The sequence below is a fragment of the Okeania sp. SIO2B3 genome (assembly GCF_010672525.1).
In the GTDB taxonomy this organism is placed as follows: Bacteria; Cyanobacteriota; Cyanobacteriia; order Cyanobacteriales; family Microcoleaceae; genus Okeania.
Genome location: NZ_JAAHGH010000012.1, coordinates 1 through 115,343 on the forward strand (window position 1 = coordinate 1; position 115,343 = coordinate 115,343).

Below are 115,343 nucleotides of genomic sequence, written 5' to 3' on the forward strand. Positions count from 1 at the left end.
TTAGCTACACCCACTAGAATTAATAGAGAGGTAGCTCCTAATCCTCTAAAAGTAGGTACACGAGTCGCACTTTCTACTGCCGTAGGGATAATTGCTACTAAACCAAGGAAAATAGCTCCTAGGAAAGTCAACCTATTCAAAACTTTCTCTATATAATCACTGGTAGTTTTACCTGGGCGAATACCTGGGATACTTGCCCCCATTTTCTTCAAATTCTGCGACATATCCACTGGGTTCATAATTAGGGAAGCGTAGAAATAACTGAAGAATAGAATTAGAACAAAGTAAAATAGAGCATACAGCCAAGGAGTTGGGCCACTAGGACTTATAGAAGTAATAATCTGAGATAAAACTGGATTATTGGCAAACTGAGCTAAGGATACAGGTAATATAAGAACGGCAGAAGCAAAGATAATTGGCATTACTCCACCTTGATTTAATCGTAAAGGTAAATAGCTTTTTGTTTCCCGATAAAGTTTTCTACCTACCTGGCGACGAGCTGAAAGTATAGGAATTCTCCGGCTTCCCTCTTGTACAAAGACAATGCCCACAATCATTACTAGGAATACCAGAAGCAGAATAATTGCACGACCGACAATAGCACGGTCTCCTCCTTCAAACAATTTAATAGTGTCGCCTAGTGATTGAGGTAACACAGCCACAATGTTGACAAATATCAACAATGATGCTCCATTACCTATTCCTCTTTCTGTAATTAATTCGGATATCCACATCACGAACATAGAACCTGCTGTAATTGCTAAAATAGTCTTAGCAATAAATAGAGGCCCTGGACTAATCGCGACACTTACCGACGATCCATTGATATTTGCAGATGAACTATTCAGAAATATTGCTAAACCAAAGCTTTGTAACACTGACCAACCCAAGGCCACATAGCGAGTGATTTGAGAAATTTTACGACGTCCTGCTTCTCCTTCATTTTTCTGCAGATTTTCTAAACTTGGTAAGGCTGCTGTCATCAATTGAATGATGATTGAAGCATTAATATAAGGTATGATGCCTAATGCAAAAATACCTAATGCCGAGAAACCCCCACCAGAAAACAGATCGAGAAATCCAGTTAAAGCCTGATCTCCGATACTTGCTTCAAAAGCTCCTCTATTTATTCCTGGTACTGGTAAGTACACACCTAGACGCACCAAAAGAAGTAAACCTATTGTCACTAGCAGTCGCCCCCGCAAGCCTGCTGCTTGGGCCATCTGCAAGAATGTTTCTTGAGCAGTTGGTGACTTGTCTCTACTAATGTCCATATTTATTTGAGATTTATATTTTATATTTTTGATTTTAGCAAAATTAGGTAGAATCCTCCGCTTCTAGAGATTTTATTTGTTTGAGAACCAAGGTTTTTCTTCAACTAAAGCTTTTGATACTCTACTTGAGTTGACATCATCCCTACACTCCCTTACAGGAGAGCGGGGGATTCCCTAACATCACTGATAGGGGCTTTCTGCTTCTTAGCACCCGCCTTCCGGGATTTGCTCCCTTTGGGTCTTACAGTCGCTCCACAGACTGACACTACGAGTCCCGCAGCCAAAATGTTCTTACTTGCATTTATGTCTCGATCATGGTGAACACCACACTCAGGACAATCGCATTTTCTAAATATTTAGAGGTGATTTTTCTACTACGATCCCTTACAGGATAGCGCTGGTCTTCTGCCAAGATTTTGATAACCTGAAAAAAACTAGAAAGTTTATTTGTTCGAGCCTATTTGTTGGCAACTACCACCTGCTGCTTCTATTTTGGAACGAGCTGTAGCTGTAAATCCTATAGCATGAACATTTAGTGCAACATTCAACTCTCCATCTCCGAGGACTTTGAGCGGTCCATCATTACTTGTAATAATTCCCGCTTCCATGAGAGAGGCAAGAGTTACCTCTGTGTTTGTTGGTAATGATGCCAACTTACCAACATTGATAATTGTATATTTTTTCCGATTTACCATCGGAAAGCTTTTTAACTTTGGCAAGCGACGATAAAGAGGATTTTGACCACCTTCAAAACCGGGTCTAGTACTGCTACCAGACCGAGATTTTTGACCGCGCATCCCCTTACCACAGCTTGCACCTTGACCTGCTGATATGCCTCGTCCTAATCTACGAGGGCGTTTCTGAGAACCTTTTTTAGGAATTGCATCTTTTAATCTCATATTGTTTTATCTTGCTACCTTTGAATTTGCCATTAAGATCAAGATTCAAATTTTATCTTTTCTTTTGCGGGTTTTATAACCCACCATCAACAGGGGTGCTTAAAACTTTTGCCTGTTACCTGTTGCCTATTCCATGTTCCCTGTTGCCTGCTATAGGACTAAGCATATAGATGTTCCACAGGCATATCTCTTTCTTGAGCTACATCGGCCAATGTTCTCAAAGCGGATAAGGCGTTAACAGCAGCTCTAGCATTGTTTAATGGATTATTAGACCCTAGCTGTTTGGCTAGTATATTCTGAACACCTGCTAGTTCCAGAACTGTTCTCACAGCTCCTCCCGCAATAACTCCCGTACCTGGTGCTGCTGGACGCATGATAACTTTAGCTCCACCACCAAAACCATTTACAAGATGAGGAATAGAGTTAGATTTTGTCAGAGGGACTTCAATCATATGTTTTTTGCCATCCGCAACTCCTTTCTTTACAGCACCTATAACATCTGCTGCTTTACCTACTCCGACGCCTACTTGACCTTTTTCATTGCCTACGACAACAATAGCTCGGAAACTCAGGTTTTTACCACCTTTAACAACTTTAGTGACTCGGCGGATTTGGACAACCCTTTCTTGCCATTCACTTTCTTTCTCTTTTGTACGGTTATTTTTTTTACGACGCTGCTGTTGTTCTGCCATAGTTGTTACCTTTTGTCAAGTTCATTTTTTGTGTGTAACTTTACTAATTATCTAGAAGTCTAATCCAGCTTCACGAGCTGCCTCAGCTAAAGCTTTTACACGGCCATGATAGATATTTCCACCACGGTCGAAAACTACTTTTTCTATTCCTTTTTCCAGCGATCGCTGTGCAATTAATTTTCCTACTTGCACAGAAGCATCACAGTTAGCTCCTGAACTTGATTTTAATTCTGGTTCTACAGTTGATGCTGCAACTAAGGTATGTTGTTTAGTATCATCAATTACTTGAGCATAGATATGCAGATTTGAGCGAAATACTGACAACCTAGGGCGTTCTGATGTACCAAAGACCTTTTTTCGCACCCGACGATGCCGCTTTCTAACGGAGTCTTTACGAGTATACTTCATTATTTCTTACCTGATTTACCTGCTTTGAGTTTAATCATTTCACCTGCATAGCGAATGCCTTTGCCTTTGTATACTTCTGGTGGACGAACAGCACGAATTCGCGCAGCAGTATTTCCTACTAATTCTTTATTTATGCCAGTAACAATTACATTAGTATTATTTTCTACTGCCACCTGAATACCTTCAGGAGGAGGCATTTCTACTGGTTTACTGTAACCTACGTTTAAGATCAAGTTCTTGCCTTGAACTTGAGCACGATATCCTACTCCTTGAATCTGTAGTCGCTTTTCATATCCCTTTGATACGCCTTCGACCATATTGGCAACTAAAGTTCGAGATAGGCCATATTGCTGACGAGCACGGCGAGTTTCAGTTCGTGGTTTAACCACAATAGTGTCTTCTTGCTCTTCAACAGCTATTTCTGGCGATATCACCCTAGAAAGTTCACCTTTCGGGCCTTTTACTGTCACTTTTTGACCATCAATGGTAATGGTCACTTTTTTGGGAATCTTGATTGGAAGTTTACCAATTCGAGACATAGCTTTCTTTGTATATGTATATAAGGTTGCTAGATATTGTTTTCTGTGGGTTAATGAATAGCTATTGATTCATTTTGTTCACTACCAAACATAACAAAGGACTTCTCCTCCGATGCCTCTTTTTCTAGCTTCTCTATCAGTCATAATTCCACTAGATGTAGAAATAATAGCTATTCCTATTCCACCTAAAACTCGTGGTAATTCTTTACGATTTTTATAGACCCGGAGTCCAGGTTTACTAACTCGTTTCAGATATCTAATAATCGGTTGTCGATTTTTGCCTTTGTATTTTAAAGAAATTACTAAGAACTTCTTAATACCTTCACCTTCTTGTTCAAATCCACCAATAAAACCTTCCTCGTTCAATACTTTGGCAATACTGCGAGTCATCTTTGTTGCTGGAACTTTTGTGGTTGTATGTTGCGCCATGCAGGAGTTGCGAATTCGCGTCAACATATCTGATATTGTGTCGTTAGCCGCCATTTTTTCCTTTTTTCCTTAACTACTTTAAGTTAATTATTCCGAAAGGGCATTCCCATTTCTTTAAGTAAGGCGCGGCCTTCCTCATCAGTGTTAGCTGTAGTAATAATTGAAATGTCCATTCCTCGAATTTGGTCAATACTGTCATATTCTATCTCTGGAAAAATTAGCTGCTCTTTTATGCCTAAACTGTAATTGCCTCGACCGTCAAAGCTTTTAGGATTTATGCCTCTAAAATCTCTAATTCTAGGTAATGCTAAATTAATTAGTCGGTCTAGGAATTCATACATTTTTCCAGAGCGTAGAGTCACCATAACTCCTACTGGCATTCCGTTACGGATTTTAAAGCCAGCTATCGCTTTTTTTGCCCTAGTTACTACTGGTTTTTGGCCTGTAATTGTAGCTATTTCTTTGATTGATGAGTCTAGAGCTTTAGCATTTTGAGATGCCTCCCCTAAACCCCGGTTCAATGTTACTTTAACCAGTTTTGGTACCTGGTGAATATTTTTATACTTAAATTGCTCCATCATTTTGGGAACAATTTTTTCTTGGTAAAAATTCTTTAGTCTTTCTGCCATAGTTTTGGTAACTATTAGTTTAGTAATTTATCCAGTAAATAGTGGTTTAATTCTGGTCTTTAATTTACTAATTTTAACCATTATTTACTTATGATTAATCAATAATTTCTCCTGTTTTTTTGAGCTTTCGCACTTTGCGACCATCATCTGTAAATGTATAACAAATGCGACTAGCTACCTTTTCTTTGCTAGAGTAGAGCATCACATTAGAACTGTGAATCGGAGCTTCAATTGTAACAATCTTACCTGACTCTCCTTCTTGCTGAGGTTTAACGTGCTTTGTTTTGACGTTAACATCTTTCACTACTACTTTGCTAACTTTTGGCAACACCTTCATAATTTCGCTTACTTTGCCTTTATCTTTTCCGGCAATTATTTGAACTGTGTCACCTTTCTTAACGTGCATTTTATAGCGTATAGGTTTTCCCTGTGCGCTCATTTGAGGTTTTTTCTTTTTAGAAGCCATTTATAGTACCTCCGGTGCTAGGGATACGATTTTAGTAAAATTTTTATCTCGTAATTCACGAGCTACTGGACCAAATACACGAGTTCCTCGTGGATTTCCATCCTGGTTAATAATTACTGCTGCATTATCGTCAAATCTAATACTCATGCCGGTCTCTCGACGTAAACCTTTCCTAGTACGGACAACAACAGCTCTCACTACATCTGACTTTTTGACAGCCATATTAGGAGATGCGTCTTTGACTACAGCTATTATAACGTCACCTATACGAGCATAGCGGCGATTGCCACCACCTATTACACGGATGCACATTAATTTTCGGGCACCGCTATTATCAGCTACATTTAATATGGACTGTTGTTGAATCATTGCTGTTTTTGTGATGTTTGATAGATGTGTTGGAATTAAAGTTAATTGATTTGTTAATTTTCATAGGTTTACAAAGGCCAATAAAACCAACCATTAACTAATCTTGGAGTTGAGGATTTCAGCAAGTTGCCAACGTTTAGTACGACTCATTGGACGAGTTTCTGTAATCCGAACTCGATCGCCTTCATTGCATTTATTTTCTTCGTCGTGAACTTTATATTTTTTAGTTTTCACAACTGTTTTGCCGTACTTCGGGTGAGCAGAGCGGTTTTCGATCGCCACCACTATTGTTTTGTCCATTTTGTTGCTGACAACTACACCTACTCTTTCTTTAGCTGCCATAATTTTCCTTGTTTTATGAATAATAAAGTGTTCTTTAATTTTCCCGATAAATACTTTTAATACAATGTAAACAATTAATAATTTACTAATTGCAACACTTATTAAAGTTTTAATTTATTCTGTGTCATCTGCTGCTTCAACACTGGTAGTTAAAGATGGGTTGGAAACTGATTCTGCTACTTCTTGAGTAGAAGCTTCTGCTTCTTTTTCTAATTCTCGTTCTCTTTCTATTGTTAACAATTGAGCCAGTCGATGACGATTGTGTTTAAACAAGTGAGGTTTTTCCAATCTTCCGGTAGCTTTTAACATTCGTAAATTGAACAATTCTCGCTTAGTTTTAACTATTTCAGCAACAAGCTCGTCATCACTCAAATTCCTCACTTCTTCTATTTTAGGAAAAGGCATAGATTATTAATCTCCATCGCGTGTAATAAACCTAGTCTTAATTGGCAACTTAAATGATGCTAAACGCATAGCTTCGCGAGCGATTTCTTCTGCAACCCCACCTAACTCAAACATAATACGCCCTGGTTTAACTACTGCCACCCAATATTCTGGGGCACCTTTACCAGAACCCATACGGGTTTCTGCTGCTCGCATTGTCACGGGTTTATCTGGAAATATACGAATCCAAATTTTCCCACCCCTACGGATATAACGAGTCATGGCACGACGAGAAGCTTCTATTTGACGGGAAGTAATCCAAGAAGGTTCTAATGCTTGGAGAGCAAATTCACCGAAGGCAATGCTATTGCCACTATTTGCATTACCTCTCATTCGTCCGCGTTGCTGTTTACGGAATTTTGTTCTTTTAGGACTTAACATAGTCTACTATTTTGTGCTTAATTTAGTATTTTCCTAGAAAGTCAGTTAAATGCTTTGATAGTTATTTACCCTTCGTTAGACCTATCTTCATATTGCTGACGACGTTTTTGTTGTCTACGTTTTGGTTGATTTACTTGAGCATTTCCCACATCTTCTTGACCAGGAATAATTTCTCCTTTGAAGATCCAAATCTTGATCCCCAGGATGCCGTAAATTGTTTTAGCAGTACAGTAGGCATAATCAATATCCGCTCTCAATGTATGCAATGGCACACTACCTTCTCTTGTTACCTCGGTACGAGCGATTTCTGCTCCATTGACTCTTCCACTTACCTGCACTTTTATGCCTTCTACGCCAGCCTTTTGAGATCTAGTTATAGCTTGGCGTACAACTCGACGAAAAGAAACCCTTTTCTCTAGTTGTTGAGCAATGTACTCGCCAAGAAGCATGGCATCACTGTCTACTTTTGTAACTTCAACAACGTTGATTCTGATTTGACGGTTGCTACCCAAAAGTTGTTGTAAACCTACTCTCAAAGATTCAATACCTGCTCCACCTCTACCAACCACTACACCTGGTCTAGCAGTGCTAACTTCTAAGTCTATCTGGTCTGCCTTTCGCTCAATTCTGACTTGAGAGATACCTGCATTGGTTAGAGTTTGCTTTACATATTTACGAATTTTGTGGTCTTCTTCCAACAGATCTGGGTAGTTTTTAGCATCGGCATACCAACGAGAGCGATGCTCTTGGGTTACGCCTAATCTAAAACCAATTGGATGTATTTTTTGTCCCATTACTTCTATACTTAAATTAATGTCATCTAATCGTTCAAATTCCTTCCCTTACTTATCAACTACAGGAGCTACTGCAACTGTGATATGACAAGTAGGTTTACGAATTCTGTAAGCACGACCTTGAGCGCGGGGTCGGTAGCGTGGTAAACAAGGCCCTTGATCTGCAAAAGCTTTGGATACAACTAAGGTTTCTGGATCTATTCCTTGATTATTCTCGGCATTCGCTGCTGCTGAACGCAATACTTTACGCACAGGTTCACAGGAACGATATGGCATAAATTCAAGTATGATCAATGCTTTGCGGTAAGAGATGCCGCGAATTTGATCAAGTACACGTCGCACTTTAAAGGGAGACATTCGGATGTAACGGGCTATTGCTTTTACTTCTGCACTGGTATCTACAGGCATACCTTTCTCCAATTATCAATTTCAACAAGTTTTCTATTTATCTTTTAGACTTTCTATCTGAGCCGTGACCTCGATATGTCCTCGTCGGTGCAAATTCCCCTAATTTATGGCCTACCATCTGATCGGATATAAAAACAGGGACGTGTTGCCGTCCGTTATGTACTGCGATCGTATGACCCACCATATCAGGAATAATAGTTGAAGCTCTTGACCAAGTTTTAATTACTTGTTTTTGATTTTTCTCGTTTAAGTCTTCTATTTTTTTCAATAGATGATCTGCGATGAATGGTCCTTTTTTTAATGATCGAGCCATAATTAAATTTATGATTGATTTAATACAATTCAAGTTAGAGAAGTTAACCAGGATTTCAAGGCTTCTTTTCCTAACTCTTGTGTTTTCAACTTCTTTGCTGTCAGAATTACTCAAGTTGATGCACAATAATTTAATATTTATCGATCATCAACCACAGACTGATTTTAGCTTTGCCGTCCACCTTTACCTCGTTTAGAGGATTTACGACGACGTTGTACGATTAAAGCATCACTCCGTTTTTTCTTCTTACGAGTTTTCAGACCTAATGCTGGCTTACCCCAAGGAGTAACTGGTCCGCTTCTACCGACTGGTGCCCGGCCTTCACCACCACCATGAGGGTGATCGACTGGGTTCATCACACTACCTCTAACTGTTGGTCTTTTACCTTTCCAGCGGTTCCGACCTGCTTTTCCTAAGCTGATATTTCGATGATCGATGTTGCCTACTTGGCCAATAGTGGCGTAGCAACTTGCTCTGACTTTACGCCGTTCGCCAGAAGGGAGTTTGATTGTTACATATTCGCCTTCTTTTGCCACCAATTGAGCAGCGGCACCAGCAGCACGGACTATTTGTCCTCCTTTTCCTGGAACAAGTTCTACATTATGAACGTCTGTACCCAGAGGAATTTGACTCAGAGGTAAGGCGTTGCCAATTTCGATGGGAGCGTTGATGCCTGAAATAACAGATGTATCAACTTTTAATCCTACAGGATGAAGGATATAACGTTTTTCTCCATCTTGATAATGTAGTAGTGCTATTCTGGCGTTCCGGTTCGGGTCGTATTCTACTGATGCGACTTTGGCCGGAATATTATGTTTGTTACGACGGAAGTCGATAACACGATATAGTTTCTTGCTACCTCCACCTCGGTGACGACAGGTAATTACACCACGGTTGTTACGACCCTTTCGTCTATGCTTGTTTTTTACCAGGGACTTTTCTGGTTTTGAGCTAGTTATCTCAGCAAAGTCTGATACACTATGTTCTCGGGTACTTGGAGTATAGGGTCGATAGGAACGAATACCCATAATTAATTTTCTATGCCACTTGAGATTTTACAGATTTAAAGATTTTAAATTTAGTTTAGTTTTCTTAGAGGTCTGGGAATAGAACTTTCCTAATTGGTTCTCCATCTTCTAAGCTGACAATTGCTCTTTTGTATCTAGGTTTGAAGCCTTGAAATTTACCTACTCTTTTCTTTTTTCTTGGTAAATTTAGGGTATTCATACCTATTACTTTTACTTCAAATAGTTGTTCTATTGCTGCTTTGATCATTGGCTTTGTTGCCCTTGGATCTACATCAAATGTGTATTGATTTAGTTCCATTAATCTAGTAGCTTTTTCTGTGACAACTGGGCATTTTACTATATCCACTAAGTCTCGTGAATCAACTTTTATCCCCATAGGTCTCCTGAATTTTCTCTATTGCTGCTGCTGTAGCTATGATTTTATCTGCTTCTAGAATATCGTAAATATTCAAGTTATTAGCTAGAGAGATTTTCAGTTTCGCAATATTACGACCTGACAGATATACATTTTCTTGTTTCTCTTCTAATACCAGCAGAACTTTAGATTCTGGTTCTACTCCCCAACGAGCGATCGCTTGGACTAATTCTTTGGTTTTTGGTTTTGTTAATTGCTCGGAAATATTTTCGATCGCAATTAAGTCTTCTGAACGACTTTGGAAGGCAGTGCTGAGTGCTAGACGTTTTTCCTTGCGGTTCATTTTATGGGAGTAGTCTCTTGGTTTAGGACCAAAAATTACACCACCACCACGCCATAGAGGGGAACGGATGGAACCTGCTCTTGCTCTACCTGTTCCTTTTTGTCGCCAAGGTTTACGACCTCCACCTCTGACTTCTGCTCTTGTTTTTGTGCTGGCTGTTCCTTGGCGGTTATTCGCCATTTGTAGTCTTAAGGACCTATGAACAACATGGGCTGCACTTTCTTCTTTTGCTACTCGTAAGTTGAGAGTTGCTTGTCCAACTTCTTCACCTTGCCAGTTTTTTATGATACAATCAACCATCTTTTTTTCTCAAAAATTTTTTTTTCTTTTCCTTTATGTATGGGTTTAATACCCCACCGTCACCCGCGGTGCTTAAAATTCTTTGGGGTGAGTAGACGCGGAGTGGAAGGTCGCCCTTCTATTCCCATACAATTTTCCCTTCTGCCTCCTGCCTCCTGCCTTCTGCCTTCTTCAATTTTGACCTACTATGTTGGCTGGAGCAATGCTGACTAATGTGCCTGGTTTACCAGGAATGCTTCCTTTGATCAGCAATAGGTCTCTTTCTGTATCTATTCTCACGACTTTGAGTTTTCTAGTAGTGACTCGCACGTTTCCTAAATGTCCTGCCATTTTCTTACCTGGATAAACACGCCCTGGTGTTGTTCCTGGACCTGTGGAGCCAGGCAAACGATGGTTTTTGGAACCGTGAGCCATTGGTCCACGTCTAAAGTTATGACGTTTCTGATAGCCAGCAAAGCCTTTACCAATACTTTTTCCTGTGACATCAACGAGTTGGCCTGCTTCAAATAGATCGACTTTTATTTGTTGACCTAGTTCAAAGTTACCTGTATTTTCTACTCTGTATTCTCGTAGATGACGTAAGGGAATACCACCAGATTTAACTAAATGTCCTTGTTGAGCATTAGTCAAATACCTATTAACTTCTTTTGGTTCTTTGATATTGAGTTGACGGGTTTTATTTTTGGCTTCTCCATATCCTATTTGAATTGAAGTATAACCGTCTGTTTGTTCGGTTTTAATTTGGGTTACTACACATGGACCAGCTTGTACTACTGTTACAGGAATTGCTGCTCCTGTTTCAGGTTCAAATACTTGTGTCATGCCTAGTTTTTTCCCAAGGATACCAACTACCACTGTCGCTCTCCTATACTTTATTTATGCACTACAAAAATAATGTTTTTTTTACTAGCTGTCAGCTATCAGCTATTAGCTATCAGCCTAAAAATTTGTATTAGGTATCTGTTTGCGGAGCATTCCGTCAGGAAACGCTTTTTAGTTGAAATAATTGATTTTTTTAACAGATTTGTACCTAATAATTAATAAATCATATTATTTACACATAAATAATAGTTTAAACTTATCCCTATATCTTAATTACAACAGTGGTTAATTTCATCACTATTTCTTAGGAGCGATCGCCCTAAGTCTATTGTTAGTAATAGTTAACTTCTGTTTGATTGTATTAGGATAGGTTTTACTGCTTTAACCAAGTTTATGATCAACTTTGATGCTTTTTAAAATAACATCAGAATTAAACATATTATTAGTATTAAACCAGTAGCGTTGCTAGATTTAACTAATGACTTAAGCTTGTATTAGTCTTGATTGTGACATACTCCCACGCCAACCTTAAGGTATGGTGTGGGCTTCTCGTTTCCCAGTCCCGCTATTGCGTCGGACTCCACAAGCTTTAAGAACGGAATGCCCTACCGCCCTATTTTTGATATTTATTGCTGCATTCAAATCGCAGTCAATAATCACACTGCAATTGGCACAAGAATGAGTTCTTTCTGATAATTTTTTGGGGACTTTTTTACCACAATTTGAACAATTTTGGCTGGTCTTTTGAGGATTCACAGCTATAGTCTTCTATCCAGCATTTTCAGCTTTGACAGTTAAAATAGTTAGAATTTGTCCCCATCCAGTTGATTGCCCAAGTTTTAAGCTTGATTTTCCCACCAGAAACAGAAATTTTTAAATTAAATAATGGTGAAAAACTCCAGAATGGCATTGTCAATCAATTGGACTTGGACATCGAATCCAATTAATTTACCACCGATTCATCTCACACCAATTTTTCAAATATGGCGTGAGGCTTCTCGGCGATGTAGCTAATTTTTTCTCTTAAAGTACTAGAGAATTTATAGAACTAATACTCTGCATGACAATAAGATATCATCGTTTAATAACAACGATAATATTTATATTTACCAGCTATTATTTTTTAGCTTTTTGTCTTTAGCTCTAGTTCTTAGCTTTATTGTCGCCAGGACTTGAGTAGCTTGCTAATCAGTATCCTTTTTTTTCTAGGAAGTGTAGAAACTTACAAAACTGACTATTTCTTCATTCTTAGAGTTGAAATAGATAGCTAAGTAATCGTTTATTAACCTTGGTACAACCCCGATAGGAGTTAACATAGGTCATACTTACCTAGTATTTCACTTTTTTCGGCGACAATATATAATTATATAGTATTTACTAAGACTTGTCTAGTAGTTTAAATAATTTTTTTTTCAGGTTGCTAGGAAGACAAGTATCTTTGATTTAAACAACTATAATCCAGATATAACCACCTACAATTTAAAAATTAGGGACAAGATTGAGCATGGCACTAATTACTACTGGTCGAGGAATGATTAAAGATTTGGAGAAGTCTGGGTCTTTGGCCGTTTATGTTCCTTTGGAAGGAGGTTTTGAAGGGCGTTATCAACGTCGTTTAAGGGCTTCTGGCTATGTAAGTCACAATATTACTGCTAGAGGTCTTGGGGATTTGGCCATGTATCTGACAGGGGTGCATGGAGTCAGACCTCCTCACTTAGGTAAGAAAAGTACAGGTAATGGCCCAGCAGTTGGTTATGTTTACTATGTACCGCCAATTGTTAGCTATCGATTGGAACAATTACCACCTAAAGCTAAGGGTTTGGTTCTGTGGATTATAGAAGGCCAGATTCTATCTAGTCAAGAAATTGAGTATTTAACTGTCCTACCTAAATCAGAACCACGAGTTAAGGTGATAGTAGAAATGGGAGGCGATCGCTTCTTTAGATGGACACCACTTCAAGATGCTTTGGTACCTGGCTAAAGAGTTTTTAAGCTAACATTATTCATTGTACTTCAAATTTTTTTGAGCTAAAGGCTACTATATAAGCGTGAGAGAACGCTATTATCCCCTAATTTCCCTAAAAAAAGGCCACTGGTTCAAGTTGATCTGTGGGGCCAGCTTTCAACATCTGCCAACAGTAAGAAATTTAACATTAGCTTATACTTTGGCAGGTGCGGATTGTATTGATGTGGCTGCCGATCCAGCGGCGATCGCTTCTGCTGGGCAGGCTTTGCAGGTAGCAAGGGCTCTCAAACATTGGGCCAATAGTCAGGGATTTGGCTACCAAACAGTACCATGGATAATGGTCAGTATCAATGATGGAGAAGATCCTCATTTCCGGAAAGCTGAGTTTGACCCTACTGTTTGCCCCACAGACTGCTGGCGACCTTGTGAGAGAGTCTGTCCGGCAGATGCTATAGTTTTTTCGGAAGATAGAGATACTATAACTTCTGGTAATTCAGGGGTTATTGATGAACTTTGCTACGGTTGTGGAAGATGTTTGTCTGTATGTCCTAAGCAGCTAATACAGGCTCGCTCTTATGTATCCACTCCTACTTCTATTGCATCATTAGTATTGCAGACTGGTGTAGATGCCATTGAAATTCATACTCAAGTGGGAAGAGAAACTGATTTTAGGCGACTCTGGAAAAGCATAAAACCTTGGGTAAGTCAATTAAAACTAATTGCTATTAGTTGCCCTGATGGAGAAGGGCTAGTAGAATATTTACAAAGTTTGTATGAAATTATTTCTCCTCTTCCTTGCGCTCTAATCTGGCAAACTGATGGTAAACCGATGAGTGGAGATATTGGGGCAGGTAGCACAATGGCTGCGATCGCATTGAGTCAAAAGGTTTTGAATGCAAAACTACCAGGGTATGTACAGCTAGCAGGAGGCACAAATAATTCTACTGTAGCCAAGCTTGTTGCTAAAGGTTTGCTAGCTTCTGAGAATAACAAACAAGAAAAATCTACTAAAAATTTAAATACTTATATTCCGGAAAATAGATTTGTTTCTGGTGTAGCTTATGGTAGCTATGCCCGCGTTTTGTTGTCACCAATTTTGGAAAAATTAGAAAAAATGCACAAATCACAGCTGCAGGCAATTGAATCTGTCTACAGTACAACTACCGCTAATGCCAAAGCACTCACTAATGATTCCCAGCTAACAAAGCTGGAAGTTTTACCGGAACTTCTTTGGGAAGCAGTCAGTTTAGCGAACTCTTTAGTTTCCCAAATCAAAAAATCGGATCTAAGTAAAATGAGGAATTAGTAATGAATTTCCATAAGAGAATTTTCTTTGATACCAACATGGAAATAGAAGGCGGGTTGAAATCAGGGTAAAAACGCTTAAACTTCAGTATGTATGTGTTAAGCTCGCCCCCTCAAGATTTATAATTCGGTCAGTCGCCGGAATTGATATAAATCATAGTTTCAGTTTTTGCCTCAAAAGCTTTTTTCTCACCCACCAGTAGAATAGAAGTCACTTTTAACAAAGTATGCAGATAACAGACGACCTTAATAGATTACTAGAAATTGTACCAGACCAAGTTAGACGGCCTCTACTGCAACATCAACAGCGAAATAACCTGATCGAAATTGTGATGGATCTGGGTCGCCTCCCAGAAGCTCGTTTTCCATCCCATGCAGAATACCTGGGCGAAATTCCTATTTCTAGAAAAGACCTCAATTATTCCATAGAACGAGTTGGTCATTTTAGCAGCGATAATCGAGCAGGTATTGAGCAAACGCTACACCGGATTAGTGCTATTCGCAATCGCACGGGAGAAGTTATTGGTTTGACTTGTCGAGTAGGGCGGGCAGTTTTTGGCACAATTGGTATGATTCGCGAGTTAGTGGAAACCGGAAGGTCGATTTTGATGCTCGGTCGCCCTGGTGTAGGAAAAACAACGGCACTACGAGAAATTGCACGGGTGCTGGCTGATGATTTAGAAAAACGGGTGGTGATTATTGATAGCTCTAATGAAATTGCTGGGGATGGAGATGTTCCTCACCCTGCTATTGGTCGTGCCCGTCGGATGCAAGTTGCTCGCCCGGAACAACAGCATCAAGTGATGATTGAGGCGGTGGAAAATCATATGCCAGAGGTAATTGTGATTGATGAGATTGGTACGGAATTGGAGGCTCTGGCAGCGAGGACTATTGCAGAGCGTGGCGTACAGTTAGTGGGAACTGCTCATGGTAATCAGATGGAAAATTTGGTAAAAAATCCGACTCTATCCGATTTAATTGGGGGTATTCAGGCTGTAACTTTGGGAGATGACGAAGCACGACGTCGGGGTTCTCAAAAAACTGTTCTGGAACGTAAAGCGCCGCCAACTTTTGAAATTGCTGTGGAAATGTTGGAAAGACAGCGTTGGGTAGTTCACGAGCAGGTGGCTGATACTGTTGATGCTTTGCTGCGGGGGCAGAAACCTAATCCACAAGTGAGGACTGTGGATGAGAATGGTGAGGTGAAGATAACACGAGAGTATAATAGTACTCCAAGATTGGGTGGGGGTGTTAATCAGAATGCGGGAGCGCTATTGGGACAGTCAGGGGGAATGTTGACTTCTCGTAGTGGTTTTCGTGATTCTGGTTATATTATGCCATTGCCTAATAAAGCTCAAGTTAATCAACCAGTAGAGTTTTCTGAGTCTAAGTCTTTTGAAGAATTATTGGATGAGTCTTTCTCGGGAAATGGGATGTTTTCTAATGGAAATTCAGGGCGTTGGGAAGCTCAGGCGACGGGTCCGAATGGTGAGGATTTGCCTTTGCATATTTATCCTTATGCAATTCCACGTCATCAAATGGAACAGGTGATTAGTACTTTGGGTTTGCCTGTGGTTTTGACTAAGGATATTGATAGTGCGGATGTGGTGTTGGCTTTGCGAACGCATACCCGGAAACAATCTAAGTTACGACATATTGCTAAAGCTCGTCATGTGCCTATTCATGTGATTAAAAATAGTGGTTTGCCTCAAATTGCTAAGGCATTGCGACGGTTATTGGATATGGAAGATCCTAGCACTCCTGAATTTGCTGATTTGAATTTGTTTGCTGCTTCAGCTTCGGAAGATGAGATGGAGGCTTTGGAGGAAGCACGGTTAGCAGTGGAACAAATTGTGATTCCAAAGGGGCAACCTGTGGAACTTTTGCCACGGTCTCCAAAGGTGCGGAAGATGCAGCATGAACTTGTGGAACATTATCGCTTGAAGTCTGCTAGTTTTGGAGATGAGCCTAACCGACGTCTGCGAATTTATCCTGCGTAATGGAATGTAATTAGGGCTTGCTGAAAAAGTCTTTTAGTAGGGGTAGGAGACAACCCACCCCTAACCCCTCCGGTGGAGGGGAAGACAGGAGACAGGAGACAGGAGAAATGGGAATTGTAGAGGAGGTAGGAGGAATTATTGTCCCAAGATTGTTCTGCCATAATCGCCCCAAAATACTAGCGTGCATGAGCTTGAGCAACCGAAAAGCTTGCACTTTTTCAAGGCAAAAAAAGGCAGCAAATCAATATCAGTCAATGCTTTGATATTTAATCAGCAAGCCCTAATTAAGATTCAAAAGTCAAAGTTCAAAGCTCAAAATCAAAGTATGTTTTGAGGGAAGGTATTTTAATTTTGACTAAAGAATTTTGGCTTTTGATTTATATAGAACCCATTTGATATCATGTCCGGTTGAATAATTAGACTTTGGTGGAAGGAAGGCAGGAGGCAGGAGGCAGGAGGCAGGAGGTTTTCTCAAGAGTGTCACCTTAATTTTATACACGCTCCGATGCTACCGGACATGATATGAGATATATCTAGGGTTTGCTGAAGAAATCTTCATAATATAAGTCCTGGATTATTTAAGTTGATAGGCTTAAAGTAAATGTGGATTTATGAGGGGCTGCGTGCGGAATTTACTTCCGCACTTAAAACGCCCCGTCCCATTTGTGGTGGGTTAACCACATAATCCAGGGTGTTTCAACCCCTGGATATGTCAAATGATATTATTCCTTGATTAAGTCAATGCTCTCTCGCGAGAGCTATTGACTTTAATCTTGGTAGATTAATTTAGCTTGAGCTTACCCTGCTACCACACCATAAAGTCTGCGGACAATTTGCTGCTGACACTCTTGCTAGAAGCACCAAACAGAAAAATATAATCCCAGATTTTACTAATTATGTAGGTTTCTGATCAAGGTGGAAAATTTAAAGTTATTTTTTAAATTCTTCTTCTTTAGACTCAAAAAATTAAGCGTGTTTTTTCAGCCAGCTAAACATAGCGCGCAAGTCTTTACCCACTTCTTCAACAGGGTGTTCTGCTTGTTGGCGACGCATGGCGGTAAATACAGGTTTGCCTGTTTGGTTTTCCATGACAAATTCGCGGGCAAATTGACCAGATTGAATTTCGCTTAGGATTTTCCGCATCTCGGCACGAGTTTGGTCATTAACGATGCGAGGGCCACGAGTATAGTCGCCAAATTCAGCAGTATTGGAGATACTGTCGCGCATTTTTGCTAGGCCACCTTCAACAACGAGATCGACAATTAGTTTGACTTCGTGGAGACATTCAAAGTAAGCTAATTCTGGCTGATAACCTGCATTTACTAGAGTTTCAAACCCGGCTTTGATTAATTCACTTAGGCCACCACAGAGAACAGCTTGTTCGCCAAAGAGGTCAGTTTCAGTTTCTTCCCGGAAGCTGGTTTCGAGAATACCTGCGCGAGTTCCACCTATACCTTTGGCATAAGCCATGGCGCGATCGCGTGCTTGACCAGAAGCATCTTGGAAGATGGCAAATAGACAAGGTACTCCTTCTCCTTGTTCATAAGTGCGTCTAACCAAATGTCCAGGTCCTTTGGGGGCAACCATAACGACATCTACGTTTGATGGAGGTATAATTTGAGCAAAATGAATATTAAAGCCGTGGGCAAAGGCTAGAATTTTTCCTTCTGTGAGATTAGGTTCAATTTCGTTTTTATAGACGGTTTTCTGCACTTCGTCTGGCAAAAGAATCATAATTAGGTCTGCTTTTTCGGCAGCTTTGTCTACTGGGTAAACATCTAGACCTGCTTCTTTTGCTTTGTGGGCAGACTTACTGCCTGGATATAGTCCTACAATTACTTTTGAGCCACTATCTTTGAGATTTAGCGCGTGAGCATGACCTTGGGAACCATAACCAATGATGGCAATAGTTTTGTTGTTTAAGATGTCCAGGTTGGCATCGGTATCATAGTACATTTTGGCCATTATTTTGTCTCCTGTCAGCAACTATATATTATTTATGCAAAACTTCTATTGTATCAAATATCGGTAAAATTTTCTACTCTACACTCTATAACCAAGTGGTGGTGCATTGTCATGGTGGTTTATCTCAACGTTGGTCCTTGACCCGCGCTCTCCCGTTTTGCTGGCGCATAACTTTCCTAACGGAATGCTCCGCAAACGTTAACGGCTGTCGCCGACATGGAAAGCGGAGCATTCCGTCAGGAAAAGGCGGAGCAAGTGCGGCAGCTATTAGGGGAGCGGAGGGATGGGAATGCGAGCGCATTCCGGAGGAAAAACCAATCAATTTTGCGGCCCATGCCAATAGTATCAGGATTTACGCAAAGACACTATATATAGCGCATAGAAAATAGAGCGATTGCTGACGCAAAGCTCCGCTAACGCCTAAAAAATTATAGCCATCGCCCAGCTTTGCTGATTCTAAACAATCCAGAAAAACTTAAATGACTGTCATTTTAATTGCCGGATATTTGAGTTCAGAGACTAGATATTTAGATAAACAAAATCTCTGCCCCGTGTTTCAACATTTTTCAAATAACGATTAATTTGATCGTGGCTAACTTCTTCCAGATGATCGGCAAGATTTGTGAGAGTATAATTGTTCTGAGTTCTTATTACATACTGACAATATTTTATATAATTAAAATTCATCTTAAAGTATTGACAAGTAATTGGTCTGATACTAACCTATGATACCAAGTAATTTATAGTAATTTTTGGTTGATTTTTAAGGTTTTTATATTTTGTTGTTCAAGCGATCGCCAAATAGAGAAATCCGGGTAAGGTACAACACTATATATAGTGTCTTTGCGTAAGTCCAAAGTCCAAGGTCGGGGGAGAGGCGAGGGGTGGGTTGTCTCCTGTCTCCTCCCCTCACCCAATAAGACTTTTTCAGCAAACCCTAATTATTAATTATTAATTATTAATTATTAATTATTAATTATTAATTAATTAATACCCATTAGGTCCAATAGTAGTGTCGTTGTATTCTGCCATGGATAAATCAACTTTTTTAGCTCGAAATAAATTACACCATCCCAATTTAGCATTATCTAATTTTGCCTTCTCTAGATTAGCTTTTCTTAAATCTGCATGCCTTAAATCTGTGTCTGTGAGGTCAGCATTATATAAATTTGCACCTTGTAAATTGACTTGATTCAAATTTGCACCACTGAGGCTAGCATTACGCAAATTAGCTCTCGATAGATTTCCCAGGGAAATATTGGTATTAGATAAGTTAGCTTGATAAAGTTTAATATCTCCCATTTCTACTTCTTGCAAATTACATCCTTTAAGATTAGCTTGATTCAAATTTGCATAAGGCATATAAGCTCTTGTTAAATCACAACCTTTTAAATTAATTCCTTCTAAATCAGCCTCAAATAATTCAATATTACTCAAATCAATATCACAAAATTCTCTTTGACCTTCCGCGTATCTTGCCAGTAATTCCTCTGCACTCATTTTCTCCATCTTAATATTTTTAGAGCTACTTGATTAGCAGTTGATAACTATCATTTATATATTAAATTGTGAGTATTTATACTCACTTGTTTTTATTAAGCTTAATATTAAGATTGCCTTATAAAAATTACTGCGATTCTAATCCTTTTTTAAGATTTGTAAAATTTTTATTTAGGAATGTCAAAATCATAACTATATCTAATAATACCTAACAAGAATATGACAGAAGTTAAACAATCCATCGCTCAACATTACCATGAGCGGACAAAATATGACCCAGAAACAATAGGAAGTAAAAATCGCCAACTAGACTGGGAAAAACAACCAGTACCATTCAAAAAATATAAAGTCGGGACAACTATTGACCTCAAACCCTATCTGCAAGAACAAATTAATCAAGAAAAAGATTTAGGAGAAGGAGAAAGGCTATCTAATTTATTTTTATGTAGCTATGGCTTAACTGGTAAAGTGGCAACAATGATGGGAAATCATTACTTAAGAGCTGCTCCCTCTGCTGGAGGTTTGTATCCTGCGGAGGTTTATTTAATTTCCCGTGGCACACCTCTATTACCTGCCGGACTATATAATTATCAGGCCAAAACTCATTCCTTACTCAGATTTTGGGATAATAGAATCTGGCCAGAATTGCAAGATGCTTGTTTTTGGCATCCAGCTTTAGAAAGTACAAAATTAGCGATCGCCATAACTACTATTTTCTATCGCTCTGCTTGGCGTTATGAAGACCGAGCATATAGAAGAATATTTTTAGATACAGGTCATTTACTAGGTAATATTGAATTAGCTTCTGCTTTTACCAACTACCGACCTCATCTAATTGGTGGGTTTACTGATGAAGCAGTAAATCAAATACTTTATCTAGATACTCAAGAAGAACAGGCGATCGCTATTGTTGCTCTGGCAGATCTACTAGATATTGAACAAAATCTCTCACAATGGGAAAGTGCTCTACCTTCTGGCACTCAAACAAATTATCCTCCAATTCCAGATGGTGAATTGCTAAAACATTTACATCAAGCTGCTCACATCAACTCAAATTCTCCAAAAGTACCTACCTGGAAAACAAGAGAAACTCCTGAATACTCAGAAGATAAATACAACTTCCCATTCTGTACAAAAGTTTCTACTGTCACTCCCTCTATTTCATGGGGCAAAGACTTAGGAGCTTTAAGAAAAACTATTCTCAAAAGACGCTCTACTCGGGAGTATACTGGGGAACCAATTGCTTTAAAGGAACTATTAGCGGTATTAGATTTTACTTATCAACCCGATCATTATATTAATCAAGGTTTAGATCGTAACCCTGATTATTTTGACCTGAGTTTAATCGAAACATTTATTGCTGTTTCAGGAGTAGATGGTTTAGAAGAAGGTTGTTATTATTATGCTCCAGTAGCTCAAGAGTTACGACAAATTAGGTTTAAAAATTTTCGACAGGAGCTACATTTTCTATGCTTGGGGCAGGAATTAGGGAGAGATGCTGCTGTTGTGCTATTTCATACCGCTGACCTCAAAAAAGCTGTAGCAAAATATGGCGATCGCGTTTACCGTTACCTTCATGCAGATGCAGGCCATCTTGGGCAAAGACTAAATTTAGCAGCTATTTATCTTGATTTAGGTGTTAGTGGTATCGGTGGTTTCTTTGACGATCGTGTGAATGAAGTTTTAGGTATTCCTTTGGATGAAGCTGTTTTGTATATTTCTACTTTAGGTCAACCGCGATCGCAATAATTAGGATTGGGTAGCATAATTAAAAACGTTTGACTGTGCTACCTTTCTATAATATCAAATCCGGTTGAATACTTATTAGAGTTGTTGGGAGTAGGGCAGTAGGGTACCCTCCCCTCGCCCCTCCCCCGACCGTGGAGGGGAATGTGGGGAGTGGGGAAGTAGGGAAGATTAAATAGGGTTTGCGCTTCACTAGTCTTTTAGTAGGGGTAGGAGACAACCCACCCGCGGGGCCCGACCATGGAGGGGAAAGACAGGAGGAGCGAGTCAGGAGGGAAGAAAGAGGAATAGAAGGAGAAAGTTTTTTCATCGGGTAAAGGTCACGGAGTTCTATAAAGCTCTTATCCGGATATGATATCATACCTCAAATTACCAACGCCGCATTGGAGCAAATAGAAAGACATAAACCTGACTTAATCATCTTGGACATTGTGATGCCAGAGACTTGATCTGATTTGTATTTTTTGGCAATTGCTAAACTATTGAATGGCAAATATTTGATATTCTTCAAGTTTTTTATTTTCATACCTTGATTTAGCAACGCCGCCGTATTTTGCTCCAAATTGTTTATATTCCGTTAGCTTCAGCTTAATTTGCTAGTTGGTTATTCATCTTCTTCATCTTCTTCATCCTCTTCATCTTCTTCATCCTCTTCATCTTCTTCATCTTCATCCTCTTCCTCCTCTTCCTCTTTATCCTCGGGGTCTTGATCTTCTAGACTATTCTTACCTTTGCGACCGCCACGATGGGGAATTTCAATCCCTGCTTCTTCAAAAGCATCTACAATCATTGTACGCAAACACAATTCTACATCTTCGTTTGCGCCCGGTTTAACTTGTGTCGTCGTCTGAATTACTAACTGATATCTATCAAACTTTTCAACCCCGTCTACCTCAGTCGCTTCTAAAACATCCTCATTATTTTCCTTTAATTTTTGCCCCACTGCTTCTATCACTTTGTAAACGTGTTCGAGATTAGCATCATAAGCAACACCGACGCTTACCGCAGCTTCACTATATCTGGAATAGTTAACAATATTACCAATTTCGCCGTTGCGAATAATATAGTTTTTATCCTCAAAACTAATACGGGTAGTTTTAAGTTCGATCGCTGTCACATAACCTTTTATGTCATCAATTTCCACAAAATCACCTACTAAGTAGTAGCCTTCAAATAAATTAAACAACCCAGCTACTACATCTTCAACAATACTCTGTGCTCCCATGCTCACACCAAGACCAAGAATACCAGCACTTGCGAGTACAGGAGTAGAGTCAATCTCGAGGACATTGAGAATAGCGATCATTGCACCAACGTAGGTGAGATATTTGAGAGTACTCTCGAACAATGGTAAGAGAGTCTCTCGTCTCTTTCTGTCAATTTCATCTAATTCTTTGTCGTCACCAAGGAGAAATTTTCTGGCCAAAAGTTTGCCTATCTCTTCAATCACACGACTAATATAAAATATGCCGACGATCTGAATAACTATAGGTCCAATAGTTGCTAGATACTTAATAAATTCTAGTTGCTGAAACACTAGAGTTGCCATAGACAAGTAGATTACATACTCAAGACATCGTTTTGATAGGGGGATGAGATGGCGGAGACTATCGTATAAGCGCAGCAGTTTGTTAGGACTGGAGTATTTTTCGCTGAGAGCATCTAGTGTGTCGATAATTATGATGTTGGCTTTGACCAGAATTATGCCTACTGTAATAATGACATATATCCTCAGAGCAATATACATATATTGCGGAATTACTTCTGGTAGTTGGATAAATTGAGTACATAAGGTTAGACTCAACAGCCAAATAATGTTAATTAGGTTGAGACTGAGAAAGTCAAAGAAAGATTCTATACTTTCATCATTAGCTGTAATATATTCAAATCTTTTGGTGCGGTCGGACAGGTTATCTATTGAACGTTGGATGTAAGGTTGGGTAATGGCGACGAAGAGTAATAAGAATAAACTTCTGCCTACTCCCATACCTAGATTTTCCCAGAATTCTTTGGGAATACTATTAATAAATGATTTGGTGTATTCTAGTAGATTTTCTCCTTGATATATTAACCAACTATTAAATCCTAATATCAGAATTCCGAGTAATCCACCACTTAGGGTTAATACAGTCTGGATATTCTTTTGGGTATTTTGAATTGTGATTTTAACTTTCTTGCTTGAAACAGCTTTGGTTAGTTGTTTTAAAATTTCTCCAGCTAACCAATTAATTATGCTGAAAATCACGAGTAGCAAACCAATTTCTGCTACTATAACCAAGAAATTTTGTACTGCCAGCATTTTGGAAAACTCCTAGTTATCTTTTTAGATCAAAATTTTAACTTTAATGCACCTAAAACAAGAATTTAGAAAAATTATTTTCCAATTAATTATACCAGTTCTTAATGTTTTACAAACTTTATATTAACTATTGGTCAAAAGTTATTCTTTCTCTAATAGGCAGGTATCTGAATCTAAAATCTAGTTTATAGTATTTCTCATGGAGGTGAGATATACCAATTGCATAAAATATTGCTAAACTCACAGAATAGACATCTCCGATAATTCACTTAAACCTCTGTAAAAAATTGTTAAATCTTAAATTTATGCAGAGGTATAATACCTATATAACCCCTCAATAATTCGTATTTTTGCTTCACTTGGGGAGACCCTAAGACCGCACTAAATAACTGCGTCGGCGACAGACAGTAAGCAGTCAAGGGATGGCGTTTATTGTGCCATAGGCAACTGCTTCCTCGCCATCTCTCGATCAATAGATAAGTATGTAAAAAAGGTATAATATCATGTCCGGTTGAACAGTTATAAATAAACGACGGAGTCCTCAGGAGTCAACCCACCCCTCGCCCCTCCCCTCCTGGGAGGGGTTAGGGGTGGGTTGGGAGAAAAAAAGAGGGAAGAAGAAGGAAAAAAAAGGAGAAAGTTTTTTCATCACTAATTATCCGGACATGATATAACTATTATAATTATTCTAGTTGGATAGATAGTACTACAGATGTCAGAATGTTGGTTAGTATATTCCTTTAATTGTGAGGACTTAAACTTCAAAAATTATGACTTATTTACCGAATAATTAATAATTAAATAATTAAATAATTAAATAATTAAACAATTCGGCTTACTCTGCCTCCCCTTTCAAGGGGAAAAAAGCGGTCGAGGGATGGCGAGGTTTCCTCGCCATATCCAATCGACCAAGAGAATAAATTTTTTCCTTATGGGTCAATTCTCTCCCTAAAAGGGAGAGGTAATTATCAATTATCAATTATCCATTAATAAACATGACCATTGGAGTATTTTATACCATTTATCCTAACTTATAACTATAGGTCGCCAATGCAACGGCGACCCTACCTAACTACTAATTATTTAGCTTAAATTATTTTGACTCTTTTTCCCTTTCTAATCTACTACTAACTGCCCTATAGTTAGTACGGTAGACATCTAATCTTTCTACTGCTTCAGCAGCAACAAAAGTATCTTGAGGTATTTCTTGGAGTAAATCTATAGCCTCTTGCCATTGAGCTTGAGCTTCTTGCCATACCTTCGGTGGATGAGGCGGGTTCTGCACAATTACACTTGCTTCTGTGGCTAACTTTTTAGCAGTAACTAACTTAGAGGTTGCTGTTTTTTCTACAATCAGTTTTTCTCGGAGAATATTATAATCTTGGCGGTAAGTTTGAAGCTGTTTACTCGCCTCTTTTTCAACAGTAGTATCATCAGGAATTTCTTCTAATAATTTAATCGCTTCGAGTAACTTTGCTTCTGCTTCTTCCCAAGTCGCTAAAGGGAGTGGTGGATATTTAACCATATTCTTACCTTGAACATTTAGTTTTTGAGCATCTTTTAAATCTTTTTCGGCTTTTTGTTGTTCTAAAAGAGTTTTTTCTTCAGGAGAAACAATTACTATTTTTTGACTAGCTTGTAGAGCATAGACAACGATGCCAACTTCTATCATTAGAATAGATAATAATAAGATTATTAAACGTTTCTGGGAAAAAGATTTTTCTTCAGAAAGTTGTTCTTCCTGTTCTTGTTGTTGTTCTATTTGTTGTAGTAACTCTTCAGAATCTAAACTTTCTTCAAGTTCACTTAAAAGTTGATTTGGTTCCATAACTAAATTAAGTATCTGTGCAAGATTACAGCGCTTTTCATTTAAGTAGACTACCAAATTCTTTTGGCATTAGGGAGTAGGGAGTAGGGAGCAGACAGTAGGATAAAATACTTTGGCCACTGTAGTCTATCTATTTAAAAACTGCTACAATTTAACATTTAGAGGTAGGGGATAGGGGACAGAAAATATATCTGAGTATAAAAGTATAAATATACAGTAGTTTCCTACTTTCTAGCAGTACATATATTTATAGTTTTAAGGGAGTAGGGAGTAGGAAGATGGGTTGGAGGATAGGGAGCAAGCAAAAAATTATTTACGCCATTACGCCATTATTTGTACCACATTAATCGCTGAATCTGCTGTATATACAAATAATTGTGCCCAGTAACTTATTAGAAATTTCCAAATAATCAAAAAGAAAATCAATGTAAGCATCCAGCTATTAGCAAAAGAAGAGGGTTTTAATGAATATAGGCTTTAAAGTCAGCTTTTAGGCATAAGTATAAATTCTGACTCAATTAATAAAGCTTTTATCTCAAACTAAAAGCAATAGCTGACGACTGAATTCTTACAAATCAATTATTTCGCCCTACTCCCTACTCCCTATTTTGGTGGAGATGTCTATTAGACATCTGGTAAAAATCAAAAATCAAATCAATTCTTATCCATAAATTATCAATTATTTCTCCCTGTTGCCTGTTGCCAGATGAGCTGTTGCCTCTTTTCTGGAGATGTCTATTAACTAGAAGCACTTGTATAGTAGCGCAAAGCCAGCCTCCAAAATTTCATAGAAACAAATAACAACCCACTTGCCAAAACAAAAGAACCTATTATCCAAGTTCCTCCAATTCTACCTAAGATTGCTTCAGTTGGAACTGTTGTTAAAAATGCAACTGGTACTAGAAAAGTAAAAAAGAAACGATAAGCATTAGGATAGGCAGCCATTGGGTATCTTCCTGCTTCTAATAAACCTTTAAGAACTTCTGTCACATTATAAATTTTTACGAACCAAATACTTGTTGAACCCAAAATAAACCACAGACTATAAAGAGTAATTATTCCACAAACAAGGGGTACTAAACTAAGTAAATAATTATCTATTCCTAAGCCTAATTTACTACCAGCATATCCCAATAATAGAATACCGAAAATCACATCTGGTATTCCCCAAGGAGAAACTGTACGAGTAGAAAGCCAAAATTGACTACTAATGGGTTTTAGTAGTACAAAATCTAGAGTGCCTTCTTGTACTTGTGTGACAATACGATTTAGATTTGGAGTCAAAAAAATAGCAGATATACCTTGTAAAATAGTGAAAATTGCTAAGACAATTAAAGCTTCTTCCCAATCCCAATTCTCAAATTTATAGCCGTTTCTATAAAATAAAAATAACCCAAATAAGCTACCTAATAAATTCCCTAAACTGCTAATTGCTGTTATCAAAAAATTGAAGCGGTATTCTAATTCAGCAGCGATCGCTGCACCCCAAAATAATTTTAGTATTTGTAGGTATCGTTCCATTGTTATTTGATTTCACCAGAAAGTTTTCATCTTTCAAATCATATCAGAAGGAAGATGGAAGATGGAAAAATCTTAATAGACATCTCCAATAATCCCAAAAAAAAGTCAATTATCGTACATAAATTATCAGTTATCTCCCCCTATTTCCTATTCATTCTTTTCTGGAGATATCTAATATTTAGTTTTTATTTTTCTCTTCTTCAATGAATCAAACTTGGAGAAGTCAGAACAAATACATCTCGATATCCTGCTGATTCAGTTACAGGTTTAATTGGAGTTGTAAAGTGGAAAAATTCATGGTCATTTACTAATAATAAATCCCCAGGATTGAGAATTTTACTAAACACAGGTTTTTCTTTTTTCGCAGTATAAAGATGGGTTGCACCTCCTTGAATATTATGTCGATCTACTGCAAATATGCCAATAAAATCTGTGCCATCTCTATGAATACCTTCCGGTGCTGGATTACCTGAATTATTAGGTGAACAAATAGTTCTTATTTGATGAACTCCAATATCTGCTTCTGGATGTAGTTTACAGGAATCACAGAAAGCTAAAATCATTTTTTTAAAGTTATCTAAGACAATAAGTCCGTCGTCTATTTCAGCAAATTCTCTTTTAATATCTCCTGCTAGGGGATTATAATTTTTAGTCTGCAAAAGATAGCCATGAGGCTGTTTTATTAATTCTTCTCCAGACACAATAAAACGAGAAAGTCTTCTGGAACGATATTTAGCTTTCATGTAGGGATCGACTGGAAGATCGGCAAAAAACTTTTCAAAGCCTTCCATACTAATAGAATTTACCTTTTTGTAGGTAAACATAAAAGCGTAGTCTAAATGAATTGATTCTAAAACTTTTTGCATAAATATTTCTCCCTATTTTTATAGAGCAAAATTTTAGTTTTGTAGTAAGCATTCAGCGTTCAGCTATCAGCTATCAGCTATGAGTTATTAATTCATTATTTTGGCAGGAAGAATTAGTCTCAAAGAAGAATGAAAAGTTATTAGGGAAATTAGTCATCAGCGAACCTAACAAAAGCTGTTTGTGCAGCATTCCGCAGGAAATGTTTACGTTTTATACAACTATATTTTTAATATAGCTCAGATTTCTGAGAAGTGTTGCTAAGTAGAATACAAAGTGTGAATTTTTGTTAAAAAATGTGGCGTTGTGAAGGGCGTGTATGATATTAATCTTAATTATTTAGGAGTCAACCCACCCCTAACCCCTCCCAAGCCACCCCTAACCCCTCCCAGGAGGGGAGGGGGAGTCAGGAGTCAGGAGGAAAGAAAGAAGAATAAAGAGGAATAGAAGGAGAAAGTTTTTTGTTTGCACTCTTATCTGGACAAGACATCATAACTCAAATTACCAACGCCAAAAATGTATAATACCAATTGAATAAATGTTGGCTAAAAATAGCTAGACTATTTATTAGGAGTAAACCCACCCCTAACCCCTCCCAGGAGGGGAAGTCAGGAGTCAGAATGAATGGTTTTTATACTATTTAGTCAAAGGGACATTTCCTGTAAAATCTTTTAATCACTCCAATTATTTATAACATTCTTAGATTAACTTCTTTCCTCTTCCTTCTTCCTTCTTCCCTCTTCCTTCTTCCTTCTTCAAAATTAACCTCTTACAGCTCTGACCAAAGCTTGACAACCTTGTAAGAAAATACTGACATCTATACCTAATCCAATATATTGAACTCCACAGTCAATCCATTTTTTAGCAGTCTCAGAATTATTGGTAAAAGTACCGACAGTTTTTCCAGAACTCCGGATAATTTCTACTGCTTTTTGCATTAGTTCAACAACTCGAATATCATCTACCTCTCCAGGAATACCTAAAGATTGAGATAAATCATAAGGACCGAGAAAAATAACATCAATGTGAGGAACTGTAACAATTTCTCTCAGATTTTCGATACCTTTTGTACCTTCTACATGAACTACAACTAAAGATTCTGCATTCAATTTATCAGTGATATTACTACCTGCTGAAGTGTAAACTCCTGCACGAGTTCCGAATGATAAACCACGGCAACCAATGGGATTATATTTTGCACTTTGCACTACTATTTCTGCATCAGTTATTGTTTCTATTTGTGGAACTTGTACACCCGCACTACCAATATCAAGAGCGCGTTGAATTTGTGCAGCATCATTTTTACTGACTCTGACAACGGGAGCAATACCTACACAGTCAGCAGCACGACAAAGGTCTTCTGCTACTAGGATATTTAGAGGTCCGTGTTCGAGGTCAATGACTGCAAAATCAAATCCTGCTAGACCACAAATTTCTATAAATGCAGGGTAAGCACAGTTCATAAAAGGTCCGAGTACAACTTCGCCGTTTTTGAGTTTTTGTTTGAGTTGATTTTTTTGCATGGTTGGTTGATTGAATATATAGAAAAGTGGGAGTAGGGAGTAGGGGAGTAGGGGAGTAGGGGAGTGGGGGAGTGGGGGAGATTAAATAGTAAGAGTAATTTAAGAAATTATCAACATATTACTATACAACCGGATTCTATATAAAACTCCGCCTTTTAAGGCGAAATGCTTTTGGAGCGAAGCTCAAATCCCCTACTTCCCCTCCTGGGAGGGGTTAGGGGTGGGTTAACTTCTGACTTTTGACTTCGTTAAACATTATCCGGGTTAATTTCTCTTTCCTTGAGCATTTATACTGCTCTGTCTGCACGTTGTTTTTCCTGAATAGTTTTGTAGAATGAGCGTCTTGCCTTTTAGTTGTTTTATCCTGAACAAACACTCAGCTGTTGGTATTAGCGGTTAAAGAGATGATTTTTTGCTAGGGGTAACATTCTTAGTCGGGTATTCAGGGCGATCGCTTTGGATGACATTTAAATTTTCACCTCTTGATTTACTAATACTCAAAATTAACACTATAGTTACAAATTATGCCCACTCAACAAAATCCAAATCATCAAAACACTCAACAAAATCCAAATCATCAAAACACTCAACAAAATCCAAATCATCAAAACACTCAACAAAATCCAAATCATCAAAACACTCAACAAAATCAAAACAATCAAAATACTCAACAAAATCCAAATCATCAAAACACTCAACAAAATCAAAACAATCAAAATACTCAACAAGATCAAAACAATCAAAATACTCAACAAGATCCAAATCATCAAGACAATCCTGAAAATCAACCCCATCGTAATTTATTTCAGAGATTTATCCAACCTATCCTTAACAATAGTAAGGTGATTTTTGCTGGAACTATTGCTGGCGCTATTGGTGGTTTTATTGTTTCTACCATGGGATTTGTTGTTGATTTTGTAGAATTTCAACAACTTCTCAAAAGAGATACCAGCAATTATAAATCGGGCTGGGTTTTGGTCAAAATCACAGGATCGTCTGTCACATCTTATGATTCCGCTGAACAACAAGGAACAGATGGACTCAAAGCTTTTTTTGTTCAGAAATTAAAAGGAACATCTAAACTAACTCGTATGATTTATACAGATGATCAACCTACGGATGAACTGCTAAATCAAGGTGTATCTCCAGAGTATGATATTAGTGTTCTAAAAAATGTAGATTATGTAGGTGAAATTGATGGTTTTGCTAACACAATACCCATATCAAAAAGAAATTCTGAAACGCTCAATGCACGACTCATTCAGGCGAGTAGAAATGAAGAACCTGTTTGTCTTTTTGTTTATGGTATACGTGATAATGAGAAGTCTCAATTCTTAAACATTTTAGACTTGAAAACAGTAGACAAAGAATATCAAGATCAATATAATAATCTTAAAAAAGAAGAGAATTCACAAGAAGAGAATTCACAGAATAAATTGGTTGAATTAGTTGAATTAACTGAGGGTGCTTGCCCTAATAATATCAAACCCGATATCTTGTTAAAGCAATTACCAAAATATCAATCCTTGGTTGATAGATACTTTGACTCTCGAATATGAGCTTTCGTTAATTAGCAGAAACCTCGTTTTTTAACAACCATTAATATTTTGAACGAATAGAGAAAATAGGTAACAGGGGAGTTTGGGGGTTTGGTGACTAAACCCCTAGAATGAGCCACATTGAAAAAATGATAACCCTCAGAACTTACGCATAATGTGAAAATATACACTACCTGTAAGGACGAATGCCATTCGCCCCTACTAGATATGCTGGCTGTGCGTAAGTCCTGAACCCTGTAAAGACGTTGTATGCAATGTCCCTACTTTTTAAGGCGAAATGTTTTTGGAGGGTTTCTCAAAATTCCCATTAAAAAAACAACTTCTAAATTCTGAATTCAAAATTCTAACTTACTGCAGTCTTACTACTTCTTCTAGACTTTCATTTGCTAACCTGTCTACTGCGCGCAAAACATAAGTTCCTGGCGTAACTCTCACCGCATTAGTAGCAGAATTTAATACTTGTACAAGTGCCCATTGATTACCTGTTTGCTGATACAACGCCCAAGACCGAACATCACCAGTATTATCAGCACTCCAACTAATAACATCAGAATTAACTTGTATTCCTGTAGGTGGTGCGGGAGGTTGGTTATCTAACCACGGCATCGCTGGAGGTAATGCTGGAGTTGGATAAACTGAACTTTTGAACACATTATTCACACCTGCGAAATTATCTCGAAACATCTTCATACTAAAAAAGATATTTCCTAAAGAAAGTTGACTTGCTCTCTGACGAGAAATAGCAACTTGTCTCTCAAACTCAGATACTGACCAACCCGCACCTTGCAACTGACTTAAATAGTTTCCGGCATAAATATGACGACGTTGTGGGTTTTGTTGTAACCACCAATTTAACAAAACTGGATAACTTTGTTGAGGGGGGTCGATACGCCAATACAGTTGGGGTGCTAAATAATCTACCCAACCCTTCTCCATCCATAATTTCACGTCAGCATATAAACTTTCATATTGATCTAACCCGACAATACCAGGAGGGTTTCCTGGGCGATAAATGCCAAATGGACTAATGCCAAATTTTACATAAGGTTTCTCAGCGTGAATACCTTGGTAAAGACGTTGCACCATGTTATTCACATTCTGTCGTCGCCAGTTAGATAAAGAGAGAGTACCACCAGATGCTTTGTATGCGTTATAGGTTTGGTAGTCGGGGAACTCTTGTCCCCGTTTAGGGTAGGGGTAGAAATAATCATCAAAGTGAATAGCATCAACGTCATAACGACGGACTACATCCATAATAGTGTTGAAAGTTTGGTCTTGAATAACTTTCGCCCCTGGGTCCATCCAAATGTTGTTGCCGTATCTATAAGCATATTGGGGATATTTGACTGCCATGTGATTTCCAGCAAAGGAACCATCATTGGGACTAAGTTGAGCGCGGTATGGGTTAAACCAAGCATGGAGTTCGATATTGCGTTTATGACTTTCGGCGATCGCGAATTCTAGTGGGTCGTAATATGGTTCTGGTGGGGTTCCCTGTTTGCCTGTCATCCAACCACTCCAGGGTTCGATGGGAGAATCATACAAAGCGTCTCCATTGGGTCGAACTTGCAAGACTAAAGCATTGAGGTTAAGTTCTTGCATCCGGTTGAGGATGTTGAGTAATTCTGATTTCTGTTGCGCGACAGATAGACCACGTTGGGAAGGCCAGTCAATATTGGCAACGGATGCTACCCATACTCCTCGAAATTCTCTGGGGGAAAAGGAGGAGGGTTGTTGAGCAGTGGCGGTTGGTAGATAAGTGTAGATTTGAGTGAGGGTTAGTCCAAATATTATTAGGGAAACCCAGAGGAGGTTTTTGGGTCGAAAGCGAATATTCGGAGGGATGTTAATTTTGGAAAATAGTTTGCTGATTAAGTTCATTTTTGGACGATTTGGATAATTTAACCTCATTCTAGTTATACAGGACTTACGCACGGAGGCTAAATCGAGTGAGGGTGCCTATTCGGCAGCTCTGCGGAGCGCAAATGCCATTCGCCCCTACATCTGGTGGTTTCAAGGTCAATTTGCGTAAGTTCTGTTATAATAATTATTCATATTTTTATAATTCCTCTGCTCCCCTGCTCCCCCACTCCCTCCACCCAAGAAAATGTAGCAAAATTTTTGAGATTTGGTATTATATCATGTTCGGATCGTCAGTGATCAAAATCCGTTCCGCTGACGCGGTCTAAAAACTTTACTTCCTTCTAGCCTTTTCTTCCCTTCAGCATAGCAGCATAGCTGCTCTCTGCCTTCCTTGCTGCAAAGTATCACTATTCAAACGGACATGATATTACTCTCTCACCATTTATGGCTACAAACAAAATCATCAAGCTCTCACTCCATAGCAAGAGCTGGATAATTTGAACGCTTACTTAGTCAAAAATTCCTTTGCTTTTACTTTTTTTCCTGACCATTATAATTATAGGTTGTGCATCTTCTGGGGTTTTACCTGTTGCTTTCAGTTGTTCTAGTATTTTGCCTATGTTCTTGAATATCTTACCTTGACCCTTCCGCAAATTGCGGATATCTTTACTTTTAGTCCCATTCATCTGTAAAATAATGGTGTTTGTTTTTTGCTTCATTTTTTTTCTCCTTGTTAAAGGTGACTTTATTTTTCTGAACTTTTTTGTACACAGGAATCAAATCATTATCTATAAAACTCGCTTTTGAGGTGTAAGATTATTCTGTAATAATTACATCTATTCCTACTATCTCGGCTTGATAAGATAACATTTCTATTAACTTATTATAGGGGACAGATACAAAATTTTGATTATTTCTTTTCCCTGAGTTTATCTCCTGTTTCCACTCTTCATTGTAACCTATTATCAATGTTCCTATTTGATGATTAATCAGGGTATTAATAATCAAACGAGATGCTTTATGGAGGTAATCATTGATTTTAAATTCTCTTTTATTGCAAAGCTTTTTCAGTCTCAGACTTGATTGATTTTCCCGGAGTTGAGATTGTCGGAAGCTTTTAACTTTATTATAGTATTGATTGATAGATTTTAATGGTCTGCCACTTATCACTCTTGGGTTTTATTCCGGCGCTTATTAAAAGTTTCGGCTGTCGCCGACATGAAAATGTAGCTAAATTGTTTAATCCTCTATCAATAGTGGCGCAACGATTTTTCTCTAGCTCGTATTGTTTTTCGCATTTCTTCATAAATCACCTCAATCTGTCTCCTTTCTCCTGTCTTCTGTCTCCTTTCTCTTGTCTTCTGTCTCCTAGCTAAAAAAACGCGCATATTTATGAAGATACGATCGGGGGTTCTATATGACTATATTTATGTACAATGTTTATTATACTTAAAAAATGAATTTAATTGGCCAAGAATTTCCACAAATAGCAGCGATCGCCACAACTCCTGCAGCAACAAAATTATTACAACCTATTTGCCAAACATTGGGGGCAACTCTATGGATGCCAGAGTCTTGTCAACAGGCAATAAATTCTACTGTTAACGCCGAAATTTACACCGACTCTCTGAAAAATCATCTAGCAAATATTTGGCAAAACTATAGTGCTATAGTTTTTTGTCTCGCCAGTGGTGCAGTTGTACGTTTAATCTCTCCACTTTTACAAGATAAATATCATGATCCAGCAGTAGTTGTTGTGGATGAAGCAGGTAAATTTGTCATTAGTTTATGTAGTGGACATCAAGGTGGTGCCGATAAAATGACTAATGTACTTGCTCGCCTCCTGAACGCCACCCCAATTATTACAGGGGCATCCCATAATTTAGGATTACCTGGTATTGATATTTTGGGTAAACCTTTTGGTTGGCGACGAGGGAAGGGAGATTGGAATAGAGTCAGTGGAATAGTTGCTAGAGGAGAAGCTGTACAAGTAATTCAGGAAGTGGGTTCGAGGTTGTGGCAAGAGCATCTACCCCAGAATCATCCATTTGATTTTGGATTTCCAGAAATAGGCGATCGCTCATCCCCTACTCCCAAGGCCAGAATTTGGATTAGTTTTACTCAGCGTCAGTTTGCTCCAGATTCAGATTTACCGAAAGTGCAATGGCATCCACGAGTTTTGTGGATAGGGGTTGGTTGTGAAAGAGGTACTTCTAAAAAATTAATTGCAACTGGTATTCAGCAAGTATTTCAAGCTAATCATTTAGCTGAGGGAGCGATCGCTGGAATTGTTACTATTGATATTAAAGCTGATGAAATAGGGTTAGTAGAATTTTGTCAGGAACAAAATTTACCTTTGCTGACTTTTCCTGCTGAGTTATTAAGCTGTGTTGAAGTACCTACTCCTTCTAATGTTGTTGCTCAAGAAGTAGGAACTCCTAGTGTGGCTGAAGCTGCTGCAATTTTAGGGGCAAAAGAAGGAAGAAGGAAGAAGGAAGAAGGAAGAAGGAAGAAGGAAGAAGGAAGAAGGAAGAAGTGGATAGAGACTCAAGCTCCAACCAATTATAAATACTGTGTAGAAGGCGGGATATTAAACCCAAAAGAAGAAGATAATTTTAATTCTGAATTAAAAGAGAATACCGATAATTTATCCTCAAATTTTCAGGGAATTAATGAAGGTAATTTATTAGTCCGCAAACAAATATTCCGTTTAGAAGGAGAACCAGGAGCAGCAACTATTGCTGTTGCTTTAGCGCAAAAAGAATATACAGGAAGAACTGGAAAATTATTGTTAATTGGCACTGGTCCAGGAAAATTAGAACAGATGACACCCGCTGCTCAAACTGCTATTAGTTATGCTGATGTTGTCATTGGTTATTCTCTTTATATTGACTTAATTCAACCCTTATTAAATCCTGGGCAAATAGTAGAAAAACTACCTATTACTCAAGAAAAGGAACGAGCAGAAAGAGCAATTGAATTGGCAAATTTTGGCTTAAATGTTGCAGTAGTTTCTTCTGGAGATTGTGGAATTTATGGCATGGCAGGATTAGTTTTAGAACAACTTCGAGCCACAGGTTGGGATGGCAAAATTCCCATGGTAGAAGTATTTCCTGGAGTTAGTGCTTTACAATCTGCTGCTGCTAGAGTTGGTGCGCCTTTGATGCACGATTTTTGTGCTATTAGTTTGAGCGATTTATTAACACCTTGGGAGGTAATAGAAAAACGTTTAAATGCTGTAGCAATGGCAGATTTTGTCGTGGCACTTTATAATCCTAAATCCCAGAAAAGAACAGAACAATTAGTTAAAGCTGTGAATATCTTTTTAGAATATCGTAAACCAGAAACTCCAGTAGCAATTGTCAGGTCTGTTTATAGAGAAAATGAGGAAATTACCTTGACAAGTTTGGATAAATTATTGGAATTTTCTATTGATATGTTGACAGTAATTTTGATTGGTAATGAATCTACAGGTATTTATAATAATTGGATGATTACACCGAGGGGTTATTCAACAATTAATAATTAATAATTAATAATTAATAATTAATTATTACCTCTACTTGAAGGCAGATAGGATGTAAGCATTTTCTGCAGAATGCTGCGCAAACAGCTATTAGCACTCAGCTATCAGTAATGAGTAATTACTTCTAAGGTTTAGGAAGAGGACTTTGCCAGTAAATTTTATTCAAACTCAATTTCAAAGGTTGCTTTATCTTCCTCAAAATTAATAGCTGTTAACGCAGTTCCTCCGATAGGAGGCTAGCTAATAGCTGACGGCTAAATGCTTACCTAATTACCACCAAAAGTAGGAATTGAATCAGAAGGAGGAGCTGTCATTACTGATGAATTATAGGGATTAACTAAATCAGGAGTTCTAATGACTGGTGTACTAGAAAACTGTCGCCTTTGCTCCTCTATATAAAGCTGGTTGACTTGGCGTAAGTCGTCAGAAATAGCTTCATCAGGAAACCTTAAAATACCAAAATAACGACCTATTTGGTGCAAAAACTCTGTTTTATCAAAAAAGTTACCAGAATATCTTTGACTTGCTTCGTTAAACTCTTCTGCAAAAGGTTGATATGTACGAACAGGAGCTTCAGGATGTCCCGCTTGAGCAATTTGGACAGATGTTAGAGTGGCGATCGCTGAAAAAATCATTATGCCACTGAGGCTTTTCAAGTTCATGGCCATACTTTACTATGTTATTTTGGGTTATTACTGCTAAATTGCCCATATTATAGCAGTGAGATTATAGGGCAAAAAGTTATATATTTTGGAACTATTTTAATTAAAAGTATGACAAATCAAATTTCATCCTTAGCTACTGTTGATTTAACCACTATCAAACAAGAATTACTCGATTTGTTATGTCGGTTAGCTTATCGCGAAGGGGATTTTATCTTATCTTCTGGACAACGTAGCTCCTATTACATCAATGGTAAATACGTTACTCTTCATCCCCAAGGTGCTTTAGCAATTGGACGGTTATTATTGTCCATGTTACCTGAAGATACTCAAGGTGTAGCAGGTTTAACTTTAGGTGCAGATCCAATGGTTACTGCTGTTAGTGTGGTCTCAGCTTATGAAAATCGTCCAATACCAGCTTTAATTATCCGAAAACAAGCTAAAGGACATGGCACAATGGCTTATATAGAAGGACCAACACTAGAAGCTAATGCCAGGGTTATTGTTTTGGAAGATGTTGTCACAACTGGAGCTTCAGCAATGCTAGCTGTTAATCGACTGCGAGAAGCAAACTATCAAGTCGATCGGGTTTTTGCCCTTGTAGATAGGGAGCAAGGAGGTAGAGAACTTTATCAAAAAGAAGGTCTTCAGTTTGAGTCAATATTTACTATATCAGAGCTACAAGAAAATCTGAAAAATATGAGTCAGAAAAATGACGACTAAAGCAGATTATACAAATTCAGAATGGGGGTTATTGTTACAAGCAATTACTTTAGTTTCGATGATAATTATTGCCTCTGAATTTACACTTTTTTCGGCTGTAAAAGAAGTATTTACTTTTAACAAAGAAGTTAAGCACGCTAAGTTAAATTATCAGGATAATCAACTGATTCAGAATTTGTTGGTAGATATTGCAGAAAAAACAACTCGAATAAATGAGATAGAAAATGCGGTAAATTTTACAGACTTTCTGGAAGATGCACAAGAAAAAATTAAAGCTGCAGTAGCGATCGCTCATCTAAAAGCGACTCCGAAAGAAGCTCAAGAATACAAAGAATTTCTCTTTGAAATAGCTACTCAAATAGCTAATGCTTCTGGAGAAGGCATATTTGGTACAGGACCTAAAATTAGTCAACAAGAAGCTATAGTTTTAGAAAGACTCAAAATGCTTCTTGAGCTGGATTAATTTAATTAGGGTTTGCGCTCAAAAGTCTTTCAGTAGGGGTAGGAGACAACCCACCCCTCGCCCCTCCCCCTTCCAGGAGGGGAAGACAGGAGACAGGAGAAATAGCTCGGGAGCCAGGAGGTAGGAGTAACAATGGCTTTGTTCCATGAAAGTAGTGTTCTTAACATCCATTCCGCAGCTATATCACTGTGTTTGGCGATGGCTTGATGTTGTATCGATACTATTGTCCAATAGTTATTGCTGTGCACTGCAAAGCGTTGGCGGAGCAAGTGCGGCAGCTATATCGCTGTGTTTGGCGATGGCTTGATGTTGTATCGATACTATTGTCCAATAGTTATTGCTGTGCTGATTACAGCGCTTTTCAAATTGATGAACCACATCTTCATACATCAAACCTTGTAGGGACGTTCCATGGAACGTCCCTACTGGGGTTTATCCAAATGAAAACCGCTGTAAACCTCAAAGCTTTTACAGGTAAAATTTTCAGCCTTTTTCACATCAAACATTGATATTGTATCGATACTATTGTCCAATAGTTATTGCTGTGCACTGCAAAGCGTTGGCGGAGCAAGTGTGGCAGCTATATCGCTGTGTTTGGCGATGGCTTGATATTGTATCGATACTATTGTCCAATAGTTATTGCTGTGCACTGCAAAGCGTTGGCGGAGCAAGTGTGGCAGCTATATCGCTGTGTTTGGCGATGGCTTGATGTTGTATCGATACTATTGTCCAATAGTTATTGCTGTGCACTGCAAAGCGTTGGCGGAGCAAGTGCGGCAGCTATATCGCTGTGTTTGGCGATGGCTTGATGTTGTATCGATACTATTGTCCAATAGTTATTGCTGTGCACTGCAAAGCGTTGGCGGAGCAAGTGCGGCAGCTATATCGCTGTGTTTGGCGATGGCTTGATGTTGTATCGATACTATTGTCCAATAGTTATTGCTGTGCACTGCAAAGCATTGGCGGAGCAAGTGCGGCAGCTATATCACTGTATTTGGCGATGGCTTGATGTTGTATCGATACTATTGTCCAATAGTTATTGCTGTGCTGATTAAACCTCAAAGCTTTTACAGGTAAAAGTTTCAGTTTTTTTTACCTCAAACATTGATGTTGTATTGAGCTATTGTCCAATAGTTATTAGTCTGCACTACAAAGCGATCGCTGTGTTTGGCAATTATTGATGTTGTATTGAGCTATTGTCCAATAGTTATTAGTCTGCACTGCCAAGCGATCGCTGTGTTTGGCAATTATTGATGTTGTATTGAGCTATTGTCCAATAGTTATTAGTCTGCACTGCCAAGCGATCGCTGTGTTTGGCAATTATTGATGTTGTATCGATCTATTGGACAATAGTTATTGCTGTGCTGATTAAACTTCAAAGCTTTTATAGGTAGAAGTTTCAGCTTTTTTCACCTCAAACTATTGATGTTGTATTTATCTATTGTCCAATAGTTATTGCTCTGCACTGCAAAGCGATCGCTGTGTTTGGCGATGGCTTGATGTTGTATTGATCTATTGCCCAATAGTTATATCATGTCCGGATAATTAGTTATAAAAAAACTTTCTCTTTCAACTCCTCTTTCTTCCCTCCTGAGTTCCCCTCCTGGGAGGGGGAGGGGCGAGGGGTGGGTTGTCTCCTACCCCAACAAAAAGACTTTCCATACGCAAACCCTAGTTATTCTCTGCTGATTAAACCTAAAAGCTTTTACAGGTAAAAGTTTCAGCCTTTTTCACCTCAAACATTGATGTTGTATTGATCTATTGGACAATAGTTACAGCAGTTTCGGCGCATTATGAAGTATAGCGCTGTGCGCAGGCAACAGCTCCGGAAAGCAACAGCTCATCTGGGGGAATAAATTGCTTATCATACAAGACTTTTAGCTATTTTGCCTTTCCTGTAATTTGTAAATATACCAGCGCTCATTGCTATAGATATGCACAAGCAAGTGCGGCAGCTATATAGTTTCATGCAACAAAGCCAGTAAGAATTGTAAGAATGATTTTTCTGCCATAGTCTTGCCTAAAATACTATAGCGCTGTGCGCAGGCAACAGGCAACAGCTCATCTGGGGGAATAAATTGCTGATAATATAAGGCTTTTAGCTATTGGGCACCTCCTGCAATTTGTAAATATGCCAGCGCACATTGCTATAACTTTTTGAGCATAAAGAGCTGAAAAATTTGCACTGCAATTCGACAAAAAAAAAAGGCTAAAGCCTTTATATGTCAATGCTTTTATATCAGAACGGTAAGCCATAATTAAAATAGTTCCTATACAAAACTATTTATGAGGACTTACGCAGACACTCTACTTATTAGGGCGAATGCCATTCGCTTATTAGGGCGAATGCCATTCGCCCCTACAGATGGTGGTTTCACGCCCCTACAGATGGTGGTTTCACGCCCCTACAGATGGTGGTTTCACACCCCTACAGATGGTGGTTTCACAGTCAATTTGCGTAAGTCCTGGTAACTATTAACTTTGAGTTACAGGTTCTTTTTCCTTAGCCAAAAACTTCTCTAATTCTGTCAAAGCATCCGCATCAACTTTAGTTTGCATCGGACAGAATTTTGGTCCGCACATAGAACAGAATTCAGCAGTTTTATAAATATCCGCAGGTAAAGTTTCGTCGTGATATTCTTTTGCTCTGTCTGGGTCTAAAGATAATTCAAATTGACGGTTCCAATCAAAATTATAACGAGCAGCAGAAAGTTCATCATCCCTATCTCTTGCTCCCGGACGACGACGACCAATATCTGCAGCATGGGCAGCAATTTTATATGCAATTAACCCATTTCGCACATCCTCAGCATCAGGCAAACCTAAATGTTCTTTCGGAGTAACGTAACATAACATTGCTGTACCATACCAACCTGCCATTGCTGCACCAATAGCAGAAGTAATATGGTCATAACCAGGAGCAATATCTGTTACTAACGGACCTAAAACATAGAAAGGTGCTGGACCTACAACATTAAACTCTTCCATTTTTTCCTTGGCGTTAGATGCTAAAGGATCTAGCTCCAAAGCATTCAAAGGAGGACTTGAACACTCTTCCATTTGTTTTTTCACATTAAATTCAATTTGATCCATCGGTACATGACCAGGACCCTCTACCATAACTTGCACATCATGTTCCCAAGCACGGCGAGTTAATTGACCTAATGTTTTTAGTTCTGCTAACTGTGCTTCGTCAGTAGCATCGTGAGTACAACCAGGTCGCAAAGAGTCTCCTAAACTGAAAGAAACATCATATTTTTTGAAGATTTCGATGATGTCGTCAAAGTGAGTATAAAGAGGATTTTGTTTATGGTGGTGTAGCATCCACTTAGCAATAATTCCACCGCCACGGGAAACTATACCAGTGATACGACTTCTGACTAGAGGTAGATGCTCGATTAAAATTCCGGCATGGATGGTTTGATAGTCTACCCCTTGTTGAGCGTGCTTTTCGATAATATGAAGAAAGTCGTCAGCAGTCAAATTTTCAATTCTGCCATGAACGCTTTCTACAGCTTGGTAAATAGGTACTGTACCGATAGGAACTGGGGAGGCGTTGATAATTGCAGTTCTAATTTCATCTAAGTTACCGCCACCTGTGGATAAGTCCATCACGGTATCTGCACCGTATTTAATAGACAGCTTCAGTTTATCAACTTCCTTCTCAATATCCGAAGTGTTAGGAGAGGCACCAATATTAGCATTAACTTTACACTGAGAAGCAATGCCAATACACATCGGTTCGAGGTTGGTGTGGTTAATATTAGCAGGGATAATCATCCGTCCCCTAGCTACTTCTGCGCGGATTAACTCAGCAGGGAGTTTTTCTCGTTTGGCCACAAAGTCCATTTCTTCAGTGATGATTCCCTGACGAGCATAGTGCATTTGAGAGACGTTTTTGTGTCCACTACGCTTGGCGATCCATTCTTTCCGCATATTTTTTCCCTTAAATAAACAGCTTCCCTCCGCTGGTATTAACCAGTCTCAGGTTCTAAGGGTATTTCTCAGCCTGAATATTTAGGCACCCCTAGCTTAATTTTCTAATATAGCATTTTTTTGGGATCGATGGAAAGAAAGTCAAAAGTCAAAAGTCAAAAGTTAAAAGTCAAAAAAAAAAAGATATTAATTCTAAGTTATTGTTGATCATTCCGGAAAGTTGTATATTAAAATTTTTGTTTATTGATAACGAATTATTAAATTTGACAATTCTAGAGAATTTTTGGTTTATTGTTGATCACAGTGCATCTATGTGACCGTAATTTGAAATAGCTGGAAGACCCAGAAATGCGGTCGGGCAAGACCCTTCAATATCTATGGAAGTCTAGCTGCGGAGTATTCGTAGCAGGAAATCAACATTAATTTTTCATACTGTGATGTTCTTAACGTAGATCACAAAAATAACCAAGGAGACTAATTTCGATTATGACATTTTCAAGATGGCTACAGAAAACAAATGTGACTGAAACTACGATGGCGAATGAATTTAATTCTTTACCACAACTGAAACAAACTTTGGGTAAATGTTTTCGGGTTGTGCTGGCAGTGGTAATGGCAGTTGTGATGTTTGCCATGCCGATAACAACAGTCCATGCTGCTCCGACTATTGAGTTCATTGACTCTGGGCAAGCTTTGGGGAATTTCAATAGCAGGGATGTAAGTTTAGCAGATGTGGATGAAGATGGCGATATCGATGCTTTCGTTGCTAATGGCGCTCAGTCCAACAAAGTTTGGTTAAATGATGGTAGCGGTAATTTCACTGACTCTGGCCAAGTTTTGGGGAATTTCCTTAGCAATGATGTGAGTTTAGCAGATTTGGATGGAGATGGTGACTTTGATGCTTTTGTTGCTAACGGTAGTATTTCCAGCAAAGTTTGGTTAAATGATGGTAGCGGCAATTTCACTGACTCTGGGCAAAATTTGGATCGTTCCAATAGCATAAGTGTGAGTGTAGCAGATGTGGATGGAGATGGTGACATTGATGCTTTTAGTACTATGTATTATAATAACAAAGTTTGGTTAAACGATGGTAGTGGCAATTTCACTGATTCTGGCCAAGCTTTGGGGGACTCCAAGAGCTTAGGTGTGAGTTTAGGAGATGTGGATGGAGATGGTGACTTTGATGCTTTTGTTACTAATTACGAAGAGCCTAACAAGGTTTGGTTAAATGCTGGTAGTGGCAATTTCACTGACTCTGGGCAAAATTTGGGGAATTCCAAGAGCAGAGATGTAAGTTTAGCAGATGTGGATGGAGATGGCGCTCTTGATGCTTTTGTTGCTAATGTGGAGAATCAGCCTAACAAAGTTTGGTTAAATGATGGTAGTGGCAATTTCACTGACTCACAGCAAGCTTTGGGGAATTCCAAGAGCGAGGATGTGAGTGTAGCAGATGTGGATGGAGATGGCGATATTGATGCTTTCGTTGCTAATTACGAAGAGCCTAACAAAGTTTGGTTAAATGATGGTAGCGGCAATTTCACTGACTCACAGCAAGCTTTGGGGAATTCCAATAGCTTAGATGTGAGTTTAGGAGATGTAGATGGAGATGGTGACTTTGATGCTTTTGTTGCTAATCTTGATCAGCCTAACAAGGTTTGGTTAAACAACCTAGATGAGTACAACCTTTGCGACAACGTAGCACCAGATAACTTAGTAGTCAATGGCAGCTTTGAAACACCAGAAATTCCAACAGTCCCTGGTGTTAGTTTTGAAAGAGCGATCGAAGGTTGGGAGCTAGTTACCGGGCCATTTATCGAAATTGATAACAGATTAGTCACCAGTCCCTACGATGGGTTACAACTTGTGGATCTAGATAGTTTAAATGCAACGACTAAAATTTCTCAGACAATTTCTACCCAACCAGGAGAAACCTACAAGCTAACTTTTGCATTTAAAGGTAATGATGATTCCACTATAGTGGAAGATAACACAATGGATGTATATTGGGGTTCGGAATTAGTTGAAGCATTTGATCAAGTTGACAGTGATACATGGGAGGTGAAAACCTACAACCTGGAAGCAACAAGCACTGAAACTGTTCTCAGCTTTGATAACCTCAATGACATAACTGATGGTGCTGGTACTCGTCTGGATGCAGTAAGCGTTAACTTGTGTCAGTAGTAGGATTTTAGGCGTTGCTGATTCTGGGTATGATGCAAGCCCCCCTACCCCCCCAAAATTGGGGGGAATAAGACTCTAAAAGTCCCCCTTAATCCCCCTCCCGTCCCCCTTGGAAATCCCCCTCCCGTCCCCCTTGGGAATCCCCCTCCCGTCCCCCTTGGGAAGGGGGAAGCCAGAGGATGCTTCGCTTTTGAACGATGGGGAAGCCAGAGGATGCTTCGCTTTTGAACGATGGGGAAGCCAGAGGATGCTTCGCTTTTTGAGGAACCTAATAGTTATGGTACTCATCTAGATGGAGTCAGCCTTAACTTATGTCAGTAGTGAGATTTAGCTAAAGATTTGAGGCGATCGCCTTGAGTAGATCAAATAGGGCGATCGCCTAAATAAATGTACAAGGTTTGCTCAAGAATTCAAATTCAATTACTTGAATTTGAGATTCAGCAACTTCTACTGTATCTTGAAAAATTAAACCTTCTACACTATAGCCATCTTATCCTTCAGAAATAGCATAATATTCAACAATTACCCCAATACTACCTTTTTTGAGATTAAACTCAGGAATATCTTGAATTAATTGAACTTGAGAAAATAGAGGAAATTTCATTAAGGAAAATTGGAAAAATGACGATTGGTTTCAAAACTCCTAACAATTATTATCTAGAATTAATTACCACATTTCCGCCTCGCCCTATAACTAACGAAGCTGAATTAATTGCTACTCAAAATCGGATTAATTCTATTTTAGATAAAGGTTCCCTGACAAAAGACGACCGCGATTATCTCAAAGTATTAGGAATGTTAGTCTATGAATATGAAGAAAAACACGAACCAATTCCTACTATTCGTGGTGTTGAACTCCTGAAAGCTTTATTAGAAGAATCTCAGATTTTTCCTCAAGATTTAATTCCTATTTTGGGCAGTGAATCTATTATTTTAGAAGTATTGAATGGCAACTATAAACTTTCAGAAAATCAAATTCAAGAGCTGATTCAACAATGAATAATGAATAATGAATAATGAATAATTACCTCTTCTTTTCAAGGAGAGGATTGACAAAGAGATGAAAATTTTTCTTTATTATCCCCTTAAAAGGGGAGGCTTTAAACCACAATTTTTCGGTAAATTTTTCCATATTTCTCCTTCTTTATTCATAGATATGTAGTAGGTAGGATTTTCCTTTTGGTTAATCTTTTTTGATAAAGGTCTCTCAAAAATAAATATAGGGAAGTTCCATGGAACCTCCCTAATAAAGGTAAAGATTTGTCTCTACTACTTGAAAGATGTTACCTTCTTACCTAATTTGGAAATTATCCTCAGTAATAGTAGGTGCACCATCAAGTTCAGCAAATATAGTCAAGTCACCACCTAAATTACCTTCATAGAAATAGAAAAGAAAACCAGAATCTTCACTGTAGACGATTAAAGCATCTGATGCAAATGCGTCGTCATCAGTAGCAACTATTTCAAAATCACTATTATCACTGAAACCTATTCCAGCAGAACTATTAAGGTCGCTAAAAGTTGACTTATCTAAAAGAATTAAGTCGCCTTGGTTTCCTGGTTCTTCTGGTCTGAGGTCTGGTTGGAAATCAGTGATCGAATCAATACCGAAATTATTGGGGTCGAATGGTTCACTACCACTATAGATGAAAAGGTCAATACTTGCTCCACCAGTCAGCAAATCAAATCCCGGACCACTATTAATGCGATCGCGACCTTGACCACCATTCAGGACATCATTTCCATCACCACCAAACAAGAAGTCAAAACCAGGACGACCTTCTAGTGTATCATCTCCATCTTGCCCGTATAGGAAGTCACTGCCACGACCACCAATTATTTCATCGTCACCAAAACTACCTGCTAAGGTATCCGCGCCATTCAATCCCGAAATAGTATCGTCACCAGTGTCACCATTGAGAACTTCTGGTTGAGGAGTACCTTCAATTAACTGGTCTTCCTCAGGAGGTGTATCTTCAATAACGATTTGAGCTTCTTGATTTTCTGGATCTACCTCATAATCATCTTCTGGTTGCAACTCAATAGTTGTGGTTTCATTTCCTTCCTCCTCACCATCAAAAAGAGTTGTCCAGGTAACGGTTGCTGTGGTTGCCCCTTCCTCAATGGTAATTGCCGAACGTGCGAGTTCATCACCAACTGGGTCCAGAGATTCCAGGTTAGAAGCATTAGTTAGCTCAGGAGGAAAATCTATATCGCCGAAAGCATCATCAGAATCTGTTTCTGACCAAACTACCCGTAAACCTCCTTCTGGAGCAGGTTGACTTAAGTTGAAAGTTAAGGTGTATTCATCCCCATCTTCATCAACAGTATCAGGTTCAACCTCAATACCGACTGTAGGAATTTCTATTTCTATTCCTATTCCTTCTGCTAATTCCAGAGGTTCATCTAACTCCAACAGAATGATTTCATTATTATCAATTGCCGGAGGTCGCCCTTCAGAGAAAGGATAGTTGTTGTCATTGGCAACTAGAATGGTGTCTTCATCAATAACTAACACATCCTCAATTGTGAAAAAGGGGAAGTCAAAGGTAGTGTCGCCATCATTGTTGAGGTCGTTGGGGTCGTCAATATCTAGTAAGTCTACAACTTCTTCTTTGGCAACAAAACCTTCATCGTCAACTACAGAAATGTCAATCTTAAAGATTTTCTTGAATTGAGCTTCATCCCCTTGACGACCATCTCGTTCAATAACTAAAAATTCATCGTCATTGATGGGAGTAAAATCACCAATGGCATGACCGACTACATCGGTAGGATAGAAACCAATTAGATCGGTGAAAGAGCTAGACTCAGGATCGAACTCATAGATCCGGAGAGCATTATCTGGATCGCCAACAACTGCACCCTCTAATAAAGGATAGAAAGTTTGGCGATCGGGACTGAATGCCATACCTTCATAACCACGGGAAGTCCGTATATTTGGTTCATCAATAAATTGCTCTACAACTATGCTGCCAGTAGCAGGGAAGTCAGTAAAGAAACCATCTGCACCAATTTCGATGAGTTGTTCAAATTCTTCTCCAGGTGTTTGAGGTGTACCATCGGAGTTGAGAGTAAGGAAACTTTCTTCATCACGCAAAGTGTAGGGATGAACCTGTAAACCTGCATCATGTGCCCAATCTATTATTGGTAATACTTCCCCAGTTAATTGAGTGGTAATTTCCGCGTTACCGTCACCGTCACCATCAACAGGTGTATCTATATCATCCCGGAGCAAGAAACTATTTTTCCAAGGTCCTAAACCGTCAGCGTAGGCACCGATCAGTTCGATTACTTCCGGGTTTGCTAGGTCGGCGTAGGTAGGAACACTAGAGAAGTCGATTAGGTCAGCTAGGTTGCCGTAGATAGCACGAGTATTAGCCGTTTCTAAGAGAGGTTGTAGCCTTTCAGGATCAAAGGAAATGTCTGCTTGAGTTTCTCCCACAGGAGCAATTCCACTAACTTTAACTATCATGTCGTCAAAGTCTTGATTGGAATTAGCAAAGGGCAACTCCTCGGCGGCAATGATGAATTCGTTTTCAACTTCGGAATAAATAGCAAACTGAGGATCGCTCTCTGGATTCAGAGTATTGTTAGTTGAAAAGGTGTAGCTTTCGGCTCCTAATCCGGTAGGATCGCCAATGGGTAAGCTGTTTATTAGGCCAAAGTGAACTTGCTGGCTAAAGTTATTGGCGACTTCATCGCCATTAATGGTAACTGTACCTGCCTCGCTAATGGTAACTTCGATGGACTTAGGTGCGCTGTCTGGACCAGCAAATAGAACGACAGTGTTATCGGGATTGGTGGCATCCTGTAGAATAAATTGGTTAGTATCTTGGAGGTTGCCAAACTGATCGAGTATCTCTTGGGGAGCTCCAGGTCCGGGATTTTTCTCAGCTAAAAGGGTTACGGTAAAAGCACTACCGGTGAAAGTGGCATAGTTGACCTGGTCTACGATCGCATCAATACCAGTGGGTTCAAACTCCTCAGCATTAGCAACGAAGTCGAAGGGTACTGAGAACCCACCGCCACCTTCGTTGATGAAGTCATCTTCAGTGTCACCGAGTAACTGCACTAACTTTAGGTTTTCGAGACCTTGAGCAGGTAATATTTCGTTGCGCAGCTCAAGTAGGTTTTGAACTTCAAAGGACTGGATAAAAATACGGTCAGGGTCTGTGAAACCTGTATCTTGCAGGGTTTGAATTAAAGGTTCTTCTAAGGATAAATTCTGCTCATCGAAGAATGTGGGGTGTTTGGTTTCAGGATAGATACCAACTTCAAACCCGAATTCTTCCATTTCTTGTACTAACTCGATAACTTCTTGGAAGGTAGGAATTTCAAACTCACCATTGAAAGATTGGTCGCGGATGTCACGAGATTGAACAGCACGCAGTTGTTTGATTTCTGCTAGGGTAAAGTCTTCAGCAAAATAACCAGTTTTTTCTTCACCGTCAAGAATTTTGGTGCTTTGGCGTTCTGGACCAAATACTTCAGCAACGTTGGTGGTATCGTCTAGTAATGGTTCGTGTCTGGCAATAAGAACACCATCGGAAGTAGTTACGAGGTCTGGTTCAACGAAGTCTGCACCTTGAACGATCGCTAGACGATATGCTTCTAGAGTATGTTCTGGGAAGTCACCACTTGCACCTCGGTGTCCGATAACTATTGGTGCGCTACCGTCGAGGGTATTGAAATTATTGAGGTTAGGATTTTGGGGTGCTCGTACTTCGTCAGCAACAATAGCATCCCGAACGGGAATTCCTGTACGTGTGAAGTCGGTAAAGAAACCATCTGCACCAATGTCTATCAGTTGTTCAAATTCTTCTTCAGGAGTTTGAGGTGTTCCTGTTCCTAAAATTTCAAAGGAAATACTTCCCTCAGCAACATAAGCTCCTCCTGTTGGAATAAGTAACCCTGTATCTGGGTCTGTTATAAAACTGACGTCGGAATCTTCTGACAGAGGAAAACCAAATCCCACGAAACCAGAAGTGTCAACTTCAGTATCAATTGGATCGACTGTACCACTTCCTTGAACAATATCTAGATCGTTATCATTCAAAAAGTCTTCGGATATAAAGACGCTGTTGAAGCTACCTGAGTCTGGACCACCAACTATGACAAACTCACCTGTTTCCTCATTCTCTTCTAACAAAAAGTTGTCAATAAAGAAACCTGCTTCTTCACCTGCTAACTCAGGTTTAGCTATTTCTTCAGCAAATTCGGGAGCAACCAATAAGGGAATAGCTGGCGTAGAAACTATTCCTGTATCTGGGTCTAAGACTAAATCTGCTGGAGTGAATGTAAAGTCAAAGAATGGTTCTAGATTATTACCTTGTTCGTCAGTTTGAGTATTATCAATACGACTATAAAGAGCAGCATTTCCACCGGGACGTTCTATACCTATTAAGGCGTTGACAATTAATTGCGGGCTGTCAAATTCCTCAGTATCATTAGGGTTGAGTGTGAGGAAACTTTCTTCATCTCGCAAAGTGTAGGGGTGAACTTGTAAACCTGCATCGTGTGCGTCATCAATAAAGGAAGTAATTTCTCCTGTCAACTGATCGTCAATTTCTGCTTCTCCATCTCCATTTACATCAACTGGAGTATCTAAAGAGTTGCGCAACAGAATATTATTTTTCCAAGGTCCTGCACCTTCTGCATAAAGGTCGCCAATAACTTCTAGAAATTCTGCACTGTCCAGGTCTGCATAAACTGTATTTTCAGAGAGAGGAGTATCTAGTGCATCTAGGAATTCTTGACCGTAAATAGCTGCTAAGTCGTTACCTTCAGCAACATTAAACCGGATATCGAAGGGGAAGGAGAACCCAGCTTCAGGATTAGCTCCTTCAGTAGTATTTCCATATAGTTGAACTAAAGGAATATCTCCGAGTTCTGCATCATCTAACTGTTGTTGTAAGTCAATTAAGTTGGCAAACTCAAACGACTGAATAAAAATGCGATTTGGGTCTGTGAAACCTGTATCTTGCAGGGTTTGAATTAGGGGTTCTTCTAAAGATAAATCCTGTTCGTCAAAGAATGTAGGGTGTTTGGTTTCGGGATAGATGCCAACTTGAACACCTGTTTCTGCTTCTACTCTTTGAACAAGTTCGATGATTTCTTCTAATGTCGGAATCTCAAATAACCCATCAAACTCAGGGTCGCGGAAGTCACGAGATTGAACTGCGCGTAGTTGTTTGATTTCTGCAAGAGTAAAGTCTTCAGCAAAATAACCAGTTTTTTCTACACCATCAAGAGATTTAGTGCTTTGGCGTTCTGGACCGAATACTTCAGCAACGTTGGTGGTATCATCTAGCAGTGGTTCGTGACGAGCGATAAGTACACCGTCAGATGTTGTTACCAAGTCAGGTTCAATAAAATCAGCACCAGCGGCGATCGCTGCTTCATAAGCTACTAGGGTATGTTCTGGTAAGTCTCCACTTGCACCCCTGTGGGCAATAACTAGAGGATCTTGGCCGTTAAGGGTATTGAGTTCAATAGGGTTGGGAGTGGCAATAGGAGCTTCTAATAAAGTTCCGATACTATCGAAGTGTAGGATATAAGGTCCGAATTCTTCTCCAATCCAAATATCGCCATTATCCGCGATGACAAAAGACTCGAGATCGAAGTCTGCTCCAGTGAGGAGGCGATCGCTTGTATCTTCATTAACAATATCGAAAGGTATCAGATTATTAGGATCTGCTAGTTGAATAAAATCTTGAACCTCAACACTAGCATTGCCATCTTCAACTCCAGCAAAGTCGGGGTCAACTTGATATAGTCTGAGCAAATAATCTGCACTATTTCCTTGAGAACCGAAACCGTTATCAGAGAGAAACCAATAGGTGCTGCCATCTTCGCTACCAGGAGCAAATTGAACGCCACTAAATCCTTGTACTGGTTGACTGTCAAATGGCGTGGGTCGGTTATCTGTATCAATGAAGTTTCCTGATGGGGGACCTTCTGCAAATGTGTCTGCTGGTAATACAGCAAATCCTGTTAATTCTGCCATTTGATTCTCCTCTCACCTTAAAATTGATGTTTTAGATTGATTTTTTATTTGGAAATTTGATAAAAAAAAGTTTTATCTAAGGCATGAAAATACAGTCAAGAAATATGCCTCGTAGTTGATTTTGAGGAATCAATCTAAATCCAAATGTCTGAACAAGCTGAAATGTCTATTTGACTCTTTCAGCTTTGATATATAAATCAATTGGAAATTTTTACTAATTCCCAAGACATCTTATTGGGTGAAGATTAAATAAATATTTCCAGGAGGTTAAGAAAAGATTTTTTTTCGGTTAAAGAAATAAAATAAATAGTTTAAGTTACAGAAAATAGGAAATATCTTATCTATATTTTTTAGGCTACAAAAAGAAAACAGGATTTACACAAAAGATGAAATTATACACCATTTGTAGGAGGTTAACGGCCGTTAATTATATCTGGTGGTTATGCCTAAGTCCTGAAAAAGTTTAGTATAGGTACTTCAGCAAAATTAATTGTTTAGCAGAATAAAAAAGGAAGAATATTGTTGTCTGAGTTTTAAGCTTTTGACCTGTGTGTGCCCTTTTCTTTGACTGCGATATTAACTTCTCTCTCTCTAAGGGTTTACAGAGGAAGTTATATTTCATTAATAGATAATGGATAATTACCTCGGGTTTTAACCGTTACGGAATTGAATATAAGGAAATATTATTTCTTCTCTTGGTCCATTGGATATGGCGCAGGTTTCGGAGCCATCCCACCCTACGGGAAGCTGCGCTAACGACCGCTTTTTCCCCTTAAAAGGGGAGGCTTCAAGGCGCGAATTATTTAATTATTAATTATTAATTATTCGGTAAGCATTCCACAGGAAATACTTACAGTTATATACAAATTTTTTGCACTACTACTTAAGTTAGTTATGAAAATTAAGTTAGTCGCTTAACATCAAAATTTTTTTGCTAATCTTCATGGAAATACTAAATAATTTTGGTGAGCTGAAAAATGACTAACTTGATAAATCAATATTGTTTTTTTGTCAATCAATAAAGATTAGTCTTTTAGGTTAATTTATATCAACTTACTGCCATGGTAGAGATTTTTTTTAATGTCTGACTATAGAAATTTGCACCTCAGCTATTAGTCTGATTTTTTCTATCTTGAAAGATATAGAGATAACTTAATTTTTACCGAATAATTAAAGTTTAAAGCCTCTCCTTTAAAGCAGAAAAAAGCGGTCTATCTTCGGAAATTCCCGTAGGGTGGGATGGCGATATAGCAATGTGCGCTGGCATATTTACAAATTGCAGGAATTGCCCAATAGCTAAAAGCGTTATATTATTCCCACGGAGATGCTGCGCAAACAGATTTTTATTCCCCCTATTGCCTATTGCCTGCGCGCAGCGCTATATATCTTCGCTGGCCGACCATCACCAAGAAAAGAAAAAATTTTCACGCTCCGCATCAATCATCTTTTTTTCAAGAAGAGGTAATTGTTAATAATTAATAATTAATAATTAATTATTAATTGTTAATTGTTGAACACTTCCCTTTGTAGCGATATTCAGGAAAGAGTATACTTTTATATTTTAACTTATTGGCATCAATGAGTAAGTATTAAAAGAAACAATTTTGGATTTAATATTTGAAATTATTAGTCAATATATTTTGATGTAAGAATATGGAAATTTTTATTGCTAGAATAAAATTAGACTATTATAAACCCTCTTTTTCTAAAAGCGCAGCGCCAAAAAAAATGCGTACCAAAAAAAATCCCTAAACCCCTATGCTTAATTCACGGCGCTACGGAATTTATAGCACTACATAAATATTCCTCTATTTCCTACTTCCTACCTCCCTACTCCCTACTCCCTTTTCACTCAGATTTATTGTCAAACGCCAAAGAACGTACTGCTATATTTATCAGAATTTTCTTACTTCTCCTGATGTACTACCAGTTACTTTTAGCTTCTGATAAAGGAGCTAAAGCGCTTTGTCTACCCTAGTGCAGGATGGCGGAAATAACTGACCAGTTACAAAATCCTAAAACAATTACAAATCAAAAATGATTGACTGTCTTGAGTGCGTCTTACATTCTGAGGGGACCTCAGAATTACGCACTCGCTTTTAACTTCCGCGTAGCGGCACTAGGTCATACCGCTATTCCATATTCCCTTCTTAAAATTGCAGAAAAAAATCAATGTAAACATTAACTTTGTTAGTAAAAAAAATTATGAAAATAGAGAAAAAACGTAAATCTTTGAAAGAGCAAATTTACTATATTTTTGAATATTCAGACCAGAAAAATTTTTTTAGTTTGCTAGATGATTTGCTGATTACTATTTTAACAAGCATTAGTGTCAGTGCGTTTATTTTGGAAACTTCTCCCACATTTTCAGATATTTATTCTGAAGATTTAGAATTAATCGAAATAATGATCACAGGATTGTTTACTTTAGAATATTTTATCAGAATATGGGTATGTACAATTAATCCTAAATATCGTCATCCTATTAGTGGGAGATTAAAATATATAATTACCCCCTTATCCATAATAGACCTGATAGCTATTTTGCCATTTTATTTGCAAGTATTATTTCCCAGTTTAGGATTTATAAAGTTTACATTATTACTGCGTTTATTTCGCTTATTTAAAATTAGTAGATATTCTGAGTCATTGCGGACTATTATTAAAGTTATAGTTCTCAAAAAAGAGGAACTAATAGCTACATTGCTAATAGTAATTTTTGTATTAGTCTTTGTTTCAAGCCTCATGTTTTTTGCTGAAAATGAAGCACAACCAGAAAAGTTTTCTAGCATTTTAGAGACTATGTGGTGGGGAGTAGTAACTTTAACAACTGTGGGTTATGGAGATGTTTATCCTACGACTAATGTAGGCAAATTATTAAGTGCTGCTGTAGCATTTTTAGGTATCGGAATTTTTGGTCTACCAGCAGGTATAATTGCATCTGGTTTTGCAGAAGAAGTTCAAAAAAGAAGGGGTAAAAAAATAGTTCATCCAGTAGGAAAAGATATTAAAATAAGTGCAGAAACTACATTTCCCTTACATTCAGAACTCAGACATCATATACACCCAGACTTTAGACATCATCATACAAAACAAGAGCAAAAGCAGGCGATGGTTGACTATATTGAGGAATCATCTGAGATTATGAAAATTTGCATCGAAACCGCAAAGAAAAAGTACGGAAATTATTTTCAAAATGAGGAAATTATTAAAGATTTTGCTATGGTTCTTTATCAAGAAACAATGCGCAAATTTCATCGTTAAAAGTCAGGAAGGAGTGAGGTAATAATTAATAATTAATAATTAATAATTAATAATTAATAATTGTTGAACACCTACCACTTTAACAAGCTATCAGCTAAAATTGGCGGGTTCGGTGTCCCGCACGCTTAGGGTGAAAAAGCGCGTGGTGTGCGTGTTCTTGGTGTGATAAGACGCGGATCGGCTTTTCTTGAGTATCCCCCATATTATGCCTTGAAAGCTGACCGCTGAAGTGCTGAATGCTGACTGCTATTTTCAATCAGATGTAATTATCAATTATCCATTATCAATTATTAATTATTTCCGCCTACTCCCTCTTTTCTAGAAATGTCTAATAATCAATAGGTAAACCGTAATATTCAAGAGTTGAACTATCTTGAATAATATTTTCAGTAGAAGTATCTACTTGAATTTGACCAGATTGCAAAATCAAAGTACGTTGAGTTACTTTAGCAACCCAGTTTAAATCATGGGAAGCAATTAATATAATTTTAACTGGTAATTGTAAGATAATTTTAGCTAAATTTTTTCGCCATAAAGGATCTAGACCATTAGTCGGTTCATCTAATATTAAAATTTCTGGTTTTAATGCTAAAACAGCGGCTAAAGCAGCCAATTTTTTTTGACCTCCTGAAAGTTCATATACAGATCTATCTGCATACTTTTCTAAACCAAATTTTACTAACAAATCATTAGCAATTTCTGTAGCATTTTCTGGAGATAAACCATAGTTAAGCGGACCAAAAGTTATATCCTCTAAAATCCTAGGCATAAATAGTTGGTCATCAGGATTTTGGAAACAAAAACCTATTTGACGACGTACTTGAGATAAAGTTTTTTCTTCTAGGAGAATTCCTTGAATCCAAACTTCACCAGATACAGGTTTTTTTAAGCCTACCAAAGTTTCCATAAAAGTACTTTTTCCTGTACCTGTAGGTCCTAACAAAGCGACTTTTTCTCCAGGCTTAATTGTCAATGAAAGATTCCGTAAAATCGGTTCATTTTGTGGATATTCAAACAATAAATCTTTAACATAGACTCCAGCTTGTGGGTAATCGTCTTGCATTTGATCTATGACTAATTATTAACAGTAAAAAAAAATATTTCTGCCATGACAAAACTAGCAGCAATTATCAGACAGAGGAATAGATATATTGAGTCAGTTCTAGATTTAAGATTGTTTCTAGAGCTAGAATATATTCTATTATTTTTATTATGTAACACATTGCCATAACCGCGCAACAACATTGCCTGATAAACTCGTTCTGATTGTTGATAACTTCGGACTAAAAGACTACCTGCAAGAGCAGCATAAACTGATAGATTTCTCAAACTAATTTTGCTGCGTTGAAAACCTCTTAATCTAGTCGCTTTAAGCATCATACTCAGTTGATTAGATATTTCAAAAATATAACGATAAGATAACAACAGTATGTCGGTAAGAATGGGAGAAATTCCTAACTGTCTCATTCCTTTTATTGTTGTTAGAAACGAACTTGTACCGAATAAAATCAAACAAGTAGTCATAATAGCAAAAAAACGACTAACAATTAATATAACTGCCAGACATCCTTCCTGGCGAATTGTCAAAAATCCGTATTGCCAAATAATTGTTTGACCAGATAAAAAAGGTAATAATACGATTACTCCTAACAAAAAAAATCCTGGATAACGTAATCGACTAATTAAAAATGATAAAGGTAGCTTTGAAACTCCATAAAGCAGAATAGTTACTAAAAGCATTAGTGGAATTAAATACCAACTATTCACAGTAGCAAAAGCAAACATTAATGCCATTAAAGCGATAAGTTTATATCTCACATCCCACTGATGTATTGGAGAGTTTAAATTGGCATATTCATCTAGGGCAAATTTCATTACTATAAATAGGTGCTAGGTGTTATATTATATCCGCTTGAATACTTATAAATAAGGGAGTAGGGTTAACGAAGTCAGAAGTCAGAAGTCAACCCACACCTAACCCCTCCCAGGAGGGGAAGTCAGAAGTTATTTTTGTAACGAGGATTTGAGTAAGACTCCAAAAATATTTCGCCTTAAAAGGTGGGGTTGCGCAACCCAATTATTTTGATAATAGGAGTATTTGATCTGTGTAAAAGGATAGATTTTTTCCAAATCCCTATTATCCAGACTTGTAGGTAATAAATTTTCAACAATTAATAGGACTCGTGTAAAAATAACCCGAACAGTTTTTTTGATGGAAGCCATATTTCACAATTTATTTCAGATAAAACCAGATAAAATTTGTACAACTTATTTTTATATGGCTGCATAATTAATTGTTACCGATAAATTGTGGTCTAAAGCCTCCCTTTTTAAGGAGATAAAAAAAAGAAAATATTCCATATTTCAAGCCTCCTTATTGCAAGAGTTACTGTTAACGTTTGCGTAGCATTCCGATAGGAAAGTTCCTCCGATAGGAGGCTAACTGATAACTGAAATGACCTCTCCTTAAAATAGATAAGATTGGCATAATTGTTATTTTTTCTTGATTTATTTTTTAAAGAAGAGGACTTAAATCTTACAGAAAATTCTAGCAAGGGTGAGGTATACCTCGAAGCGAGCAAGATGCCCACACTGGAATCATTAAATTGTTAATTTCTGTACTTCAGAACTTCGGAAACTGCTGTAATTATTCAGTAAATTTTTAAAAGTTTTCCTCACTTACCTAATACTTTATGTTAACTGTTATTTGCTGTATACGATAAAAGTTTACTGCTCTATCTAACACCTAACTTTGAAAGCAAAGAAACAAATAACAAAAGAAGGAAAAACTTGTAGTTAAAAATTTGACTAACTAATAGTTATTCAAGATTAATTTGAAGGATATAGTAGTCGAAGAAAAGGCGAGGACATATCAAAAGCTTAAAACTCAGACAATGCCAGATTTTTCCTTCTTCCTTCTTCCTTCTTCCTTCTGCGTATAACCTATGAAATTTCCTCCCTCACCTATTTTCCATCACGATATTTCCTAGTAAGAGTTTCATATAGAATCTGGTTATATAGGTAAGCATTCAGCGGTCAGCGTTCAGCTATCAGCTTTATTACCTTTAGTGGACAATTTCAGCTCGTTGTTCTTGTGCTTCAATTCTTTGTTAAAAAATGTAGTAGAAGTTAAGCAAATACTTGGTTCATTCATTAAAAAGCTGTTTGCGCGGCAGTCCGCAGGAAATGCTTACTTATATAGCTTATATACATGTTGATAATTCTATAATTACTTCAATATTTAATCTCCCCCTACTCCCCTACTCCCCTACTCCCCTACTCCCCACCCCTAACTATACAACAGTCCTAAGAAGGTAAAAGCTCTGGCATAACTCGACGCAAAAAACTAATAATCATTGCAGTCAAAATACCTTCTATTCCCATCAAAGGAATATGAGAAATCATTAATCCATAAATTACTCTCTGCTCTAAGACAGTATCAAACCCAGAAGGTACATTTGTAATAATTATCGTAAAAAATATTAAACTAGAAACTCCAATAGCACTAGCTCCAGCAATAAATCCAAAAATACTCATAGATAAATTTTCCTTAATTCCATTTCCTAAAATATGACGTAGCTGAAATATTTGATAAGCCAAAAGTGCAGGTATTCCCATAATTAAAGCATTAATTCCTAAAGTAGTTAAACCACCATGCCCAAACATTATTGCTTGAAAAAATAGACCAACCAATATAGCTGGAAAAGCATAATAACCCAAAACAGTTCCTAACAAACCATTGAGTACTAAATGAACGCTAGCTGGTGGAATAGGAATATGAATACTAGAAGCCACAAAAAAAGCTGCTGTTAATAAAGAAGCTTTAGGAATGCTAGCTTGAGGATTTGGTAAACGATTAATTTGGCGTAGAGAATACCAGGTAATTAAAGAAGTAATTCCATAGCCACTAATACAGAGTTGAGCAGGCAAAATGCCTTCTGAAATATGCATTATTAAAGATTTAAAATTATCCTGACAAAGGTCAAATATGAAAGAAGATTACTGCGTTATTTATCAGCATTTCCTGCCGAATACTTCGCAAACAACCGTCAGCTATTAGCTAGCCTCCTAGGTCAGAACTGCGGACTTCAGCTATTAATTTTCGGTCCGCGTAAAAGCAACCTTTGAAATTGAAAAAGACTAAAAAGTTATTGTCAAAGTCCCAGGACAAAACCTGAGAAGTAATTATTCATTACTAATTACTGATAGCTGAATGCTTACCGAATAATTAATAATTAATATAGTAATTAATAATTAAATAATTCTGGTTTAAAGCCTCCCCTTTTAAGGGAAAAAAAGCGGTAGTTTGCGGAGCATTCCGTAGGATGGGATGGATGGATTTCCTAACCATATCCAATCGAATAAGAGAAGAAATAATATTTCCTTATATTCAATTCCGTAACGGTTTTAACCAGAGATAATTATCAATTATCCATTAATAAACATTATTCTAATGTTCTTCTTGCGGTCGGTCTTGAGTTTTAAATCGCCAAAAAAATAAACCAGTTCCCACAAAACCCCACATAGTACAACCAATCATTAATCCTTTTTGTAGTGGGTTATAATCATTAGAAATATTTGCTAAATACTTGTGGTTTTTGCTGACATTATGATGATGATAATTGTTAGATTCGTCTACTTGAAAAGGAATACTGACTAGCCCACCGTGACCAGCTTGACGCACCTTAATTTCCCAAGTTCCAGACAGAGAAGAATCAGGGTAAAAAATAAAATTTCCTTGCTCATCAGTTGTACCTTTTAACCAAACTTTATTTGGTTCGATAGGAGCATAAACTGTGACAGAAGCATTAGGTAAAGGAGTGCCAGTATCGTAAGTAGCATTAATCTTAATTGCCTGAGTAATTTGATGCTGAATTTTCACTCCATGAGCGATGGCTTTTCCCTGTAAACTTACTGAAGATAAAAATATTAAAGGAATAACAAATTGCCATTTCATATCTTACCTATGGATAATTTTTACCTTAGCAATCTTGCCATTATTTACAATTAAATTGGATTTATTTTATAGAAATTCCCGAATTACTAAAATTAGCCAATTTAATTGATTAGATTTCTTACAAGGCTAAAAGTCCAATAAATTACCGTAAGCATTTCCTACGGAATGCTTAAAAATTACCAGACAAAAATTATCTTTGACTTTTTAATTTTGACTGACTAATGACTCATAACAATGGCCTTCACCTACATGACCCAAACTGGGTAAAATTGCCATTAACTTTTGGTAGTCATCAGCAGAAAGTTTGCTTTTCAATGTAGCCATATCTGCTTCAACTTTTCCTGCTTCAGCGATCGCTGCTAGAGGTGCAAAACCTAATGCTTCTTGATTAATTTCTTCATCTAAGGCCACATTACCATCACCGAAAAGATGGTCAAAATGGAATGTTGCTTCCAATTCAGCAGTATCTCCACCTTGGAGAATACCTTTGCGCTCATCCCCAACAAAATCTCCACAGGTAAATTCTAGCTCCTGGTCAACTTTCAAGGTGAAAGGTATAGTCTGACCATCTTTAGTTGCTGTGCCATCGATTAATAAAGAATAACCCTGAGCTGGGCCAACTGTTGCTTTGAGCATTTTCCAAGAGAGAGCATTGTAGCGACCTGGAGGTGCAGATACCTCGCTTACCAAAATAGCTTCCGCAGTTTCATCCCCCTCTGCCAAGTCTACTGTTTTAGTTTGAGCAAGAATGACTTTTTCTTTTGCCTCTGGTTTTCCTCCCGTTTCAGCATTATAGGGTGGGTCTGTTTGGTAGGCAGTGACTTCGACTAAATTCGCGTAGAGTTGGTCAAATGTTACTTTCCACCCATCTTTAGTAACGAAACCTTCTCTGACAAAGTCTTCTCCATTGGCACGAAGTTGGAGAGTGCCTGGAGTATTTTCAGTTGTTTGGGTTTGACAACTGCTCAGTAGGACACTAGGGATGACAAAGGCCAATTTTAACCATATTAAAAGCTGTTTTCTCATCTTCATTACTTATTACTTAGTTCTATGGATAGGATTTTGAAAGTAAGCAAATTTTTAGGTATGGCATTTTGATTTACAGAGAATTATCTTTTCTGTGGCGGGTTTAAGACCCCACCCTCAAGGGGGTTATATAGTGCTGCGCGCAGGCAACAGCTCCGGAAAGCAACAGGGGGAATAAAAAGTTTATCATATAAGACTTTTAGCTATTGGACACCTCCTGCAATTTGTAAATATGCCAGCGCACATTGCTATAGCAGTGGAAGGAAAGGTGAGGACAGATCAAAAGCTGAAAACTCAGACAACGCCAGATTTTCCCTTCTGCCTTTTTCAAGGACACCAGTGACCATTTTTCTCAAATATTGCTGATTTTTTTGGCCTTGATGATTTACATATCTATGTTATTTAGTAAACACTTTTTTACAAAAATTAACAATCCCCAGGGAGGGCATTATAGCGCTACGCGCAAGTCAGAAGTCAGAAGTCAGAAGCAATCCCTGACTGAGTTTAAGTGTTTATAATTTCCCTAACCTATTTTGTGTAGTGCTATATGTGGACAAAATAATAATTAAGTTTTAAAATTTTTTTTGAATGAGGCAGAAGGCATTCCCCCTTTCAAAGCTATCCCTTACCCATAAGTATTAGTAGAAGTATTGCAGGGTGGAGAGATGGTTATAGTAGCAACGCCAGAGAAATCAAATAGCACACCCATTCGTTATTCACTTTTAGCCACCTCTGTCATTATTTATCTTTTAAAGATTTAAAATTACTTTTAAACTTTGAGTTAATAACTATTACTATCAAAAATAAGATGATAGGATTATGACTTTAATAAAGATAAAATAAAAAAAACTAATATGTAAAAAATTGTCAATATTTTTAAGACCCCTTACAATATTTAATTGTCTTAGCATGAGCCAAAAAACTTACTTAACTCATATGATGAATCACTTTCGTTTTCTATCCTTATCTGGAATCATTGCTAGTTTAATCGCCATGAGTTCCTGTGCAAATACAACTACTCCAACTGTAGATCCTAACGCTAGTCCTAATAGTTTAAATTCATCAGTATCTACTGCTACTGACAACATGAGCAAAATAGATATAAATGATGCTTCAGACTCAGACTTAAAAAAATTAGCAATCAAGTTAAACATACCGGAGCTACCAGAAAAAATTAAGGAAAATCGTCCTTACAAAGATATTAATGAACTGGCGGTCAAAGAAGTTATTAGTCCTCAACAATTAGACTTTGTGAAGAATGATATAACTGTTGCAAAACCCAGCCCATCACCAGAAGAAGAAGAAGAAGAAGAAGAAGAAAATTAATATAAGCATTTCCCAGGAAATGCTGTGCAAACAGCCATCAGCTATTAGCTATCAGCAATTAATTTTGGGGAAGGTAAAAGCAACCCGATCGACATCTGAAAAAAAATCTGCTGATTGCTAACTGCTGAGTGCTGAGTGCTTCTTTAAATAAAAGTTAAAATCATGTATTTTTGGGATTAAATATATATAATTCAGAAGTGACAATTAAGCTGAACAAATTAAGAATTGAGACACTAAAATGATAGAACTTAATACAGAAAAAGCTGTAGAGTTATTAAACTCTATTATGGAATTTGAACTAGCAGGTGTGGTGCGCTATACTCACTACTCCCTCATGGTAACAGGACCTAATCGCATACCAATTGTACAATTTTTTCAAGCCCAAGCAAATGAATCTTTACTTCATGCTCAACAAGCAGGAGAAATATTAACAGGTTTAGAAGGTCATCCCACATTAAAAGTCGCTCCAATTGAAGAAACAAATCAACATTCAGTACCAGACCTTTTAAAGGAAAGCCTTAACCATGAAGCTAAAGCTTTAGAACTATATAAAAGCTTCTTACAAATTGTAGAAAACGCAAGTATATATTTAGAAGAATATGCTCGCACCATGATTGGTCAAGAAGAGTTACATAACATGGAAATCAAAAAAATGTTGCGTGACTATAGTTGATTAATTTAACTTAGAGTAGATATCTAAAATTATCATAGCAATCCGTCTAAAAAATGTGAATATCTGCCCAGAAATTACATATTATTTAGGACTAGAGAAAGAGCAATCGGATTGCTTCATTTTTATCCAATACTAAAGAAAAATATCAACTATTTTGATTAAAAAAAATCGATTATTTACCAAAAATTATCCGCTTTTTTATTGCTAAATATTTATTCATCTTAATTAGGTATAGCAATCAGGAATTAGTTGTGAGAATTGAGATATTCCTTAAAAGTATAGAATATAGCAATTATTATTTTTATATGATACGTTTTTTTCTTCTTCTGTGTTCCCTGTTCCCTGGTCTCTGTTCCGTAAAAGTTTTCAATATCTCACAACTAAAATCATATTGCTATAAAGAAGGAAAAGATTTAATCCACTTTTGATTAATACTCCAATCCAAAACAAGGCCAACCACAGCAAAAGCCACTACACTTTCTATTCCCAAGACCATTAAAGGCCATAAATCAAGAAATGTATCCCCATAACTTAATCCCACATCAATTTGTCCCAAACCTCTGACACTACCAAAGGCCACTACTGCTCCAGATTTTAGATGGGGGTTGCTATCCTGACGGATAATATAACGATAAGTCACGCCAAACAGAAATCCACTAATAAAAGCGATCGCCCCCTGAAACAAAACATTCCAGCTTAGAGCTATTGTTTCTAAATCTGCCAATAACTCAAACTTATGGGCCAAAAATAGGCTGTTGCCGAAAGCGATCGCCCCAGAGGTTAAAAATAGGGAAATACCAGCTATAGTTCCTGCTTTGAGAGATTCTATTCTTTCTGTGAAGGTAAAATTTGATGAGTTATTGACCATATATTATATCTTTTTATTGATTACCATCAGTTTTTTGTCTCACTTAATCTTATCTTGTTTTTCAGACGGCTTGACATACTTAAATTTATACATAAATTGCGATAAACTTAATATTATTATCCTGTTTGATACTTTTGATTTTTTCATCTAGTCAAAATACCCTAAATCAAATATTATAAAGTTTGGAGTAAATGTTTATCTTTTTCTAAATTGTAGTTATGGATATTTTGTCATTAGGCTGGGTTTCACTTTTAGTTGTGTTCGGTTTCTCTATTTCTATGGTAGTCTGGGGTCGTAACGGTTTCTAGAAACTAAGCATCAGTTTTTATAAACCTAATTTTTTTTGATGCGATCGCACTAAATACCTTTTCTGAGCAATACCAGTAGATGGGGTAGGTCTGTTACCTCTCCCCATCAACTTTGGGAAATAACATTGCTTAACCAATAATTATTTATATAAAATTCCTCCTCATCTCCTCAAGCAAATATCCATCAATAAATATAGGTAATATAATGTTCCCCCTCCGGGGGAGCTACGCTAACGGACGGGTCAGTTATAATAAAATTTAAGGACTCCGGGTACCGACAGTACCAAATAAATACTGAAATTATCAATACCCCATCTCCAATATTTCCTGTGTATTCCTCCTTTCTTCCCCTCCCCTCCTGGGAGGGGTTAGGGGTGGGTTGGGAGGGGCCCGCGGGTGGGTTGACTCCTGACTCCTAACAACAGTTATTTATAAGTATTCAACCGTTAGCGTAGCTTCCCCCTCCGGGGGAACATGATATAAGCAGAATTACTTTTATCGCTACTTATTGACAAAAATAGAAAATAACTATATTGTAATTATTGACTTATTAATAAAAAGTGTCAATAATCTTCTAAAACTATGGCTAATCCCCTAGAGCCAGAAAAATCAGTAATTTGGAACAGACGGCAATTCCTAAAGCTAGGTTTAGTAGGTAGTGGAGTAACTTTAGCTGGCATTACCACTCAATATATTATACCTGCATTGTCATCATCACTCGAAGCTAGGGCAGCCATCAATACTATAGAATTAAATCCTACAAATACCCTAAGAGAATTTGATTATGGAATTATCAAACAAGAAAACGGTCGTCAAATCCGAGAATTTCAGATTAAAGCAATTAATTCTAAATTACAACTAAATCAAGCAGTATCCTTTATTAGTTGGAACTATAATGGTCGGGTGCCTGGGCCAACATTACGAGCAACAGAAGGGGAACGAGTCAGAATAATTTTCGAGAACGAAGGTGGTCACGCCCACACAATGCACTTCCACGGTATTCATCCAGCAGAAGTAGATGGAGTGCGTCCAGTGCGTCATGGGAAAACAACCATTTATGAATTTGACGCTCAACCTTTTGGCGTTCATCTCTATCATTGCCATATTACCCCAGTAACTCGTCATGTCACTAAAGGGTTGTACGGAATGTTTATTGTTGACCCTCCCAACTCTCGTCCCCCTGCAGATGAGATCGTATTAGTAATGGGAGGTTATGACACTAATGGTGATGGCAAAAATGAGCTTTATGCTTTTAATGGTTTGCCAAACTATTACAAAACCCATCCGATATCAATTCAGCAAAATCAACTGGTACGTTTGTATTTACTGAATATGATTGAGTTTGACCCGGCCGCAACATTTCATATTCATGCAAATTTTTTCCGGGTTTATTCTACTGGTATGAGTCTTAAACCCTCACAAGAAACAGATGTAATTACTATGGGAACTGCGGAAAGACATATTCTAGAATTTTCCTATCCCTATCCAGGTAAATATATGTTTCATCCCCACCAAGATGCAATTGCAGAAAGTGGTTGTATTGGTCTGTTTGAGGTTTTGTCTCAGACTTGAAATTTTGAGTAAATTATCAATTTATCGGGTAATTAATTATGGTTAAAATAAATTCAGTTTTCCGTTATTTGTTTGTTGGGTTTGTTACTACTTTATTAGCGATCGCTTTTCATCCTAATATTCAGCCAACTATGAGTAATAATTCTATGTTTTTGTCTACTCCTAGTTTGGCTGTTGATTCGGAAAGTAAAGATGTTGACTATATGACAAACTTGGGATTAATGAAGGGGCATTTATTAGTAGGAAAAGAATTAATTGCAGCCGGAAAAGTAGACCAGGCAAAACCTCATTTTGGGCATCCGGTAGAAGAATTATATATAGATATTGAAAATCAGTTGGATGAGCGGGGTGTTAAACAGTTCAAAAGTAGCCTTAATAATTTGAATGATTTTGTAGTAGCTGGTGCTGGAGATACTAATAAATTGAATAGTATGTATGAAGAAACTGTGCAGGAAATTGATACAGCTATTTCTAATTTGCCAGATGAAAAACGTCAAAATTCAGCATTTGTACTACAGGTGATTAATGGATTATTAGATACTGCTGGAGCAGAATATGAAGCTGCAATTATTGATGGAAAAATTGTCGAAATTATTGAGTATCAAGACTCACGAGGCTTTGTTGACTATGCAGAGATTTTATACACAAATATAGCGGATGAAATGGCGAGTAAATATTCTGATATTGATGAAAAAATACAAGCAAATATGACAGAATTAAAAAAGGCTTGGCCTTCTGCTATAGCACCAGAAACAGCAGCGATGAAACCTGCTAAAGTATCACAGTTAATTGAGGAAATTAAGCAGAATAGTTCAACAATTAATAATTAATAATTAATAATTAATAATTACCTCTTCTTGAAAAGAAGAGGATTGACTAAAAGGAAAATTTTTTCTCTCTTGGTCGATTGGATATGGCTCCGAGACCTCGCCATCCCACCCTGCGGGAAGCTGCGAAGATAGACCACTTGTTTCTCCTTTAAAGGAGAGGCTTTAAACCTTAATTATTCGGTAATTTCAGTTATCAGTTATCAGTTAGCACACTATAATCGGAACTGCCTAAATATTGCTGGAGCTTTGACTATATCAATAGACATCTCCAATAATAAAAAATCAGATCAATTATCGCACAGAAATTATTAATTCTTTCCCCCTACTCTGTACGGACGTTGCATGCAACGTCCTACTCCCTCTTTTGGTCGAGATGTCTAATAGATATCTCCATAAATTAAATACTCAAATTAGAGCTTTGATCGACTATTTATACTGTCGCTCACAAACTAGAACAGTTCCCTTTTCTCCCCGTGTAATGCGAAGTTCTTCATCTAAATAAAGCATTTCTAAACGACCTTTAGGCGATCGCTTCATCGTAAAAGAAATTTCTCCTGTTTCTGTATTCATACCTTTAGGTAGCACTAACCCAAACATCAACTTTAAAAATACAGACATTAATTGTTCTTTTAAACCTTTCTTTGATGATTTATCTTGACCAAATATATCTTTCCAAATTGACAAATTTTCACCCTTTTGTGGAGTTAAAGTTCCTCCGGTAAATTCGACTTGTAAGGTCTTATTATCGGCAGGATAACAAACACCTAAATTACGAACAATACCTTTTAATGGTGGGAATAATTCATCAATAATACTAAACTCAACTACAATATCATGGCTACGTTTTTTCCCTTCTCCTAACAACACAACAGGTTGTCTAACAGAATCAATAACTAACTTTAAATTGGTAGGTTCAAACATATTAAATGCTAACCTTCCCAGAGTATAAGCATATTTACCATTAGAAAGTTTTTCTCCTTGAGGAAAAGAAGGGGCACTAATTAATAGCCAATCTTGAGATTCTAGAAGGGAGCTATGGGTAGGGTCTACTATCGGGTTAAGTTGAGAAAGTTGGTCAATTTTTTCCTTAACATTCTGCTGTTTAACATCTCCATCATAGGTCTTCAAAACTTCTCTCAAAGCAATTTTTGTTTCAAGTATTGTTGCTATATCATTCATAATTTTTTCCACAGATTGTAGATTAATATCATGTCCGGATAATTAGTGATCAAAAAACTTTCTCCTTCTGATCCTGTTCTTTTTCTTCCTCCTTCTTTCTTCCCTCCTGACTCAGTCCTTCTGACTTCCCCTCCTGGGAGTGGCCCGCGGGTGGGCTGACTCCTGAGGACTCCGTCGTTATTTATTTTATAACTGTTCAACCGGACATAATATAATTACCTGTATGAAATTAATTTAACATCAATAGCGTAGAGGTTTGCTCTCCAAACCAGGGCTGAATTTTGTAGTAATACATGTCCGGATAATTAGTGTTCAAAAAACCATTACCCTTGGAACCTTTTTTTCCCTTCTGCCTTCCTTCTTCCAAAGTGTAAGTATTCAACCGGACATGATATAATAGAGGAAGCAAATCTTCCTAAAATTATTTGACATTTAATTTTGTCTGCTTATTTAGAATAATCTATAATATCATGTCCGCACTTTATCGTTTGTGTAAAACCAAAGGTGAATATCTACAGGAAATTTAAGTTTTTTCAAGCTTTTAAGCCTTCTCCCTTCTTCCCTCTTCCCTCTTCCTTCTTCCTTACTTTCGCCCTGACAATACCGATGCTACCAGACATCATATAAATTTATACTTAAAGAGTTGAATTTTTTGTTTAATTGTGGTAATATTTTTAATATTAGGAAAAATGAAAAATACAATATTTTATCTGGGAATTATGATTGTAAAAATTGTACCTTGCCCAACTGTTGAATCACAACTAATCTGACCACCGTGTTTTTCTGTTACTATTTGATGGGCGATCGCCATGCCCAAACCCGTTCCTTTACCCACTCCTTTGGTAGTAAATCCTTGCTGGAATATTTTCGCTTTTACATCTTTGGGCATTCCCACTCCATTATCAGAAATACGCACAATTATACTATTATCCGAGCTACTTAACTCTGTGCTGATTGTAATGCAATTCGGCCTTTTTTCTATCTCTTCAAAAACTTTACCTTCATTGCTTTCATCCAAAGCATCGATCGCATTAGCCAACAGATTCATAAACACTTGATTGAGTTGTCCCGCATAGCATTTCACTGGCGGAATGTTACCGTAATTTTTAACCACTTCAATGGCTGGACGATCTTTATTTGCTTTGAGGCGATATTTTAAGATTAACAAGGTGCTGTCAATTCCCTCATGTAAATTAAACTCAGTTTTACTGGCGGTATCCTTGCGGGAAAAGATACGCAAAGATATGCTGATCTTGCGAATGCGTTCGCATCCTTTTTCCATTGATACCATTAGTTGACGAAAATCTTCCGCAATAAATTTCGGATCTAGATCCGAAATCTCTGAGATAATTGACTCTGGTGGAGAGGTATTTTCTGCATATAAAGAAAGTATAGTCAGTAAATCTTGCAAATACTCAAAAGCTGCACGAATATTCCCTTCAACAAACCCAATAGGATTATTAATTTCGTGAGCTACTCCTGCTACCAAGTTCCCCAAAGTCGCCATCTTTTCTGTTTGTATCAGTTGCAGTTGAGTCTGTTTGAGTTTCTCATAGTTGCGTTGCAATTGTTGATTTGCCTGTTGTAAAGATTGATTGAGATGCAGGAGTTGAGCATTCTGTACTGCAAGTTGTTCTGCTTGAATGCTATTGGTTGTTTGCAACTGCCTTTTAATTTGGTACAGTTCGAGGTGAGTCGCCACCCTTACGAGAACTTCTTCCGCTTGGAAGGGTTTGGTAATATAATCCACCCCTCCAACCTGAAAGGCTTTCACTTTATCAAAGGTTTCATTTAACGCACTGATAAAAATCACGGGAATATTTTCCGTAGATTCATTGCTTTTCAGTTTCTCGCAGATGTCGTAGCCATTCATTTCTGGCATTTGAATATCCAGCAGGATCAAATCTGGAGGCGAATAGGTAATCCCTTCTAAGGCAATTGCTCCCCTCGGAAAAGGACGGACATCATAGCCAGCATTTTCCAACAGATTACAGAGGAGATGCAAATTCGCTGCCGTATCATCTACCACAGCAATTTGACCGAGTGACATGGAGTCCGCATTCATCTTTAAACCTCCTCTTTGGGAATTAAATCTAAAATTGTATCGTATTCAAAGTTATGGAAACAAGTAGCGATAGCTTCCGATAAAGCCGGATTTTGTTCTGCAATAGCCGCTACCACTGCCTCGATTTTTTTCTTGCTCGCACTAATCACCGCCTGACGCAATTGCCGTTGCAGTTCTGGGGAGAGTGCTTGCAAATTTTCTGCTGTTAGTACTTCCTTTTGTTGAGCATTGTCCTCAGAGGGAGGCTCTATCTCTTCATAGATGTAACGAATTCCTATATGTTGTTCGAGAGCTTTAAAGATTTGTTCGTCTCGGAAGGGTTTGTGCAGAAAATCATCGCATCCTACCGATAATACCACCGCCCGTTCTTCCTCCAAAACACTGGCAGTCAGAGCAATAATTGTCGTCGCTTTTCCTTTGGTGCTAGCTTTAATCTTTTGGGTTGCTTCAAATCCGTCCATCACCGGCATCCGCAAATCCATCCAAATCAGATGGGGTTCCCATTCCTCCCACATTTTAATAGCTTCTTTACCATTGCTGGCTTCTTGCAACTCGAAACCCAAAGGATTGAGCAAATGGATTAAAAGCTGGCGATTGACGGGTTTATCATCGACAATGAGAATGCGATAGCGGGGTTGACCGGGTTCAAGGGCAATGATGCGACGTTTAGCCCTTAATACTTCTACATCGGTGGCTGCCACTTCTTGATATTGAATATCAAAACTAAAGACTGTTCCTTCTCCGACGCGAGAGGTAACCCTCATTTCTCCCCCCATTAACTCTGCAAATTTACGACTGATGGAGAGTCCTAACCCAGTGCCTTCCTGCGCTTGTTTGCCACTTTCAGTTTGGCTAAAGGCTTGAAAGAGCTTGTCGAGTTCTTCCGGGGCGATTCCTGCTCCGGTGTCTTCGACTGCAAAATATATTGTTTTTGGTTGTTGGATCATCCCCCCTTCTCCCTTACCCCCCTTAGTAAGTGAGGATTGCTGGCTGACTTGAATAGAAATGCCTCCTCGTTCGGTAAATTTGAGGGCATTGTTAATCAAATTAATCAGGATTTGGCGGAGTTTGACTTCATCGGTGCGAATGTAGCGGGGGAGATTTTCTGCCGGTTCTAAGAGCAACTGCAAGCCTTGATCATTGGCCTTGAGTTGGAACATATCGTGAATGTCATCGAGCAGGCGATGCAGGTCAAAGTTTTTTTCGTTGAGGGTAATGCGTCCCGCTTCGATTTGGGAGAGGTCGAGGACGTTATTAATTAGGGTTAAAAGATGCTCTCCACTGCGGTTGATAATGCCGACGCTTTCTTGATGTTCTGGGGGGAGAGTTTGAGAACGAGTCATGATTTGCGTGAATCCGAGGATGGCGTTAAGGGGCGATCGCAATTCGTGGCTCATATTGGCGATGAAGGAACTTTTCGCTTGGTTGGCGATATCGGCCTGTTTTTTGGCTTCCATTAATTCGTGATTGTTTTTTTCCAGATTCGTTGCGAGTTTGGCTGTAGTTTGGTATTGTTCAAAAAGTCGTAGATCGTGTTCAACGAGATTTCGCAGTTCTTCCATCAAATCCAAATAGTCTTTCTGGTAATCTGTCTCTTTGAAATCCATCACGCAAATTGTGCCAAAGGGAGTATTGTCAGGCCAGCTTACGAGTAAGCCATAGTAGGACATAAAACCATCTTGCGCAACCTCGGGATTATCATCCCAATATGGATCGACTTTAGCATTTTTCACGTAGAGCTTTTCACGAGTTTGCATAATTTTGCGACAGAATATATTACAATTGAGAGGAATAACTCCTCCTCCCGCAGGATAAGGATTGGACTCTTGTTGACTGGCAATGACCACCTGATATCCTTGATTTGTATGCTGCACGATAAACCCTGCAGGTGCTTGAAAAATGTTAGCCATCACATCAATGGTCTTTTGCCATTTTGCGAGGGAAATTGTGTGTCGTTCATCGTCGAGAACCCACAAATTATGATCGTAAGTGTTCATAAAGACCTCCGATTCTTTGATTGTTGACAATTAATTATTACAAAGATGATAAGCGATCGTCAAATTCAGCCAATCGGCAGCTCAATCATAAACTCTGTCCCTTTTCCGAGTTCCGAATGACAAGAGATTGCCCCACCGTGTTTTTCTTCGACGATAGACTGAGCGATCGCCATCCCTAAGCCTGTTCCTTTGCCCACTCCTTTGGTGGTAAATCCTTGCTGGAATATTTTCGCTTTTACCTCTTCTGGCATTCCCACTCCATTATCAGAAATACGCACAATTACACTATGATCGGAGTTACTTAATTTTGTTTCAATCGTAATACGATTGGGTTCTTTTTCTATTTCTTGAAAAGTTTTTCCAGGATTACTTTCCTCCAAAGCATCGATCGCATTAGCTAACAGATTCATAAATACTTGATTGAGTTGTCCCGCATAGCATTTCACTGGCGTCATGTTACCGTAATTTCTAACCACTTCAATCGCTGGACGGTTTTCATTAGCTTTGAGGCGATATTTTAAGATTAATAAGGTGCTATCTATTCCGTCGTGCAGATTAAACTCAGTTTTGGCTGCGGTATCCGTGCGTGAAAAAGTTCGCAAGGATTTACTTATATTGCAAATGCGGTCGCATCCAGCTTGCATTGACGCAATCATTTTCGGGAAATCTTCCGCAATAAAGTCAATATCAAGATCCTCTAGTGCAGTAATCATTGATTCTGAAGGAGATGTATTTTCTTGATAGAGAGACAGAGCTTGAAGTAAATCCTGTACATACTCTTGTGCTGTGCTAATATTCCCGCCAATAAACCCAACAGGATTATTAATTTCGTGAGCTACTCCTGCTACCAAATTGCCCAAGGTTGCCATTTTTTCACTTTGAACTAATTGCAGTTGAGCTTCTTGTAAATCTTTGAGAGCTTGTTGCGCTTGTTGATACAATCTGGCATTTTCAATAGAAATCGCTGCTTGAGCGCAGAGGGAATCGAGAATTTCTACGCGATCGCTAGTAAACACATCAGCAGTTAAACTATTTTCTAAATAGAGAATGCCGATTAATTTTCCTCTCTCTAGTAAAGGTATACATAGCAAACTTTGGGGATGAAAACGTAGTAAATAGCGATCGGCAGCAAACTGCTCTAGGGCAGCTTTGGCATCTAAAAGTACAGTTTCTGTAGTGCGTCGGACATAGTTAATCAATCCTACGGGTAAGTCAATAGTATCTTCTAGGGGAATGGATTGATTTAATGAATCTATGGTTAATTTACTGCTATCTTCAGTACGATTGGCGATCGCTTCTATGGTCAATCCGGTTTCACTGGTTAATAATAATGCACCTTTGGTAGCTCCGGCATTTTCGATGATAATCTTCATTACTGTTGATAGCAGACGTTCTAGTTCAATTTCTCCCGATAGGGTTTGGGAGGCTTTTAAGAGGGAAGAAAAATCGAGAATGGAGGAAATATTGGCAACAGTTGCGGTTTGAGAATAAGAATTGCTGGTAATTTGAGAAATGCTTGTGCTTGAGGTGGAAGAGACGCGATTGGTGGTAGCGATATCGCGTTGCAAAATTGGCTTTAACAGTTCGGGGTAACGTTCTTCTAGATCGTTCGTCTTCGCCTTTGCTCCCCATTGAGCATAGCAATAGTAAGCTTCTTGCATATGAATGACAGCATATTTTTCTTTGCCCCAGTCGAGGTAGAATTTAGCGAAGAGTTCGTTACTTAGGGCTTCTTCTTGGATATATTTGGTTTCTTTTGCTCCAGAAATTGCGCGGTCATATAGCTCAATCGCTTCTAGTTTATTGCTCAGTACGCGATGTTTTTCTGCTTCAACAAGGCACCATTTATGGAGATAGTTTGCCGGAACATAACTTGCAAAGTCATTCAGAATTGCTTGATTGGCTGTAATCTGTTTGAGAATAGTTTGACGCTTGATTTCTGTTTGCCAATCAAACTGGATGAGCATCACCAAAGACTGGTAGAAGTGGAAAAGTGGAACGAGTGGCGTGGCAATTGCTCCTCCTAAATATTTTTGCGCGACCGCGAGACTTCGAGATGCGTGGTCGTATTCTTGAAACAGATAACAAAGAAGCCCTCGATTAAAGTTTAAATAATATAGAGCCGTCAGATCGTTAGCTTCTTGGTGAATGGGTAACATTTTATCTTCGTCATAAGCTTTACCTACAAGCAAACAAGGATTTTGAGAGCATCCCAGCAAATTCTGTACGGCTTGACGATAGATCTCAATATAGTTTTTGGAAGTTGCCTGTTTAATGCGTTCTACCCCATGACTATAGGCGGTGATCTCTTGTTCGAGTTCAGATAATTCCTGACCGCATAAGTAAGAATACAATGAGTAATACAATGCTCCATAACCAGCAAATTCAAGGTCTCCCGTTTCTAGTCCTACTGAATAGGCAGTTTTTAAACCTTCAAAAGTTGTTCGTAAATGTTCTTTGTTATGCTTGACATGAGCATTAATAATGTGAAACGTTCGGGCAGCATAAACTTTATCACTTTTTCGCAATAGCTTAGATGCCAGCTCGCCAAATTGATAGCCAACTTCAATATCGTTGCACATTCCACACAACACTAAGCCTTGATCGGCGTAGGCAAAAGCAGAAACGGAAGAATTGCCGTACTTAATTGATAAATTGACTTGTTCAAAAGTGATTAATGGCATCAACATTGGTGCCGCTTTATAAGCCGCACTGCAAATACTTGCGAGAATCCGAATGGCTGCAATTGCTCTGGGTTCGGTTGCCGTTGGTAAGTTCACTAGAGTCGAAGGCGCACGACCTCGCAAGTTTTTCCGTACTTCATCTAACCAAAGCTCGACATGGAAAGACTCTGGATTTTCTGGGAAACTACGAATCTCTAGTTTTTCCAGAATAATCATTGCGGTATCTATTGCTTCTTGGAACTTAAGTTGAGCTTGTAATGCCTGGATTATGATCTCATAAATCGCGATCGTATCAAGTAAATCTTGAGCGTTCTTTAATCCGATATCAGCAAACTCCTCCATCTTTTGCAAGTCGCCATCAAGATAGAAGGACTCTGTTGCAGATTCGTATAGTGCTAAAGTCAAATCATACTGAGATGTCCAGCAATCAGCCTCTAGTAAATCTATCCCTAACAACAAATACTCAAGAGCTGACTCGTAAGCAGTTGCAGCTTTTGCTTTGCACCCTGCTTGCAAATTAAGCTGACTTAACTTTTGCCTCTCATCAGGATTAACAATTAAGCTTCTTCCTCTATTCAAGTGGTTGGTAATACCAAAAATTTTCTCTTCCCAATCTACTTCTGATGTCTCTTTTTGCAGCGAACGACCAATCTTTAAATGTGTTTCTTGTTTTCGAGCTTCAGGAATGAGAGAATAAGCAGCTTGTTGCACGCGATCGTGCAGGAAACGATAATTTACAGTAACCGTCTCTGTTGAATTAGAATCAATTTCCCCTTGGAAAAACTTGTAGGCTTCGCTAATCGGTATGACCGCCCCTTCTTGCAGCGCATTCCAAAGCTCGCTCGCTACTTCTTCCGAGGGGGTTAGACAAACAACAGCCAAAGTTTCTAAATCAAACTGGTTGCCAATACAAGCGGCCAATTTCAACACCTCCTGTGTTGCTGCGGGCAACTTTTGCAATCGAGATGCCATAAATTCCACCACATCATCGATGAGTGCAGCATCTTGCACCTTGACTAAATCGCATTCCCAAAATCCCAAGTTGGGGTTGAACACAATCAATTCATCCTCATACAATCCTTTCAAGAACTGTGTAGTGAAAAAGGGATTACCTTGGGTCTTTTGATAAACCAATTCGGTCAGAGGTTGAGCTTGTTCAGCTTGGCAACTCAGAGTTTCTGCGACAAGTTGATTGATGTGATGTGTAGATAAAGGAGCGAGAGTAATAGTTGAAATAGCCGCTTGTTGTTTCTCTAAATCTGCTAAGGTTAACATCAGAGGATGAGCAGGAAACACTTCATTATCTCGATACGCTCCTAATAGCAATAAATAGCCCGTCTCATTATCTCCTATCAATACTTTCATTAGATTTAACGATGCCGAATCCGCCCATTGCAAATCGTCTAAAAACATCACTAAGGGATGTTCTGTTGTGGTGAAAACCGCAATAAATTTCTGAAAGAGCAGATTAAAGCGATTTTGGGCGGCACTCCCGGAAAGTCCTGGGGCGGGAGGTTGTTGACCAATGACTTGTTCGAGTTCGGGAATGACATCAACAAGAACTTGTCCGTTATTTCCCAGCGCTTCCCGGATTTTGGTTTTCCAATTGTCTAATTCGGTATCAGATTCGCTGAAAATTTGCCCCATCAAACTACGGAAGGCTTGTACAAACGCAGAGAAGGGAATATTTCGATTGAATTGGTCGAATTTCCCTTTGACAAAATAGCCTCGTTGTTTCACAATCGGTTTATGAACTTCATTAACCACAGCCGTTTTACCGATGCCAGAAAACCCTGCCACCAGCATCATTTCACTTTTTCCTTCAGCCACTCCCTCGAAGGCATCAAGTAGAACTTGGACTTCGTTTTCTCTTCCGTAAAGCTTTTCGGGAATCACAAAGCGATCGGATCGATCTCTTTGTCCCAATTCAAAAGCTTCTATTTTCCCACTTTCTTGATATTGACTCAGACATTTTTCCAGGTCATATTTCAGTCCCAAAGCACTTTGATACCGCTCTTCGGCATTTTTCGCCATCAGCTTGAGAACAATATCTGAAAGGCTTGGCGGACATAAAGAACCCCCTAATACCACCGAGTTACTGAGAGGTTCTGGAGACAAGGCCAGATGAGCATGAATCAATTCTAAGGCATCATCACTCCTAAAGGGTACATCTCCCATCAGTAATTCATAAAATGTGACTCCTAGTGAATAAAAATCACTGCGATAGTCTACTGCCCGATTCATCCGTCCTGTTTGCTCTGGAGACAAGTAAGCTAGGGTTCCTTCTAAGAAATTGGGGGTTTGAACTGCTTGGGTTTCTTTCGGTAAGAGGGTAGAAATACTAAAATCAATTAATTTTACTTGTTTGGTTTCTGGGTGAATCAGTATATTGGCGGGTTTAATATCTTTATGAATAATCGAGTTATTGTGGAGTTGGTGTAGAATTTCTGACAGTTGGATGGCAATATTGAGAAATTGAGACAGACACAGGGATGCTTTTCCCTGATATTCGGCTAAGGATACCCCCCCCATATCTTCCAGAATTAGAGCGTAGCGGTTTTCGTATCGTTCCAGGGTGTATGTTTTGATGATGCCTTCTATCTCTAGATTTTTGCTAATTACATATTGATTTCTAAACTGCACCAATTCTCTAAAGGATGGATATTGATTGCGCATCAATTTGATGATGACTGATTGTCCATTCTCCACGTTATGACCGCGATAGACTTCGGTACGACTACTTTCGTGAATCAGTTCAAGGGCATGATAATTGGCGATTTTAATTGTTTTTGTCTCAATCATTGGCTTAGTTTGTTCATCGTTGAGTCTAATTTTGATTCTATTAAATCTAGTTTACTTCTTTTTTTTCGGAAACTCCAGCTAGTTAAGAATATTTACAGTTGTCTGTGTAAATCATTAGTGCAGTTGGAATACTTGCTTGCTGGTTATTGCTACAGTTGAAATAGGTGCAAGATTTTATCTGGGAATAATGATTGTAAAAATTGTACCTTGCCCAACCTGAGAATTACAGGTAATCTGACCACCGTGTTTTTCTGTGACTATTTGATGGGCGATCGCCATACCCAAACCTGTTCCTTTTCCTACTTCTTTTGTGGTAAATCCTTGTTGGAATATTTTTGCTTTTACATCTTCTGGCATTCCCATTCCGTTGTCGGCAATTCGCACTATTGCCTTCTGTTTATCCTCGCTTAACTCTGTCGTAATAGTAATTCGATTTAGTTTTTTTTCTATTTCTTGAAAGGTTTTTCCGGCATTGCTTTCATCTAAAGCATCAATCGCATTCGCCAAAATATTCATAAATACTTGATTGAGTTGCCCCGCATAGCATTTTACTGGTGGCATATTACCGTAATTTTTAATAATTTCAATAGCAGGACGGTTTTCGTTGGCTTTCAGGCGATATTTTAAAATTAATAAGGTACTATCGAGACCTTCGTGCAAATTAAACTCGGTTTTCTTATTGGTATCCGTACGAGCAAATGTTCGCAGAGATGTGCTGATATTGCGAATGATATCGCATCCCCCTTGCATTGATGCAATCAATTTTGGGAAGTCTTCAGCAACAAATTCTAGGTCGAGGTATTCTAGTTCTGTGAGGATTTCATCATCAAGGTGGGAATGTTCCCGATAGAGAGAAAGTCCTGCCAATAAATCTTGCAGATATTCTTTTGCTGCCCTGACATTGCCACCGATAAACCCAACAGGATTGTTGATTTCGTGGGCAATTCCAGTCACGAGATTACCCAAGGTTACCATTTTTTCATTTTGTACGAGTTGCAGTTGTGCCTCTTCAAGTTGTAAGTATTTCTCTTTAAGTTCTTGATTTGCCTTTTCCAGATCTTGATTGAGTGTCTTGAGTTGTCGATTTTGTAGGGCTAATTTTTCAGACTGAATAAAGTTAGTTTTTTGGAGCATTTCTCGCAAGCGAAAAAGTTGTAAATGAGTTTCAACGCGAGCTAAAACTTCTTCTGCTTGTACGGGTTTGGTAATATAATCTACTCCCCCGACGCTAAATGCTTTAACTTTGTCAAAAATTTCGTTCAATGCACTGATAAAAATCACGGGAATATCTCGCCATTGTTCATCTTCCTTGAGATACTCGCACATTTGATAACCATTCATTTGTGGCATCATAATATCCAATAAAATCAACTCCGGAAGGAAACTTTTCATTCCTATTAGTGCTAATTTAGCACTGGGGAAAGCTCTAACTTCATAGTCGCGTTCCTCCAAAAGATTGGATAATAAATGCAGATTCGCGGGGGTATCGTCAACGACAATAATTCGACCGTTATTTTCAATCATAACTAATAAATATCTCCAGAAAAGAGGGAATAGGGAACAGGGAATAGGGAATAGGGAACAGGGAATATATTTTTAGGAAAAAGGTAAGGAAAATAATTTTGTGAAGAACTTTTAGTTCTCTTGCTTATCTACAAGGGGATGAAAAAGCGGTCGAGAGATGGCGAGGAAACCTCGCCATATCTAATCGACCAAGAGAAAATAAAGTTCAATATTTCAAGACTCTGACTTTCCTACGGAATGCTGCGCAAACAGGCAGAGATACTGTTAGCGTAGCTCCTCCGGAGGAGGCTAACTGATAACTGAAATGACTCCTGACTCCTAAATAATTAATATCATACACTAATTCAGCAACGCCAAGATTTTTTCATACTCGAAATTATAAAGGCATTGTTTTAAAGCCTCCCCTAACTCTTCGTCCTCCACAACAATTTTCTCCACTATACCATTCATGGTTTTACGATCTGAACTCAGGATAGCATCCTCTAATTCTCTTTGCCATTCTTTGGGTAATGTTGCTAAATTTTCTCGCGTTAATATCTTGCTTGTTAGTTTAATTTCTTTCTGATGCTCTCCTTCATAGATAAATTCTACGCCAATATGTTCTCTCATGGCCTCAAATATCTCTTCCTCTCGAAATGGCTTTCTCATAAAAGCACTACACCCTGCGGACAAGATTACCGCTTTTTGTTCTTCTAACACACTTGCAGTCAAGGCAATTATTGCTATCGCTTGTCCTTTTGTTGTCCCTTTGATCTTCTGGGTGGCTTCGTAACCATCCATGACTGGCATCCGCATATCCATCCAAATCAAATGGGGTTCCCATACCTCGAAAATTTCGATGGCTTCTTTGCCGTTGCTCGCTTCTTTGAGTTCAAAACCTAGGGGATTAAGTAATTTCACTAACAACTGGCGATTAAGGGCTTTGTCATCTACGATCAGGATACGATAGCGGGGTTGGTTGGGGGCGAGAGCAATAACTCTCCGTTTTGGTTTTTGGCTTTCTACGTTTTCGGCTTCCACCTCTTCAGCTTGAATCTCAAAACTGAAGATTGTCCCTTTTCCTACTTCGGAGGTGACTTGGATATCGCCACCCATTAACTGCACGAATTTACGGGAGATGGGCAAGCCTAACCCCGTTCCTTCTTGTGCTTGTTTGCCGGTTTCAGTTTGAACAAAGGCTTCAAATAGTTTGTCTAGTTCTTCTGGGGCGATTCCAGCTCCGGTGTCTTCTACAGCAAAGGATATCCGTTTGAGCTGGGAATTTTTGTGGTGATCAACGGTGCTAGCTCGCAGGATAACACCTCCCACTTCTGTGAATTTGATGGCATTGTTGAGCAGGTTGATCAGGACTTGACGTAGTTTCACTTCGTCGGTGCGCAGGTAACGTGGTATTCTTTCGTCTCTTTCCAGTAACAATTGCAACCCTTTGCTGTCAGCTTTGAGTTGGAACATATCGTGGATGTCTTCAAGGAGTCGGTGCAAGTCGAAGTTCTTTTCGTTGAGGGTGGTTTTACCAGCCTCTATTTTGGAGAGGTCGAGGACGTTGTTGATGAGGGTCAGGAGGTGTTCTCCACTGCGGTAGATGATGCCGACGTTTTCTTGGTGTTCGAGAGGGAGGCTTTGGGAACGAGTCATCATTTGGGCAAAACCGAGGATGGCATTTAATGGACTTCTCAACTCGTGACTCATGTTGGCAATAAATGAACTTTTGGCTTGGTTCGCCACTTCGGCTTTTTCTTTAGCGACTTCTAATTCGGCGGTTCGCTCTTGCACTCGTTGTTCAAGTTGGGTATTAGCTTGTTCTAAAGCACTAAAGGATGCTTGCAAGTGCTCAGACATTCTGTTGAAGGATGTGCCGAGATTCTCTAATTCAGTGATACCTCGAATGTCAACTTTGTGAATGAGTTTGCTTTCATTGGCGATCGCCCCTGCGGATTCTTGCAAGCGTAAAATCGGCTTTGCTATCCACTCGGATGAGAACAGACCTAGAGTGGTTGCTCCTCCTAGAGCCAGCAAACAGAGAGCGATGGTTTGGCGACGGTTGGCATCGATCTGTTCCATGAAGTCTTTTTCGGGAATGGCGAGGACAATCAGCCATTCAATACCCCGCTCGTCTTTAAGGGGAGTTACTTGCAGAAATTGACGCTCCCCATCCAATTTAAAGTCGAGTTTTTCGGTGGTTTTGATTTGGTTTAACGCGCTGAATTGCCCTAGAATATAGTCAGCACTGGCACGAGTTAACTTGTTCTGGCTTTCTGTTGCTGTGATTCTTTTGGTGACTGACTCTTGATTCTGTTTTTTAATCAGGAGGGGGGGTTCACCTGTAGATGTGGCAACTAAAGAACCATCCAATTCAACAATAAACACTTGCCCTGATTTGCCAATTCTTAGCTCTTCCAAAAAATTGCTAATGTTTTCGAGGGTTATATTGACCCCAGTGACACCCTTTACAGTTTTAGAGTCTGCTTCAAAGATAGGAGTTACAGCAGCAATTCCAATTTTTGGCTGACTCACAAACACAAAGATGGGAGACCAAACCGCTTCTCCACTTTCAACTGCCGATCTATACCAAGGACGCTCTGTCGGATCGTAATTAGGGGTTTGGGAAAATGCTCGTCCGAGATATCCTTGCTCGTCAATCTCATAAACAATTTGAGTGTAACCTGTTGATTTACCGGATAGGGTGACGATCAGATTCTTGTGATCCCCAATGATTTCCTTTTCTAAATCAAGATATTCTAATTTTTCATTAGCATAACCAATGACACTAACTGTATCGAATTGTTGAATTTGATTGAGGAAGTAACGTCTCAAGGGTAGATTGATATCAAGGGAAGAGTCTACATCCAAATAACCTTGACGAATGGCATCTAGATTAATGCGAGTGACTTGGTGAGGAACTTTTAGGAAGGAAAGGACTGTTGCTTCTACGCGTTCAGTCAGTTCTTGTTTTAACTGATCTACAACATTATTCACTGCTTGCCGTCCATTGCGAAAGGAGAACCAACCCACTAATCCCACCGCTGCAAAGATTTGCAAAATAAAGGGGATAATTAAAACCAAACGGAGGGGGAGTTTGAAACTACGTGGAGCAGTTGAGGGACTAGAGGGGGTTTTTGGTTGTAATACCATTTTCAAAAAATATTGCTACATTGGCTATTCAAGGTATTAGGTGTTAGGTATAAGAAATAAACAGTGAAAATTTTTCAATTCCCTTAAGCATCTATATTTTACAGGACTTACGCAAATTGACTTTGAAAGCACCATTTGTTGTAGGGGCGAATGGCATTCGCCCTCCCTATATGTAGAGTCTCTGCGTAAGTCCTGTTTTACTGTAACAATCTTTCTTGAATTTGGTATAACATCGGAGTTAAGTGTTGAAGTACATTGATACGGCTCTAATTTTGATAATTTCAACTGCCTGATAATTAGCAACTTCAATTGTTTTTCTCTCTATCATTGGCTTAATTTGTTCGTCCTTGAGTCTAATTTTTTTGCTCCTGAGCCTAGTTTACTTCATTTTTTTCTGACAGTCCAATTATTAGACATCTTTGCAAAATCAATAAATTGTGATAATAATGAGCAAAAAATTAATTTTTGGGGAGACAGGAGAGAGGATACAGGAGACAGGAGGTAATATCATGTCCGGTTGAATACTTATAATTAGGGTTTGCGCTCAAAAGTCTTATGGGTAAGGGTAGGAGACAACCCACCCCTAACCCCTCCCAGGAGGGGAGGGGAAGAGAGGAGACAGGAGACGGGAGAAATGTATCGGGAGCGAGGAGGTAGGATTAAGAATTGTCCTAAGATTTTTCTGTCCGAAGGTTTGCCTTTTATGCTAACATGCATGAGGGTTTTAGACTAAAATCAGCGCACAATTGGGCAATTCAAGAAGGCTAAAACCTTTACTTGTCAATGCTTTTAGATTTAATCAGCAAGCCCTAATTAAGATAGTAGGGGAGTGGGGGAGTAGGGGAGTGAGGGAGTAGGGAAAATAGAAAGATTTACTGTTAAAGCACTTATGATATGCAGGACTACTCACATAAAATGTTCAAGATTTTTTCATACTCGAAGTTATAAAGAGATGTTTGTAAAGCCTCCGCTAACTCCTCGTATTCGAGAGAAATTTTTTCTACTATACCATTCATGGCTTTGCGGTCTGAACTCAGGATAGCATCCTTTAATCCTATTTGCCATTCTTCGGGTAATCTTGCTAAATTTTCTGGCGTTAATATCTCCCTTGTGAGTTTGATTTCTTTCTCTTGCACTTCTTCATAGATAAACTCGACACCAATATGTTTGTGCATCGCCTCAAATATATCTTCCTCTCGAAATGGCTTTCTCATAAAAGCATCACATCCTGCAGACAAGATTACTGCTTTTTCTTCTTCTAACACACTTGCAGTCAAGGCAATGATTGCCGTTGCTTGTCCTTGGGTCGTGGCTTTTATATTCTGGGTGGCTTTGTAACCATCCATGACTGGCATCCGCATATCCATCCAAATCAAATGGGGTTCCCAGACCTCGAAAATTTCGATAGCTTCTTTGCCGTTGCTGGCTTCTTTGATTTCAAATCCGAGGGGGTTGAGCAGTTTCACTAACAACTTGCGATCGAGGATTTTTTCATCTACGATCAGGATGCGATAGCGGGGTTGGTTGGGAGCGAGGGCGATGACTCTCCGTTTTTGCTTTTCCGTTTCTACGACTTCGGCATCCACCCCTTCAACTTGAATCTCAAAACCGAAGGTCGTCCCTTGTCCCACTTGCGAGGTGATTTGGATATCGCCGCCCATTAACTGCACGAATTTACGGGAGATGGGCAAGCCTAACCCCGTTCCTTCTTGTGCTTCTTTGCCAGTTTTGGTTTGGACGAAGGCTTCAAAGAGTTTCTCAAGTTCTTCTGGGGCAATTCCGGCTCCGGTGTCTTCTACAGCAAAGGATATCCGTTTGGACTGGGAACTTTCTGAGATTTCGATAGGAGTTGCTCGCAGGGTGACACCTCCTGCTTCGGTGAATTTGATGGCATTGTTCAACAAATTGATCAGGACTTGGCGCAGTTTAACTTCATCGGTGCGAATGTAGCGGGGCACGCTTTCCTCTCTTTCCAGTAACAGTTGCAACCCTTTGCCGTCGGCTTTGAGTTGGAACATATGGTGGATGTCGTCGAGAAGGCGATGCAAGTCGAAGTTCTTTTGGTTGAGGGTGATTTTACCAGCCTCAATTTTGGAGAATTCGAGAACGTTGTTGATGAGGGTGAGGAGGTGTTCTCCACTGCGAGAGATGATAGCAAAGTTTTCTTGGTAGTCGCGGGGGAGGGTTTGGGAACGGGTCATAATTTGGGTGAAACCCAGGATGGCATTTAATGGAGTTCTCAACTCGTGACTCATGTTGGCAATAAATCTGCTTTTCGCTTGATTAGCAACTTCGGCTTTTTCTTTGGCAACTACAAGTTCAGCATTAGTTTGTTCGAGGGTTTGAAAAGATTCTTTTAATTGACCGGCCATGCTATTGAATGATTGGGCTAATTCTCCCAATTCATCGTGACCGTGACGTTCCAAATGAACGGTGCGCTCCCATTTGCCTTGAGCGATATCTTTAGCTGACTGGTTCAACGCAATTAAAGGATGAGTCACCCAACGAGCTGTTAAAATTCCTATGGTGGCAGCAATAACTAATGCAATAATACAAAGAATGATTGTTACTCGCGTATTCTGATTAATTTGTGCCATAAAATCTGCTTCTGGAATAATCACGACAATTAACCAGTCCAAACCTTTGGCGTTGGGATCTTCAAAAGGAGTAACTTGGAGAAAATAGCGTTCATCATTGATCAAAAATTCGAGATGTTGAGATTTTTCAATCTTGTTTAAATTGCCAAAATGATTTTGTAAATAATTTGTTGTCGAGCGAATGGTGGAAATTTGACTATTGCTTGCATTGAGACGGACTAAATCTTCTCCTTGACTTAGAAATGGCTGTTCTTCTGTTGAGGAAGCAACAATATTGCCATCGCGTTCGATAATAAAAATTTTTCCTGTTCGACCAACACGTAAATTTTTGAGAAAATCACCTATTTCTTCGAGAGTAATATCAATTCCCGTTACACCCAATAATTTTCCCGATTCATTATAAACAGGTTTTGAGAGGGTCATCCCCAAGGTTTTGTGAGAGAAGAAAATATAAAGACTCCATGTAGAAATTTGAGATTGAAATGATTCTTGATACCATGGTCGCAATCGCATTTTATAGTTAGGACGACCACTAACTTTTTTCGTGGGACGACCTTGAGCGTCGATCGCATAGGATTGAAACTCTCGTTGAGTGGTTAATGGATCGGATATCTTATAGACTAATTTTCCATCGGTTCGTCCTACTCCGATATACTTTTCTTGTTCGTGTATGCCAATTTGAATGGTGTTAATTTTTGGAGTGAATTTAACTTGTTTCCAAAAGTAATCTCTGATTTTTTCCGGATTATTGACATTGAGAATATTGATATTGAAAGCCGAATCATTCAATGTATTGATAGTGTGAGGAATTTCGAGATAGTCACCAACATACTGGGTTGCTCTTGACGTAATTTCTTCCCGCAGTTCTTGAGTGATTTCCCGGATCGCTTTCTGACTATTTTTAAATGACAGATAACTAACAATTCCAACTGCAGAAACAATTTGGATAATAAATGGGATAACAAAAACTGTGCGAAGAGAAATGGAGGAAAAGAGTTTTTTCATTTTTTTATCTTTATTTTTAATCATAACTAATGTTTTTAAGATAAAATATTCAAGATTTTTTCATATTTGAAGTTATAAAAACATTTTTGTAAAGCTTCCGCTAACTCCTCACTAATGTTTTTAAGATAAAATATTCAAGATTTTGGCGTTGGTAATTTGAGGTATGATACCATGTCCGGATAAGAGCGCGATAGAACTCCGTTCTGTTTACGCTCCCCGAAAAACTTTCTCCTTCTACTCGGGGTTTCTTCTTCTTTCTTCCCTCCTGACTCCTGAGGACTGACTTCCCCTCCTGGGAGGGGTCAGGGGTGGGTTGACTCCTAAAGAATTAAGATTAATATCATACACGCGCTTTACCAACGCCAAGATTTTTTCATACTTGAAGTTATAAAGACATTTTTGTAAAGCTTCCGCTAACTCCTCGTGTTCCAGAGAAATTTTCTCCACTATACCATTCATGGTTTTGCGATCTGAACTCAGGATAGCATCCTTTAATTCTATTTGCCATTCTTCGGGTAATGTCGCTAAATTTTCTCGTTTTATACCAATTTGATAAATGTTTGCTACAAATAGTTAGGCTATTTCGTAAGGAGTCAACCCACCCCCGCCCCTCCCAGGAGGGGAACTCAGTCGGACCGAGTCACACGGGAATTGCTTTAATACCAGTTTTTAGGTCGCTAAATTCTCTTTTTCTCTTGGATATGGCGAGGGAAGCTCAGAAGATCGACCGCTTTATCAAAGGGACATTTCCTGCAAAATCTTTTGATCGCACTTATTATTCAAACACATCTTTTTTCAAATTAGTGTTAATATCTCCCCTGTTAGTTTGATTTCTTTTTCTTGCACTTCTTCATAAATAAACTCAACTCCTATCTGTTAGTGCATCCCCTAGAATAGCTATTAAAATAAACCATAAAAATGCACAATAATAAACAAGAATTACCTAATCTCAAAAAGTCATAATTATTGCAGCATCAGGTGGTAGACCACCAAAATTATCACCTTCATAATCAGTGGAAAAAGCCAGTAACTGATTACTTCTCTCGTCTGCCTTGCACATAAAGCTATATAATACTAAGTACCTTAATTAAAATAATTAACATTCTGATGATTACTAACGCTGTAAAAAATTCCCACAATACCTCTTTAAGTGCAGGTGGAACTGACCCAGAATATTTTGATTGGCAAGAAGTTTGGTATCCAGTTCATTATGTAGAAGATTTAGACAAAACTAAACCTACACCCTTTACATTATTAGAACGAGATATTGTGATTTGGTGGGAGGAAAAAAAACATCAATGGCGCGTATTTGAAGACCAATGTCCTCATCGTTTAGCGCCGCTTTCTCAAGGTAGAATTAATGAGGCTGGATGTTTAGAATGTCCTTACCATGGTTGGGCATTTTCAGGCAGAGGAAACTGTGAAATTATTCCTCAACAAAAAGAAGGAGGAGAGGCTGAAAAATCATCAAGAGCAACGGTTAAATCTCTGCCTACAAAAGTGTGTCAAGGTCTTTTATTTGTCTATGCAGGAAAAGTAGAAAATGCGGCTCAAATACCTATTCCTACAGTTGATGTTTTAGATGAAAGTTCTAATGAATGGGTTTGTTTAAATACTTTTCGAGATTTACCTTATGATGCTTTAACATTAATGGAAAATGTTTTAGATGCTAGTCATATTCCATATACTCATCATCGTACTGTGGGAAACCGCGCCAATGTTTCTCCTGTAGAATTAGAAATAGTAGAATCAGGAAAGTGGGGGTTTAAAGGAGTCTGGGAAGAAGGTCCGAGAAAAGGAACTTTGGGAAGACAAGAAACTACTTTTATGGCTCCTGCAATGATGTGGCATGACCTTACTTCTAAACAATTTGGTCGTACATTAACAGTTGTATATGCAACACCTATTCGGAAAGGAGAATGTCGTTTATTTGCTCGTTTTCCTTTTAAGTTTTCTTCTCCATTTCCCAAATTTTTTATTCAGTTAAGCCCTCGTTGGTATTCTCATATTGGGCAAAATGGAGTATTGGAAGATGACCAAATATTTTTACATCATCAAGAACGGTATTTAGAAGCAAAAGGTGGCAGTGCGAATTTTTCCAAGGCTTTTTATTTACCGACAAAAGCAGATTTATTTGTATTTGAATTGCGTTCTTGGGTGAATAAATATCATGCTCAGTTATTTCCTAATGCAACTTTAGGTTCTGCTCTTTCTTCAGAAATATTATTAGATAGATATCATTCTCATACTAAAAAATGTAGTAGTTGTCGCACTGCTTTAAAAAATTTACAACGAATCAAAATAGGAGTAATAATTACTACTTCAGCTATGTTGATGATTATCCTATTATTACTGTTGATTTTGGAAAATCTAAATATAATTGGGATGATTTTTATGATTTTAAGTTTACCTCTTGGGGTGATTTCATGGTTATGGTTAAATCAATTAGAAAAACAGTTTTATCAAGGTCGAGAAACTCCCCCTAGAAATTTATCAGATAATTAGGATTTGATCTCAAAAATCTTTTAGTAGGGGTAGGAGACAGGAGACAGGAGACAGGAGAAATGGGAATGAGCGAGCAAGTAGGAGTAACAATTGTAAGAATGGTTTTTCTGCCCAACTATGCGCCTAAAATACGCTCTTTTTTGAGCGTTTTAGACGTGATAACAGGCACTTTTTAAAGGCTCCAAAAAGGCTAAACTCTTTATATGTCAATACTTTGATATTTAATCAGCAAGCCCTAAGCCCTAATTATATCATGTCCGGTAGCATCGGTATTGTATAGCGAAGGTAAGGAAGAAGGAAGAGGGAAGAAGGAAGAAGGCTTAAAAGCTTGAACAGGACTTACGCAAATTGACTTTTAAAGCACCATTTGCCCCTACAAATGGTATTTGCCCTCGCTATATGTAGAGTCTCTGCGTAAGTCCTGTTGAAAAAACCTAAATTTCCTGTAGATATTCACCCTTGGATTTACACAAACGATACCAGCGGACATGATATTAGGAAATATCAAATATGGCGATCGCTATACAGCGGTTTTCCTGCACGGTAGACCACAGTAGGGATGTTCCATGGAACGTCCCTACTGGGCGCGTGATTGTGACGATGTGGTTCATCAATATTAAAAGCGCTATAAGCAAGAAGAAAGACTGTCATAGCCATAGTTTATAGCACAAGGAAGAAGGAAAAATCTGGCGTTGTTAGTGCAAGCATCTTGCTCGCGTTATGAATCATTATAATTAGCCGATGTCCTCACCTTTCCTTCGACTGCTATAATACTATAGCAACTGCCATTACTATTTTTGACTTAAGAATATCTGTTTCGTAACACATAGAAATAATTAGAACGGGAGCAAGATGCTCCCACTAGCTATACCATTACAATGCACTAGGACCCTTATTTCTTCCTTCTGTGCTAAATAACTAAATGCTCTTCTGTGTTAGAGAACTAAACACCTTCTTCCTTATTCCTTCTTTTTTCCTCCTGACTCGGTCTTTCCCCTCCCCTCCTGGGAGGGGTTAGGGGTGGGTTGACTCCTGAGGACTCCATCGTTTATTTATTATAACTAAACACCTTCTTCCTTCTTCCCTCTTCCCTCTTCCTTCTTCCTTCTTCCTTCTCTCATAACAAATGTGCCTGAAAATACTGACGATATAACTCACATCTGGGATAACATTTATTACTTTGCCATTTCACTAAACCTAAACTATCTAACTTAAAACCCAACATTCCTGTTAACTGCCCGTTATAATTTTCAGAAATCGCATTTTTCATTGCTTCAGCTAACTCTGGATATTCTTCTAAATTCCACAAATGTCGTCGTAAATGGTCGCTATAAATTCCTGTTTCAGCAGTTACATTTTCTGGCAAATCTTCCAGAGTTAAATCTTGTTTAGAAATATGATATAAAGCCACCCTAACTAAATAAGGATGACCCCCAACAATTGCCATTAATTTATCAACTTCTGACTGCGACCAATTCAAATTATGTCGCGATGCTAAATCCCGAACTTGCTGTGCATTGAACTCTGGTAAATCTATAGGTAATCCTACATTAAAAGGAGATTGATTAATATTCATGGGAATATAAACCTCCGTAGAATGTACTACCAATAATCGCAATTTTTTCCAAATAACTCGTCGCTTTGATTCCTCATGCCAAGCTCGTAATAATCCCAAAAAATCTTCCGCAATATCAGGATATTGAAAAACTCTATCAATTTCATCTAAACCCAACACCAAAGGATTATCTATTTGAGCTAATAAATACTTCTCAAAATAATCCTTACAATTAACTTTACTACCAAAAATATCATCCCAATAATCATCTAATTGATTAGGCAAACGTAATTCTCGTCCCACATAAGCACAAAACCATTTTAAGAATTTATCAAGATTACTAAAAACCTCTTTATCTACTAACTGAAAACTTAAAGGTACAGTCCGATATCCTTCCTGTGTCGCATGGTGTAAAATTCTTGCCATTAACGAAGTTTTTCCCATCTGTCGTGGCGCTTTAATTCTTATTAAACCACTTGGTTGCAAAATAGTTTGATAACAACGTTCTTCAATAGGTGGACGTTCGATATAAAAAGTAGATGCCACATCAATTTGCCCCCCCGGTATTTCAGGTTCAGCAGAGGGTAAAGGAGCGCTATTTGTTGATGCAATGCTACTAATTTCTTCCGCAGGTAAATTCTCTTGTTGCTCCTCTACTTCCGACGCAATATTCTCCGGTGGAGTAGCTAAAAGAGTCAAAACTTCCCTCAGAATGACCACACTATCTTCTGGCGATCGCCACTCTCGTTGTTGAATGCGATAGAGATAACCCCGTAGGTCGTGGTTGAGGGGTGTACTCAGGGAAAACCCCACCCGTATCGGCAAAATTACAGGTTTACGGTTGGGTCGGGAAAATTGTAACTCCCTTGCAAGTTGTACTTGATAAGTCAGCAACTCACTTTGTACTGACTGGGGAGGCAAAAATAATAGCAAATAGTCACACCGTCTCAACTCTTCATTAATACGCCGAAACCAATTTTCTCCCAGACGGATGCGGTCTGCTGCCATGAAAACCTGATGACCAGCAGCATTCAATGCCGTTTCAAACTGTCGTGCTAATTCTCGATCCGGGTCTTGACTGCAATAACTGATGAAAACTTTGGAACTATTGTGAGTCACTATTTCTTCGTTATTTAGTAGTGGTAAAAGTTCTCCTAGAGGTTCTGTTTCATTTGAGGGTTGACCCTGTTTTCCCGAACGGTGGTCTGCTTCATCCAATGTCAGACCAAAGGAGGCAAAAAGCTGTTGAATTTTACTCAGGTCTGCACCCACTCGCCCTTGTCTAATTTTACTGATGGTGTCGGAACCGACTCCAGACTCAGCTTCAATTTCTGCAAGAGTAGCTCTGAGGTTGTACTGTTGTTTCCATTCTTCAATAGCTTCATTCAATTTTTTCAGTCCAGAAGTTGTGAGAATTCGTCCGCGATCGCGCTTTGATTTTTTTTCCACTGTTTATCCCTATTTGTATTTTTATTGTTATTTATTTTACAGCAGTTATCGAGTTGATGAGGTATAAAGTTTTATTGCTCTAGGGAACAGGAAACAGGGAACAGGGAATATACGAATAAATAGTCTTTTGACATCCTCCCGACGCTGCTCTACGAGATAGCGCGGGATTCCCTAGCATTGCTGGTAGGGGCTTTCTGCTGCCTCTTGACAGAGGAGCTGCGCTAACATAGCACCCGCCTTCCGAGATTTACTCTCTTCGGGTCTTACAGTCGCTCCACAGACTGAAACTGCGAGTCCCGCAGCCTTCTTGGTGGGCGTTCCCTCTCTTGGTCAGCATTCCCTTGCGACTGGCGTCGTCGCGGGGTCTGACCACTTGCGTCTTTCGCCGACGCGGGTTCCCATCCGCAAAATGTTAATTGCGGCGTTAATATCACGGTCATGGTGACTACCGCACTCTGGACAATCCCATTGTCTAATATTTAGAGGTAATTTTTCTACTACATGACCACAAATAGAGCAACGCTTAGAACTGGGAAAATATCGGTCAATCTTGATTAATTCCCGCCCATACCATTCGGCTTTGTATTCTAATTGCCTCACCACTTCTCCCCAGTTAGCATCACTGATAGCTCTAGCTAGTTTGTGATCTCTTGGTGCGCGTTCCCTCTCTTGGTCAGCATTCCCTCTCTTGGTCGGCGTTCCCTTGCGACTGGCGTCGTCGCGGGGTCCGACCGCTTGCGCCTGACGGCGACGCGGGGTCTGACCGCTTGCGACTGGCTTCGTCGCGGGGTCGCACCGCTTTTTCACCATGTTTTTTACTGCTAAGTCCTCAACTACAATAGTTTGATTTTCTCTAATTAGTTGAGTGGGCGCGCTTATGGGTATAGTCTTCTCTTGAATCTTTAATTTTTGCGTGTATCCTAGCTACTTTCAGCCTGGCCTTTTGATAGTTATTAGACCCCTTGGTTTTTCTAGATAGAGACTTCTGAGCTAACCTTAATTTTTTGTGTAACTTGTTGAGTTTTTTTGGGTTAGCAATTTTTTCTCCATCACTGGTTGTTAATAGATTGGTGATACCTAAGTCAATACCTACTTGTTTGTTAGTCGGGTTGAGTCTCAACTCTCTGGTGTCGTTGACTCTCAAAGATATAGACCATCTACCACTTGGGTCAAGTTTGACAGTAATTGTACTAGGCACACAGTTTTGGGGTAGTTGCCTACTCCATCTAATAGGTAGTGGTTGTGCACATTTAGCTAGATATACTTGACCATCTTTCCACTTAAATGCAGATTTTGTGAATTCAGCACTACCACCGTTGCGCTTTTTCTTGAAGTTGGGATATTTAGCCCGTCCACCAAAAAAGTTGGTGTTTGCGCAGCATTCCGCAGGAAAAGCAGCCTGTAGATGTCTTAAACCTTGCTGAAGTGTTACACTACTTACTTCAGTCAGAAAATCTAAATCTTCCTGTTTTTTCCAGTTCGTCAGCATAGCTGAAGTTTGTTTGTAACCCACTCGTTCTTGGCGTTCATACCAAGCTTGAGTTCTTGCAGCTAAAGCTTTGTTGTAGACTAAGCGTACACATCCCAACGTCCTCCGCAACAGACTTTCCTGCTCCGGAGTAGGGTAAAATCTAAATTTGTACGCTTTTTCAACCATCTACTGCTTAATTTTCAACAAAAACATTCTAACATATTATGTGTAAACCCGCAACATTGATTGGTTTTCATGCCCTAGCTCCCCTGCGGGAGAGCGCGGGTCTTCAAGCAACGTTGAGATAACTGTACCTCACGCTTCCTCAAAAGTGCTGTAAATGATTTTAACTAGCTATCAGCTTTTCTGTTCCGGAATACTTTTTTGCAAAATGCTACGCAAACGCAAATAGCTGTCGGCTTTTATGTTCCGGAATACTTTTAAATAATCTTATAACTGTACCTCACGCTTCCTCAAAAGTGCTGTAGATGATTTTAACTAGCTATCAGCTTTTCTGTTCCGGAATACTTTTTTGCAAAATGCTACGCAAACGCAAATAGCTGTCAGCTAAAAATTCAGGCGTTGCTGATTCTGGGTATGATTTTCCCCTCCTGGGAGGGGTTAGGGGTGGGTCCCATACTCCCCTACTTCCCTACTCCCCTACTCCCCCGCTCCCCTACTGTACTTAATAATAAGTATTCAACCGGACATGATATTAATGGGGGACTCAAACCTCCATTATACACCTTGAGAAGCTGATTGCTGATAGTGGTACTTAAACATTTTCTGGTCGAAAAAATGCGTCAAAGCCACTCTAGACAAGGGAATTACGTCGATGCCCTAAAAATGGCTAGAACCCGTGCTTATTCAGGATTTATACCTTTTTGACGTAAAAACCTTTGCCTGTCTATACTTGAGCCTATTTTCTGGCTCTATTTTGTTTAAGTCCCAATAGCTGAATGCTACTTTAACGAAGATAGCTAACTCTTTCTAATTTAAGGGAGTTAACTAATTAACAACATTTTAACTGCTTTTATCTAGAAACTATACTGCCTAACATAATTGACGGTTTTCTAGATTTTTTTCAAGCTTTTTTAATTAAATTCCTAATATTCTCTACAAAAAAAAGCCGATTTTTTTAAAGTATCTAGAGAAACACAAAACAGGGAGCAAGCCAGTGAAAAATATTTTTAATCGTTCAATTTTAACTGCTTTTAGCACAATATTTTTTACTATTAATACTGCGACATCTGCCCAAGCAAATTTTACTTTTGATGAGGTAGAAATTGACCAAAATCAAGTTATTGCCACGGCAATGCCTCTGAGTGATCTAAACGGATATTCTGGTTATAAACTAATTATTTTAGAGCAGCGTTCTAATGAAAGACCTTGCTGGAGTGAAAGTGAAACAGGATTATATCCAATTTTAGTTGAGCCTTTGCTGTTAGACTTTAATTTTTCTGGCATTTGTGGAAGAGCTACTGATAGTAATGGTTATTCAATTCGAGTAGATAGTAATGATTTATCAGTTAGTCATAGATTAATTTTGCAGAATGTTGGTGGTGAAATTAAATTATTTGGCATTTCTTTGACAGGAGATAAAAAATTGATTGGTAGAAGTCGCGGACTTAGTAATGGAATGATGAAAATTTTTCTAGAACCTGGTTGGCAATTTACTAAACGTAGTTATCAAGGAAAAGTGCTTGGTCATTTTTATTTTAGTTATGATAGTTTTGCTGCTAAACAAGCTGAGGTTGAGCAAAGAATATCTGAGATTGAGGCTCAAATTCCAGATGGTTTAGAGGTTGATGATAATACACATTCAGCAACAGCAGAAGGTTTAAAAACTGAAGAGTCAGAAATCACAGAAATATTTTTTAATATTCCTTAAAAGTAGATAGCTAAAAAAAATTGTACTGCTCTACTTTCTCATTCCTCAAATAGTTAATAAATTAAAATTTTCTTTCACAAAATCAATAAAAACCATGAATATTAGATTGATGAACCACAGAAAAACCCATAAACCATCTCAGACAAAATTGAATAATTTAGAAACATTATTAACCTCCATAGGTCTTTATTTAGTCATTCAAGAAACAGAGTATTTTACAGGAGATGATTGGTTGTCTCTATGTAACGATATTGATAGTGGAGAAATTTATCGGAACTGGTTTATTTGGCAAGATACAGAAGTTACTCAAGAATGGGAAGCTTACGATCATGTTACTAACCAACGAATTATTGACAGTAACTTAACTCAATTAACAGCAAAAATCGATCGAATAGAAAACCAGAGAAACTTACAAATAAATAATTAATTGAGGAAGGATGCTAGTAGTTGGGCTAAAGCCCTGACAATACTGGAACTTATCCCACTATTTTTAACATTTTAACAAACCGCTAGTCGTTGGGCTTTAGCCCTTACCGAAAAATTCAGGTATAATACCATGCATGAAAAAAGAATGTTACGAATAATAAGCATGAGAAAAAGACAAATGCAGGAAGTCTCCCTTTGACAAAGCGGTGCGACCCCGCGACAACGCCAGTCGCAAGCGGTCAGACCCCGCGTCGCCGTCAGGCGCAAGCGGTCGGACCCCGCGACGACGCCAGTCGTAAGGGAACGCCGACCAAGAGAGGGAATGCTGACCAAGAGAGGGAACGCGCACCAAGAGAAAAATAGAATTTACTAGCTCAAAACTGGTATTGAAGCTATTCCCGTGTGACTCCTGACTCCTAAGAAATAGCCTAACTATTTGTAGCAAACATTCATAAAATTGGTATAAAGCCTCTCCATTTATGGAGAAAAGCGGTCGAGGGATGGCGATCTTCGGAGCGGCTCTGATAAGAGCGGGTCTCCTCGCCATATCCATGAGACCAAGAGAAAAGAAAAAAATCATTCTAGTCAATCCTTTTCTTTATAAAAAGAGGTAATTATTAATCATTAATTATTTAACAGCTTATTTGTTTAAGCAAAAGATGTTTTAATGACTTAATTTGTGGCTTTGAACTATCAAAATATTTAGGGTGTTTAGCAAAAATATTCTAGCACTACGCAAATAGGTTAGGGCAATTATAAACACTCAAATATCGATCTAAAATACTTGTTTAACTTCCTTAAATAAAAACCACACATTTTACACACAACATTACAATAAATTAGGAAATTAATTATGACAGGATTAGAAATAATAATTTTTGCCTTAGTACCAAGTATTGCTTGGGGGATAGGAATTGTATTTGCTTTCCCTACTGATGATATTAATAATTACTAAAATCCAAAAACAAGCATCAAAACTTTCATCATCACAGAAATTGATTAAATTAGTCAATCCGCATCTCAAGCCCATTTTCAGCTTCAGCATCAATAATACTGGCAAGAGGTAGAAGATGATCTAGAGAAAAGTTTCCCAGTTGAATGTTAATAATTTCTGTGAGATAGCAGAGCATAATATATCTACTAGCACTGGAAATAAGATAAAAAATTCTCTGGTCAGCATCAAAATAATAAACTCCAGGAATAGATGATGCGACCAAAGTTTTATCTGGCAAAATTAAATCTACATTAATTTCATTAGCGGAGATAACTTTAGCAGTTTTTAACCAGTTTAAGTCTACTTCTGATTCTAAGTCGTGGTAGTGAAAAATTAATCTCTGTAGACCATGAATAAATTCTGGGGAATTGAGGGTATTTTGCCATTTTTCACACCATTCATTAGATTGGTTATTCTCAGCAGGTTTTACATTTTGAGGAATTTCAATAATATCTTTGAATAAAGATAAACTACCTGCTAGTTTTGCCAATTTTGGAGATAATTGAGGATGTAATAACCAGGTACTATCGATATAATCTCGCCACCAATGAGCATCAGGTATTAAAATTTTGTTTGCAGGAAATAATTGATTATTCGCATTAAGAATAGGTATATTTTTCACCGAACCTCATAGGAGATGTCCCTTGGAATAATAAAGATAAATTCCTAATTTATTCTGACTCCTGAATTCTGTACGTCGCCAATCCGAAAGCTCCCCTACCTGACTCCTAAAAAATAACTAATTTATTTGTAGCAAATACTTATCAAATTGCTATTCTTAACCTTCCACTGTTTCCTCCTTTGAGAATTCCCTATTTTCTCAAGCATTTAAATCTCTGTTCAAATCTAAAATGTAAATACTATATTTCAATCAATCTAACCGAGGTGTATAGTATTAAGAAGATAAATTGGAGTGAAACTAACAAATAAAAGATGAAAAGACGAAAATTTATACGTTATACACAGGCAAGTTTATTAGCTTTAATAGGAACAGGTTTAACATCTAAATTTCACCATTCTCAGGCACAAACAGGAGAATCTTTAACAATTAAATGGTTAGGACATACTTGCTTTTTATTTGAAGATGCAGCAACTAAAGTATTAGTAAATCCTTTTCGCCCAATAGGTTGTACCGCAGGATATCGCAACCCTACAGTAGATACAGATTTAATTTTAATTAGTAGTAGATTATTAGATGAGGGAGTAGTAGAAGGTTTTACAAGTAATCCTCCACCAATGTTGTTATATGAACCTGGAGTTTATCAGGTTGATAATAGACAAATTCAAGGAATTCGCACTACTAAAGATAGAGAAGGTGGACGTCGGTTCGGGACTAATGTGGCTTGGTTATGGCAGCAAGCAGGAATCAAAATTTTACATTTAGGGGGACTAGCAAGTCCCATTGGCATAGAAGAACGTATTTTAATTGGTCGTCCAGATTTGCTATTCATTCCTGTAGGGGGAGGGCCAAAAGCATATACCCCTTTGGAGGCAAAACAGACATTGGAAGTCCTAAAACCCAGAATTGTGATTCCCACTCATTACAAAACTGAAGCTGCTGATGAAGCTACTTGTGATATTGCTCCTATCGAAGAATTTCTCGGTGTGATGGAAGGAACTCCAGTAAGAGTTGTTAATCAGGATACAATTTCTATTACTAGAGCTGATGTTCCTCAAGAAGGCTCGATCATAGAAGTTTTGAGTTATGGATTCGATCAGGTATCTCCGGATTCTCTCGGAAGTAATTAAAAACTGAAAAGTAAAAGTTAAGTACAATTATGTAAATTATCTTGACACTTATTAAAACTTTGTTAAGATAAATAGAATGAAGTTTACACTTTTTAACAAAAAGGAAAAGTAGATCGGTATGAATACTCAAAATATAAGTCTGATGAAAAAAGCGATCGCTATTTTAGGATTAGTTGGTACTACCGCATTCTTCGGTCTTCCCGCAGTAGCTAATTTCTCTCAAAAATCTTCCACTGAGTCAGTAGTTAACCAACCTTTACTAATTGCTGACTCTCACTCTAAGGATATTGTGGCAACTGCAGCAGAAGCAGGTGAATTCAATACTTTAGCTGCGGCATTAAAAGCTGCTGGTTTAGTAGAAGTGCTTCAAGGAGAAGGCCCTTTTACGGTATTTGCTCCTACTGACGAAGCATTTGCAGCTTTACCAAAAGGAAAAGTAGAAAAGTTATTGTTACCAGAAAACAAAGATAAATTGGTAAAAATTCTGACTTATCATGTAGTTCCTGGCAAGGTAATGTCTGGTGACCTAGAATCTGGAATGGTTAAGACTGTCGAAGGTAGCAAAGTAGAAGTCAAAGTTTCTGATGCAGATGTAATGGTAGGAAATGCCAAAGTGCTGAAAGCAGATGTACCTGCAAGTAATGGTGTAATTCATGTAATTGACACAGTAATTATTCCTGAGTAATTTAATTAGTGTTATACCATTTAATTTATTGGAAATATATAAATCTACCCCATTCTTAAACTATGCTTACGAATGGGTTTTTTTATGAAGTCAGAAGTCAGAAGTCATAGTTCTACATTTGAAATATTTTTCAGATAAGTTCCAGTTTTTGTACTATTTTTAATAACGTAGTTAATGAAATTGGGAAAACATGAATACCCAAAATATTCTCACTCTCTTCAAAAAGTCCATCAATATCTTAGGATTAATTTGTACTACCTTAGCGCTAATCTTTGCTAGTGCCTTTTATAGTCTACCCGCAGTAGCTAATCAGCAAGTAGTTAATCAACCTATACTAATTGCTTATGCTCAAGATATTGTATCAACTGCAGTAGAAGCAGGTAAATTCAATACTTTAGCTGCGGCACTAGAAGCTGCTGATTTAGTAGAAGTGCTTCAAGAAGATGGTCCATTTACAGTTTTTGCACCTACTGATGAAGCATTTGCAGCTTTACCACCAGGATTAGTAGAAGATTTATTACAGCCAGAAAACAAAGACACACTAATTGATGTTCTGACTTATCATGTAGTTTTTGGTAAGGTAATGTCTGGAGACTTAGAATCTGGAAAAGTAAGAACTATTGAAGGTGATGATATCTACGTTAGAGTTTCTAATGCAGGTGTAAAGGTGAATAACGCTAATGTAATTATTCCAGATGTACCTGCAACTAATGGTGTAATTCATGTTATTGATTCTGTGATTCTACCACTCAGATATAATTAGGGTTTGCTGAATAAATATCAAAGCACAATTAAATAAAGGTTTGAAGGATTTTAGGTACTGAAAAAGTACCAGCTTTTCGGTTGATGGAGGGGAAAAAGTGAGAACTTTGGGATGATTATAATAGAAAAGTTAAGGGGTAATTATGAATAACCACTTATTCTACAACTCCCCGCTTATCCTAACTCTTAACTACTCCCTACTCCCTACTCCCTGCTTTAACAAAAAGACTTTTTCAGCAAACCCTAATTAGTATTACATTCTATTATTAGCTATCAGTATCAAAAGGTAGAAATTTGAACATACCTCATTCAGAAGTTAATTAAGAATGGGGTTTTTTAGTAAGTTTTATAAATTAAAGAAAGAAGCTATACCAGTTTGATAAATTTTTGCTACAAATATTTAGGTTATCGCTTAGGAGTCAAACCACCCCTCGCCCCTCCGCTGGAGGGGAAGACAGGAGTAATAAATCTTTAGTTTAAATATCCTTTTATAATCAAAGGGAAATTTGGTTAAATTATTTTAATTACCCTGATTATTTGAATTATTTCCGTTGGTTGCACAGAATTTCCGTTTTATCTAAGTAAACTAAAAAACCTTGGTTTTCTTCTATTTCTGATTTTTGTGTTTTTCCTTATTCATTACTTATACCAACGAAAATGATATAATTTTAATGCTAATCGCTGATAGCTGAATGCTAATTGCTAAAATATGAATTTGAGTTTCTGTATTATTGTTAAAAATGAGGAAAAAAACTTGCCTCGATGTTTGGCAAGTGTGAAAAATGTAGTAGATGAAATGGTGGTGTTAGATACGGGTTCAACTGATCGAACGCCAGAAATAGCTAAAGAATTTGGGGCAAAAGTACATTATTTTGAATGGTGTAATGATTTTGCAGCAGCAAGAAATGAATCTTTGAAATATGTTACGGGTGATTGGGTTTTAGTATTAGATGCTGATGAATATCTTTCACCAAAAATAGCTCCACATATTCAGGAAGCAATTAAGAGCGATCGCTACATTTTAATTAATTTAATTAGAGAGGAAATAGGGGCACAACAATCTCCTTATTCTTTGGTTTCTCGTCTGTTTAGAAATCATCCTGAAATAAAATTTTCTCGACCTTATCACGCTATAGTTGATGATAGTATTACTGAGATTTTGGCGAAGGAATCTCACTGGGAAATAGCTTCGTTGCCAGAAATAGCAGTTTTACATGAGGGTTATCAAAAGGGAGAAATTACTTCTAAAAATAAACTGCAAAGAGCAAAAGCATCTATGGAAAGTTATTTTAGTAATCATCCTAATGATGTTTATGTTTGTAGTAAGTTAGGTGCTTTGTATATAGAAATTGGGGAAAAACAGAAAGGAATGGAATTGTTATTTCGAGGTTTACAAGACCCCCAGATAGATAAGACAATTTTGTATGAGCTGCATTATCACTTAGCTATTGCCTATCGACAACAACAAGATAGAGAAATGGCAAAGAGTCATTATAAAATAGCAATAGAATTAAATGTTATGCCTAAATTAAAGTTGGGAGCATACAATAATTTGGGTAGTTTGTTGAAGGAAGAAGGAAATTTACAGGATGCAAAAATTAACTATGAAATTGCTTTACAGATAGACCCTAATTTTGCAGTTGCTCACTATAACCGAGGAATGGTATTGAAAGAAATTGGTTGGTTTACCGAAGCGATCGCTTCTTATCAAAAGGCAATTAAGCTTGATAGTAATTATGCAGAAGCTTATCAAAATTTGGGAGTTGTATTGTTGAAAGTTGGTCAAGTTCCAGAAAGTTTAGAGGCGTTTAGGAAGGCTATTAGTTTACATGAAAAATATAATCCTCTGGAGGCAAAGCGAATTAGGCAAGGGTTAGATTCAATGGGTTTTGTGTTGTAGGGATATAAATAAATTATTGGCAAAATTTATCAAGTTTAAGTAATAAAAAGTTCTCAGGTTTAAGTAATATTAAGCTACATAACTATAATAGTAGTAAATCCTCAGCATTTTAGTATCTGAAAGGTTCTACTCCCCATGCTTCTGGAAGCCAGTATATACCAGTCTTATTAAATGCCTTGAAAAAGATTTTTTTTGCTTTCTGATGTAGCTTATCAATATTACGATAATTGTAAACTGGTCGAATAACTTCTGCGGGGGATGTTCTGATGTTATATTTTGCTAATAAACTTAGGATAGTTTTACCTCCTCTACCTGCTTCTCCACTGTGATTAATATTGCAACAACCTATAGCAACTAAAACTGTAATCTGTAGTAATGAATCAGGCTCTTTAACAATTAAAAATACATCTAGAGCACCTAAAAATTATCCTTGTTCAGCTTTTTTTAATAGGAAAGATGCAGGGTTTTCTGATGATTCAGCATAAATAAACCAATCGGGAGGCAGATTTTCAGGTCTATTTTCTCCCATCAATATACAACCAACAATTGATTCTGGCTTGTGTTCAATTAAAGTTAAAATGGGAATAATAGATACTGTGGTTCCTTCTTGAAAAAAAATGAAATTCATTATTGCTATTTATCAAATTTTCTACAATAAACTAATATCATATATTAATCGGGGTGTCAAATTATAGCGGTTTTCACTCATTTTGACTACAAAAAGGTAGACCTTGATCGGATATGCTTAAAAATAGCCAGTCTAGTTCATTTTAGATAGTTATTTATATCGTTTTTCCATTTTTTAAAATATTTATCCCTTCTTCCTTCTTCCCTCTTCCTTCTTTCGTACGGACGTTGCATAAGGGCGTCCCTACCATGTGTAACAAACATTTATAAAATTGGTATCACAGGTGTTAAAAAAAAATCAATAATTTGAGTCAATAAAGATGATTATTTGTATCGATAAATTCAGGGATTTTGAGCATAATAAATTAATTAGATTGATTTTTCTGACTGGAATACTATTTATTTCTAGCTGTAATATATTACCCGAAACTAAAACAGAAAAACTATCAGAAACTTTACCTGTAGAATCACCTCAACCAACTCAACCAACTCCCTACGTTACCGAGGCAAAATTAATAGCGGTTGGAGATATTATGATGCACGGTATGCAAATCAAATCTGGTTATAATTCTCAAACTAAAACTTATTCTTATCAAGGTTTTTTCACAGAAGTAAAAGATATTTTATCTGCTGGTGATTGGGTAATTGGTAATCTAGAAACAACATTAGCAGGACCAGAATCTGAATATACTGGATATCCTTTATTTAATGCTCCGGCAACATTAGCTGATGCTATTAAATGGGCAGGTTTTAATATTTTAAGTACTGCTAATAATCATTCATTAGATAGACGAGAAAAAGGTCTGTTAAAAACTCTAGAAAATTTACGCGATCGCGACATTTATCCAGTAGGTACGGCAGCGTCTTTAGCAGAATCTCAAGAAATTTTAATAGTGGAAAAGAATGAAATTTTGATGGCTTTCTTGGCTTACACTTATGGCACTAATGGTATCCCAATTCCTAAAGGCAAAGATTACTTGGTAAATTTAATTGACGAACAAAAAATTATTCAAGATATTAGTAAAGCAAAACAACAAGGAGCAGATATTGTGACAGTTTCTCTACATTTTGGCGCAGAATATCAGCGTTTACCTAATACTAAACAAAAACAATTAGTGGAAAGTTTGGTTAATGGAGGAGCAGATATTATTTTAGGTAGTCATCCTCATGTAGTTCAACCCTATAAAATATTTAACGTCACATCAAAAAATGGAGATACTCGTCAAGCAGTTGCGATTTATTCTATGGGTAATTTTATTTCCAATCAAACGAAAAAATATACTAAATTGGGAGTTATTTTTCAGGTTAATATTCAGAAAAGTTTTCCAGAAGAAACTATTGAAATTTCTGCTGTGGAAGGTTTACCGACATGGGTGCATCGTTATCGGAAAAATGGGAAATTAAACTTTCGGGTTTTACCATTAGAGGAAGTTGTTAATACTAAAAACGATCCTTTACTTAAGTCTAGAGATTATTCATTGCTAGAAAAATATTTAACTCAAATGAATAGTCATATTAATTCCTTAAAAGAAGGAGTAGGGGTTCAATAATAATTAATAATTAATAATTAATAATTAGGGTTTGCTGATTAACTCTAAAAGTATTTATACCAATTTCATAAAATATTGCAAAGCGTGAGGACACAGGGAACAAGGAACAGGGAACAGGAAACAGAGAAAGAAAAACATAAATATTAAAGAGGAAAAAAAGTGTAAATTTTAGAATTTATGGAATTTATAATTTTTTCTTTTAGGAATAAATCACAAATTAAGATGTAACTGCCTTTTTTGAATTTGGTATTACAGATAAAGGTTGTAGCCTTTTTGCTGCGAAAAAAGTGTCAGCTTTTAACTCCTAATTTAATTGCCCAAAATACTAAAATTTTGAGCAGACAAGGACAGAAAAATTGAGCGACAATTCTTGCGACTGCCTTCTCTGTAATACCAATTCCCATGCATTAGTGCTATATTTGCGCAATACTTCAGTTATCAACTAATTAGCAGAAGCAGAATCACTTTTTTGCTAATTTTAGCTAATTTAATATTCATTATTCTTATGTTTTATTCTCCCCCACTCCCCTACTCCCCTATTTCCCCTCCTGGGAGAGGGAGGTGCGAGGGGTGGGTCCCCTGCTCAACAAAATGTAGAAAAGTTTTTGAGAAATGGTATAATTCCCATTCATTCTGACTCCTGACTCCTACCCTCCACAAAAAGACTTTTTCAGCAAACCCTAATTAATAATTACCGAATAATTAATAATTAAATAATTCTGGTTTAAAGCCTCCCCTTTCAAGGATCAAAAAAGAAATAATATTTCCTTTGGTAATTCCTGTATTACAAATAATAAAGTTCAGTAGACTAGAAAAGGTGAACATATTATTCTTAAGTGTAATATAAAACACTATTATGAGGTGATTATGCCTAGTTCTTCCACTGGTCCGCAGAAAATCAGTATTAACCCAAGTGGCAAGTTAGTAACAGTTGCTGCCTTTGCTCAATCAAGTGCTAATCAAACAGTAACAATTGTTGACTCTAATGGTAATGAAGTATTTTCTGCTTCTGGTAGCAGCAGAAGTGGTGGAGTATTCACCTATATCGGTGGTGGTAGCTTCACATCAGCAGGAGATGGAAATTACACAGTTACCCTAACCGAAGGTTCTGATATATTGGTAGGTGAAGACGCTATTATAGAAAAAGGCGAAGTATTTTTGCACCGATACTCTTTCATCACTAATGATGGTGGTTCTAATGCAAAACCCGACTTTAATGACCTTTTTGTGACTCTCTCTGTATTTGGTTACACTGGTTAGTCCAGTAGGGTGCGTTAATGAAATGTAACGCACCGTCTATCGCAAATATTTCTGGCAAAAATAACTTTCCTTCATAACTGAAGTTACCAAATATCAAGCATTTGCTCGAATAAATAATATTTAGGGCTTGCTGAAAAAGTCTTATGGGTGAAGGTAGGAGACAGGAGACAGGAGACAGGAGACAGGAGGAACGGGGAATTTGGAGGAGGTAGGAGTAAGAATTTTCCCAAGATGGTTCTGCCCAACTCTTGACCAAAATCCTGAATTTTTGAACCATTACCACTTAAAACCTCGCACTTTTTCCAGATTTAAAATTGCTCAAACCAATATCAGTCAATAAGCGCGATATTTAATCAGCAAACCCTATTTAGAAATAGAAAATCCAAGATATCGCAAAGTTTATAGTAATTGGTATTACTTCTGCTCTAAATGCCTTTACCTAGAAACAGCATACAACCCAAGTACTTCCATGATGCCATTCACCGCCATATGTATTCGGGTTTGAATACGGATCGCCCCACGGCCATGCATATTTCACAGTTTCATTACAACTCTTGTCATTAGGTATGTATTTGCCGTGCATATTATTATTTGATACCCACATGAAGGGTACTTGAGAACAACGTTTCTGTTCTCTATTATTGGCAGCACAAATCTCTTGTCCAGTCTTACCAAGATACGAAGGTGGTACATGAGCAGCTAATGCTCCAGATACAGATGAGCAAAATTTATCAGCATCAGACTTTGTAACAATTGCTCTAACATTTTCAATAGATCCTAGAGAGGCAATTTTCCCTTTAGCTTCCTCCATTATTTTTTCAGTTTTTTTCTCAAAATCTTTTAGAGCTTTATCCTGTTCTTCTCTTATTTTCTCAGGTTTAAGGTTTTGAACTTCTGCATCTATTTTACCAAAATAGGCAGCTAAACCTACAATTGCAATTAGTAGTGTAACCAACGCCCCTAATTCAATCTTTCTCAGAGAATCCACTTTTTACACCTCCAGCTAAATTTAATCCATAGCTTTTTTTATTCTAATTATCTATATAATTAGAACTTTTTTTAGCTGATAAATCAATTGTTTTTTTAGTATAATTTCAAATACATTTAATTGTGCAAATATACCAATCTCCTCAAATTCCCCTCCCAGGAGGGGTTAGGGGTGGGTCTCCATCTCTCCATCTCCCCAAAAAGGTACTTTATTAACCAGATTCTATATTGCTCTCATCTCCAGCTTTTAAATCAATTACTTCTGTAGGGATAATTTTCCCAATAGTTGTTTCCGCAGGTTGTAGATTAGTTTGATTTGATGGTTTAACGTAACTATTTTTAATTTCTTCAAGCCAATTAATCATTAAAACTTCTATTTCTTCAAAAGTTTGTTTGTCTTGCAATTCTGATAGGAACTTAGTTGTAAATTGTTTGACTAACTTCTGTCTAAGTTTGATACTTACAGGATCTAGAGGTACATCTGTTTGATAAACTTTTTGTGGACTTCTAGCAATTGAACTTGATATTTGTATAACTAAATTATTGGCTATTTTATCCGGTAAGCAGGGTACTTTATTAACGAGATTCTATATTACTCCCATCTCCATTTTTTAACTCAATTACTTCTGTAGGTATAATTTTCCCAATAGTTGTTTCCGCAGGTTGTAAATTAGTTTGATTTGATGGTTTAACGTAACTATTTTTAATTTCCTCAAGCCAATTAATCATTAAAATTTCTATTTCTTCAAAAGTTTGTTTTTCTTGCAATTCTGATAGAAACTTAGTTGTAAATTGTTTAACTAACTTCTGTCTAAGTTTGATACTTACAGGGTCTGGAGGTACATCTGTTTGATAGACTTTTTGTGGACTTGTAGCAACTGTACTTGATATTTGTATCACTAAATTATTGGCAATTTTATCCGGTAAACGACGTAAAAAAGGTATTTTTTGTAAACGTCTATATATAGATAACTGCTGCATAGACTTTTCAACCTGATAGCGTAAAAAATCTTCAATATCTGGATAAATTTCTGGAAGAACTCTACAAGCAGTTACTTCAAGTATATTATTAATAATTTCCTGAATGTTTCCATAGTCATTTTTATCTACACCAACTTTATCTGATTTATTTTTTGATTCAAAAATAGCTTTTTTTAGAGAACCTTGACTAATATTATTCTGAAGCTGATTTATACTCCCACCTACTACAACTTGAATTATTTCCTGAGCAAAACTACCAATAAGTTGGAATCGGATATTTGTGTAGAAATGTTTCATATCTGGCAATTTAACTTTCTGTAAACGAATAAATACAGTAATTATTCGCAGCGAAGGTAGCCAAGGTTGTAGTAAAAAAACATCATACCAACGCTTTTTAACAGCACCCCATAAACTTAGATTAGAACGACAACTGATTAGTAAAGTCCGCCCAATAAACTCTATCCAAAATATAATCATCCAAGGTAAATCTACTAACCAAAATCTATCTACAAATTCCCCATCCTTACCTAAATCGCGAAAGTAAAAAGAGTGCATTAAAAACTGAATATTTTCTGAAAAAAAATCTAACTCTTCTTCCCATTGATATCTTTCTAGATATTGACGACTCCAGAAGGTATTAAACGCTATTTTTGATGATTTATCTGCCAACAAAATTTCTGGTGCTAAATATTGGAGTAGGTTTAATGACTGTAAAATTTGAAGAGTAGGAGTTAAACTCATATTGCTATCTGGAATCTGGCTATAAATATGTTGCTTCATCCGGTATTTTATTTGAGTTAAAACTAAAATCTGATTAACTATCTGGAAATCATAATCTTTATCAATTAATTCCGTACTACGACCACGTAATTCTTTGAGTAAAGGTTCTGTTTCTTCTGCTTCTAGACCTTTTTTTTCGAGTAATATCTTCAGTTCACTAACTGCGATGAGATAATTTTGTGAGTCTCGGAATGGCTCTATTCCTTTAATTAAATCATACTGTAATTTCGGCTCATACAATAATATTAGAGGGCGAATTTTTTGGTTGAAAAATGCTAACTGACTTTGCCAACCTTGTGTTTCTAAGTAATTTTCATCCCAAAACATCTGTACTGCTTGTGAAAAACTTTCTCTTCTAGTATGAGTAGTGAATATTTGCCTAATTTTTGCTAAATTTCCATAATTATCAATAACTTTAAATGGAGGACGATTAATGAAAATTTCAAAGCTACTAATGCGTAAATCGTCTAATAAATTTTCTACTTTTGGTGACTCTAAACCATTCTTTTCTAACTCCTCTTGTAGATTATCTACTTTTTGGAGATATTTTTTTTGAGGAGTATCAGTAATTTTTTGTAAGTATAAATCTATTTTTAAGTACCAATGACGAATTTTTATATAGGTAATATCAAATATTATTAACATTACATTAGCAAGAATTAGTAATGCCATAATTCGTTCACTCAATAATAGTAAACGTGAACGATGAGACTTAGGAAGTTTTTTGGATAACATAGTTAGGGTTTGCGCTCAAAAGTCTTATGGGTGAGGGTAGGAGACAGGAGACAGGAGACAGGAGAAATGGCTTGGGAGCGAGGAGGTAGGAGTAATACCATTTCTCAAAAACTTTTCTACATTTTGTTGAGCAGGGAACCCACCCCTCGCCCCTCCCCCTCCCAGGAGGGGAAGTAGGGGAGTGGGGGAGTAGGGGAGAAGTAAAAAGTAAGAATAATTAACATTAACTGGGCTATTTTTAGCAAAAAGGTAATTATAACTGTTTTTATTAATTAATAACTGAAGTCTTACCCAAGTATAGCGTTACTTTTAGGAATTGGTATAACAATTGTAAGAATGATTTTTCTGCCCAACTATGCGCCTAAAATACTAACTTTTTGAGCGTTTTAGACGTAGTACCAGGCACTTTTGAAAAGCCTCAAAAAGGCACTTACCTTTATCTGTAAATACTTTTAGATTTAATCAGCAAGTCCTAGTTATACCAAGCGTGAAAAAAGAATGTTACGAATAATAAGTGCAATAAAAAGATTTTGCAGGAAATTTCCCTTTGACGAAAAAGAGAATTTACGACCTAAAAACTGGTATTAAATCTATTCCCATACGACTCCTGAATTGCAGGATTGCTGTTTGCGGAACATTCCGTAGGAAATTCGAATAAATACCCTAGCTATTTGTAGCAAACATTTATCAAATTGGTATTATATAGTTTGGAATTCAAAATTTCCTATTGCTAAACCATTAGTATATTATTATAGAGCAGCACTATTAACGAAGTCAGAAGTTAGAAGTCAGAAGCGAGTGTGTAATTCTGAGGTCTCCTACGGGACGCCTACTGTGCGGAAGTAATTCCGCACACAGCCCCTCCAGAATGTAAGACACACTTCATTACAGTCAGAAGTTAACCCACCCGCGGGCCCCTCCCAACCCACCCCTAACCCCTCCGGTGGAGGGGAGGGGAAGTAGGGGATGTGTGAGCAACTCTCCAAAAACCCGATCGCCAGTCAAGGCGGGGTTGCGCGACCCTTATGATTTTGATAATTGTTTGGTGATTGATATTTAGTTGATTTAAATTGATATAGCATTCGCAGGAAAGATGGGGAGATATCAAAAGCTTAAAACTCAAATAATGTCAGATTTTTTCTTCTTACCGAATAATTAATTATTAATTATTAAATAATTCGTGCCTTGAAGCCTCCCCTTTTAAGAGGAAAAAGCGGTCTAGGGATGGCGAGTTCTCCTCATCATATCCATGATACCAAGAGAAAAGAAATAATATTTCCTTATCTTCAATTCCGTAACGGTTTTAACCAGAGGTAATTATCAATTATCCATTATCAATTATCCATTAATGAATTTTTCCTCCTTTCTTCTGCTATAAATAGTCATAATTAGCACTATAAAATATAGCAATTTGTCAAGCCATAACTCGTATTATAGCCAAGGAGAGAATTGTTACCGATAAATTGTGGTCTAAATTCTCCCCATTTTAAGGGGATAAAAAAAGATAATTCCGTATTGCAGAGGTACTGATAACTGATAACTGAAATGACTATTTTTCTTGGTCAAATTAATCAGAAGGTAATAAGTTGTAGATGGCAGAATATCTACTACCTAAAACCTACCACCTACTACCTTCTTGAATTGTAGACCTAGTTCCAACACCTACTCATAAATTAACCAACCATTTGTAATGACTTAGTAGTAAAGTCTATTCCCATCCAACTACCTCCATTATTACTAGAATGACTAGCTTTTTCAGCTATCTCTAGAACTAAACCAGCTTCCATCAAAGAGAATGGTTCAGTATCTGGATTATTAGCACAATCTAGGAAATTCTCAATCAATCCATTAAACCAATTAGTATGACCGGGATCGTCAAAATATGTAGGTACAAAAATGTGCTGAACTGGTTGATCTTTAACACTTAAAAATACATCATTATTCTCAATGCTAATTTCTCCTTCTGTTCCCTGAATTCTGTAATAAGCTTTTGGAATAGACCCTAAAGAGCTGACACTAATATTGATTAATTTGTTCTCCCAATCTAAGCAAAAAACAGCTACATCTTCAAGTTGACTATTTGTTTCATTGAAACTTCTAGTATGTGCAGATATACGTTGAGGGAAACCACCAAATAAAGTTTGAGCAACAGAAATTGCATCTAAACCATGGTCTATCATAATACCACCACCAGATAGTTCTTTATCTTTTCCCCGTACACCTGGTTGAAAACCTACACCAAATATATTAAATGATGCAAATAAAGGTATCCCTATTTCACCTGAATTAATTAAGTAGGCAGCGTGAACTATTGAAGGAGCAAATTTATAATTATGACATGGATATAAAATACGTTTTCGTTCGTTTGCTATATTGACTAATTCATAATACTCAGCTTTATTCAATACTAATGGCTTTTCACATAAGACGTGCTTATCTGCTGCTAATGCTTGTTTAATACTTTCTACATGAAAAGCATTAGGTAAACAAATATCTATTACGTCTATTTCACTAGAATATTCTTCTAATAAATCGCTGAATTGTTCATAAACTCGGATATCTGCATATTGTCGAAGCGCTGCTGCACGTCTAGACGTTACTGGATCTACTACTGCTGTGAGATGAATATCAGAACGATCTCTGTATACTGGTACATGGGCTTTCTCTGCATTAAATCCAAAACCAACAATCGCTACTTTCACAATCTAAAATCCTCTTAAAGTATATTAATTTTTAAAATTTTTGTAACAAAACTTATAATTTTTGTCAAGTATTTTTTTTAGAAGTCCACTCTTAAATATCTTTCTAATTTTATTATGGATAATTTTTATCCAATTTAACTCAATAATTTAGTAATCATAGCTTAAATAAGTTAAATTTTTTCTTGAATCAAAAATCTCGACTAAGAAATAGATATTACTCTTTGATATTTTTCAGATATATAGCATTTACATTTGGATTGTAAATATATTTTTGAAGAAAAGGTAATAGAAAATAAAGTACACAAAGATTTTATAGTAAAAAAACTACTTTTCTCTTTGTCAATTTTCATGGTAATGTTATATTCAAACAAAATTCACTTAAATTCAATCTTAAGTATAACTATTTAAGTAATTAGTTTGATTATAAGCATTCAGCGGTTAGCGGTCAGCTATCAGCGCTTAAACTATTGCTTTTAGTTTGAGATAAAAGCTTTACTAATGGAGGCATAATTAAATATTACTACCAAAGTCTGCTTTAAAATCTATATTCATTTAAACCCCCTCTTTTTGCTGAAAGCTGACAGCTAATAGCGGAATGCTTACGTTTGATTATATTAACTTTAATCTGAGGTAAATAAATATAAAATTTCCGAATCATTAACTCACTATTAATATAAACAATGACTGAGAGTCTCAATAAGATTTTTACCAAAATTATTTATTAAATGCTATTTTTAAATACAAAAAATTAAGTATCAAGCCTCAAATTTTAAGGTAATCAAAAAGAAAATCATGTATCTTCTCGCCTCCCTATTGCAGGAGGTACTTAAGTCCGCAGTTTTAGCTCATCTGTAAAGAGGCTGACTATTAACGTTTGTACATAATTCCGATAGGAAAGTTCCTCTGACAGGAGGCTAACTGAATTGACTAACTAATGTTAAAGTAATTTATAAATATAATGGCAATATCAAATCAATTAACCAAGATGAAAATTAAAATTCCTAGCAATAACGGCGAGACTTTTTCCGCTTACTTAAAAACACCTACTTCTACACCTGCTCCTGGATTAATAATTATCCAAGAAATTTTTGGAGTTAATGAAGTAATGCGTAATATAGCTGATGAATATGCTCAAGCAGGTTATGTGGCAATAGTGCCTGATTTATTTTGGCGTCAAGAAGCAGATATCGAACTTACCGATAAATCTGAGAGTGACTGGCAAAAAGCATTTGAACTTTACCAAAATTTTGATGAAAATAAAGGAATTGATGATTTAATTTCTACAATGAAAACTCTCAAAGAATTACCAGAATGTACTGGCAAAATTGGCAGTGTAGGTTTTTGTTTAGGAGGAAAACTCGCTTATTTAATGGCTACTCGTTCCCAAGCAAAATGTAACGTTAGTTATTATGGAGTTGGCATAGAAAAAAATCTTGAGGAAGCAGCTAATATTCAAAATCCATTAATGCTTCATCTTGCTGAAAAAGATGAATATGTTTCTCTAGAAATTCAGTCTCAACTAAAAATTGAACTGAGTAATTACCCTTTAGTAACAATACATTCCTATCCAAATGTTAATCATGGCTTTGCTCGGATAGAAGGAAAAGACTATAACTTAGAAACTACTAATCTTGCCCAAAGTCGCACTATAGAATTTTTCCAAAAATATCTTGACTAAACTTTTAGTTTGTAAGCATTCAGCATTCAGCATTCAGCATTTCCGTTTGTCATGCTGCGCAAACAGATACATGAACATATTCAAGAAATTGCTAAGGTTAGCTGAAGACATTTTTTTTATAAGTTTTAATTCTCCTTGGAGACTAATTCCTATTTTGAGCTGATAATGAGCTAACAATTCATAGCTGATAGCTGTTAACGCAGTTCCTCTGAAAGAGGCTAGCTGATGGCTGAATGCTTACTTTAGTTTGACACTGAATCACTATTTTTGAACCCACTCCCAATAAGTTGATTATTCCAAATTATATCTGGTTGATTGACTACCATTATTGGGAAGGTTTTCCTGAACCGAAGTTAAGGCAGATAATAAATTGAATCAGGAATATAAGCAAAGCAAGTAATTTATTAATTAAAAATTATAACTACACAAGAATCACTGATAATCAGAACTTCCAGAATTTCCCAGGTATACTAAAAAAAAAATTTTGCTTAAATGCCATTACTGACAGTCAAGAACTATATATAAATTTATAGAATATTAGTATTGTTATCTATGTAGATTATAATCAATGAAAATTTTATCATTAACTTCTATTGTTGCTGCCACAGTAATTGGATTTTTAAATCTTCCTATAAATAATCGTTCTGCTGAAGCTCAAACTACTAATTTTTTCTGTGGGAGAATTGGCGCAACTCCAGCAACAATAGCCACTAAACAAGGCCAAAATATTCCGATTATTCTCTGGAATTCTAATAATTATTTTACCGAATCAGGAGAAGATGCTCTGACTAGATGTACTAGAGTATCTGGAATTTTATCTACTCAACAAAGAAACGGATATCGAAGTATCACTGTCAGTATTTCTAAAAATGGACAGCCAATGATTTGTGCTGCTAATCCTCAAGATGGTTCTTGTAGATTATTATATCAAGTTCCTAATGGTCAAAATCCTCAACAAGCCAGACAAGAATTATTGAGAAGAGTTACTAATCCTCAGCCAAATTTACCACCAATTACTATTCATTAAAGGAATAAGTATTGAGCAGAAAAAATGTTCTGTAGATGTAGCATCGAATTTCTACAAACAATGGGCTTGAATACTTAATCAAGAACAACTAATATCAAGTCCGGATAATAGCGCGATAATTCCTTTGTACCTCACAACCTTAATTTTTTCCTTCTGCCTTTATCCTCTTATACAAGGGTTACTTTCTCCTTTTTCTCTTCTATTTTCTTCTAACTGAGTTACTCCTCTCTAATTATTTAAAATTGTTCAACTGGACATGATATGATTATTTGTTTGACACTCGGCTCAAGTAGGTAGGCAAAATTATTTTTTATCTACTTATGCAATTAATTAACCATTGCCTGATGCTGTCTCTTTATTTCTATTTTGATCGAACATGAATTCTAGAAAATGAGGCTTTTTGAAGCTCTCTTTATTCTGATGTTTTTAAACTAGAGTCACTGGTGACTTTTTCTCCATACTCCATTACATAATTACTTCCTTTTGTTAATTTTTCTGTTAAGAAAGTTGTGGGTAATGGATAGCTAAAAGGGGGAGGCTTTAAACCCAATTTTTTGGTAAACAGGGAACAACGGGGAAAAAGTTTCCCCTGATTCGATTCATTATTATTCGGTACCCTAAAACTCTTGTACGTGCTATAAGCTCTGAATAATTTTCTTATTTTTTTATAATAGAGCTTAAGTCTTTCCGAAATAACCAAGAAATTATTTCAGAACTACCTAAATTTTTAATGTAATCTAGTTTAAAATGTGAAAATATAAACTATTGCGAATTAATTAAGGAGAAGATAATGACAGAAATAGGTACTACAGAAGCAGCATTCCTTTTAAATATATCTACAGCCAGACTCAGAGTTCTGCTAAAACAAGGACGGGTTAAAGGAGCGCGAAAAGTTAAAAGATTTTGGATAATTCCTCTAAATGGTCGTGGAATGCCAGAAATCAGTTCTGGTAGCCGAGGACCAGAAGGAACTTGGAATAAAGGACAACGTACAGGCAATACCTTTATTCATGTGCTGCGAAAAGTTATAGATGACAATCGAGATAATGGTACAACCGATCCAGCAATTGCGGTTAAGATAGGGGGACGAAACGATTACTGTCACGAAGTGGAAATATTCGGACCTTGCAAAATTGTATATCATCCCCACAAACCTAACAAAAGTCAGGCAGGGGGAGCGCGCTTATGGATAGAAGTAGAGCCAGAGATTCAAGTTACCCGTAAAATCTTCCAAGATCGAGAAGCAAAAGGTTTTGGCTAATCTCAATTAAGCAGCTAAATCATCATTATTAAATAGCTCAAAAATCTGCCTACAGAAATATTTCAGTTTGGCAGCAGATTCTGTTGTGGGTTGGGTATTTCCCACAAAACGCCAGCCACCCACCGTTGATAATTTCCATTGTTCTCCACGATGATCGTAACCAGCAACTTCTACTCCAATTACACGAGAATAAGCTTCAATAGGATCTTGATATAAACGAATTTGCACCAATAAACAACGACTTTCGAGAGACCGACTTCTACCAGGCAAATGAAAACCAATATCTATAGAATCTGGGTCAACCAACTCCAAAGTATCTGGGTCATTCATCCAGGGCTTGAGATCGACCTTAACATTTGCAAACTGGGACTTAAATAAATTTACAACTGAAGCAATCTTACTAGCTACTTGAAAATTTTTGGCCTGTTCTGCAGCATTCACCATGTATACTCCTCAAGAATAAAATTTCAGATTATTAACTAACTAATTTAAGTAAAAATCAAAAACTGTGATTATTGGGACAATTATTAATAATTTTAGATTTTCTACTTATTTGTTATACCAATTTCATAAAATATTGCTACAGTCACAACGCAGGTAACACCGGTTATGGAAACAGGGAACAGGCAACAGGGAAAGAAAAAAATAATAAACAAAGAGGAAAAAAAGTTTAATTTTTAGAATTTATGGAATTTAGTTTTTTTCTTGTAGGAATAAATCACAAATTAATATGTAACTATCTTTTTTGCATTTGGTATTAAACAGTTAAACAATAGCTTAGAGGGTTTAGACTTGATTGGGGCTAAAATTTTTCGTTTAAGTCCAAATATCAACAGCCAAAAAGAAAATTATTAACCTTTGACTTGACTACTTTCGAATTGATAA

The 115,343-nt window shown here is 37.6% G+C and carries 89 protein-coding genes, 3 pseudogenes and 1 riboswitch; of the genes and pseudogenes, 30 read left to right on the plus strand and 62 right to left on the minus strand.

The features are described 5' to 3' along the window. From secY to F6K15_RS13100, 21 genes and pseudogenes are all read right to left on the minus strand, one after another. On the minus strand, positions 1-1,274 hold a 1,274-nt coding region (gene secY, locus F6K15_RS13000), incomplete at its 3' end, for a preprotein translocase subunit SecY (protein ID WP_293061394.1). Between the two features lie 152 nt (positions 1,275-1,426). After that, a pseudogene (locus F6K15_RS13005) lies at positions 1,427-1,658 on the minus strand (zinc ribbon domain-containing protein); the annotation flags it as partial. Positions 1,659-1,717: 59 nt separating this feature from the next. Then, on the minus strand, positions 1,718-2,173 hold the full coding sequence (gene rplO, locus F6K15_RS13010) for a 50S ribosomal protein L15 (protein ID WP_293061396.1): 456 nt from the start codon (positions 2,171-2,173) through the stop codon (positions 1,718-1,720). A gap of 158 nt (positions 2,174-2,331) precedes the next feature. Next, positions 2,332-2,865, minus strand: coding sequence for a 30S ribosomal protein S5 (gene rpsE, locus F6K15_RS13015; protein WP_293061398.1), 534 nt, complete (start codon positions 2,863-2,865; stop codon positions 2,332-2,334). Between the two features lie 51 nt (positions 2,866-2,916). Beyond that, complete coding sequence (rplR, locus tag F6K15_RS13020; RefSeq protein WP_202225083.1) at positions 2,917-3,273, minus strand: 50S ribosomal protein L18; 357 nt, start codon at positions 3,271-3,273, stop codon at positions 2,917-2,919. Then, positions 3,273-3,812, minus strand: coding sequence for a 50S ribosomal protein L6 (rplF, locus tag F6K15_RS13025; RefSeq protein ID WP_293061402.1), 540 nt, complete (start codon positions 3,810-3,812; stop codon positions 3,273-3,275). Before rplF ends, rplR begins: the two co-directional genes overlap by 1 nt. An 81-nt stretch (positions 3,813-3,893) precedes the next feature. Further along, complete coding sequence (rpsH, locus tag F6K15_RS13030) at positions 3,894-4,295, minus strand: 30S ribosomal protein S8 (RefSeq protein WP_293061404.1); 402 nt, start codon at positions 4,293-4,295, stop codon at positions 3,894-3,896. A gap of 29 nt (positions 4,296-4,324) precedes the next feature. Continuing rightward, entirely contained in the window at positions 4,325-4,870 is a 546-nt protein-coding gene (rplE, locus tag F6K15_RS13035; RefSeq protein ID WP_293061406.1) for a 50S ribosomal protein L5, read from the minus strand. A gap of 94 nt (positions 4,871-4,964) precedes the next feature. Beyond that, complete coding sequence (rplX, locus tag F6K15_RS13040) at positions 4,965-5,336, minus strand: 50S ribosomal protein L24 (RefSeq protein WP_293061407.1); 372 nt, start codon at positions 5,334-5,336, stop codon at positions 4,965-4,967. After that, positions 5,337-5,705 (minus strand): 50S ribosomal protein L14, encoded by a 369-nt coding sequence (rplN, locus tag F6K15_RS13045; RefSeq protein ID WP_293061408.1) that lies wholly within the window; start codon positions 5,703-5,705, stop codon positions 5,337-5,339. It abuts the gene before it with no gap. Positions 5,706-5,798: 93 nt separating this feature from the next. Then, positions 5,799-6,047, minus strand: a complete 249-nt coding sequence (gene rpsQ, locus F6K15_RS13050; RefSeq protein WP_124145123.1) for a 30S ribosomal protein S17 — start codon at positions 6,045-6,047, stop codon at positions 5,799-5,801. 114 nt (positions 6,048-6,161) lie between these two features. Continuing rightward, positions 6,162-6,452, minus strand: a complete 291-nt coding sequence (rpmC, locus tag F6K15_RS13055; protein ID WP_293061409.1) for a 50S ribosomal protein L29 — start codon at positions 6,450-6,452, stop codon at positions 6,162-6,164. A 6-nt stretch (positions 6,453-6,458) separates the two neighbouring features. Next, the gene (rplP, locus tag F6K15_RS13060) at positions 6,459-6,872 is read right to left on the minus strand and encodes a 50S ribosomal protein L16 (RefSeq protein ID WP_293061411.1); all 414 of its coding nucleotides are present in this window, start codon (positions 6,870-6,872) and stop codon (positions 6,459-6,461) included. 65 nt (positions 6,873-6,937) lie between these two features. Then, on the minus strand, positions 6,938-7,666 hold the full coding sequence (gene rpsC / locus F6K15_RS13065) for a 30S ribosomal protein S3 (protein WP_293061413.1): 729 nt from the start codon (positions 7,664-7,666) through the stop codon (positions 6,938-6,940). 48 nt (positions 7,667-7,714) lie between these two features. Further along, positions 7,715-8,074, minus strand: a complete 360-nt coding sequence (gene rplV / locus F6K15_RS13070) for a 50S ribosomal protein L22 (RefSeq protein WP_293061415.1) — start codon at positions 8,072-8,074, stop codon at positions 7,715-7,717. A 37-nt stretch (positions 8,075-8,111) separates the two neighbouring features. After that, the gene (gene rpsS / locus F6K15_RS13075) at positions 8,112-8,387 is read right to left on the minus strand and encodes a 30S ribosomal protein S19 (protein WP_124145128.1); all 276 of its coding nucleotides are present in this window, start codon (positions 8,385-8,387) and stop codon (positions 8,112-8,114) included. 164 nt (positions 8,388-8,551) lie between these two features. After that, positions 8,552-9,415, minus strand: coding sequence for a 50S ribosomal protein L2 (gene rplB, locus F6K15_RS13080; protein ID WP_293061417.1), 864 nt, complete (start codon positions 9,413-9,415; stop codon positions 8,552-8,554). 64 nt (positions 9,416-9,479) lie between these two features. Beyond that, entirely contained in the window at positions 9,480-9,791 is a 312-nt protein-coding gene (locus F6K15_RS13085) for a 50S ribosomal protein L23 (RefSeq protein WP_287522673.1), read from the minus strand. Further along, complete coding sequence (gene rplD, locus F6K15_RS13090) at positions 9,775-10,413, minus strand: 50S ribosomal protein L4 (RefSeq protein ID WP_293061422.1); 639 nt, start codon at positions 10,411-10,413, stop codon at positions 9,775-9,777. Before rplD ends, F6K15_RS13085 begins: the two co-directional genes overlap by 17 nt. 171 nt (positions 10,414-10,584) lie before the next feature. After that, positions 10,585-11,268 (minus strand): 50S ribosomal protein L3, encoded by a 684-nt coding sequence (gene rplC / locus F6K15_RS13095; protein WP_293061424.1) that lies wholly within the window; start codon positions 11,266-11,268, stop codon positions 10,585-10,587. Positions 11,269-11,763: 495 nt separating this feature from the next. Next, entirely contained in the window at positions 11,764-11,991 is a 228-nt protein-coding gene (locus F6K15_RS13100) for a transposase (protein ID WP_237397077.1), read from the minus strand. Between the two features lie 748 nt (positions 11,992-12,739). Here F6K15_RS13100 and F6K15_RS13105 point away from each other — a divergent pair. From F6K15_RS13105 to F6K15_RS13115, 3 genes are all read left to right on the plus strand, one after another. After that, positions 12,740-13,216, plus strand: a complete 477-nt coding sequence (locus F6K15_RS13105; protein ID WP_293061426.1) for an NAD(P)H-quinone oxidoreductase subunit N — start codon at positions 12,740-12,742, stop codon at positions 13,214-13,216. Between the two features lie 67 nt (positions 13,217-13,283). Next, complete coding sequence (gene ldpA / locus F6K15_RS13110; protein ID WP_293061427.1) at positions 13,284-14,507, plus strand: circadian clock protein LdpA; 1,224 nt, start codon at positions 13,284-13,286, stop codon at positions 14,505-14,507. Positions 14,508-14,733: 226 nt separating this feature from the next. Further along, positions 14,734-16,506: a R3H domain-containing nucleic acid-binding protein gene (locus tag F6K15_RS13115; RefSeq protein WP_293061428.1), complete on the plus strand. Its 1,773-nt coding sequence runs from the start codon at positions 14,734-14,736 to the stop codon at positions 16,504-16,506. Between the two features lie 966 nt (positions 16,507-17,472). Here F6K15_RS13115 and ilvC read toward each other — a convergent pair. From ilvC to F6K15_RS13130, 3 genes and pseudogenes are all read right to left on the minus strand, one after another. Further along, the gene (gene ilvC / locus F6K15_RS13120) at positions 17,473-18,471 is read right to left on the minus strand and encodes a ketol-acid reductoisomerase (RefSeq protein ID WP_293061430.1); all 999 of its coding nucleotides are present in this window, start codon (positions 18,469-18,471) and stop codon (positions 17,473-17,475) included. 567 nt (positions 18,472-19,038) lie between these two features. Continuing rightward, positions 19,039-19,158, minus strand: a pseudogene (locus tag F6K15_RS13125) (IS701 family transposase); the annotation flags it as partial. A gap of 300 nt (positions 19,159-19,458) precedes the next feature. After that, a complete protein-coding gene (locus tag F6K15_RS13130; RefSeq protein WP_363267886.1) occupies positions 19,459-19,971 on the minus strand; it encodes a pentapeptide repeat-containing protein in 513 nt (170 codons plus the stop codon). 219 nt (positions 19,972-20,190) lie between these two features. Between F6K15_RS13130 and F6K15_RS13135 the strand changes: the two genes are divergently transcribed. Then, positions 20,191-21,720 carry a SagB/ThcOx family dehydrogenase gene (locus tag F6K15_RS13135; RefSeq protein ID WP_293061434.1) on the plus strand — a complete coding sequence of 510 codons (1,530 nt, stop codon included), beginning with the start codon at positions 20,191-20,193 and terminating at the stop codon, positions 21,718-21,720. A gap of 361 nt (positions 21,721-22,081) precedes the next feature. Here F6K15_RS13135 and F6K15_RS13140 read toward each other — a convergent pair whose 3' ends face one another. The 6 genes from F6K15_RS13140 to F6K15_RS13165 all read right to left on the minus strand — a co-directional run bounded on the left by F6K15_RS13140 (position 22,082) and on the right by F6K15_RS13165 (position 29,752). Beyond that, entirely contained in the window at positions 22,082-22,243 is a 162-nt protein-coding gene (locus F6K15_RS13140) for a hypothetical protein (protein ID WP_293061436.1), read from the minus strand. A 78-nt stretch (positions 22,244-22,321) separates the two neighbouring features. Beyond that, positions 22,322-24,016 (minus strand): mechanosensitive ion channel family protein, encoded by a 1,695-nt coding sequence (locus F6K15_RS13145; protein ID WP_293061437.1) that lies wholly within the window; start codon positions 24,014-24,016, stop codon positions 22,322-22,324. A 1,093-nt stretch (positions 24,017-25,109) separates the two neighbouring features. Further along, the gene (locus F6K15_RS13150; protein ID WP_293061438.1) at positions 25,110-25,844 is read right to left on the minus strand and encodes a hypothetical protein; all 735 of its coding nucleotides are present in this window, start codon (positions 25,842-25,844) and stop codon (positions 25,110-25,112) included. A gap of 738 nt (positions 25,845-26,582) precedes the next feature. Then, entirely contained in the window at positions 26,583-27,365 is a 783-nt protein-coding gene (locus F6K15_RS13155; protein ID WP_293061440.1) for an ABC transporter permease, read from the minus strand. Positions 27,366-27,565: 200 nt separating this feature from the next. After that, positions 27,566-28,231 (minus strand): 2OG-Fe dioxygenase family protein, encoded by a 666-nt coding sequence (locus F6K15_RS13160; protein ID WP_293061442.1) that lies wholly within the window; start codon positions 28,229-28,231, stop codon positions 27,566-27,568. Positions 28,232-28,990: 759 nt separating this feature from the next. After that, the gene (locus F6K15_RS13165) at positions 28,991-29,752 is read right to left on the minus strand and encodes an HpcH/HpaI aldolase/citrate lyase family protein (protein ID WP_293061444.1); all 762 of its coding nucleotides are present in this window, start codon (positions 29,750-29,752) and stop codon (positions 28,991-28,993) included. A gap of 524 nt (positions 29,753-30,276) precedes the next feature. Here F6K15_RS13165 and F6K15_RS13170 point away from each other — a divergent pair. Then, positions 30,277-31,311: a hypothetical protein gene (locus tag F6K15_RS13170; protein WP_293061446.1), complete on the plus strand. Its 1,035-nt coding sequence runs from the start codon at positions 30,277-30,279 to the stop codon at positions 31,309-31,311. Between the two features lie 348 nt (positions 31,312-31,659). Here F6K15_RS13170 and F6K15_RS13175 read toward each other — a convergent pair whose 3' ends face one another. From F6K15_RS13175 to F6K15_RS13190, 4 genes are all read right to left on the minus strand, one after another. Continuing rightward, entirely contained in the window at positions 31,660-33,192 is a 1,533-nt protein-coding gene (locus tag F6K15_RS13175; RefSeq protein WP_293061448.1) for a glycoside hydrolase family 10 protein, read from the minus strand. 491 nt (positions 33,193-33,683) lie between these two features. Further along, complete coding sequence (locus F6K15_RS13180) at positions 33,684-33,893, minus strand: hypothetical protein (RefSeq protein WP_293061449.1); 210 nt, start codon at positions 33,891-33,893, stop codon at positions 33,684-33,686. A 97-nt stretch (positions 33,894-33,990) separates the two neighbouring features. Beyond that, entirely contained in the window at positions 33,991-34,344 is a 354-nt protein-coding gene (locus F6K15_RS13185) for an IS200/IS605 family accessory protein TnpB-related protein (RefSeq protein ID WP_293061450.1), read from the minus strand. Continuing rightward, entirely contained in the window at positions 34,301-34,480 is a 180-nt protein-coding gene (locus F6K15_RS13190) for a hypothetical protein (protein ID WP_293061451.1), read from the minus strand. Before F6K15_RS13190 ends, F6K15_RS13185 begins: the two co-directional genes overlap by 44 nt. A 150-nt stretch (positions 34,481-34,630) precedes the next feature. Here F6K15_RS13190 and cobJ point away from each other — a divergent pair, with 150 nt between their 5' ends. Further along, a complete protein-coding gene (gene cobJ / locus F6K15_RS13195; protein WP_293061452.1) occupies positions 34,631-36,703 on the plus strand; it encodes a precorrin-3B C(17)-methyltransferase in 2,073 nt (690 codons plus the stop codon). 263 nt (positions 36,704-36,966) lie between these two features. Here the strand turns inward: cobJ and F6K15_RS13200 are convergent, their stop codons facing one another. Beyond that, on the minus strand, positions 36,967-37,368 hold the full coding sequence (locus tag F6K15_RS13200) for a hypothetical protein (protein WP_293061453.1): 402 nt from the start codon (positions 37,366-37,368) through the stop codon (positions 36,967-36,969). 105 nt (positions 37,369-37,473) lie between these two features. On the opposite strand from F6K15_RS13200, the gene pyrE reads away from it, so the two are divergent. The 3 genes from pyrE (at position 37,474) to F6K15_RS13215 (ending at position 41,020) form a co-directional block, all read left to right on the plus strand. Continuing rightward, on the plus strand, positions 37,474-38,085 hold the full coding sequence (pyrE, locus tag F6K15_RS13205) for an orotate phosphoribosyltransferase (RefSeq protein ID WP_293061454.1): 612 nt from the start codon (positions 37,474-37,476) through the stop codon (positions 38,083-38,085). Then, positions 38,075-38,548 (plus strand): hypothetical protein, encoded by a 474-nt coding sequence (locus F6K15_RS13210; RefSeq protein WP_293061455.1) that lies wholly within the window; start codon positions 38,075-38,077, stop codon positions 38,546-38,548. Before pyrE ends, F6K15_RS13210 begins: the two co-directional genes overlap by 11 nt. Before the next feature lie 2,286 nt (positions 38,549-40,834). Further along, complete coding sequence (locus tag F6K15_RS13215; protein ID WP_293061456.1) at positions 40,835-41,020, plus strand: hypothetical protein; 186 nt, start codon at positions 40,835-40,837, stop codon at positions 41,018-41,020. Positions 41,021-41,023: 3 nt separating this feature from the next. Here the strand turns inward: F6K15_RS13215 and thiC are convergent, their stop codons facing one another. After that, the gene (thiC, locus tag F6K15_RS13220; protein WP_293061457.1) at positions 41,024-42,484 is read right to left on the minus strand and encodes a phosphomethylpyrimidine synthase; all 1,461 of its coding nucleotides are present in this window, start codon (positions 42,482-42,484) and stop codon (positions 41,024-41,026) included. Positions 42,485-42,491: 7 nt separating this feature from the next. Further along, a riboswitch (TPP riboswitch) is annotated at positions 42,492-42,587 on the minus strand. Positions 42,588-42,970: 383 nt separating this feature from the next. On the opposite strand from thiC, the gene F6K15_RS13225 reads away from it, so the two are divergent. After that, a complete protein-coding gene (locus F6K15_RS13225) occupies positions 42,971-44,665 on the plus strand; it encodes an FG-GAP-like repeat-containing protein (protein WP_293061459.1) in 1,695 nt (564 codons plus the stop codon). A gap of 490 nt (positions 44,666-45,155) precedes the next feature. Here the strand turns inward: F6K15_RS13225 and F6K15_RS13230 are convergent, their stop codons facing one another. Then, the gene (locus F6K15_RS13230; RefSeq protein ID WP_293061461.1) at positions 45,156-45,269 is read right to left on the minus strand and encodes a DUF4926 domain-containing protein; all 114 of its coding nucleotides are present in this window, start codon (positions 45,267-45,269) and stop codon (positions 45,156-45,158) included. Between the two features lie 17 nt (positions 45,270-45,286). On the opposite strand from F6K15_RS13230, the gene F6K15_RS13235 reads away from it, so the two are divergent. Next, positions 45,287-45,664: a type II toxin-antitoxin system HigA family antitoxin gene (locus F6K15_RS13235; protein ID WP_293061463.1), complete on the plus strand. Its 378-nt coding sequence runs from the start codon at positions 45,287-45,289 to the stop codon at positions 45,662-45,664. A gap of 292 nt (positions 45,665-45,956) precedes the next feature. Here the strand turns inward: F6K15_RS13235 and F6K15_RS13240 are convergent, their stop codons facing one another. Next, positions 45,957-51,674 (minus strand): glycerophosphodiester phosphodiesterase family protein, encoded by a 5,718-nt coding sequence (locus F6K15_RS13240; protein ID WP_293061465.1) that lies wholly within the window; start codon positions 51,672-51,674, stop codon positions 45,957-45,959. Between the two features lie 2,205 nt (positions 51,675-53,879). Between F6K15_RS13240 and F6K15_RS13245 the strand changes: the two genes are divergently transcribed. Beyond that, on the plus strand, positions 53,880-54,938 hold the full coding sequence (locus F6K15_RS13245; protein WP_293061467.1) for an ion transporter: 1,059 nt from the start codon (positions 53,880-53,882) through the stop codon (positions 54,936-54,938). A gap of 328 nt (positions 54,939-55,266) precedes the next feature. Here the strand turns inward: F6K15_RS13245 and F6K15_RS13250 are convergent, their stop codons facing one another. From F6K15_RS13250 to F6K15_RS13270, 5 genes are all read right to left on the minus strand, one after another. Next, positions 55,267-56,001 (minus strand): energy-coupling factor ABC transporter ATP-binding protein, encoded by a 735-nt coding sequence (locus F6K15_RS13250; RefSeq protein WP_293061469.1) that lies wholly within the window; start codon positions 55,999-56,001, stop codon positions 55,267-55,269. 11 nt (positions 56,002-56,012) lie between these two features. Further along, positions 56,013-56,813, minus strand: a complete 801-nt coding sequence (cbiQ, locus tag F6K15_RS13255) for a cobalt ECF transporter T component CbiQ (RefSeq protein WP_293061470.1) — start codon at positions 56,811-56,813, stop codon at positions 56,013-56,015. A 1,431-nt stretch (positions 56,814-58,244) separates the two neighbouring features. Beyond that, positions 58,245-58,889, minus strand: coding sequence for a cobalt transporter CbiM (cbiM, locus tag F6K15_RS13260; RefSeq protein ID WP_293061472.1), 645 nt, complete (start codon positions 58,887-58,889; stop codon positions 58,245-58,247). 499 nt (positions 58,890-59,388) lie between these two features. Next, positions 59,389-59,895 carry a carboxypeptidase-like regulatory domain-containing protein gene (locus tag F6K15_RS13265; protein ID WP_293061474.1) on the minus strand — a complete coding sequence of 169 codons (507 nt, stop codon included), beginning with the start codon at positions 59,893-59,895 and terminating at the stop codon, positions 59,389-59,391. Between the two features lie 204 nt (positions 59,896-60,099). After that, the gene (locus tag F6K15_RS13270; RefSeq protein WP_293061476.1) at positions 60,100-60,927 is read right to left on the minus strand and encodes a DUF4382 domain-containing protein; all 828 of its coding nucleotides are present in this window, start codon (positions 60,925-60,927) and stop codon (positions 60,100-60,102) included. A gap of 930 nt (positions 60,928-61,857) precedes the next feature. On the opposite strand from F6K15_RS13270, the gene F6K15_RS13275 reads away from it, so the two are divergent. Next, a complete protein-coding gene (locus F6K15_RS13275; protein ID WP_293061478.1) occupies positions 61,858-62,247 on the plus strand; it encodes a helix-hairpin-helix domain-containing protein in 390 nt (129 codons plus the stop codon). Between the two features lie 238 nt (positions 62,248-62,485). Next, the gene (locus F6K15_RS13280; protein WP_287521042.1) at positions 62,486-62,920 is read left to right on the plus strand and encodes a bacterioferritin; all 435 of its coding nucleotides are present in this window, start codon (positions 62,486-62,488) and stop codon (positions 62,918-62,920) included. 394 nt (positions 62,921-63,314) lie between these two features. On the opposite strand, the gene F6K15_RS13285 is transcribed toward F6K15_RS13280, so the two are convergent. Further along, a complete protein-coding gene (locus F6K15_RS13285; protein ID WP_293061481.1) occupies positions 63,315-63,788 on the minus strand; it encodes a hypothetical protein in 474 nt (157 codons plus the stop codon). 218 nt (positions 63,789-64,006) lie between these two features. Here F6K15_RS13285 and petN point away from each other — a divergent pair, with 218 nt between their 5' ends. The 3 genes from petN (at position 64,007) to F6K15_RS13300 (ending at position 66,498) form a co-directional block, all read left to right on the plus strand. Then, a complete protein-coding gene (gene petN, locus F6K15_RS13290; protein ID WP_124144543.1) occupies positions 64,007-64,096 on the plus strand; it encodes a cytochrome b6-f complex subunit PetN in 90 nt (29 codons plus the stop codon). Positions 64,097-64,678: 582 nt separating this feature from the next. Next, positions 64,679-65,668 carry a multicopper oxidase domain-containing protein gene (locus F6K15_RS13295; protein ID WP_293061483.1) on the plus strand — a complete coding sequence of 330 codons (990 nt, stop codon included), beginning with the start codon at positions 64,679-64,681 and terminating at the stop codon, positions 65,666-65,668. Between the two features lie 38 nt (positions 65,669-65,706). Then, complete coding sequence (locus F6K15_RS13300; RefSeq protein WP_293061484.1) at positions 65,707-66,498, plus strand: hypothetical protein; 792 nt, start codon at positions 65,707-65,709, stop codon at positions 66,496-66,498. Positions 66,499-66,924: 426 nt separating this feature from the next. Here F6K15_RS13300 and F6K15_RS13305 read toward each other — a convergent pair whose 3' ends face one another. The 8 genes from F6K15_RS13305 to F6K15_RS13340 all read right to left on the minus strand — a co-directional run bounded on the left by F6K15_RS13305 (position 66,925) and on the right by F6K15_RS13340 (position 85,942). Beyond that, a complete protein-coding gene (locus tag F6K15_RS13305) occupies positions 66,925-67,677 on the minus strand; it encodes a PAP/fibrillin family protein (RefSeq protein ID WP_293061486.1) in 753 nt (250 codons plus the stop codon). A 706-nt stretch (positions 67,678-68,383) separates the two neighbouring features. Then, positions 68,384-69,742, minus strand: coding sequence for a response regulator (locus F6K15_RS13310; RefSeq protein WP_293061488.1), 1,359 nt, complete (start codon positions 69,740-69,742; stop codon positions 68,384-68,386). Between the two features lie 2 nt (positions 69,743-69,744). Beyond that, positions 69,745-71,739: an ATP-binding protein gene (locus F6K15_RS13315; RefSeq protein ID WP_293061490.1), complete on the minus strand. Its 1,995-nt coding sequence runs from the start codon at positions 71,737-71,739 to the stop codon at positions 69,745-69,747. A 65-nt stretch (positions 71,740-71,804) separates the two neighbouring features. Further along, positions 71,805-77,225 (minus strand): ATP-binding sensor histidine kinase, encoded by a 5,421-nt coding sequence (locus F6K15_RS13320; RefSeq protein WP_293061492.1) that lies wholly within the window; start codon positions 77,223-77,225, stop codon positions 71,805-71,807. Positions 77,226-77,399: 174 nt separating this feature from the next. Further along, positions 77,400-78,749 carry a response regulator gene (locus F6K15_RS13325; protein WP_293061494.1) on the minus strand — a complete coding sequence of 450 codons (1,350 nt, stop codon included), beginning with the start codon at positions 78,747-78,749 and terminating at the stop codon, positions 77,400-77,402. Positions 78,750-79,088: 339 nt separating this feature from the next. Further along, positions 79,089-81,881 (minus strand): hybrid sensor histidine kinase/response regulator, encoded by a 2,793-nt coding sequence (locus tag F6K15_RS13330; RefSeq protein WP_293061496.1) that lies wholly within the window; start codon positions 81,879-81,881, stop codon positions 79,089-79,091. A gap of 902 nt (positions 81,882-82,783) precedes the next feature. After that, on the minus strand, positions 82,784-85,483 hold the full coding sequence (locus F6K15_RS13335; protein WP_293061498.1) for an ATP-binding protein: 2,700 nt from the start codon (positions 85,481-85,483) through the stop codon (positions 82,784-82,786). A gap of 234 nt (positions 85,484-85,717) precedes the next feature. Then, positions 85,718-85,942, minus strand: coding sequence for a hypothetical protein (locus tag F6K15_RS13340; protein ID WP_293061500.1), 225 nt, complete (start codon positions 85,940-85,942; stop codon positions 85,718-85,720). Between the two features lie 648 nt (positions 85,943-86,590). Between F6K15_RS13340 and F6K15_RS13345 the strand changes: the two genes are divergently transcribed. After that, on the plus strand, positions 86,591-87,988 hold the full coding sequence (locus F6K15_RS13345; protein ID WP_293061502.1) for a Rieske 2Fe-2S domain-containing protein: 1,398 nt from the start codon (positions 86,591-86,593) through the stop codon (positions 87,986-87,988). A 424-nt stretch (positions 87,989-88,412) separates the two neighbouring features. After that, the gene (locus F6K15_RS13350; RefSeq protein WP_293061504.1) at positions 88,413-88,535 is read left to right on the plus strand and encodes a hypothetical protein; all 123 of its coding nucleotides are present in this window, start codon (positions 88,413-88,415) and stop codon (positions 88,533-88,535) included. Between the two features lie 570 nt (positions 88,536-89,105). Here F6K15_RS13350 and F6K15_RS13355 read toward each other — a convergent pair. Both F6K15_RS13355 and F6K15_RS13360 read right to left on the minus strand, forming a co-directional pair. Then, positions 89,106-90,992 (minus strand): AAA-like domain-containing protein, encoded by a 1,887-nt coding sequence (locus F6K15_RS13355; RefSeq protein ID WP_293061506.1) that lies wholly within the window; start codon positions 90,990-90,992, stop codon positions 89,106-89,108. Positions 90,993-91,322: 330 nt separating this feature from the next. Beyond that, positions 91,323-92,649: pseudogene (locus F6K15_RS13360) on the minus strand (RNA-guided endonuclease InsQ/TnpB family protein). A gap of 991 nt (positions 92,650-93,640) precedes the next feature. Between F6K15_RS13360 and F6K15_RS13365 the strand changes: the two are divergent. Further along, complete coding sequence (locus F6K15_RS13365) at positions 93,641-94,354, plus strand: DUF3747 domain-containing protein (protein WP_293061507.1); 714 nt, start codon at positions 93,641-93,643, stop codon at positions 94,352-94,354. Positions 94,355-94,448: 94 nt separating this feature from the next. Continuing rightward, positions 94,449-94,781 (plus strand): hypothetical protein, encoded by a 333-nt coding sequence (locus F6K15_RS13370; protein ID WP_293061508.1) that lies wholly within the window; start codon positions 94,449-94,451, stop codon positions 94,779-94,781. A gap of 1,003 nt (positions 94,782-95,784) precedes the next feature. Here the strand turns inward: F6K15_RS13370 and F6K15_RS13375 are convergent. Next, positions 95,785-96,396, minus strand: coding sequence for a hypothetical protein (locus F6K15_RS13375; protein WP_293061509.1), 612 nt, complete (start codon positions 96,394-96,396; stop codon positions 95,785-95,787). A gap of 311 nt (positions 96,397-96,707) precedes the next feature. Here F6K15_RS13375 and F6K15_RS13380 point away from each other — a divergent pair, with 311 nt between their 5' ends. From F6K15_RS13380 to F6K15_RS13395, 4 genes are all read left to right on the plus strand, one after another. Beyond that, on the plus strand, positions 96,708-97,523 hold the full coding sequence (locus tag F6K15_RS13380) for an MBL fold metallo-hydrolase (RefSeq protein WP_293061510.1): 816 nt from the start codon (positions 96,708-96,710) through the stop codon (positions 97,521-97,523). A 118-nt stretch (positions 97,524-97,641) separates the two neighbouring features. Beyond that, entirely contained in the window at positions 97,642-98,208 is a 567-nt protein-coding gene (locus F6K15_RS13385) for a fasciclin domain-containing protein (protein ID WP_293061511.1), read from the plus strand. Between the two features lie 190 nt (positions 98,209-98,398). Beyond that, on the plus strand, positions 98,399-98,971 hold the full coding sequence (locus F6K15_RS13390; RefSeq protein WP_293061512.1) for a fasciclin domain-containing protein: 573 nt from the start codon (positions 98,399-98,401) through the stop codon (positions 98,969-98,971). A gap of 708 nt (positions 98,972-99,679) precedes the next feature. Next, complete coding sequence (locus tag F6K15_RS13395) at positions 99,680-100,870, plus strand: glycosyltransferase (RefSeq protein ID WP_293061513.1); 1,191 nt, start codon at positions 99,680-99,682, stop codon at positions 100,868-100,870. A 424-nt stretch (positions 100,871-101,294) separates the two neighbouring features. On the opposite strand, the gene F6K15_RS13400 is transcribed toward F6K15_RS13395, so the two are convergent. Further along, positions 101,295-101,498, minus strand: a complete 204-nt coding sequence (locus F6K15_RS13400; protein ID WP_293061514.1) for a hypothetical protein — start codon at positions 101,496-101,498, stop codon at positions 101,295-101,297. A gap of 319 nt (positions 101,499-101,817) precedes the next feature. On the opposite strand from F6K15_RS13400, the gene F6K15_RS13405 reads away from it, so the two are divergent. Together F6K15_RS13405 and F6K15_RS13410 are read left to right on the plus strand one after the other, a co-directional pair. Then, on the plus strand, positions 101,818-103,047 hold the full coding sequence (locus F6K15_RS13405; RefSeq protein ID WP_293061516.1) for a CapA family protein: 1,230 nt from the start codon (positions 101,818-101,820) through the stop codon (positions 103,045-103,047). Between the two features lie 867 nt (positions 103,048-103,914). Beyond that, positions 103,915-104,307, plus strand: coding sequence for a hypothetical protein (locus F6K15_RS13410; RefSeq protein ID WP_293061518.1), 393 nt, complete (start codon positions 103,915-103,917; stop codon positions 104,305-104,307). Between the two features lie 439 nt (positions 104,308-104,746). Here F6K15_RS13410 and F6K15_RS13415 read toward each other — a convergent pair whose 3' ends face one another. From F6K15_RS13415 to F6K15_RS13430, 4 genes are all read right to left on the minus strand, one after another. Then, entirely contained in the window at positions 104,747-105,295 is a 549-nt protein-coding gene (locus tag F6K15_RS13415) for a hypothetical protein (RefSeq protein WP_293061519.1), read from the minus strand. A 211-nt stretch (positions 105,296-105,506) separates the two neighbouring features. Then, the gene (locus F6K15_RS13420) at positions 105,507-105,698 is read right to left on the minus strand and encodes a hypothetical protein (protein WP_293061520.1); all 192 of its coding nucleotides are present in this window, start codon (positions 105,696-105,698) and stop codon (positions 105,507-105,509) included. 172 nt (positions 105,699-105,870) lie between these two features. Then, the gene (locus tag F6K15_RS13425) at positions 105,871-107,790 is read right to left on the minus strand and encodes a hypothetical protein (protein ID WP_293061522.1); all 1,920 of its coding nucleotides are present in this window, start codon (positions 107,788-107,790) and stop codon (positions 105,871-105,873) included. 1,673 nt (positions 107,791-109,463) lie between these two features. Further along, positions 109,464-110,492 (minus strand): Gfo/Idh/MocA family protein, encoded by a 1,029-nt coding sequence (locus tag F6K15_RS13430; protein ID WP_293061524.1) that lies wholly within the window; start codon positions 110,490-110,492, stop codon positions 109,464-109,466. Between the two features lie 958 nt (positions 110,493-111,450). Here F6K15_RS13430 and F6K15_RS13435 point away from each other — a divergent pair. Next, a complete protein-coding gene (locus tag F6K15_RS13435; RefSeq protein WP_293061526.1) occupies positions 111,451-112,170 on the plus strand; it encodes a dienelactone hydrolase family protein in 720 nt (239 codons plus the stop codon). Positions 112,171-112,738: 568 nt separating this feature from the next. Next, on the plus strand, positions 112,739-113,197 hold the full coding sequence (locus F6K15_RS13440; protein ID WP_293061528.1) for a COP23 domain-containing protein: 459 nt from the start codon (positions 112,739-112,741) through the stop codon (positions 113,195-113,197). Between the two features lie 412 nt (positions 113,198-113,609). On the opposite strand, the gene F6K15_RS13445 is transcribed toward F6K15_RS13440, so the two are convergent. Further along, complete coding sequence (locus tag F6K15_RS13445) at positions 113,610-113,747, minus strand: hypothetical protein (RefSeq protein ID WP_293061530.1); 138 nt, start codon at positions 113,745-113,747, stop codon at positions 113,610-113,612. Between the two features lie 240 nt (positions 113,748-113,987). Between F6K15_RS13445 and F6K15_RS13450 the strand changes: the two genes are divergently transcribed. Then, a complete protein-coding gene (locus F6K15_RS13450; protein WP_293061532.1) occupies positions 113,988-114,458 on the plus strand; it encodes a DNA-binding protein in 471 nt (156 codons plus the stop codon). Between the two features lie 6 nt (positions 114,459-114,464). On the opposite strand, the gene F6K15_RS13455 is transcribed toward F6K15_RS13450, so the two are convergent. Then, a complete protein-coding gene (locus F6K15_RS13455; RefSeq protein WP_293061562.1) occupies positions 114,465-114,899 on the minus strand; it encodes a hypothetical protein in 435 nt (144 codons plus the stop codon). Positions 114,900-115,343: the final 444 nt, after the last annotated feature.

What these genes read in the sequence shown, in the direction of transcription:
- rplO (WP_293061396.1), bottom strand. Translation starts at nt 2,173, where the DNA reads ATGAGATTAAAAGATGCAATTCCTAAAAAAGGTTCTCAGAAACGCCCT.
- rpsE (WP_293061398.1), bottom strand. Translation starts at nt 2,865, where the DNA reads ATGGCAGAACAACAGCAGCGTCGTAAAAAAAATAACCGTACAAAAGAG.
- rplR (WP_202225083.1), bottom strand. Translation starts at nt 3,273, where the DNA reads ATGAAGTATACTCGTAAAGACTCCGTTAGAAAGCGGCATCGTCGGGTG.
- rplF (WP_293061402.1), bottom strand. Translation starts at nt 3,812, where the DNA reads ATGTCTCGAATTGGTAAACTTCCAATCAAGATTCCCAAAAAAGTGACC.
- rpsH (WP_293061404.1), bottom strand. Translation starts at nt 4,295, where the DNA reads ATGGCGGCTAACGACACAATATCAGATATGTTGACGCGAATTCGCAAC.
- rplE (WP_293061406.1), bottom strand. Translation starts at nt 4,870, where the DNA reads ATGGCAGAAAGACTAAAGAATTTTTACCAAGAAAAAATTGTTCCCAAA.
- rplX (WP_293061407.1), bottom strand. Translation starts at nt 5,336, where the DNA reads ATGGCTTCTAAAAAGAAAAAACCTCAAATGAGCGCACAGGGAAAACCT.
- rplN (WP_293061408.1), bottom strand. Translation starts at nt 5,705, where the DNA reads ATGATTCAACAACAGTCCATATTAAATGTAGCTGATAATAGCGGTGCC.
- rpsQ (WP_124145123.1), bottom strand. Translation starts at nt 6,047, where the DNA reads ATGGCAGCTAAAGAAAGAGTAGGTGTAGTTGTCAGCAACAAAATGGAC.
- rpmC (WP_293061409.1), bottom strand. Translation starts at nt 6,452, where the DNA reads ATGCCTTTTCCTAAAATAGAAGAAGTGAGGAATTTGAGTGATGACGAG.
- rplP (WP_293061411.1), bottom strand. Translation starts at nt 6,872, where the DNA reads ATGTTAAGTCCTAAAAGAACAAAATTCCGTAAACAGCAACGCGGACGA.
- rpsC (WP_293061413.1), bottom strand. Translation starts at nt 7,666, where the DNA reads ATGGGACAAAAAATACATCCAATTGGTTTTAGATTAGGCGTAACCCAA.
- rplV (WP_293061415.1), bottom strand. Translation starts at nt 8,074, where the DNA reads ATGCCTGTAGATACCAGTGCAGAAGTAAAAGCAATAGCCCGTTACATC.
- rpsS (WP_124145128.1), bottom strand. Translation starts at nt 8,387, where the DNA reads ATGGCTCGATCATTAAAAAAAGGACCATTCATCGCAGATCATCTATTG.
- rplB (WP_293061417.1), bottom strand. Translation starts at nt 9,415, where the DNA reads ATGGGTATTCGTTCCTATCGACCCTATACTCCAAGTACCCGAGAACAT.
- F6K15_RS13085 (WP_287522673.1), bottom strand. Translation starts at nt 9,791, where the DNA reads ATGGGGATAAAAGTTGATTCACGAGACTTAGTGGATATAGTAAAATGC.
- rplD (WP_293061422.1), bottom strand. Translation starts at nt 10,413, where the DNA reads ATGGTTGATTGTATCATAAAAAACTGGCAAGGTGAAGAAGTTGGACAA.
- F6K15_RS13105 (WP_293061426.1), top strand. Translation starts at nt 12,740, where the DNA reads ATGGCACTAATTACTACTGGTCGAGGAATGATTAAAGATTTGGAGAAG.
- F6K15_RS13115 (WP_293061428.1), top strand. Translation starts at nt 14,734, where the DNA reads ATGCAGATAACAGACGACCTTAATAGATTACTAGAAATTGTACCAGAC.
- ilvC (WP_293061430.1), bottom strand. Translation starts at nt 18,471, where the DNA reads ATGGCCAAAATGTACTATGATACCGATGCCAACCTGGACATCTTAAAC.
- F6K15_RS13130 (WP_363267886.1), bottom strand. Translation starts at nt 19,971, where the DNA reads ATGAGTGCAGAGGAATTACTGGCAAGATACGCGGAAGGTCAAAGAGAA.
- F6K15_RS13135 (WP_293061434.1), top strand. Translation starts at nt 20,191, where the DNA reads ATGACAGAAGTTAAACAATCCATCGCTCAACATTACCATGAGCGGACA.
- F6K15_RS13140 (WP_293061436.1), bottom strand. Translation starts at nt 22,243, where the DNA reads ATGAAAATAAAAAACTTGAAGAATATCAAATATTTGCCATTCAATAGT.
- F6K15_RS13145 (WP_293061437.1), bottom strand. Translation starts at nt 24,016, where the DNA reads ATGCTGGCAGTACAAAATTTCTTGGTTATAGTAGCAGAAATTGGTTTG.
- F6K15_RS13150 (WP_293061438.1), bottom strand. Translation starts at nt 25,844, where the DNA reads ATGGAACCAAATCAACTTTTAAGTGAACTTGAAGAAAGTTTAGATTCT.
- F6K15_RS13155 (WP_293061440.1), bottom strand. Translation starts at nt 27,365, where the DNA reads ATGGAACGATACCTACAAATACTAAAATTATTTTGGGGTGCAGCGATC.
- F6K15_RS13160 (WP_293061442.1), bottom strand. Translation starts at nt 28,231, where the DNA reads ATGCAAAAAGTTTTAGAATCAATTCATTTAGACTACGCTTTTATGTTT.
- F6K15_RS13165 (WP_293061444.1), bottom strand. Translation starts at nt 29,752, where the DNA reads ATGCAAAAAAATCAACTCAAACAAAAACTCAAAAACGGCGAAGTTGTA.
- F6K15_RS13170 (WP_293061446.1), top strand. Translation starts at nt 30,277, where the DNA reads ATGCCCACTCAACAAAATCCAAATCATCAAAACACTCAACAAAATCCA.
- F6K15_RS13175 (WP_293061448.1), bottom strand. Translation starts at nt 33,192, where the DNA reads ATGAACTTAATCAGCAAACTATTTTCCAAAATTAACATCCCTCCGAAT.
- F6K15_RS13180 (WP_293061449.1), bottom strand. Translation starts at nt 33,893, where the DNA reads ATGAAGCAAAAAACAAACACCATTATTTTACAGATGAATGGGACTAAA.
- F6K15_RS13190 (WP_293061451.1), bottom strand. Translation starts at nt 34,480, where the DNA reads ATGAAGAAATGCGAAAAACAATACGAGCTAGAGAAAAATCGTTGCGCC.
- cobJ (WP_293061452.1), top strand. Translation starts at nt 34,631, where the DNA reads ATGAATTTAATTGGCCAAGAATTTCCACAAATAGCAGCGATCGCCACA.
- F6K15_RS13200 (WP_293061453.1), bottom strand. Translation starts at nt 37,368, where the DNA reads ATGGCCATGAACTTGAAAAGCCTCAGTGGCATAATGATTTTTTCAGCG.
- pyrE (WP_293061454.1), top strand. Translation starts at nt 37,474, where the DNA reads ATGACAAATCAAATTTCATCCTTAGCTACTGTTGATTTAACCACTATC.
- F6K15_RS13210 (WP_293061455.1), top strand. Translation starts at nt 38,075, where the DNA reads ATGACGACTAAAGCAGATTATACAAATTCAGAATGGGGGTTATTGTTA.
- F6K15_RS13215 (WP_293061456.1), top strand. Translation starts at nt 40,835, where the DNA reads ATGAGGACTTACGCAGACACTCTACTTATTAGGGCGAATGCCATTCGC.
- thiC (WP_293061457.1), bottom strand. Translation starts at nt 42,484, where the DNA reads ATGCGGAAAGAATGGATCGCCAAGCGTAGTGGACACAAAAACGTCTCT.
- F6K15_RS13225 (WP_293061459.1), top strand. Translation starts at nt 42,971, where the DNA reads ATGACATTTTCAAGATGGCTACAGAAAACAAATGTGACTGAAACTACG.
- F6K15_RS13230 (WP_293061461.1), bottom strand. Translation starts at nt 45,269, where the DNA reads ATGAAATTTCCTCTATTTTCTCAAGTTCAATTAATTCAAGATATTCCT.
- F6K15_RS13235 (WP_293061463.1), top strand. Translation starts at nt 45,287, where the DNA reads ATGACGATTGGTTTCAAAACTCCTAACAATTATTATCTAGAATTAATT.
- F6K15_RS13240 (WP_293061465.1), bottom strand. Translation starts at nt 51,674, where the DNA reads ATGGCAGAATTAACAGGATTTGCTGTATTACCAGCAGACACATTTGCA.
- F6K15_RS13245 (WP_293061467.1), top strand. Translation starts at nt 53,880, where the DNA reads ATGAAAATAGAGAAAAAACGTAAATCTTTGAAAGAGCAAATTTACTAT.
- F6K15_RS13250 (WP_293061469.1), bottom strand. Translation starts at nt 56,001, where the DNA reads ATGCAAGACGATTACCCACAAGCTGGAGTCTATGTTAAAGATTTATTG.
- cbiQ (WP_293061470.1), bottom strand. Translation starts at nt 56,813, where the DNA reads ATGAAATTTGCCCTAGATGAATATGCCAATTTAAACTCTCCAATACAT.
- cbiM (WP_293061472.1), bottom strand. Translation starts at nt 58,889, where the DNA reads ATGCATATTTCAGAAGGCATTTTGCCTGCTCAACTCTGTATTAGTGGC.
- F6K15_RS13265 (WP_293061474.1), bottom strand. Translation starts at nt 59,895, where the DNA reads ATGAAATGGCAATTTGTTATTCCTTTAATATTTTTATCTTCAGTAAGT.
- F6K15_RS13270 (WP_293061476.1), bottom strand. Translation starts at nt 60,927, where the DNA reads ATGAAGATGAGAAAACAGCTTTTAATATGGTTAAAATTGGCCTTTGTC.
- F6K15_RS13275 (WP_293061478.1), top strand. Translation starts at nt 61,858, where the DNA reads ATGATGAATCACTTTCGTTTTCTATCCTTATCTGGAATCATTGCTAGT.
- F6K15_RS13280 (WP_287521042.1), top strand. Translation starts at nt 62,486, where the DNA reads ATGATAGAACTTAATACAGAAAAAGCTGTAGAGTTATTAAACTCTATT.
- F6K15_RS13285 (WP_293061481.1), bottom strand. Translation starts at nt 63,788, where the DNA reads ATGGTCAATAACTCATCAAATTTTACCTTCACAGAAAGAATAGAATCT.
- petN (WP_124144543.1), top strand. Translation starts at nt 64,007, where the DNA reads ATGGATATTTTGTCATTAGGCTGGGTTTCACTTTTAGTTGTGTTCGGT.
- F6K15_RS13295 (WP_293061483.1), top strand. Translation starts at nt 64,679, where the DNA reads ATGGCTAATCCCCTAGAGCCAGAAAAATCAGTAATTTGGAACAGACGG.
- F6K15_RS13300 (WP_293061484.1), top strand. Translation starts at nt 65,707, where the DNA reads ATGGTTAAAATAAATTCAGTTTTCCGTTATTTGTTTGTTGGGTTTGTT.
- F6K15_RS13305 (WP_293061486.1), bottom strand. Translation starts at nt 67,677, where the DNA reads ATGAATGATATAGCAACAATACTTGAAACAAAAATTGCTTTGAGAGAA.
- F6K15_RS13310 (WP_293061488.1), bottom strand. Translation starts at nt 69,742, where the DNA reads ATGAATGCGGACTCCATGTCACTCGGTCAAATTGCTGTGGTAGATGAT.
- F6K15_RS13315 (WP_293061490.1), bottom strand. Translation starts at nt 71,739, where the DNA reads ATGAACACTTACGATCATAATTTGTGGGTTCTCGACGATGAACGACAC.
- F6K15_RS13320 (WP_293061492.1), bottom strand. Translation starts at nt 77,225, where the DNA reads ATGATTGAGACAAAAACAATTAAAATCGCCAATTATCATGCCCTTGAA.
- F6K15_RS13325 (WP_293061494.1), bottom strand. Translation starts at nt 78,749, where the DNA reads ATGATTGAAAATAACGGTCGAATTATTGTCGTTGACGATACCCCCGCG.
- F6K15_RS13330 (WP_293061496.1), bottom strand. Translation starts at nt 81,881, where the DNA reads ATGGTATTACAACCAAAAACCCCCTCTAGTCCCTCAACTGCTCCACGT.
- F6K15_RS13335 (WP_293061498.1), bottom strand. Translation starts at nt 85,483, where the DNA reads ATGAAAAAACTCTTTTCCTCCATTTCTCTTCGCACAGTTTTTGTTATC.
- F6K15_RS13340 (WP_293061500.1), bottom strand. Translation starts at nt 85,942, where the DNA reads ATGAATGGTATAGTGGAGAAAATTTCTCTGGAACACGAGGAGTTAGCG.
- F6K15_RS13345 (WP_293061502.1), top strand. Translation starts at nt 86,591, where the DNA reads ATGATTACTAACGCTGTAAAAAATTCCCACAATACCTCTTTAAGTGCA.
- F6K15_RS13370 (WP_293061508.1), top strand. Translation starts at nt 94,449, where the DNA reads ATGAATATTAGATTGATGAACCACAGAAAAACCCATAAACCATCTCAG.
- F6K15_RS13380 (WP_293061510.1), top strand. Translation starts at nt 96,708, where the DNA reads ATGAAAAGACGAAAATTTATACGTTATACACAGGCAAGTTTATTAGCT.
- F6K15_RS13385 (WP_293061511.1), top strand. Translation starts at nt 97,642, where the DNA reads ATGAATACTCAAAATATAAGTCTGATGAAAAAAGCGATCGCTATTTTA.
- F6K15_RS13390 (WP_293061512.1), top strand. Translation starts at nt 98,399, where the DNA reads ATGAATACCCAAAATATTCTCACTCTCTTCAAAAAGTCCATCAATATC.
- F6K15_RS13395 (WP_293061513.1), top strand. Translation starts at nt 99,680, where the DNA reads ATGAATTTGAGTTTCTGTATTATTGTTAAAAATGAGGAAAAAAACTTG.
- F6K15_RS13400 (WP_293061514.1), bottom strand. Translation starts at nt 101,498, where the DNA reads ATGAATTTCATTTTTTTTCAAGAAGGAACCACAGTATCTATTATTCCC.
- F6K15_RS13405 (WP_293061516.1), top strand. Translation starts at nt 101,818, where the DNA reads ATGATTATTTGTATCGATAAATTCAGGGATTTTGAGCATAATAAATTA.
- F6K15_RS13410 (WP_293061518.1), top strand. Translation starts at nt 103,915, where the DNA reads ATGCCTAGTTCTTCCACTGGTCCGCAGAAAATCAGTATTAACCCAAGT.
- F6K15_RS13425 (WP_293061522.1), bottom strand. Translation starts at nt 107,790, where the DNA reads ATGTTATCCAAAAAACTTCCTAAGTCTCATCGTTCACGTTTACTATTA.
- F6K15_RS13435 (WP_293061526.1), top strand. Translation starts at nt 111,451, where the DNA reads ATGGCAATATCAAATCAATTAACCAAGATGAAAATTAAAATTCCTAGC.
- F6K15_RS13440 (WP_293061528.1), top strand. Translation starts at nt 112,739, where the DNA reads ATGAAAATTTTATCATTAACTTCTATTGTTGCTGCCACAGTAATTGGA.
- F6K15_RS13450 (WP_293061532.1), top strand. Translation starts at nt 113,988, where the DNA reads ATGACAGAAATAGGTACTACAGAAGCAGCATTCCTTTTAAATATATCT.